Genomic DNA, 115,343 nt, shown 5'->3' with positions numbered 1-115,343 from the left:
AGTTCAGAAAGGCTTAAATAACCTACAACATCAGGAACACCATGGTCGAATAAGCATGGTTGTGTTTGCCCTTCAGCTTCGTGCCACGAACGCATTTCCCAGGATAGCATGAGCTCTGCAAATGCAGTCTGGTTGGCCCACGGTAATGCATTGCCACCTATGTTCACCTGATCTTGTATAACGCCTCTTCCCGCTTCTTTAGAGCACCAAAACCCTCGTTTTTTAATCGTATCAATTATCGTGCTTTTGCCTGACCCTGGACCACCTGTAAGAATGAAACGATGCTGAAAAGCTGAAGACATTGAACCCTCCTATACATTTATAGACGCGATAAAGCAGCAATACTGATGGCGCACGTTTCACGAGTTGCCAGATTACTTGTTGACGGTTTTACTAGCTACATTTTATATCCCCATTGAATATCTGCTCCCGCTCAAAGCGGACCTTGCAGTGCTTCGCCAGATGCCATGAAACGGACATTTCAGCAGTAGTTTGGGCTGTGTTCAAACTCACCCAACCCTTTGTGCTACGATATTTGCTTTAGATTGTCACATAGGATCAGATTTTGAATTCATACATTTTCCTTGCCGGGGCCATCGTAGCCGAAGTCATAGGTACAACCCTGATGAAGTTCTCTGACGGATTCACACGCCTATGGCCATCTGTAGCAACTATTGTGTGCTACTGCACCGCCTTTTATCTTCTCTCCCAGACTCTGTCGACCATTCCGACGGGTATTGCGTACGCAATTTGGTCAGGTGCTGGAATCGTATTAATCAGCCTTTTGGGCTGGTTGGTCAGTGGGCAAAAGCTTGATTTTCCGGCGATCGCAGGCATGCTTCTTATTTGTGCTGGGGTTCTGGTTATTAATATTTTTTCAAAATCCTCCCCACATTGATTCTCTTATCTTGCTCGAGCAGGAAAAGCGCATATGAAAATACCAAAACTCCATACGGAACGCTTGCTGTTAAAACCATTAGAAGCCGAAGATGCCTCGCAGATTCAGGTGCTTTATCCACGCTGGGAGATAGTTCGCTATATGGTTTCCTCTGTACCCTGGCCCTATCCTGATAACGGTGCGGAGAATTACGTCAATAACGTTGCCCTGCCTGATATGGAAAAAGGGATTGCGTGGATCTGGACTATCAGACTCCGTGAGGCCCCTGACGCTCTCATAGGTTTAATTTGCCTTTATGACGTTGAGGATAATAACCGTGGATTTTGGTTAGCTCCGGAATATCAGGGTCAGGGTTTTATGCGTGAGGCCAGTAATGTCGCTACGGATTACTGGTTTAATACGTTAAATAAGACGGTATTGCGTGCGCCGAAAGCATCTCTCAATATCCGTTCCAGACGTATATCAGACAGTAGCGGCATGCGGCTTATCAAGACGGAAAAGAAAGAGTATGTCAGCGGGTTGCTGGATTCTGAACTTTGGGAAATCACGCGCGACGAATGGAACGCTCGTCAGGTTGGTTAATATAAATTATGGAATGTACAGTGTGGGCTTCCCGATGTTTGAGCAAGTGGAAGTCAACGGTGCCGCTACACACTCGGTATTTCGTTACCTGAAAGACGAATTATCCGGCGTGCTGGGTGGGCGGATCAAGTGGAATTTTGCTACGTTCCTGATCGGGCGTGACGGCAAGCCGCTCAAGCATTTTACCCCTTCACTACCCCAGAGAAAATAGAAACCACTATCCTTACCGCGCTTAAAGTCTGAGCGCCCCTGTAATTCAAACCGACCCTGGCATGCTCCAGTTCGCTGTCTGAATAAAAAACACGCTGCAAAATCAACAAAATATAATCAACTTGCTTAATTACTCTGCAATCGCGTGAAAACATGCAGAAAAATGCTAATTCCCTCTTGCCTCATTCGGTCTGTGCCGCTAATATTCGTCCCCGTTGTCACCTACAACGTTGCGTTCATAGCTCAGTTGGTTAGAGCACCACCTTGACATGGTGGGGGTCGTTGGTTCGAGTCCAATTGAACGCACCATTTGCGTCCGTAGCTCAGTTGGTTAGAGCACCACCTTGACATGGTGGGGGTCGGTGGTTCGAGTCCACTCGGACGCACCAAATCATATCCCTTTGATTTGGTGCTTTTCTACTTCGAAAACTCTCAAACGCTCTCCTGAAACACACTCTATTCTTTGCGCAAACAAGCAAGATACTTCTGCACCGATCGCACCACAATCTGTCTGGCGTTGGATTTAATATCCTGAACTTCAAATGCGCCATAGAGTCGATCGAATCTGACATCCTGCAACGCGTGCATAATGTGGATAACCGCGCTTGCCGGCAATGGCAGCATATTGGGGTAGCTCCACATAAACGACACGGCATCCGCACCGGGAGTGACCTGCAGAATATCGCCCGCGAGGATTATCCCCTCTCCATCATCAATATGCATAATACTCCCCCCCCGCAAAATGTCCGCCCAGGCGTAACAACGTCACGGTAGGGAGCAATTTATGCACATCGCCTTCCCATAACCGAATAGAGGGACTGTCACGCATAATCCACTGGCGATCGTCGGCATGCAGATAAATTGGTGCATCGAATGCTGCCGCCCAATCCTGCATCGTGGAGTAGTAGTGAGGATGCGAAATGGCAATAGCGCTCAACCCACCCAGCGCGGTGATGAGCGTCTGCGTGGCCGGGTCCAGATTCGCAATACAATCCCAGAGCACATTCCCCTGCGGGGTGTGTAGCAAAAATGCCCGCTGGTTAATGGCAAACCGTGGCACAGTCTGAATACTCAGTAGCCAACGCTCATGCTGCTGCCATTTATTCGTATGCGTCGCGTGAAGCGCGGCTGGGTCAATCCAAGATTGCCCGGTAACGGGAACATACTGGCGCTCATCTTCGCAGATTTTGCAATGCGTGATACCCCCTTGCGCATCGTCATACGACGTTCCGCAGGTCTTACACAAGATTGTCATTTGTCTTCCCCCTGCACGTTTGCCCTCTTCCGTTCCCGTTCAGGATCTTTTATTACGGTCAAAGCATAGAACAAAAAAGACTGCGTCAGCATCCCACCGCACGCTGGGTCAAATGTCCCTTTGAAAGTGAGTACCACACCAAATGATGCCAGCGGAACCGCGTCACCAGATGCCTTCAAAATTCCTGGTGCGGAGCGTATCATTCACCTTCTTCGCATAACCGCCATAGCCCAGAGATCAGATTTCATGTCCTCTTCAATCACCCTCCTTGCTGCGGGAAGTTTACGACTGGCATTTACCCCATTGCTCAATCAGTTCACCCGCCTTAGCGGCATTGAGGTCAACGTTGGCTATGGCCCGGCAGGGTTGCTACGCGAGCGTATTGAAGCCGGGGAACCGTGCGCACTGTTCGCCAGTGCAAATCGGGCACATCCGCAACGGCTACTGGACACACGCCAGGCCGTTTCCACGCATCCACTGTGCTGGAATCAACTGGGTCTGGTCACCAACCGGCGCGGCGAATGGCTGGATTTACTACGCGACCCGGTGCTGCGTATTGGCACATCCACACCGGGCTGCGACCCTTCCGGTGATTATACCTGGGCATTTTTCGACAACATGGATGCACGGGAACCGGGCCTTGGACAACAGCTTCGTGCACGCGCCCTGCCACTGGTTGGTGGCCGCGATACGCTCAGCATCCCGCCAGGTGAATTGGCAAGCAGTTGGCTTCTTCGCCAGGGGTTGGCCGATCTGTTTATTGGTTACGCGCATTATGCCAAAGCACTCGCTTCACAGTCCGATGTTCGCTACGTTGCTATTCCCGCTGAACAGAACATCTTGTGCGAATACCAACTGGCGGTGCTCGATGCGTCTGAAGAAGTGATGAGGCTGGTTAAATTTATGCTTGCCCACGACGGTCAGGCATTCCTGACCGCCACCGGATTCTTGCCCGTTAGCGCTGGATCGCAAACAGCGGTGCAATAAACGGGGTCTGATAGTTTTCCACACTGAATTTTCGCAATGGCAGGCCATAGGCCTGGAACAGATTGTCTTCTGTCACCACGCCGTCCGTCAGCCCTGCCAGCCATTTGCCCTCGGGAAGCAACAGCAGCGTATGGGTTGCAATCTGTAAGGCGTGCAACGGATCGTGCGTCGAGAAAAGCACGCTACAGCCCTGCCGGTGCGCCAAATCGCTGATGAGCTGTAGCACGACCTGCTGATTGGCAAGATCCAGCGCTGAACATGGCTCATCAAGCAACAACGTCTGGCATTCCGTAACCAGAGCGCGGGCAATCATCACCAGTTGCTGCTGACCACCAGAAAGTGAGCTAAACGATGTGGCGGCGAGATGCGCAATGTTTAGCTGTTCCAGCGCCTGCTCCGCCCGTTGTTGATCCTGACGGCTGGGCTGAGCAAACAATTTTACGTGCTGCGCCCGCCCCATCAACACCACATCGCTCACCGTATAGGGAAACGGCAGATGGCAATGCTGGGCCACAATGCCTATCCCCCCATGAACGTCAATACTCCCGCCCAGTGCGGGTCGCGTGCCCGTGAGCGTATCCAGCAGCGTGCTCTTGCCCAGACCGTTTCGCCCAAGCACCGCCCAGATCTGGCCTTGCTCACACTGAAAAGTGAGGGGGTCAAACAGTGGAAAGCGATAGCCATAGCTAAGCTGATTCACGCTGAGCGCAACAGATGTCATTGTTTCCCCCGACGACTGGTACGAATAAGCAAGAAGGCAAACAGCGGTGCGCCGAGCAACGCGGTGATGATCCCCAGCGGTATTTCCGCATGCTTCAGGGTGCGGGCGATATCATCGACCGCAATCATAAAACCGCCCCCCAGCCAGAATGCACACGGGAGCAAGCGACGATGATCAACCCCCACCAGCAGCCGCGCAAGATGGGGAATAACCAGCCCGACCCAGGCAATGCTGCCGCTGACCGCCACCTGAGCAGCAACTAAAAACGCGCAGCACACCAGCACGCTACGCCGCAGCGGGACCACCGCCACGCCCAGCGCTTTAGCATCTTTATCATTGAGCGATAACAGATTTATCCGCCAGCGCAACTGGTACAACATCGTCGCCGCAATGGATACCGGGATCGCCAGCAGCAGGACTTTATGCCAGTTAGCCGTGGCAAAACTGCCCAGCAGCCAGAATACGATGTTGGGCAAGGTTTCTTCCGTATCGGCCTGGTATTGAATCAGGCTCACCAACGCAGCAAAAAAACCACTTAAAATGATGCCAGACAAGATCAGCACCAGCGTATTTTCCAGCCCTTGTAAGGCCGCAATGGCATACACCAGAATCAGCGCCGCCAGACCGAAGAAGAAGGTTGACCCCATCATCAGCCACGGTTCAAGGCCCAGCAGAATAGCCAGTGTCCCACCGAAGGCCGCCCCCGAGGTTACGCCTATGATGTGCGGGTCGACCAATGGGTTGTGAAACACCCCTTGCAAGGTAGCGCCGCACAATCCCAACGCACCACCCGCCAGCAACGCCATCAGAATACGCGGTAGTCTGACCGTCCATATCACCTGACTGGCAATACCCTGCGCATCGCCAAAATGGGTGAGTTGATAAAACACTTCACGTAGCGACAACGGATATTGTCCGAGACACAGCGAACTGACCCCCAGCACCAACACCCCTGCTATCAGTAATGATTGCAGGGGGAAACCCCGTTTACTTAGCAGCATCAGACTGCCAGTTCACACGATAAAAACGTTGATAGTAATCCTGCGCCTGCGCATCCACGTCGACATTCTTATAGGCATCCGGGTAAAGTTTTTTGGCCATCCACAGCTCGCCTATCGCCAACGCTTCCGGCATCGGGTAGCCCCAGGCTTTGGCATATTCAGGCATCAACCAGACACGATGATTTTTCACCGCATCAATGCCCTGCCAGTTAGGATCGTTTTGGATCTCAGTGACAACCTGCGGATATCGGTCCTGAACAAAAATCACCTGAGGGTTCCACGCCAGCACCTGCTCAAGCGCCACCTGACGTGCGCCTTTCACGCTGGCCGCCGCCACATTTAACCCTCCCGCATGTTGCATCATCAGGCCGGTGTATTTCCCGGAACCGTAGGTCATAAGGTCAGGGTTAGCCATATAAATGCGAACCTTTTGCGCTTCCGGTATGGCCGCAACTGGCGCATTGAATTTTGCTCGCGCCGTAAAGACGTAATTGATCAGCGTTTCCGCCTGCGTTTTACGCCCTACCACATCCGCAATCAGGCGGATCCCCTGCTTTAAACCGTCGTTGTAGACCTGCTCTTCATCAGCCATCGTCGGGTTCATTTTATTCTGTTGCCCGGCAATATCCTGACGTAACGAGATAGCCACCACCGGGATACCGGCATTCTGAATCTGCTGGATCATCTCGGCAGGCGCATAGTTGGCGACAAACACCACCTGCGGATGAATCGCCAGCAGACTTTCGATATTCACGCTGGTGAGATCGCCAGGCGTAGGCAGCGTAGTTATTGTCGGCATAAACCGGGCAAACTCTGGCCCAAGCTGTTTTTTCCAGCTCGACATCACGCCGACGATATCCTGCGCAGCATCCAGTTGCACCAGAATATTCAGCGTCTGGTGTTGCAGCACAACCACCTTATCGACATGGTCAGGGATCGTAACCTGACGCCCAAGCTGATCGGTGATAGTACGATCCGCCTGCGCGGAAAAAGCAAAAAACATGCTGGCGCAAACCAGCACAAAAGAGCGAAGCGTTAACATAGATACCATCTGGACTGGGAAAAATTCGATATGCATTAAATTATATAACGTGATGACTGGCAACCCATTATCGCCAGACACGGTATACCGCCACGCGGTTCGTCACGGCAAATACAGCGTGTAACCCTGAACTGGCCTGCATTTGCCCGTCCACGCTTCCCGTTTTACTCCTGTGGGGGTAGCCCGGCTAAAATCCGCATCGCCTGCGCCTCGCTAAGCGAATAATCAAAAAACTGGCGGTAAAAATCGCGGGTTACGTTCACCATATCCAGACCGCTAAACAGTGTTGGATGCAGTTTTGACGCGGCCCACAGCAACTGCAACGCACTTTCGGTTCCATAGCGATCCCAGGGGAAGACGCCCGCCGGATTGCGCCAGACTTTGCCCTGTTTCACCGCGTTAAGTTCTTTGAACAATGCGGCATAAGGTGAACGGGCAATATCGCCACATCCCACCCCGAGAATAATCACCTCCGGCTGCCAATACAGCACCCGCTCGGGTGAGACTTCTTTCATGTTACCGTCCACTTCCCCGGCGACATTCCGCCCACCAGAGAGCGCAATCCAGGTATCAATCAACGTGTTTCTACCGTCGACTTTCAGTGGGTTTAGCGACTGAATGTGCAGAACCCGCGGGCGCTGATTTTCCGCTAACGTCGCCGTTTTAGCGTGAACATCCGCAATAGTGCGGGTTAAAAATTGATTATATGCCACCGCCCTGGCGCGCGCCTGGTCCGTACCCAACACGTCCGCCGTGGTCGTGACTGACTTTTCCATCGACGGATAATCAGTAAATGCCATTTCCAGCGTCGGGATGCCCGCCTGGTTGTAACTCTGCGCATCCCCCTTGCCCCTTGCGACAAACAGTACGTCGGTATGCAGAGCCAGCAGGGCCTCGCTATTGAATGACGTCCCGTGAATTTGTAAGGCCTGATTAAGCGATGGGTTTATTTTGAACATCCACGGCTGGCTCTGTGGGTGGTTGACGGTGGCGACAATCTGACGTCCCGCCCCCAGCGTCATCAGCACCGAGTGATGGGCAAACCAGCTATCCGCAATACGTTGAACCGGTGTGGGGACGGTGACAGTGTGACCGGCATCATCCACAACCTGACGCGTGGCCAGGGCGGGAAACGCCAGCCACACACAGAGCAACCATGTGTGGCACGTTTTCATCAGCAATCCTTAAAAATCAACCTGAACAGAAATCTGCGCCTGACGAGGGGCGCCAAGTTGCGCACTGGCCGCCCCGGCCCCCGTATAACCCGTCAACGCGCCAGGGACAATGTTGGTCCAGTAGCGGCGGTCGGTCAGGTTAGTGATATCAAACCGGAAAGTCGTGGGCGTGTTCCACAGTCTGGTGGCATAACGGCTACCAATATCCACCGTGGTATAACTGCCTACCCAGGTATCATTCGCGTTATCGGTAGCCCGACGTCCGACGTAATGCACGTTGGCATCCACATCCAGTCCCTGAACCTGTTCAATGCTATAGACTGCCAGCACATTCGAGGTAAAGCGTGGCAAGCCGACAACCTGCTTACCATCTGCATTACTGGCGGCAGTGTTGTGCAGCATGGGGTCCAACCAGGCGGCTCCCCCTAACACCCGTAAATTTTCCGTGATATGCCCATCAGCCATCAGTTCCAGCCCGCGGTTTTTCTGCGTCCCGTCCTGGGCAAATTCGCCATTGTCGTTGATATAAGCGAAGGGACGTTTTGCTTCAAATAGCGCAGCGGTGAGCAGCAGATCTTTGACCGGCGCATATTTTGCCCCCACCTCCACCTGATGGCTGCGATACGGTTCCAGTACGTGTCCCGCGTTGCTGGCCCCGGCCGGTGCGGTATCCCCCTGCTGCAAACTGTCAGCCCAGGTGGTGTACAGCGTGACGTTCTCAACCGGTTTATACATCAGGCTGGTGGAGCCGCTCATACCGTTATCCTTTTGGCGACTGGTTTCATGACCGGATTTGTTATAATTGCTGACGGTAAACAGGTTTTCGCTGCCAGACAGCAACAAACTCCATTGCGGAGAGAAATGCAGCGTATCGCTTAACAGAAATGCATGCTGCGTAGTGGTCGCCGAATGATAGCGATTAGTAAAGTCAGGATAAGGCGGGCGTGGATAGTCGGGGTGTTGATCAAGTGAAGAATGCCCCAGCGTAAAGGTTCCCCCATTTCTCGGGTTATAGTTTTTCCATACAAATCCGCGCATTCCGGTCGCGATATCCTGCGTCAACCAGCCAGAATCAATGCTGCCGGTCAGGTTCGCTAAATAGCTGTTGATCGTAAAGCGACTGGCCGCTGAATTCGAGGTCGTGGTGGTGTAGTGACCCCGATTATCCGTCAGGGTATTGGTTACCGCCGTCGATTCACGGTCAGCCACCTGGTGTAAGGCTCCCAGATCCAGCATCCAGTTACCGTCAAAATCATGCTTGATGTGCATGTCCGCGGTGGTCGTTTCATCATCATGACCTGCATACGACTGACCATATTTACTGTTAGTCGGATCGAATGCCGAAGGAAACTGCACGCCTTTTGCCAGCGCAAAGCTGCCCGGCATGCCTTTTTCGTAATAATGGTAATAGCTGAAATTACTCTCCAGCACGGTTTTATCGGTCAACTGAAAATCCAGGCCCAATCCCGCGTACTGCCGACGAACATGACTATCGGTGGTGTAACTGTGCCCTTCATCATTCATCAGGTTGAGGCGGTACTTCACTCGGTCTCCCGCGTCGACAGGGCCGCTGAAATCCATTGATGCCAGCGTTCCTGACCCTGTACCTTGCCCTAAGGTAACCCGATGCAGTGGCGTATCCAGAGGGCGTTTCGAGACCAGATTAAACATCCCCGCCGGGTTGGCTGGCCCGTACAGTGAGCCCGCGATACCGCTCAGTACGTCTATATTCTGGAACTGCTCTGTCGGATATTCGGTGGTGGAAACGGCATTCAGCCCATCAATCATATGATTTTGCACCACGCTCCCTTGCATGCCACGGGTTTGTGGTCGAACACCCTCTCCCTGAACGGACGGTATGTAGCGATAAACATCCTTAACATCTTTGATTTGTTGCTGATCAACCACCTTTTTCGACAGTGTTTGTACCGACCACGGAACATCGATTAACTCTCGCTGGCCCAGGCTACCGATCGTCGCATTTTTTTCAGCCGCCGCAGGCTCCTGCTCGGGGAACGAAGATTGAGCAGGCGCGGAGGCAGTCACGGTAATGGTGTCATCAGCATGGGCCGACAGGGGGGCGGCAAGACAAGAAAACGTCAGCAACCCGGAGGCAATTGGGGTGATTTTGCAATTTAACATGTGTTGATTCAATTCGTTAGATAGAAAGACTGGCGGTCGCTAACACAAGCGCCTTCTCTTGCGGGGCACGTTTATTATATTTGTATGATGAATAGGATAGGCTTAATCGATATATATGTAAATATATAACGAAAGGGATTGGCGAATTGGCGACAACAAAAAAGCCGACGGTAATGGCTACTGTCGGCTTTACACACGATCTGTGCTGAACGAGATTACTTCATCGACGTTTTGATTATCTCTAACGCTTGTGCAAACTGATCCTGCGGAATAGTCAGTGGGTACAGGAAGCGGATCACGTTGCCATACTGACCGCACGTTAACAGCAACAGCCCCTGTTCAAGCGCTTTTTTCTGCACGCGCTGTGCGGCGGTGGCACTGGGTTCACCCGTGGCCGCATCGCAGAATTCAGCGGCAATCATCGAGCCTAATCCCCGCACTTCAGCAAGTTCAGGACATGCTGCACGCGCATCGGTCAGCACAGCTCGCAGCTGCTCGCCAAGCGCTGCTGCACGCTGGCACAGCTTTTCATCACGGATGATATCCAGTACCGCATGAGCTGCCGCAATCGATAGCGGGTTCCCGGCGTAAGTCCCCCCCAGCCCACCCGGCGCAGGCGCATCCATAATATCGGCTTTGCCTACCACACCCGATAACGGCATCCCACCCGCAAGGCTTTTCGCCATGGTCATCAGATCTGCTTTATCCGCATAGTGATCCATCGCAAACAGCTCCCCGGTACGGGCAAAACCACTTTGCACCTCATCGGCAATCATCACGATGCCATGCTCATCGCAGATACGGCGAATTGCCGCGACAAACTCCGCTGGTGCGACAACAAAGCCGCCTTCACCCTGGACGGGTTCGAAGATAATCGCCGCGACCTGGCTCGGATCGATATCCGCTTTAAACAAACGTTCTATCGCTTTAATCGAGTCTGCAGTTGAAATCCCCTGCAGCGCAGAAGGATACGGCGCATGGTAAACGGACCCCGGGAACGGGCCGAAGCCTTTTTTGTATGGTGCCACTTTGCCGGTTAACGCCATCGTCATGTATGTCCGCCCGTGGAAACCACCGCCAAAGGCGATAACGCCAGGACGGCCGGTGTGAGCGCGGGCAATTTTAACCGCATTTTCCACGGCCTCGGCCCCGGTGGTAAAGAATGTCGTTTTACGCTTACCGTCAATTGGCGCCACCGCGTTGATTTTCTCCGCCAGCGACACATAGCTTTCGTAGGGAACAATCTGATAAGCCGTATGGGTAAAGGCTTGCAGTTGCGCTTCAACGGCCTGCACCAGACGCGGATGGCGGTGCCCGGTGTTCAGCACGGCTATCCCGGCAGCGAAATCGATATACTGATTGCCTTCTATATCGGTAATCGTGCTGTTTTCAGCCGACTGGGCATAAAAATCACACATCACACCCACGCCACGTGGGGTGGCATCCAGACGACGTTGTTGCAGGTTTTTATTGTTCATTCTCTACACCTTGTCCATAAACACAATTGGTTGAATTACCCTTTAAATTTAGACGCCATCTGGTACTTTAATCGAGAGCCAAATCGTTTTATTTTAAGGAGCCAAATGCGTTCACTTGCCGGAGATGTGATCAAGCATGCATTTAGCCAGCAGACTGACGAGAAGCTGCATCGTCGCCTGTATGCCGCCATCTGTAGCTGCATCCTTGAGGGGAACCTCAAACCCGCTACCCGCATGCCTCCTTCACGCGATCTGGCGAGTGAGTTGGCGTTATCACGGAATACTGTCCTACGGGTTTACGAGCAGTTGCAGGCCGAAGGCTATATCTCTGCGCGCACCAGCAGCGGTACATTTGTGACCGACAGCGTGCTGGACAATCTCGGCCAGGCCCCTAATAAACAACTGGTTTCACCTGCGACACATGAAGACCACACCAGTTTGTCCGCCCGTAGCCTTGAACTGTTAGGGCATGCCAGCGCCAGCCCCCGCCAGTGGGGGGCTTTTATTCCTGGTGTACCGGACGTGCATTCTTTCCCGCATCGCACGCTGAAAAAAATTCAGGATCGGTTGGCAAGGCGGCTACGCCCGGAGTTTCTCACCTACGATGCCACGGGTGGTTTGATTGAACTGAAAGAAGCGCTGGCGGACTATCTGCGCACCGCACGCGGCGTGCGCTGTACGCCCGATCAAATATTGATTACCGAGGGCATTCACCAGGCGTTGGATCTGGTAACCCGCTCGTTGTGTAATCCTGGCGATAATACGTGGATTGAAGAACCCGGTTACTGGGGAATAAAAAACATTCTGCGCATCAATGCGGTCAACTTTTCGGCCATCCCGGTGGATGAACAAGGCATGTTTCCGCCTGCTTGCGTCGAACCGGCGCCGAAACTCATTTTTGTGACACCGTCACATCAATATCCGCTTGGCCCGGTAATGAGCCTTGGTCGACGGCGGCAGCTACTCTATCAGGCACGTGAAACGCACAGCTGGATTGTGGAAGATGACTACGACAGCGAGTTTCGTTTTTCCGGCCAACCCATCCCGTCATTACAGGGACTGGAAGAAGATGCTCCGGTTATCTATATCGGCACCTTCAGCAAGACCCTCTATCCGGCACTGCGGCTCGGGTACGTTGTGATACCCAACCCCCTTGCCGCCCCACTGATGAAGGTACACAACGATCTCTATCGTGGTGGGCATCTCCTGATTCAGGCGGCGCTGGCTGAGTTTATTCGTGAGGGTTACTATGCAGCGCACATCCGTAAAATGCGCCAGTTATATAGCCGCCGACGCCATACGTTGGTAGAGCTCATCATCAGCCAGCTTGGTGAAGATTATCTGGGACCTTACAGCAGCAACGCCGGACTACATCTGATTTTACAGCTACCTGCAGGTACTGATGATAGCGCCATTGCCCAACAGGCCAACGCACAAGGTCTTCTGGTTCGCCCACTTTCGCGGTACTACGTGAAAGAAGAAAAACGCAGCGGTCTGCTGCTAGGCTTTGCCAGTATTGAAGAACATGAGATGGCTGCGGCGTTTACCCGACTGGCGGGTATTATCAGGATAAACAGCGAGTAAGCACTGCCGGATGGCGGTGCAAGCACCTTATCCGGCCTACGAATTACGCATTTTTGTAGGCCGGATAAGCGCAGCGCCATCCGGCATCATCGCACCGATTAATGTGAGGCTTTTTTAATCCCGGACAGATCTTCCTGGCTTACCTCACCATTACCCTCACCCCAGCTTTTACGCACGTAATTGATCACGTCGCGCATTTCGCTGTCGCTGAGCAACCCACCATAGGCTGGCATCTTAAAGGAGACATTCCCGCGTGTCGCCGGTGTTTCTGCGCCGTGGGCAATCACCCTGAACAACGGCGTTGGGTCGTCTACCATCACTAACGGGTTGTGAATGAGCGAAGGTGCATTATCATCGGTCCCTTTCCCTTCCAGACCATGACAGGTCGAGCAGTAGCGGTTGTAGGTCACTTTACCCGCTTCAGGGGAATTCGACCAGGAGGCCGTAGCGGCCGCCGTACGCGCCGGTTCCGTCTTCGCACTTTTCAGGCTCAACAGATATTGTGCAATCGCCGTGGCATCTTCGTCCGTCAAATACTGTGTGCTCTGGCTGACGACTTCAGACATCGATCCCGATACTGCAGCATGTTTGCTTTTCCCCGTCAGCAGCAATGACGTTAACGCCTGCTCAGACATCCCGGTTCCCCGCAGCGATGGCGCATACCAGCCGTCGATCATCGCCCCACTCAGGTACTCAGCATCGGCATTGGTATAGGCTTTTTCGTTCATCGCCATCCCTCTCGGGGTATGGCATGACCCGCAGTGACCCGGACCTTCCACCAGATAAGCACCCCGTTTTACCCGTGCTGCCGTATCATCCGCTTTGTGGTCTTCAACAGCGGCAGTCGGCGCATCGGTAAACAACCAATTCCAGATATGCAGCGGCCAGCGGGCCGAGATAAGCCAGGGAATAGCGTTCTCTTTATTGGGCTCTGCTGACGGCTTAACATCATGCATGAAGTAGCTATACAGCGCCTGAACATCTGCATCGGACAGTTTCGAGTAAGAAGGATAAGGCATCGCCGGGTACAGGGGATGACCGTCTTTGGCAATCCCCTGACGCACGGCCTTCTCAAAATCGTCGTAAGAATAGTTGCCGATACCGTGAGTCTTATCCGGGGTAATATTCGTCGAATAGATATCACCAACCGGCGTGGGGAACTTCTTGCCTCCCGCCATCGCCGTTCCGCCTTCCGCGGTATGGCAGGCCACGCAGTCGGAGATCCTCGCGATGTACTCACCGTTAGATTCAGCGGCAGAGACAGAAGCAGTAAACAGGCAGGCGATGAGAACGGTTACATTACGCATAGATCACCCCATATCCTTGAGTTCATTAACCGCGCGCCATGCCTGATCGATAGCAGCATGAGCATAAGCGCTCCAGTCAGCATCAGAGTTAGCGATGGCAATACGTCCGATAGGTTTACGCGCCCGCTCAATAATCTCCGGCATTTTTTCCATATCGTCGAACAGTGAATTAGCGTAATACGCATAACCATGCGCCCAACGGTTAACAGTAATGGCCGCAATATCCCGCTGATTGTCAAAACCGGTTGAGCCAAACATTTCCTGCAACTGAGAACGGATCATCTCTTCATGTGCGGCAAACGTGGTCCCCAGCAGATAAGCACGACCCAAACGGAACTGCTCCCTCGCGGACAGATTACTGCCAGGATACGTGGGCACATAAACCATATGAATCACCATGGGCTCGTCCGGCGAGGCCGGGTGTTGATATCCACCGATACTGACCGGATAGTCGAGCTTGATTCGGCTATAAGGCGCGGCCGGCGAATAAAACTCATGAACCCCCAATTGCTTAAACGCTTGCCAGTTTTTGACCACCACATTGGTGTACACCAGCGGCGCCTTCACATTCAGTTTGAGATCGGCCTGCTGCTGCTCTGGCGTTTCCGGTACCAGATACGGGATCATCATGTTATAGCCTGCCATAATGGCGTTCTTACCGCGCACGCGATGCAGTTTGCCGTCGCAAAGATACGTGACGGCAACGCCCCCCTCCACGTTCGCCGCATTAATCACCGTGCTGTTCAGGCGCAAACGCGTGGAGTTTTCCGGCAGGTCGAGCTTTTCATAATGCAGTCTGGCGAGGACAGAATCTTCCATGGTATTGCCCGGCAGCGCGTCCGGCAGCATGTGTCTGACCAGCAACCGTGCCAGACCCGCATTGCCATCCGGGAAATGATAGACGTATGGCTCTTCGAGGTCGGCCAGCGATTCACCATCCAGCGGCGGCAGCCCTAACGCTTCCATTCCCGGCAATGCGCACGCACGAGCATCACTACCGGATATGCCTTCAATACCGATGGCAAAGAAATCATTGGAACGCTGCTGAAAATAGAGCAGCGCCATTTTGCTTAAGCCAACCCTGGTGGAAAGAAACTCACTATAGCTGTGGGTATCCAGCCATTCTGTTTTCTCATCAACCGTCATCCCAGGAAGATAATCAACCGGACGCACGTGCAGATCGATCAGCGCTTTACGATCTTCCTCACTCAAGGGGAAGTCGTTGATAAAGTCTTCGATATTACGGCCATTGAGCCGATCTGGCGGAATATCATCGGATACCGCACGACCAGGATCGCCGCTGACTATTTTCGTCTCACCAAAATTCTTTTTATCGAAGAAGACGCCGCGACTAAGCTGCCAGTCGGGGTAGAAATTAACGTCAAAACTCTTTTTCAACCGCGTGACGCTTACGCCGACAGTTTCCATCAGCTTATTCACTTCGGGGCTGAAATTATGCGCGGGTGATTGAAAGGCTTCACTCCCGCCATATCCGATCAGTTTTTTGCCTGCGGAGGTGAATTCGTTGCGTTTGGCGTGACCACCAAAATCATCATGGTTATCGAGGATCAGCACCTTGCTGTTTTTCCCAGCCAGTTCATGCCAGAAACAACCTGCGGCCAGTCCGCTGATACCGCCGCCCACAATCACCAGATCGTACTCTTCCTCTACGGGCAGAGCGCTTAAATCAAAGTGTTTATGTTCACGGCCTAACGCATGGGCCATTTCAAACGACCCCGGATGGTTACCGCGTAGCCCCGTTAACGCCGGCGGATAATAACTTCCATCAATAAATTCGTGCCCCTTTCCAGCCGCTCTGACCAGATCCAGAGGGGTCAGTCCCGCAGCGATAGTCACCGCCACGCCGTTGAGAAAATCACGTCGGGTAATTGCCATTACTTTGTCCTTTTGCCACTGACACATTGTCCTAAAAAACACTACAAATGAGAGGTTCCCCCTCGCAGATACAAGGAGGATACCGCCGACTACTTCACTGGCTTTAGCTCTTCATCCAGTTTTTTAGCGTCATAATAATCACCCTGCCAGGTGATTTTTCCTGCCTTAACATGAATATAGCTGACACCTTCAAATTTGATCGGATTATTTGTCGGCGGGCTTCCCGCCCATTCGCCGCTATTTTTACCCGAGAATTCCCAACGAAATGCCACGGTATCTTCATCAGCGACAGGTTTACCGACCATTCTCCAGGTCAGATCCGGGACCGCCTTAATAAATGCACCGATCACGTCTTTTTCAGCTTTTTCCCGGCCGGTTACCGGCTCCCCTGCGGCGGCATCGTAATAAACGGCATCGTCCGCCAGGTACTGGGCTGCCAGCGGCGCATTATGCGCATTCCATGCTGCCATATACGCTTTTACCGTGTTCAGCGGTGAGCTTTCTGCCAGGCTGAACCCTGAGAACATCACCAATGAAAGTACGGCTATTTTTAATGTTTTCATCGCATTACCTGTTATTCGGAAATATCACACATGATATGTTTCACCCGGGTATACTCATCGAGCGAATAAGAGGAGAGATCTTTTCCGTAGCCGGATTTTTTGAATCCACCGTGTGGCATTTCGGCGCACAGCGGAATATGACTGTTAATCCATACGGTGCCGAAATCGAGATCAATACTGAAACGCTGCGCGCGACGGTGATTGCAGGTCCAGACGCTCGCGGCCAGGCCATATTCCACATCATTCGCCTTGTGCAACGCATCTTCATCACCAGAAAACGACTGAATGGTCATTACCGGACCAAACACTTCGTGTTGAATGGCTTCATCGTGTTGATGCAGGCCGGAAATTATCGTCGGCTCAAAGTAAAAACCCGGCCCAGGCCCCGCACGACCACCGGTTTCAATTTTCGCATGTGCAGGTAAACGCTCAATAAACCCCTTCACCTGCTCAAGCTGATTTTTGCTATTCAGCGCGCCATATAACGCATCCTGATCCTGCGGAGGACCAAACTTGATACTTTTCGTTTTTTGGATCAGTTTTTCCAGGAACGTCGCATAGACAGAATCTTCCACCAGGATGCGCGTAGCGGCAGTACAATCCTGTCCGCCATTGAAAAATCCTGCGGTAGTGATGGCAGTAATCGCCTTGTCCATATCGGCATCAGCAAACACGACGGCGGGCGCTTTGCCACCCAGTTCAAGATGGGCCTTTGTCAGGTTAGCTGCGGCTGATGCCGCAACCTGCAGACCCGCGCGTACCGAACCGGTAATCGACACCAATGAAGCCGTCGGGTTAGAAACCACCAGTGAGCCAGTACTGGCCTTGCCCAACACGACGTTAAACGCCCCTCGCGGAAATAAAGGTGCCGCCAGTTCAGCCAGGAGCAGCGTACTTACCGGGGTGGTATCGCTTGGCTTTAAAACCACCGTATTGCCAGCGGCAAGCGCCGGTGCAATCTTCCATACCGCCATCATAAACGGGTAGTTCCACGGTGTGACTTGTCCCACTATGCCCAACGGCTCACGACGAATCGTTGAGGTGAACCCGGCGGAATATTCTCCGGCGGCCTTCCCTTCCAGACAACGCGCTGCACCGGCAAAAAAACGAATCGCATCGCACGACGCTGCTATCTCTTCTTTTTCGATAAAATGACGCAATTGACCGGTTTCCTGGCTTTGCGCGTTGACCAGTCGTTCAACATTTTTTTCTATCTCATCCGCCAGTTGCAGCAGTGCTTTTTGCCGCTGGGCAGGTGTCGATTTTTTCCATATGTTAAATGCCGCCTCGGCCGCCGAGTAGGCAAGCGCCACCTCAGTCGCACCGGCATTAGGCGATAACGCGTACGTTTCACCGTCAACCGGACTCACCAGCTCAAACGTGTCTTCTGTGTTACCCGCTACATATTGCCCGTTTATAAAATGCTTCAGGGTTCTCATGCCTGTCTCCCGCCAATTAATACATAAAGAAGCTTATGTAATATATATATTGTAAAAATTTTTCAAATGCGCAACATTGACACTATGATAAGCCTCGCATTTTTAACTTAGATTTTACATTTTCAGGGTAAGGTTATTCATCGTCAGCGCGGAATGCGTTTTGACGCTATCGGGACACACATCCGCCTGTGCAGCGATGTTGCGCGTGGGCAGGTAAAATAACGCGGCCATTCTGACCTTTCGTGCCCCGCGGGCATGTGTTAAAAATGGTCGTTGTTTCAGGGAATTGAGTGCAGAAAAGATTATGATTACTCATGCGGTCATATTTGCGCCTATCGGGCAGGTCAGTCGTTCAGACCAGATAGTGCAGCGCCTTTCAAACGCCATTATTACCGGGTTGCTGGAGCCAAAAGAACAGTTGCCCAATGAAACCGATTTGGCAAAGATGATGGGTGTCTCACATATCACTATCAGAGAAGCGCTCAACACGCTTCGGGCTAATAATCTTATCCATACGGTTCGTGGCCGTAATGGCGGGAGCTTCGTTTGCGAGAATATTGATGGCAAAAATAGCGCCCTGCATCCGTTTAAATCGATCAGTACCGATTACCTTTCGGATTTAGGCGAAATGCATTGCGCCATTATCAGCCACAGCGCCAGGTTAGCCTCCAGACGCATGACCGCGGCGGATATTGCCAAATTTCGCGAGTTTGTAGACGTGCTGAGGAAAGCCGACTCACCGGAACTGATGACTCAGGCCGATATGCGTTGTTTGCTGGCAATTGCAGCCAGCTCTCATTCGGCACGGCTGGCCAACCAGGAGCTTCAGGTCCAGGCCGAGTGGGCATCACTGGTGGCAATACTCTATCGCGCTGACAATATTCATGCAGAAATTATTGCGCTTTATTCGGCGCTGGCCGACGCGCTCGCCGCCCATAACGAGACCGGGTCAGTCCAGTACGCCACGCAGATCATCGACACGTTTACCTATTACCTTATTGAAAAAAAGCTGAAATATAACTCGAACTGACAATCAGTGAAGGCAGGACAGACCATGAGCTCTTCGACAACCTTAAGCGCATTAATCCGTAAAATTGATGATATTACCGCCTCTACCGTAGAGTCTACCGTTGCGCTGGCGAGGAGCATTCACGAGGCCATTGCCGGTGTGCAAAAAGCTTCAGCCGAAGTTGTCCTCGACCCCGCTGTCAGATCAACGGTTCAGCAACACATCAAGAGCACACTGAACAACAATCACTACTGTTCAGGCGCAGGTTTCGCCAGCCATATTGCGAGTACAGCAACCACCAAAGAATATTGGCTGCTGGAATGGTGGTATAAGAAAGATAATGGATTGAGTCAGGCACATCTGGATTTGGATCAGGCGACGCAACAGCGGCTGGATTTCAGAACCTTTGAGTGGTTTAAGCATTCGCCTCCGGCAGGTGAAGCGTATATTCATGGCCCGTATGTCGACTATATCTGTAACATCTCCTATACCCTGACCTCAGCAGTGCCGGTTTACTATCATGATCAGTTCCTCGGCGTGGCCGCCGTCGATCTGCTGGTCAGTCAGATAGAAGCCGAACTGCTCTCCTGCCCTCACCCTGATTATGTCATTCTGACCAATCTGGAAAACCGGATCATCTTTTCCAGTTGGCCGCGCTTTCGCGTCGGTGAATTATTGTCACCGGCGCACAGCACGGTGGTGTATCAAAGCGACTACTTTATCCTTTATCACTACCAGAAAGGCTGAGCGTTACCTGATAAAGATGCCAGCGTCATATCCGGCGCGCAAAACGTTCGAAACTAAGGGCCCGAAGGCCCTTAGTTTTAGTTATCCTGCCCCATATTGAGCTTCGTGGCGTAGGCAATAGCATCGTTTTCCGGTGCAGCCGAGCGGCCAAACGGTCGGGTAAGGAACATGTAGATCAATCCTGAACCGACCACAATCGCCAGACCAAACAGGACTGTCCAACGGTCGATGAAATCACTGCTGTCAGCAGGCTGTGCCAGTAACCAGATCCCACACAGGCCGTAAGCTAACGCCAGCACGTTGACAATCACGCCCCAACCGCCAATCGTCCACTCTCCGGCGGGTTTCCAGCCTTTCAGGCGTTGACGCAGCGCGGCCAGTACCACCATCTGGAATGAAATATAAATACCGATAACAGCAAATGCGGTGATACGCGATAAGTTATCTGGCTGGAAATAGACCCAGACACAAATGATAACCGGCAACACACAGCTGACGACCATGGCATTATCCGGGACACCATTTTTAGAAATTTTGGCCATCCACTCGCTGCCCGGCAGCATTCTGTCACGAGAGAAAGAAAAGATAAGACGACTTAATGCCGCTTGCAGAGACAGAATGCACGACAGCATCGCGATAATCGCGACGATGATAAAGACCGTCGCCCCGGTTTCCCCCAGCGCTTCATTGAGGATTGCCGGGATCGGATCGGCGGTTTTACCATTCACGATACTCACCAGGTTCGGTGACGCCAGCAGATAGCCCATGACGGAGATAATGGCTGAGATCGCGCCAAACACGATACTTAAAATCATGGCTACCGGGATTTTTTTGCTTGGATTTTGCACTTCCTCTGCCACGTTACCGCACGCCTCGAAGCCAAAGAACATAAACAGGCCCATCAGCGCGGCGGACATAAAGGCGGTGGAATAACTTCCGTCATGCGCCAGTACCCCCATCGAATCAAAGATGACGGAGAAAGGCTGTGAGCGGTGGAAAATCAGCAGGTAAATACCCAGCGCAATCACGCTGACGATTTCACACCAGAAACCAATTTTGGCGACCCTGGCCAGATTCCTGGTCCCGGACATATTGACGGCCATCATCAAGAGCAGCAGCAAGACGGAGGTCACCAGCATGGTGGCGGGTGTCTGGCCATAATGAAAGAGTGATTCCACAAATGTTGATGTGTATTCCGCGATCGAGGTAATCGTCACCACCAGCGCCCACAGGTAGATCCAGGCGGCGATCCACGCATATTTCTTCCCCCACAACCTTCTTGCCCAGGGATACAGTCCCCCGGTGATCGGATATTGAGACGCAACCTCACCAAACACCAGGGCGACTAACAACTGCCCGCACGCGACGATCAATATCCACCACACAGCGGGTGGTCCCGCCAGCGTCACTGCCAACGCGAACAGCGAATAAACGGCGGTGAGCGGCGACAGGTAGGTAAAACCCAACGCAAAATTTGAAATAAGCCCGATCGAGCGGTTGAACTGTTCTTTGCCATCTTTTTGAAAATTATCGTTTTTCTTATCAGGTGTCTGTTCCATATTGCTTTCTCTTTTGTGGAATAGTCGCAGGGTTGAACAATTAATGTATAAAAGATATTAAGTTATATGTATAGTGATTTTGTCGCATATTTGTTAAAACAAATCGCACATCACGTTCCTGAATAAACAAGGGCTCGACTCGATTTAATAACATTTAATTAACATAACGAGTGAATGATGAGAGGTTTTCAGCGTTGGAGGCCTGGACGCTGATGTCGCGCGGGGCACGGGAAAACGCGCACGCCGTTGAGCAGCACCGTCTGCTGCTGGAAGCGAACCGCCATCTGTGGGATACGCTGCCGGAAAAATACGCTGACCTGGTATAAGAACGTGCTTAGTAGCAATAATCGCTGCTGTTCAGCAACATTTTTGCAATATAATGGAATGATGTTAAACGCTGAACCTGGCAGGTGAATGATGGAAATTGATCTCGATAATCTGGTCTTTGATGGGCTGGAAGAAGCGCAAGAGCGTAATGCTGAACGTCTGGAAGATGCGGACAAAAAAGCGCAGGAAATTATTGCTGATAACGACTGCGGCGATGCCTGCAAAATCTAATTTCTGAACCGGCGCAATGCCGGTTTTTTTATAGTCAGCCTGCGCTTCACGCCGTATAACGTAACGCTTCAATCAACTGTGCAAAGGCCGCGGTATGTTGTCTACGGCTAGGATAGTACAGGTAATAACCGGGAAAAGGTTCGCACCAGTCTTCCAGCACTTTTTCCAGTGCTCCCTCTGCTACCGCCTGTTCGACGGTATCTTCCGGTACAAATGCCAGACCCATGCCCGAAATTGCCGCACTGATACGCGGTGGAAGATTGTTAAAAATAAGCTGCCCTTCTACCCGCACGCGGAGATCCTGCCCATTTTTGGCAAACTCCCAGGCATACAGCCCGCCGAGGGTCGGCATGCGCATATTGATACAGTTATGCGTCTGTAGATCGTGGGGGGTTTGCGGTTTGCCATGACGGGCAAAATAGGCGGGTGCCCCTACCACGACCATGCGCCAGTCGGGACCGATCCTGACAGCAACCATATCTTTGGCCACCTGCTCACCGAGTCTGATACCGGCATCATAGCGTCCCGTCACGATATCCGTCAGGCTATTGTCGATGGTCATTTCCACATTTACATCAGGATACGCCTGCAAAAACGGCTGTAGTGCAGGCCAGACGGTCGATTGCAACGCATGTTCCCCGAGCGTCAGACGGATATTACCCGCCACACGCTGGCGAATATCGGTTAATGCCAGTAGCTCCGTTTCAATGTCATCGAAACGCGGACTGATACTGTTGATAAGCCGTTCTCCGGCTTCGGTTGGCGCAACGCTTCGCGTGGTACGGGTCAACAGTCTGACATCCAGTCGCTCCTCAAGCCCGCGAATGGCATGGCTTAATGCTGACTGCGAGACCCCTAGCTTCGCTGCGGCGCGGGTAAAACTGCGTTCACGGGCGACGACAATGAGATAATAGAGATCGTTAAAATTATCACGCAGCATGCTTGTTCCCAATCCAGACCTGTTTTGTCGTATGTTACAGGTCAGAATGGGGATTCAGTAGTATTTCTGCTTATTTTGCACACTTCATTCCAGTACATTTCGCGCGTCAGGCGAAGTTCAGCGTGTTGTTTTATCACGGAACCACTCCGGATCAATGTTGGCGATATCCACCCCATACAGGCTGGCGACAGGAAGAACAGACTCCACAACACGCTGAAGATTTCGTTCCGCACTATGTTGTGGCGTCTGTGGATGTCGATTCATGATACGCAACCAAAGATATTTAACCCCGTTCATCTTCCCCGCCGCCTCTGTCTGTTGGACACAACGTATTCCAACGCAGAATGCGTAAAAAATGAAATGCGAATTTTTGCCAACGTTGTGCACTATTTTGCATTTCAGTTTTTCATTATTTTCACCCGTAATTAACACCCCTTTCACTAATATCATTTTGTATATAGATAAGAATTTTTTCTTATTTGGTCACCGCCGCAAGTTATGGGAGCGTAAAAAGCACAAACCAAAACAACAGGGATTCAAAGAAAATGATGGCAACGAAAATTCACAGCACAAAAAAAACATGGCTGGCACTCAGTGTCCTGCTGGCGTCAGGCATTGCCGCGTCAAACGCTCAGGCCGATCAACTGGCCGATATCAAAGCCGCAGGTGTGGTAAAAATCGCCACCTTTGACGCCAATCCACCGTTCGGCTCCATTGATGCAAAAACGCATAAGATTGTCGGCTATGACGTTGATTTCGCTGAAGCGCTGGCTAAATCACTTGGCGTTAAACTGGAACTGGTCGCCACCAACCCGGCTAACCGTATTCCGTTATTGCAATCCGGTAAGGCCGATTTAATCGTAGCGGATATCACTATTACACCTGAGCGTGCACAGGTTATCGATTTCTCCGCCCCTTACTTCGTCACCGGGCAGCAATTCCTCGTTCCGGCAAAATCCCCGGATAAGCTTGATGACTACAGCAAGGCCCGCATCGGTGCGGTGAAAGGGACGACAGGTGAGCAGGCGTTGCATCAGCGTTTTCCACAATCACGTGTGCTGGCCTATGACGATATTCCGCTGGCATTAACCGCACTGCGTAATGGTAATGTCCAGGCGATCACCCAGGACAGCACCATTCTGGCAGGGTTGTTAGGCGGTGCGCCGGATAAAGCAGATTTCAAAATTTTGCCCGACCTGTTGAGCAAAGAAGAGATTGGCGTGGGTGTAAAAAAAGGTGAGCCTGCGCTGTTGAAGGCCGTGAACGACGAGTTATTAAAGCTCGAGTCTACCGGGCAGGCAGCCAAAATTTATGATGTCTGGTTTGGTCCGCAAACCAAAAACCCGCAGCCCCGCGCCTTCAAAATAGAAGCGAAGTAATATGCTCTCAGGCCTTTTTAATCGTCCCGCAGCTTCGGCTGCGGATTTTACGCATCTGCGCCAGGCGCGTGTTGAACTGCGTAATGTCATAAAACACTATGACAATCATACCGTGCTTAACGGTGTCAGCCTGTCGGTTGAACCGGGCGAAGTCGTCACCATTCTCGGACCTTCTGGCTCAGGAAAGTCGACGCTTATTCGCCTGATCAACCAACTGGAGTCACTGAGCGGTGGCGATATTTTTATTGATGACAAACCCATCGGTCAGCTGCGCGGCCCCGCATTGCGTCAGCTTCGTAGCCGAATTGGCTTTGTGTTCCAGCAATTCAATCTCTACACCCACCTGACGGCACAGCAGAACATCACGCTGGCGCTGGAATATGTTCACGGTTGGAAAAAAGCGGATGCTGAGCAACGGGCACTTGCACTGCTGGAACAGGTAGGATTGGCCGAGAAAGCCGATGCGTATGCCGCCCAACTTTCCGGCGGACAGCAACAACGTGTTGCCATCGCCCGTGCACTGGCCTCCTCGCCGCAAATCATCCTGTTCGATGAACCCACCTCCGCGCTGGATCCAGAAATGATCGGCGAAGTGTTGCAGGTCATGAAGAGCCTGGCCCATAGCGGCATCACCATGATTGTCGTGACCCATGAAATGCATTTCGCCCGGGAGATTGCCGATCGTGTGGTGTTTATTGATGGCGGCGATATTCTCGAAGTCGCGCCTCCTGAGGCGTTTTTCACTCGCCCTCAGCACCCCAGAACTCAACGTTTTCTGAAAAAAGTGCTCGACCCGTTACACCAGGAGTCATCGTTATAATGCATGCAATGGACTGGCAGGGGGTGCTGAGCGGGCAACCTCTGCAATGGATAATCTCCGGTTTTCTGACCACGCTTTGGGTCACGCTAGCCGGCGTGGTACTGGCCACGGTATTTGCCATCTTTCTGCTCAGCCTGCGCCTGACAGGACACCGCTTTGCGGCCACCGTGGTCAGCGTGTGGGTCTCAGTTTTTCGCAATACGCCTTTACTCGTTCAACTGATGTTCTGGTACTTCGCTGCATGGAATCTCCTTCCTCGCGACGTGATTACCTTCATTAATGCGGAACACGCCTGGTCCATTCTGCCGGGGGACGTCTGGTGGTTAACGCCGGAGTTTCTCTGCTCCGCATGGGGGCTGGGTGTCTTTACCTCGGCCTTTCTGGTCGAAGAGGTCGCCTCCGGTTTACAGGCTGTGTCTGGCGGGCAGCGCGAGGCAGCCATCGCACAGGGTTTTTCGTCATGGGCGACTTTCCGTCACATCCTGTTCCCTCAGGGGCTGGCAAATGCCTGGCAGCCAATTGTGGGGCAATATCTTAATCTGATGAAGCTGTCTTCATTAGCCAGCGGCATTGGCTTTGCCGAGCTGACGTACCAGGTGCGGCAAATAGAAAGCTATAACGCCCATGCGCTGGAAGCCTTTGCCGTCGGCACGGCACTCTACCTGTTGACCGGTATTGTGCTGGGGATGTTGTTAACCCGTCTTGGCCCTGTACCTGCAGCAGGTAAACCGTTGGCGCGTAAAACACGCATTTTTCGTTTCAGGAGCCTACAGCATGATCGCTAATATTTCGGTTATTACCGACAATCTGGACTACCTCCTGTGGGGGCGGGTCGCAGAGGGTCAACCGGGGGGCGTTCTGCTCACGCTGTTGATGGCGATTGGCGCAGCGGCACTGGCGCTTCCGGCCGGGATCGCACTCGCCTGCTGCGCCTGGCGTTTTCCTGGAGCGATACGCAAGGGGCTGTTTATCTGGGCAGAGTTTATTCGTGGTATTCCGTTAATCTTCGTGATTTTCTGGATGTGGTATCTGTTGCCCATGCTCACAGGCAGTGATTTACCGGGAGCCATAACCGTCACGCTGGCATTGGCCTGGTTTACCGCCGCCTCGGTGATGCATTCCGTGTACGCAGGCATGACTGCGCTGCCAGGCGGTCAGTATGATGCGGCCGTCGTTCAGGGATTTAGCCCACTCCAGGCGCTCGGGTTCATTCTGTTGCCGCAGGTTCTGCGCAACGTACTCCCCTCGCTAACGGGGATTTTTATCGGACTACTCAAGGATACGTCGCTGGCGTTTATCGTCAACGTGCCTGAGCTCACGACGGTGGCGGGTCAGGTTAACAGCCGGGTACAAATTTACCCGGCGGCCATTTTTGTCTTTACCGGACTGGTCTATTACCTGCTGTGCTTTAGCCTGGAGAAGATCACTCAGCGTCGGTTCGCATTGAAATAGCACCACGGCTCAACATGCCACAAACTGATGGTCTTCGTTGAGCCGATACTTCACCCCTGCGCGAATGTTATTTTCCCCCTCAATAGCCACCGCAAAGCGCATTCTCTTACCGTCGTGATAGGCAAGCGCCGCGCAGCCACCGGGGCCGAGGATTATCGAATCGACCACGCCAGTACTGGCAATAACGGTGTTTTCTCCGTTGGCCATGATCTGCACGTTGTCCGCGCAGTTGGCGATTTTCGACCCTGCGCCAAAACTGGCTATCTGGGTTAAATCTCCGCTGCTGGCGATACGACTTCTGTCACCCAGCGAACTGATGCGCACCCGCATACCCGTGCTGGCCATTCGTGTACCGTCTCCCACACTACTGACACGGGTGGAGTTTCCCGCGATGGCAATACGACCGCGCTCACCGGAGCTGGCAACATGAGCGTTATAACCCACGCAGCCAATACGTGCGCTGTAACCTGCGCTGGCAATCTGCGCGGCGTACCCGGCGCTGACGATTTTGATGTTATCGCCCGCGCTACCAAGACTGTCGCCATCAGCCGCGCTCGCCAATTGTTTACCGTTGTCGTCTGCCGTCTGCGGACAGACAACACGGCCCATCGCACAGATATCCTGCTGGACAAAATTCTCTTCATCCTGCCATCTTGACCAACCGTATTCCACGAGGCTATCTGCCCAGTCACTGTACCCTTCCTGCTGGAGTGCACGGTGCACCTCCGCGTAGCTGCCTCCCTCAGGAAACGCACGCAGAAACCAGCGATACATCACGGGCCCGACGCGCCAGGCCCGTAAGTCACCACGAGTAATCATCATCTCTTAATGCCGGTGATAGCCATCCACCATGCACTTAAAGGTTTCGCCCGGTGTGCGTCCTGTCGTGCAGAGATAAAGATGTCCAAAAATGAAAAACACGCTCACGATCGCCAGCGCAAAGTGCGCCTGCAGCAACCAGTAACGTACGCCAGGGAACAGATCGCCCACAGCCTGTGGGTACAGGGATAGCAACCCGGAGATCAGCAGTAGCGGCAGCAAACCGTACATCACGCCGACATACGCTGCCTGCTGTAACGGATTGAATTTCGAACGCGTTGATGCCGGGAATGGATGCGCTTCGCCCTGCATAATGCCAAACAGGTAGAATCGCGTCTGCCTCTGCGCCCGGCCGATCCAGCCCTGACGCTGAATAATATAATGATGACCGTTCCCCCCAATCAGGTTAATCAGGACAAAACCAATCCAGCAGGCAAGCAGCAAAAAGCCACAGACCTCATGCACAGTCAGCAGGCTTTTCATCACTGGGGCACTGACCGCGGTAAAATGGTTTAGCAGGCCGCTGGCCAGCAGCAGCAGAAATAACAGCGCATTCGACCAGTGCCACAAACGGACCGCTTTCGAGTATAAATAGACCTTCTCTCCGTGTCCTGCCGACGCTTTATTCGCTGAACGAAAGCGCAACATTGCGTGGAGCGCCAGCACCAGCCACATCCCCACCAGCATTAACCCGGCGAAAACCAACCAGACGGGCCAGTAATCCGGCGAAAACATCGGGACGTACTGCGCAAGCTGTGCGTGAAACTGTTCGGCATTCTGCGACGCGTTCATACATTATCCTTTTTAATCAAATGTTGACCGAACCGACGATACAGATGGGGCTTCCCGGCGCCTGCAAGTTGATATTCGTAGTACTTGTTTTCCCGCAACCAGGTCTGAATTTCCGGGCTGTCCTCACGGCCAAAAATCAACGCGTGTTCTGGACAAGAATTGACGCAGATTGGCGGGAAACCTTTCGCCAGACGCGATTCGGCGCAAAAGTCGCATTTATCCGCCACTTTGGTTTGTGGGTTGAGATAGCGTACCTGATACGGACATGCGCCAATGCAGTAACTGCAGCCGATGCAACGAGAGGTATCGACTCGCACTATCCCGTTTTCATCTCGCCAGGAAGCACCGGTAGGGCACACCTCAATGCAGGGGGCATCGTCACAATGCTGACAGGACTGACGAAAATAGTGATACAACGTTTCGTTATCGTTATCCGTTACCGGGATATGGGCTATCGATAAACGACTCCCCTGAACAGGAACATGATTCGTTTTCCTGCACGCTCGGGCGCAAATATTACATCCGTTGCACAATGATTCGTCGTGGATCATGACATAACGAACGTTTTTAGTACTCTTCGTACTCGCTAACAGGTTTTGGCCTGGGCCGGTGAAAAAAATCACCGTCCCCATGCCAATGACAAATTTTCGTCGGGTGAAGGACATCGGGTTATCCTCTAATGCTGTGACAGTGATCGTCCACACGTTCCATGACATCAACCTGAAAAATTCAGGGGTTCTGATACTGCTCAACCTCAAGCCATTCGCACAGGCCATACGCTTTGCCGTAACTCATAAAGCGCTCGCTAAACAGATAAGGTTCCGCATTCGACGATTCCACAGCACGTATGTCTGCATAATCAGGATGCGTTTCCATGGCCGTGAGCGCCGCCGTAACCTGCTCAGGTTCAAAATGGTATGGCGGCTGCGCCAGCATGGCGACCTTATAGGGGCGAGGATACGTTTGGCAGTCAAAACGTACCGCTTCTGCAATGGCACGGCAGATATCATTTTCCACCACCTGCACACACATTTCGGCGTAGTTTGCCGTCATGGTTTGCGTCGAGTAGAAGTAGGTATCCTCTGAGCCCTGGATACAGGTAATATCTGCGTCGGATGCGTGCTGACACATCGCGTCCAGCAGCGTAGCCAGGTCACTTTCAGGAACCGAATAAGGTGGCAACAGAAACACGCTGCGTGCCACCAATTGACCTGAAGCAGAATGCTGGCGGATAAAATCCGCCACTATCGACTCCGGGCTGGTAGGTTCCTGAATGAGTGACGCACTCCGGTGTGCGACAGGCTGGTGTAACGCGTGCAGCCACTGTCTCTTTTGGCTATCCACGTCATCACCAGACGCATCCTCTGCAGGGGCCAGGTCGTTACTCACGTACGTCATCTGCGTTCCTTACGCCGGCAACAGATTGTGTGCAGCCAGGTCGGCTGCCACATCCTCAAGGCCGAGACGGTGAAGGGTGTCGCGAGTTGGGCAGCCCAACGCCGGGTCCCAGCCCATTTCCTGATAGAACATCGTAAGCGACTGACGCATATCTTCCCGGTCCATCTTGTCGGTTCCTTCGGTAAAGACCGGGATCTTCGGATCTTTATCGAACACCCATGAGCAGATCAGGTCGTGCTCATTACGCATATCCATGGTTTGCATCAACTTGACGGTATAAGCGCGATGCAGGGTAAAAATGCGCTCCGCGGCCAAATCCAGACTAGCCTGCGTTGTTTCATCCCCCGTTACGGCCTGGAAGAATTTCGCTTCCAGATCGAGGTCTCCGCGATAGTTTCGGCTCTTAAGTGGCGAAACCGTCATAGGCCAGACCCAGTTGCACAGCGTAACCGCATTGTGCAGACAGACCTTCAGCAGCGTCCATTTGGCGTATTTGATTTTGGCGGCATTAATCGGGGTGTAGTTTTTGGTTTCATCGTAGGCATCTTGTGAACCAAACAGTTCGCCCGCCACTTCACGCTGTAGTGCCAGCGGTAAACCGGAGCCGATAAAGTTGATATGGGTGTGCGTCATGCAGTCGCGGTTGAACATACAGTTGGTGATCGCCCCCACCTGCGCCGAGGCTTCGTTCGCATGGTGAACAGGGAAACCAAACGGCGACCACAGTTTGTTCTTCGCGTAACCCCAGTACTCTTCGCCTAAATTCCAGCGTTCTGCAATCGCGTAGGAGCCATCTGCCAGGTGGCTGAGTTCACCCACGCGATGCGCCAGTCGATAGTAGAAATCTTTGATAAAGTTCGGATCGCCGGCTTCCAGTTGATCCCAACGGATCTCTGCATACTCTGCCGCAGGTAACACCCGCTTAAAGACGCCTTTGGAGTAGCAGTACGTAAAGTCACGATGCAACTGACCGTAGTTACACCAAATACCATAATCGTCGAACAGGTTCAGACCAACCAGGTTCCCTACGACGCGCCCATCGTCTTTATCGTCGAAATCTTTCGGCCCATTAGGGAAAATAGTGGTATGTACAAAGTTCGCCACGCAGGTATTCCCGCCGGTACTCGGCACACCAAAGTCTTTCACTCGGGGAACATTAAGTTGCGACATACAGCGAATTGGACATGAATGGCAGCCACTCATTTTGACGGTGTACTTCTCAGCGGCCGGGCCGAGATCAAACACGGATTTATGGGTACGAAAACCGACCGTATTCTGGTTTCCCGGTGGAATTTCCCCCGTTTCGATTGGCCCTCCTTCCGCAGCGCCCCAGAACAACCCTTTGCGGGCCGTCCAGCGCGAATTAGGTGAAGAGTATTCAGCCCAGGCCTGTGGCGTGCTCGGCACAACATGGTTGTTGTTGGCGCCGATAAGCTCGGTCATCATGTAGTCATTAAGCCGCTTCATCTCTTTGCGATCGGCGATATTGACCCCTTGGGTTCCTTCTACCGCAATGGCCTTCAGGTTTTTCGACCCCATGACTGCGCCAGTGCCGGCCCCGCCGCTGTGGTTACGGCTGTTAATCATGCAGGAAAGCGGAACGAGATTTTCACCCGCCTGACCAATGGCTGCAACGCACGTTTCCGGGCTGGTGATACGGCAAATTTCTTCGGTGGTTGCGCGCGTACCCTTACCCCATATGAAGTCCGCTTTTTCGATGCTGACCTTATCGTCTTTGATGTTGATCCAGACCGGAGACGGTGATTTCCCTTCGATAATAATGGCGTCGTAGCCCGCGAATTTCATTTGTGCGGCAAAGAAACCGCCCATATGAGCATCGACCACTAAATTGCCTTTGGTAAATGTCGATAATGAGGTGATATTGACGCGAGAACTGCAGGGTGCGCCTGAACCGGTTAGCGGCCCGGTCGCGAAAACCAGCTTATTTCCTTCATCAAAAGGTTTGGTGCCTGGCTGGACTTCGTCGTACATAATTTTATAGCCAAAGCCCATCCCACCGACAAATTTCTTAAATTTACTGGAATCTTCAACGGTGATATTACCCGTGGTGAGATTGACCCGTAAAATATTACCTGTCCAACCATTAGCCATCATGTTTTCCTTTGCAAGAAGGTCCGATAGATATACTCGCCACCTTTCAGGCAGTTCTTTTATTCAAAAACTGCAATTTTCTGGCATTAAATGACGCGTATCAGGCAGCCCTGCTATCCATCAAACAGTAATATCTTTCCACTCGATAATTTTTAATGCCCCAGTCGGACAAGCATTAGCGCATTCCCCGCATAAAACACATTTTGAGGATTTCTTCGTTACGGTATTAACGGTCGCCATCATCCATGGGCAGGCCGTGGTACAGGCACTGCAGCCAATACAGCGTTTATGATCTACGGCAATGCAACCGTCTTCCTGTTTCCAGGTAATTGCGCCAATCGGGCAGACTTTCATGCACTGGGGAGCTTTACACTGACGGCAAGTGTCTGCGGTGTAGTTTAAATCGCCGTACAACCCGCCACCGGACCCGACTCCATCATCGCCAAAGAAGTAGTTACGATGAATTTTGATGCGGGAAAAGAAGGTGCCAACAGCGCCATCGTTATAATTAGTACAGGAAATTTCACAGCGATGGCAGCCAGTACAGCGGGCTCGTTGAGTCACCAGCACCCCTTTCGGCGTATTGATAAGTCCGACGGTGCCGCTATCGATATCTTCCTGCTTACAACCCAAAAGGGATAGCAGAGCGGGGGCAATCGTTAATCCTGCCAGACCTTTCCCTGATATACGCAGAAACTCAAGCCGCGTTAAACCACAATCTAAAAATGGACGATCAACCTGGTTCATTTATTTCGCATCCTCTTCGCAAACGCTGTAGTAGCAACAGATCCAGGCTAATTTTAATGAATGCAGATCAGGTCAAATCGGCCATAAATGTTGCCAACAACACGTGAATTTTTGCCCTAACCTGATCGCACAGATGACGGTGGTTAAACTGAATCAATCCATACCCTAAACACGGGTATAATCCTTTAGGGTTAGGCGGATAAATAATGTGGTTATTCCCCCGCTGTAACCTTGATCGTTATCAATTAAAAATCGGAAGGAAAATAATTAATGTGGAGTGATATTTATTATCATTAAGCGAGATTGAAATAACATTTCATATGCTTGAAAAATATTTGGGAGTGCAATCACAAATACTGTGTTATATATCACTCGATATATAACTAAATATATAACGAAATTTGTAATTTTAGTGACCGAACTAAATTATATTTATTGGAAGATAACGAAGATGAAAATAAGAGGACGGCAGAATAATTCTACCGCCCTCTTTTATGGATTAACCGGCCAATGCTTTGATCACCGTCTCCATGGCCTGTTTTTCTAACTCACTGCGCTTCACACGCTGATTGGCGAGGGTTGTTCTCAGTACGCCAGCAATGACGATATGCTTAGGCTCTTGCCCCAGATCGCGCATTTCCAGCACTACTTTACCGACTACTCTGCACATCTCGCGGTACAGCTCGTCGTCTTTGGTCTGATTTCCCATATTCACCCGCTCGTCATTAACTCAAACCCACAGCATATATCACTCTGGCGAATTAGACAAAATCCAATGAAAATCAAACAAATGTCACAATTTTACTGGGTCCGCTGAAGTCGATTTACCAGCTCGGCAAGGCTTCCGGCCTGCATTTTTTCCATCACCCGCGCCCGATGCACTTCAACCGTGCGAACGGCAATATTCATGGCATCGGCGATTTCCCGATTTATCAATCCCTTTGCAACCAGATTCGCCAGTTCTCGTTCCTTCGGTGTAAGTTGCTGATAGCAAGCAACGATTTCCTGTCGCGAAAAAGCCGCTGCCGAGGTCTGCAAAGCATTTTCCAGCGCAGCCTGTAGCGGCGCAGCTGAAACCGGCTTCTGTAAGAAATCGACGGCTCCGCGTTTCATTTGTTCAACCGCCATGGGCACATCACCATGCCCGGTAAGAAATACCACCGCCAGGGTGCTCTCGCGCTGACGCATTGCTTCATGCACGGCATGTCCATCCAGTACCGGCATGCGCATATCCAGCAGCAATACGCCGACCTGGTGCAGATCGGCCTGAGCCAAAAACGTTTCGCCCTGCTCCCAGCAACGTACCTCATACCCCATACTTTCCAGTAAAAATGCACAGGCCTGAGTAACCGCTACATCGTCATCCAACAGATGAATTATCGCCACAACGCCCTCCCTCCTGTGTTTGCTTAAAATATAATGTCACCACAGCGCCCGCCAGACCGTCAGGCGCAGGGTGATTTTTGATGCTAATGTCGCCATTTGCGTAGCGAACCAGTCGCTGACAAATGGCCAGCCCGAGTCCCATCCCTTCCTTGCGGGTGGTCATAAAGGGCTGGAATGCCTGATATAACTGCGCATCGTCGATCCCTCCGGCGTTATCCTGCACCAGGATGCGCACACCATGCTCCTCACAGCACGCTGAGAACCACACCGTTTTTGCCCCCGCCTGGGCCGCGTTTAGTACCAGATTAGCCAGAACCTGCTCCAGCAAAACGGTCGGCAGTGTAACCGAGAGCGAATTATCGACCTGCGTGTGTAACGCGACCGTCGGGAATTGCTGCGCCATGCGTAATAACTGCCAGACATGATGGATCGCATCATGAACGTTAATGGGCTCCCAGTCGTCGGTCATCACCGGATTTCCCTGCGCCTGACTGACCCACTGACGTAAATTGCGTAGCGTATCGGCGCCCCGCTGCGCCTGCGCGTCAATCTGTTCAAGGGCGGGTAACAACGGATGCTGCTGATCCTGGCCGCGCAGACGAATCAGACAGCCCTGTGCATAGTGGCGGATAGCCGAAAGCGGCTGGTTAAGTTCATGAGCGAATCCGGACGTCATCTCGCCCAGTACACTCATTTGACGCGCGGTTTCCAGCGCCTGTTCCTGTTTGCGTAACAGCACGTTATTACGCTCAAGCAGTCTTCCGCGTCGGCGGACCAACAGCATGACCCAGATGTAATTGAGCGTCAGCAACAACAGGACGATACCCGCTGCCCCCATGGCCAGACGATGTTGAATAAACCAGCTTTTGACATCCAGCCAGAGTTGGCGCTGCTGGGGGTGTTGACGGACATCGCGCAGTAAAGCTTCTACTTCGCGGGTCGAGGCCGGCGCTCCCCAACGAAAGGCGGCGTTTTGTGGCGCGTTAAACAGTACCCGCGTCACGCGATCGGCGAGTTCATCACTGACCGCGGGCAAGGCAGCAAACGACCAGTCAGGATAGAGCGGCGTGCTGGTTACGCAAGGAATTGACGTTGGATAGGTAATCACGGGCCTAAAGTCCGCTTTGCGGATTAGCCCTTCTTCATCCATTTTTTCCAGCAGACACACGGGCACAATCACCGCCTGAACCGCTTTTTCACGTAATAAATACAGCAAGGCATCGGCAGGAAAACCGGTAAACGTCAGACGTAAATCACGCTCAGGGCGCAAACCAGCATCGCTGAGTGCTTTGTATCCCAGCAAATAACCGCCAAATGCCTGAGCATCAATAGCACCTACCGTTTTACCAATCAGATCGTGTGCATTCACAATCCCACTGTCACGCCTGACGAGGACAGCACTGCCAATCACGTTGCTGGTTGCCTTTCCGCCACGCGTGGAGCGTAATGATGCCAGCCAGCGAAGCGCTGCATGGCTGTTTAGCTGCACGAATTGCGCAGGATTGGTGACCATAAACTGGACGGTTCCACGGTTAACCGCCTCCTGCATCTGCTGCAGATCCAGCGGTTGAATATGAAACTGTTCACCCGGGATTTGCTGATTTAACAGGGTTTCCAGCGGTTGCCAGTGGGTACGGGTAGAGACCTCACCACGCATCGCCAAAACGCCAATGTTCCATGTCTGTGCCCTGACCACACCGCTTAGCATCCATAGTGACGCCAGCACCGTCAGACATTTTACTACGTTGCGTCCCACTCAATTATCCCTGTCAATTATGTTGTTTTAGATCAACAACAAGCCGAGTATGTGGTTAACCACAATAGAGTACCCCCATCACGATTTTTACACTGTAAATCATTGAGATTCTTTATTCATCACACGCAAATCAACGGCGTGACCAATGTTTCGTTGTTGCATCGTGACGGGAGAAAATATGGACAGCAGTAAACGGCAGTTTCTCCAGCAACTGGGCGTCCTGACCGCTGGCGCATCACTGGTTCCCCTGGCACAGGCCCAGTTTCCCTTTTCGCCTGAACGGCATGAAGGATCGCCTCAGCATCGCTACGGCATGCTGGTCGATCTGCGTCGGTGTATCGGCTGCCAGGCCTGCACCGTGAGTTGCGCGATTGAAAACCAGACGCCGCAAGGTGAGTTTCGTACCAACGTTAATCAATATCAGGTGCAACTTGAAGGCCAGCAAAGCGTCACCAACGTCCTGCTGCCGCGCCTGTGCAACCATTGTGATAACCCCCCTTGCGTGCCGGTGTGTCCGGTACAGGCCACCTTCCAGCGCGAAGATGGCATTGTGGTTGTCGACAACACCCGCTGTGTCGGCTGCGCCTACTGTGTGCAGGCCTGCCCATACGATGCACGGTTTATCAACCATGAAACGCAAACCGCCGATAAATGCACTTTTTGCGTTCATCGACTGGAAGCCGGCCTGCTCCCGGCCTGCGTCGAGTCGTGCGTTGGCGGCGCGCGCATTATCGGTGATATCAAAGATCCACACAGCCGGATTTCTCAAATGCTGCAGCAACATCATGACGCCATCAAGGTCCTGAAACCGGAAAGTGGCACCTCGCCGCACGTGTTCTATCTGGGTCTGGATGAGGCCTTTGTGACACCATTAATGGGGCGTGCCCAGCCCGCGCTCTGGCAGGAGGTTTAAATGAACCCTACCCTGATTATCGAAGAGGTTCTGACGCATCCACAGGACGTAAGCTGGTTACCCTGGGCGGTGCAATATTTCTTTTTTATCGGCATTGCTGCCTGCGCGGCACTGTTTGCCTGCGTGCTCCACTGGCGCAAAAAGGAGAGGCTGGAGTTAGAAAACCTCACGCTGCTGATAGCCCTGACCTGCGCGATTACCGCACCGTTGGCACTGACGGCTGATTTACACCAGACGGCACGCGTCTGGCATTTCTATGCCTACCCCACACCGTGGTCATGGATGCCGTGGGGGGCGCTATTTTTACCGCTGTTTACCGGGTTTTTAGGGCTGTGGTTTATCGCACAGCAGGTTAAGCGATTAACTGCAAAAAGTTACAGTGTCATGAAATGGTTGACCGTGGGCAGTGCGCTGTCGGCGATTGGACTGTTGGTCTATACCGGTCGCGAGGTCTCTATTGTTGAGGCGCGCCCGATCTGGTTCAGCTACGCCTTCCCGGTAGCGATGTTCCTCAGTGCCCTGCAAACATTCCTTGCCCTGCTTATCGCCACGGTGAAAAACGCAGGGACAACATTACCGCGCAAACTGGCATGGGGACAGATAGTCACGCTGTGCGCGCTGGCTATCGTGGTGGTGGTATGGGCAAGTGGCAACACGCTATCGGGGTCGGCAATTCGCCAGTGGCTGGATGTGGCGGCTTCCGCACGGCATTACGCCCTCGGCTGGATTGCACTTTGGGTTACCTCACTGGGTCTTTGCGCCCTGGTGTTACGCCATCCGTTATCACTGCCATTCCGTATTTCGCTGGCAATAAGTGCAATGGCATTGTGCTGGCTGATGCGCTGGACATTACTCATTCAGGTACAGACCGTACCGAAATTTAACGCCCAGTTTAACCCCTATACCCTGCCCGGTGGCACTGATGGCTGGCTGGCTATTCTTGGCACTTTTGGCCTGTGGGTCGCACTGATCATTATGGTTCGTGAAGCCCTGAACGCGATCGCAAGGAGAATGCAACATGGCTAATTTAACTCGCCGTCAGTGGCTTAAAGTCGGTCTTGCTGTCGGGGGCATGGTGACCTTCGGCCTGAGTTATCGGGACGTGGCAAAGCGTGCGATTGATGGTTTGCTTGACGGAACATCAGGAAAAATAACCCGCGACCGTATCTTTGGTAATGCACTCATCCCCGAAGCACATGCCCGGCCGCGCTGGCAACAGAACCCGCAGCAGGTGATCTCCATGACGCAGTGTTTCGGCTGCTGGACGCAATGTGGCGTGCGTGTCCGTGTTGATAGCGAACAAGGCAAAGTGTTGCGTATTGCGGGCAACCCGTACCATCCACTATCTCACGAACACCACATTGACTCCTCTGTTCCCTTTGCCGTCGCGATGGAACAACTGGCGGGCGAAACCGGCCTCGATGCCCGCTCCACCGCCTGCGCTCGCGGTGCAACGTTACTTGAAGGCCTGTACAGCCCACTGCGTATTCTGGAGCCAATGAAACGCGTGGGTAAACGTGGAGAAGGCAAATGGCAGCGCATCAGCTTTGAGCAACTGATCAACGAAGTGGTGGAAGGCGGCGATCTGTTCGGCGAAGGCCACGTTGACGGTCTGCGCGCGATCCACGATCCCGATACGCCGATTGATGCCCGACACCCCGGTTTCGGCCCAAAATCCAATCAGCTACTGGTCACCAATACCAGTGATGAAGGACGTGATACATTTTTGCGCCGCTTTGCCCTGAACAGTTTCGGCAGCAAAAACTTCGGCGCACATGGCGCGTACTGTGGTCTGGCCTATCGTGCCGGGTCTGGCGCGTTGATGGGCGATCTGGATAAAAATACCCACGTGAAACCCGACTGGGACAATGTCGAATTTGCGTTGTTTATGGGGACGTCTCCAGCACAATCCGGCAACCCGTTTAAGCGCCAGGCACGGCAACTCGCCAGTGCCCGTTTACGTGATGACTTCCGCTATGTTGTGGTTGCACCAGCCCTCCCCCTAACGACGGTGCTTGCCGACGATCGTGGGCACTGGCAGCCCGTACGCCCAGGGACGGACTCCGCACTGGCGATGGGGATGATCCGCTGGATAATTGAAAAGCAGCGCTATAACGCTGATTACCTGGCTATTCCTGACGTACAGGCCATGAAGCAGGTCGGGGAAAAAAGCTGGACCAACGCCACCCATCTGGTCATTACCGATGAAATTCCAACGCTCGCCGGTCAGCATTTAACGCTGGCGCATTTACGCGCAGACGCCGCCAACGAACCCACCGTCATTAACGAAGCCGGAGAGATCGTCGCCGCCAGCAGTTGCCAACGTGCCCAGCTGTTCATCTCCCGTGAAGTCACGCTGGCCGGGGGGCAAACGGTCACGGTAAAAAGTGGCTTCCAGTGTCTGAAAGAGTCCGCAGAGAAACTGTCCATGGCGCAATACAGCCAGCAGTGTGGCGTTTCTGAGGCAGACATTGGCGCACTGGCCGATGCGTTCACCCGTCACGGACGGAAAGCGGCAGTGATCACCCACGGCGGGATGATGGCGGGTAACGGTTTTTATAATGCCTGGTCGGTGATGATGCTCAATGCGTTGATCGGGAACCTGAGTCTCGAAGGGGGCGTGTTCGTCGGCGGCGGTAAGTTCAACGGTGCAACTGACGGCCCGCGCTACAATATGGACAGTTTTGCCGGGAAGGTGAAACCTAAAGGTCTGAGCATTGCCCGCAGCAAGACAGCCTATGAGTCTTCCGAAGAGTACCGCAACAAAGTCGCTGCCGGGCAATCGCCTTTCCCGGCCAAAGCGCCCTGGTATCCGTTTGTCGCAGGCCAGCTTACCGAATTACTGGTTTCAGCACTGGAGGGTTATCCGTATCCGCTAAAGGCCTGGATCTCCAACATGACCAACCCGTTTTATGGGATTGCGGGCTTACGCGGCGTGGCAGAAGAAAAGCTTAAAGACCCTGCGCGTTTGCCGCTGTTTATCGCGATTGATGCGTTCATGAACGAAACAACCGCGCTTGCGGATTACATCGTACCGGACACGCATAACTTCGAAAGCTGGGGATTCAGCGCCCCATGGGCCGGTGTCGCCAGTAAAGCCACCACCGCCCGCTGGCCCGTGGTCAGGCCCGCTACCCGTCAGACCGCTGACGGTCAACCCGTCTCGATGGAGGCTTTCTGCATCGCGGTGGCAAAACGCATTGGCCTCCCCGGCTTTGGCGACAATGCCATTACCGACCCGCAGGGCAACGTGTATCCGCTCAACCGCGCCGAAGATTACTATCTGCGGCTGGCCGCCAACATTGCCTTTATGGGCAAAGCGCCGGTGGCAGAGGCACGGGAAGAGGATATCACGCTGACCGGGGTGCAACGAATCTTGCCAGTAATGACCCAAACGTTAAAAGCCGATGAGGTGAGTCGCGTGGCGTTTATCTATTCGCGCGGTGGTCGTTTTGCGCCAGACAACAGTGGTCGGGTCGATAATCGCGTCGGTAATGCGTGGGAAAAACCGCTGCAAATCTGGAATGCGGATGTCGCGGCCCACCGTCATGCAATTACCGGCGAGCGCTACAGTGGCTGTCCGGCCTGGTATCCTTCGCGCCTCTCTGACGGGCGTTCAGTGGAGGAACTATTCCCTGAGCAGGAATGGCCGCTGAAGTTGATTTCATTTAAATCGAATACCATGTCCAGCGCGTCGGCCGTGATCCCCCGGCTGCATCATCTTAAGCCGGTCAATCTGGTGGCGCTCAATCCGCAGGACGGCAAGCGCTATGGTTTATCGCACGGTGATACCGTTCGCATCACCACGCCTGGTGGGCAGGTTGAAGCGCAAATCAGCTTACTGCAGGGCGTGATGCCGGGGGTAATCGCGATTGAGCATGGCTATGGACATAAAGAGATGGGTGCGGCGCAGCATACGCTCGACGGTGAGCCGCTGCCGTTTGATAAAAAGATAAAGTCGGGAATCAATATCAACGATCTGGGTTTTGCGGATCCGACACGAAAAGTGACCAACACCTGGCTGGATTGGGTTTCTGGAGCCGCGGTACGTCAGGGGCTACCCGCAAGGCTTGAGCGAGTGTAACTCGGGTGCCGGATGGCAACGCTAACGCGTTTTAACCGGCCTACAGCACAGCTGTAGGCCGGGTACGGCAAAAGCGGATCAGTTATTAACCGGGATAACCGCGCCTTTATATTTGGTGCGGATCCAGTCCTGGATCTCTTTTGAGTGCAGCACATCAACCAGCGCCACGATATCCTTTTTCTTCTCATCACCGCGATGAACGGTAATGATATTGGCATACGGGTTGTTTTCACCGCTTTCTACGGCAATCGGATCTTTCACCGGATCCAGCCCGGCGTCGATGGCGTAGTTGGCGTTAATCACGACCGCATCCCCTTCTTCATTGTTATACATCTGCGGTAACAGCGCCGCTTCAACGTTAGGTAAGAACGTCAGCTTTTTCGGGTTCTCTACGATGTCGCTAATGCGCGCCGTCACTTTATCCACCCCCGGCTTCAGCTTGATCACGCCCTCTTTTTCAAAAATCGACAGAATACGACCTTCTTCAGATACCGCATCACGCATGATCACCTTGCCGCCTTCCGGCAGATCCTTCAGTGACTTCACCTTTTTCGAATAGATACCAATCGGCTCGATATGAATCGCCCCGGCGCTGACGAAATCATAGGATTTGTCGCCAGCATGATCTTTAATCACGCTATTCAGGTACGGGATATGCTGGAAATAGTTGGCATCAATCTCACGACCCGCCAGGGCGGTGTTCGGCAGAATGTAGTCCTGGAATGGTTTAATCTCCAGGTCTATCCCTTGCTTCGCCAGAATTGGCTTGGCCTGCTCAAGGATCTCCGCATGGGGTACGTTTGACGCGCCAACGGTCAGCGTATCAGCCCAGGAAGCAAAGCTCAGGGCGCTTAAGGTTGCTGCTGCGAGTAATGTCAGTGATTTTTTCATAATGATGGTTTCCGTATTTTATTAGCGTTTATCTAACAGAGAGGTGATCACATCGCCGCAAAGCTGAATGATGAAGACGATGAGCAGAATCGTGACCGTCGCCACCAGCGTGACGTCGCTGTGGTTGCGCTGGAATCCTTCCAGGTAAGCCAGGTTCCCTAAACCACCGGCACCAATCACCCCCGCCATCGCGCTGTAGCTAACCAGGGCAATCAGCGTCACGGTGATCCCGGACACCAGAGCGGGTGAGGATTCCGGCAGTAAAACCCGAAAAACAAGCGTCGTCAGACGTGCGCCCATCGAGCGCGTCGCTTCAATAACGCCTTTATCTACTTCACGCAGGGCGATTTCGACCAGGCGTGCGTAAAAAGGTGCAGCGCCCACAATCAACGCGGGCAACGCGGCATTTGCACCGAGAATGGTGCCAACGATCGTTTTAGTAAAAGGTATTAACAACACGATCAGAATGATGAACGGGATCGAGCGGAAAATATTGACCACCAGCGAGATCGCACTATACAAAGCGCGGTTCTGGAATAGTCCACCGCGTGCGGTCAGGAACAGCGCCAGCCCGAGCGCAATCCCAAGGACAAACGTTGCCGCGCCAGAAAGCGCCGTCATATAGAGCGTTTCCTGGGTCGCTGCCAGCAGTTGGTCCCACTTCAGATGGGGAAACAGATCTTCAGGCATGTTGAATCACCTCGCCTTCAATGTCGCTGTGGCGCAGGTCGGCCAGAATATTGCTGAGTTGGTCTTCGGTAGCCACGACGTGCACCCAAAGCTGACCGAACACGCCATGCGCAGTTTGCGTCATCTTGCCGTGCAAAATGTTAAACGGCAGGCCATAGCGCAGGGTTAATTCCCCAACAACCGGCCGGTGAGTGCGCTGCCCGGTAAAGGTTAACTTGATCACGGCACCGCCCAGTTCGCTTGCCAATTGCGGATTAAACTCCTCTTCTTCGGTGTATTGGCTCACCTGCCGGACAAACTGTCGGGTAATCGGCTGCTGCGGATGGGTAAAGACAGTAAGTACATCGCCCTCTTCAACCACCCTGCCGTTTTCCATCACCGCGACGCGATCGCAGATTTTGCGCACCACATGCATCTCGTGAGTGATCAACACGATGGTTAAGTTGAAGCGACGGTTAATATCGAGCAGTAACTCCAGAATCTGATCGGTGGTTTGCGGGTCCAGCGCTGATGTGGCCTCGTCACAGAGCAGTACATCAGGAGTATTCGCCAGCGCACGGGCGATCCCTACGCGCTGCTTTTGGCCGCCGCTGAGCTGCGATGGATAGGCATTTTCGCGACCGCTCAGACCGACAAGGTTAATCAGCTCGGCCACCCGCGCCTTAATCGTTGCTTTCGGCGCACCGGCAATTTGCATAGAGAAAGCGATGTTTTCACTGACGGTGCGTGACCACAGTAAATTAAAGTGCTGAAACACCATGCTGATTTTCAGCCGTGCCTGACGCAACGATTCCCCGCGGGCGGCAGAAATATCGTGGCCGTTAATCGTTACGCTGCCGGAGGTCGGTTTTTCCAGACCATTGAGCAAACGTATTAAGGTGCTTTTTCCCGCCCCGCTGTAACCAATAATTCCGTAAATCTGCCCCTGTTCAACCGTCAGGTTGACGTTATCGACAGCGGTAATAGCAAGCCTGCCTGGCGTAAACACTTTCGAAATATTTTTCAGGACAATCATGTCGTTTGGGTATCCGCTGCTGCTTATTGTTATCCTGCTAGTGCTTTTAGCTATTTAGCAGTATGGATGTCCAAACGAGTGTAATCAGCGAGATGATGTTTTAAAATGAATTAAAACGAATTTGATATAACTTTAAGGAATATCCATACCGCAACAAGAGACTCAGCCCGCGGTCACTTTCACATCCGAGTGGGCTGACAGCATGAAAATTTTTCTGAAATATTTACTCACTGACTTTTAACTGGCCAAACCGTGGTTATTTAAAACTGAATCGAGCAAGCCAACACCTTTATAAGGAGCGTTCAAAAATTGCATCACTGAGATATGACAATCATCACAAACTATAGCCCCACAAGTGTAAGCATATAAGAACTAAAAAAATGAAACCGTCTTTTTATCCTGCGTGATAATTTGGTTTTGCTTCCGGTTTACAGCATGATCTGTGATTCATTTCACCACATGTCAACATTACTCTAAATACAATTCAACGAAATACACGGAGGCTTTAATGTTTAAAGAAGAAAGGCGCGCCACTATTCTTAACTTGTTGATCAAGGATCATAGCGTAAGCGTAAGTAAACTTGCCGTTCTTTTTAATGTTAGCCGGGAGACCATTCGTTCAGATCTTTATTATTTTCAGAAGACAGGAATGCTGGTGCGTTGTTACGGCGGTGGCATTGTTAATCGTCAGGCGTTAAGCAAACTTATTACTGAAAATAAAATAGATATCTCCGGCACTATAGCAACTCCGGCAAACAAAGATATTCGCTTACACAAAGAAGGGGCTAAAATGTCGGGCAAAGTTTGTATTTTAGGTTCATTTAATATTGACGTATCCGCCACTGTGCCGTGGCTGCCTCAGAGCGGTGAATCTATCCTCGCAAGCCAGTTCGGTTTTTATCCGGGAGGAAAAGGCGCTAACCAGGCTCTGGCCGCAAATAATGCGGGCGCTGATGTCCATTTTATTTTTAAAGTTGGCAAAGATCAGTTCAGCGCTTTCGCACTCAATCATATTATTCAATCGGGCATCAACTCTTATTGTGCCTATCAAACCGATGATGCCCCCACCGGGAGTGCACTCATTTATGTTTCAGCGGAGGATGGTGATAATATCATCGCCATCTATCCCGGCGCTAATATGACGCTGAGCAAACAAGAAATTAATGAACAGCAGGGTTATATCTCTGAAGCCAATGTCCTGCTGATGCAACTGGAGACAAATATCGATGCTATTGAAGAGTTCGTGCGCCTGGGTAAATTAGAAAACAAAACTATCATTCTTAATCCAGCACCCTATACTAAAAATATCCACCATTTATTATCTTCCATCGACATTCTGACACCTAATGAAACCGAGGCTTCATTTTTGTCAGGTATTACCATTGCCGATATTGATGATGCAAAAAAAGCAGGAAATATCATTCTGCAGTCAGGTGTTAAGAAGGTCATTATCACTCTTGGCGCGCAAGGATCATTGCTGTGCGAACATCACCGAACGTTGTTTATCCCCGCCTGGAGTGCCGTCGTCAAGGATGCCGCGGGCGCGGGTGACGCATTTAATGGCGCACTGGCCACCTCACTTGCCCGAAAATCAGACCTTGTGTCAGCCATTCAGTATGCCTCTGCCTTTGCTTCACTGGCAGTAGAACAAGAAGGCGCATCGAGCATGCCGCAACATGAGCAGGTACTGCACCGGATGCGCACTCAATCGCATGAAATTGTTAATATCAAATAATAGGATATCAGTATGAAAATTTTATTTATCGGCGAGTCATGGCATATTCATATGATTCATTCTAAGGGATATGACAGCTTCACATCCAGTAAATACGAAGAAGGTGCTGACTATCTCTTATCCTGTCTGCGCCAGCAGAATATTACTATCGACTATATGCCAGCGCATATTGTACAGACCCGTTTTCCGCAAACCGCAGCGGAACTCGAAGTATACGACGCGATCGTGATTAGTGATATTGGCAGCAATACCTTTTTGTTGCAAAACAAAACTTTTTATCAGATGAATATCATCCCGAATGCGTTAGCGCTGATTAAAGAATATGTCTCCAATGGCGGCGGTCTGTTAATGATTGGCGGATACCTGTCCTTCACCGGCATTGAAGCTAAAGCGAATTATAAAAACACCTTGCTGGCCGACGTTTTGCCTGTCGAAATGCTGGACTATGACGATCGCGTTGAAATTCCAGAAGGATGCAGCCCAATCAACACTGATGAACAGCATGTCATTACGCAAGATCTGACGCAGTGGCCCCCTTTACTCGGTTATAACAAACTGCGCGCCAAAGTAAACGCCACAACGCTGGTCAAAATAAATGACGACCCGCTATTAGTTCTCGGTGAATACAATAAAGGGAAAGTCGGTTGTTTTGCCAGTGATTGTGCGCCGCACTGGGGTAGTCCACAATTTATGCAATGGGAACATTACACGCCATTCTGGTGTAACGTTCTGCAATCAATTAAAAAATAAGCATCTGTCTGCAGGTGATTATTGAATCACCTGCCCTTTTCTCTCTGTATCGGTTAAAAATATGCAAAGTCACTACAAATATGGTGAAATGTTTTACGATGGCATATTAACCAGCTATCGTATCTACGGTGATCCGGCATCTTCATTAATGCCATTAATTATTTTACACGGCGGCCCATCAGGCGGTTTTGATTATCTTTTAAATTATCACCAGCTGTCAGATGATGGACGCATGGTGGTATTTTACGATCAATATGGCTGCGGTCGTTCCACGCATTTCCCGCTGGCGGAGGCCTCATTCTGGACAATAGAACGCTATCTTCAACAACTCCAGCAATTAATCTGCCATCTGAATATTGGCCAGCGATATTCATTACTCGGACACTCCTGGGGAGGCATGCTGGCAGCAGAGCATGCCTGCACGCAGCCGGAAGGATTAGGTGGTGTGATATACGCCAGCTCTCCTGCCAGCATCCCACTTTGGCAAAGTGAAGTCCTGCGACTGTTTAAAGAACTCACGGCTGGCGCGGATACAATGCCAGACGATGTCATTATGCAGGCAAAAATCTATCAGCACCCGCCTGAACAGCTTATTGCCTATTACGCCAGGCATGTTTATTCCCTGCAGCAAGAACCGCTGCATATTCAGCGTGCTAATGCGCAATTCGCCGCCGACCCCACGGCTTACCATATTTTGTGGGGCGCCAATGAGCTGGCGGTCAATGGCACGCTGGCGCAGTGGGATATCACCGATTCATTGCACAAGATTCAATGCCCTGGATTAGTCCTTCATGGCGAGCACGATCAGGCGACATCGCAGGTCGTTCAACCGCTTATTACCCATATAACCCACTGTCGGGGCGTCACGATTCCTGACAGCAGCCATAACCCGCATGAAGAAAATACCGGGCCTTGCCTCACTGCGGCCCGTGCGTTTTTACGCGCCCTTGATTAACACGAATTGAGGTATTTACTATGAGTAAACTCAAGAAGTTATCTCTTACAGATTTGGTGTTGTACGGGCTGGTATTTATGGTTCCGATCGCGCCGGTTTCTCTCTATGGTGTGGTATATAATTTATCTCACGGCATGGTCGCGCTGGTGTATATTATTGGCGCTATCGCGATGTTTTTTACCGCCCACAGCTATTCAACATTGTCAAAGCACATCTCCTCTTCCGGGTCGGCTTATACCTATGCGGGCGTGTGCATCAACCCCGCGGTGGGTTTTCTCACTGGCTGGATTTTGCTGCTGGATTATCTGTTATTCCCTACGCTGGTTGCCGTGCTCGGCGGTGTTGCTGTGCATGCCATACTTCCGCAAATACCGATTTGGCTGTGGCCGTTAATTTATGTGGCCATCGGAACGGGCATAAACTATTTGGGAATACAACAAACGGCTAAATTCGACAAGCTGCTGGTCTTTATTCAGCTCGGTATTCTGGCCATTTTTGTGGTGCTGGTTTTACGTCTGCTGATGCTCGATAGCAGCCATGTGTCATTCTCTTTCAAACCCTTTTTTGACTCTCAGTGGTTTACGCCTGGCTTAATTGCTACCGCTATCTCTGTTGCGGCACTCAACTTCCTCGGGTTTGATGCCATCAGTACCTTAAGCGAAGAAAGCGAAGGCGGCGGAAAAGCGGTCAGTAAGGCAACTCTTCTCGCCCTGATCCTGGCCACCGTGCTGTTTATTATTGTGGTGACGTTTGCCGCATTCGCCACTGGCAAAATAGACAGCTTTGCCGACGGTACTGCAACAAACGAAGCCTTCTTCACGATCGCAGGTGATGTTGGCGGTATCTGGCTTAAAGTCGCATTTTCTATCATCGTGGCGTTCGTTTGCGCGGTCGGCAATATCATTACGGCACAAACCGCCGTATCCCGCGTTCTGTTCTCTATGGGGCGCGACAAAATGTTGCCCACATTCCTGGCACACGTACACCATAAAAGAAAAACACCTGACTATGCCATTCTGTTCACCGGGGCTGTGACACTATTTCTTAGCTATCTGTTTTCCGGGAAAATTGAATCCATATCCACCCTTGTTAACTTCGGCGCGCTTTTCGCCTTCTTTGTGGTAAACCTGTGTGTCTTTGTGCTCTACAACGTAAAGATGAAAGAACATCGTCGCCTTTTCCCTCACGTGATCTCTCCTGTGCTGGGCATGGTCGTCATCGGTTATGTCTGTATGAATATGAACATTCACGCGCTGACGCTGGGGGTCATCTGGTCTGTCATCGGTCTGGCGATTCTGTGGTATCGGAAAGCGCATAAGCAGGACATCAATATCGATCTTGAGGGGCGAAAGCTACTCGACTAAGTCGTCTGAATACTGAGTTTGCAGCAGGTTATTTTTTCTTGTTGCGCAACACCGCCTGACATTAGGCGGTGTTTTGTTAACCAACCTGAAACAATTTAATGCAGATTCTTTGTGAAACTGCACAGAACTCTTTTGAAACGCTGTTTCCATTTTCCTTTTTGATAATTTTCAGCGTATAATGCGCGCCAATTGTCTCTTGAATGGTTTCAGCACATTGACCTGTAAAACTCAACGACTACAAAACTCACCATCCCGTTGGGCTGAAACGCAAGCACACATTCCTCTGCACGCTTTATCGATGTCACCTATTCTTAGAGCGAGGCATCACAACTTTCGTAACTCAGGTTTAGCTTTCCATCCGTGCGCGATGGAAGCCAGATTTCCATATCCTTCTCAACTTAAAGACTAAGACTGTCATGAAAAAGACGAAAATTGTTTGCACCATCGGTCCGAAAACCGAATCCGAAGAGATGTTATCCAAAATGCTGGACGCGGGCATGAACGTCATGCGTCTGAACTTCTCCCACGGTGATTACGCAGAACACGGTCAGCGCATCAAGAATTTGCGCAACGTCATGAGCAAAACCGGTAAAAAAGCCGCGATTCTGCTCGATACCAAAGGTCCGGAAATCCGTACCATTAAGCTGGAAGGCGGCAACGACGTTTCTCTGAAAGCGGGCCAGACCTTCACTTTCACTACCGACAAATCTGTTGTAGGTAACAACGAAATCGTTGCGGTTACCTATGAAGGCTTCACGAAAGACCTGTCTGTCGGCAACACCGTACTGGTTGATGATGGCCTGATTGGCATGGAAGTTACCGCTATTGAAGGTAACAAAGTTATCTGTAAAGTGCTGAACAACGGCGATCTGGGCGAAAACAAAGGCGTTAACCTGCCAGGCGTTTCCATTGCCCTGCCAGCACTGGCTGAAAAAGACAAACAGGACCTGATCTTCGGTTGTGAGCAAGGCGTTGACTTCGTTGCGGCCTCCTTTATCCGTAAACGTTCTGACGTCGTTGAAATCCGTGAGCATCTGAAAGCACACGGCGGCGAAAACATCCAGATCATCTCCAAGATTGAAAACCAGGAAGGCCTGAACAACTTCGACGAAATCCTCGAAGCATCCGACGGCATCATGGTTGCTCGTGGCGACATGGGCGTAGAGATCCCGGTTGAAGAAGTTATCTTCGCGCAGAAGATGATCATCGAGAAATGTATCCGTGCACGTAAGGTTGTTATCACTGCGACCCAGATGCTGGATTCCATGATCAAAAACCCGCGTCCGACCCGTGCTGAAGCCGGCGACGTTGCGAACGCCATCCTCGACGGCACCGATGCCGTTATGCTGTCTGGTGAATCCGCGAAAGGTAAATACCCGCTGGAAGCGGTGACCATCATGGCCACCATCTGCGAACGTACCGACCGTGTGATGACCAGCCGTCTGGACTTCAATAATGACAGCCGCAAACTGCGCATAACTGAAGCAGTGTGCCGTGGCGCTGTTGAAACTGCAGAAAAACTGGATGCTCCGCTGATCGTCGTGGCAACCCAGGGCGGTAAATCTGCACGTGCTGTGCGTAAATACTTCCCGGATGCCACCATCCTGGCGCTGACCACCAACGAAACTACCGCTCGCCAGCTGGTGCTGAGCAAAGGTGTCGTTGCACAGGTTGTTAAAGAAATCACCTCTACTGATGATTTCTACCGTCTGGGCAAAGAAGTGGCCCTGGAAAGCGGTCTGGCACAGAAAGGTGACGTCGTTGTTATGGTTTCCGGCGCACTGGTTCCGAGCGGCACGACCAATACGGCATCTGTTCACGTGCTGTAATAATTCCATCGCGAATTAATTTGCTTAAAAAGCGCCCTTGCGGCGCTTTTTTATTTTCTTGATAGCCACGATTAATAAAAAATCAAATCGGATTTCACTATCTAATCTGGGATTATCTAAGATGAATCCGATGGAAGCTTTCTGTTTTCTCTCGGGTTTTTGGCTGTTTTTGCACAATTCGATGCTTCTTTGAGCGAACGATCAAAAATAAGTGCATTCCCATCAAAAAAATATTCTCAACATAAAAAACTTTGTGTAATACTTGTAACGCTACATGGAGATTAACTCAATCTAGAGGGTATTAATAATGAATCGTACTAAACTGGTACTGGGCGCGGTAATCCTGGGTTCTACTCTGCTGGCAGGTTGCTCCAGCAACGCTAAAATCGATCAGCTGTCTTCTGACGTTCAGACTCTGAACGCTAAAGTTGACCAGCTGAGCAACGACGTGAACGCAATGCGTTCCGACGTTCAGGCTGCTAAAGATGACGCAGCTCGCGCTAACCAGCGTCTGGACAACGCAGCTACTAAATACCGCAAGTAATAGTATCTGTGTAATAAAAATGGCGCACATTGTGCGCCATTTTTTTGCCCGTTATTTCCTTCCCTGTCACTGCGTTGTGCGCATCTGCGCATCCTCCCCTGGCGCACCGTTCTGCGCTGACGTCACTTCTGGTCCATTGGCAACAACCGGCGTCTGCCCGACACTAACGGTCACGGGATAACCCGCACGGCGATACAGCGCTCTCTCAACCAGACTGTTATCGACGGCCTTATTCTCTTTGAACTGATTAAAACCTGCCGGTAATACATAGGGCATGGTCTGAACGTTTTGTTCCTCTTCCGGTGATAACGGCCTGTGCACCTCAACATAGCGCATACCATTTGGCTCAACGGAGTACTTTATCGGCTCGTTGATCACTCTGACAGGCGTACCTGGCCGCACCTGCTCGAACAGCGCTTTGATATCCGGCGCGTTCATACGGATACAACCAGAGCTTACGCGCAGGCCAACACTGTCGGGTGCGCTGGTCCCATGGATCAGGTATTCACCATTTCCATGCGCCAGACGCAATGCAAAGCGTCCTAACGGGTTATTTGGCCCCGCAGGTACTACCGGCGGTAATGTGATGCCGCGCTCCAGAGAGCGCTTACGGATGCCCGGTGTAGGCGTCCAGGTCGGATTGGGTATTTTCTGCCCAATACGGGTTTCCATCACCGGTGTTTCCAGCCCCTGCAAACCAATGCCAATAGGGAATACCTGAACAATATTTTCTCCCGGCGGGAAGTAATACAAACGCAGTTCCGCCAGATTCACAATAATGCCTTCGCGTGGCACATCCGGTAGCAATAATTGTGAGGGAATGGTAATCAGGGTTCCAGGCCTGGGTACGGGGGCTATGGTGTTATTTGCTTCAAGGATCAGCATTGCAGCGGTGTCAAAACGCCGGGCTATCGCCTGGAGATTCTTATCGCCTTCCTGCACGGTGTAGGTTTGATTTTGCCCAACAAGACGGCTATTCGCCGCAGGCAACGGATAATCGACCGCCCAAGCGGTCTGTATAGCGCTGTAAGCGCCGATCAGCATTAACGTAATAATAGACGCGCGTTTCATACTCACTCACCCCCCTGGCGTTATTGCCGGATGACGGCAAGCGTCCGATCCGGCCTACGAGTCATTGCGGTGCCTTTCACGGAATCATTCCAGTCAGCCTGAAAGATGACGTGTTTTATCAGTTTAGCTAAGAGTTGCGGCTTTGGAGCGGATCGCCCGTATCATCGCTTCCAGTCCCTGTGAACGTGAAGGTGTGAGATGCTGTGCGAGCGCCATTTTTTCGAACCACGGACGCACATCAAAATTCACAATATCCTGAGCCGTCATCCGGTCATACAAAATGAAGACGACGGCGATAAGTCCTTTCACAATTGCCGCATCACTGTCGCCCTGTAATTCAATAATACCTTCAGCATTCTGCCGCATAACAATCCATACCTGACTTTGACATCCCTGAATGCTATTTTCCGGGCAGCGATCGTCGGCAGTTAATTCCGGCAGTCGCTGACCCAGCTCAATGATGTACAGGTATTTCTCTTCCCAATTAGCGCAACGCAGAAAATTACGCAACAGTTTTTCTTTATCCGGTAGCGCAGCCATAATGCCTCCCTGTTATCCCAGCAAGTGATGAATACGCTTGAGTCCCGTCACCAGGCGATCCACTTCTTCATGGGTGTTATACATGGCAATGGAAGCCCGGCACATCGCAGGAACGTGATAATAAGCCATCAACGGCATCGCGCAGTGATGCCCCGTGCGCACGGCAATTCCATAGTTATCAAGAAAGCTACCGACGTCATACGCGTGATGCTTGCCCAGGTTAAAGGCGATCACGCCTAAACGGTTTTCCGGGCCGTAGAGCGTCAGATTAGGTACCTCCGCCAGTTGCTCCAGCGCATAACGCATCATGAACTGCTCATATTCACTGATTTCAGTAAGCCCCAGCGCGCTAACGTATTCAATGGCCGCTCCCAGACCGATAATCCCTCCGGTGTTCGGCGTTCCGGCTTCAAAACGCCAGGGGGCTTTGGCCCACGTCGTTCCCTGGCTCAGACTGACGGTTGCTATCATCGAGCCACCGCCTTCCCACGGCGGCATTTCCTGCAGCAACAACTCTCTGGCATACAGCACGCCAATGCCGGTGGGTCCATACAGCTTATGACCGGAGAAAACATAAAAGTCACAATCCAGTGCCTGCACGTCCACCGGGTGATGCATGACCGCCTGCGCGCCGTCTACCAGCACTTTTGCGCCGAACTGATGCGCCAGCTCAATCATCTCCGGCAGCGGGTTTTCCGTGCCCAGGACATTCGAAACGTGGGTAATGGCCAGCAGTTGCGTGCGGTCATCAAACAGCGTCGGCAATGTTTCCAGTTGCAACGTCCCATCGGCATTCAGTGGGATAACACGCAGTTCCGCCCCTACACGGGCGCACAGCATCTGCCAGGGGACAATATTGGCGTGGTGCTCCATTTCACTAATGATGATGTTATCACCCGCCCGGACATTGCTACTGCCCCAGCTGTTCGCCACCAGGTTGATGCCCTCCGTCGTGCCGCGGACAAACACCAGTTCTTCGGCAGAACGTGCGTTAATAAACAATGACGCCAGCTTGCGTACATTCTCCATTTTTTCCGTCGCCTGGGCGCTGAGCGTATGAATACCCCGATGGACTGCCGCATAGCCATGCCGATAAAACTCAGCCTCGGCATCAATCACCTGGTTGGGCTTTTGCGCGCTGGCAGCACTGTCGAGGTAAGCCAGCGGTAAGCCGTTGACCTCGCGCGTCAGGACCGGAAAGTCCGCCCGTACTTTTTCAATGGGAAATGTCATGCTACGCCTCCCGGCAGACGTTGGGCTATCCGCGCCAGTACCTGTTGTTTCAGCGTTTCATCGCTCAGGGCTTCCGTCAGCTCAGCGGCAAACGCGTAGAGAATCATCTGTTGGGCATCCTGCTGGCCAATCCCACGCGAACGCAGATAGAACATCTGTTCATCGTCGATCCGCCCTACCGTCGCCCCGTGGCTGCATTTCACGTCATCAGCGTAGATTTCCAGTTGCGGCTTGGTATCCACTTCTGCCAGTTTACCGAGCAGTAAATTATTGTTCGTCATCTGACCGTCAGTTTTAATGGCATGCTGCGCCACGTTAATCAGGCCATTAAACACCGCCCGGCCTTTATCGCTGACAATCGTTTTATGTAACTGGCGGCTGTTGCAATACCCCTTATTGTGCTCAAGCCAGGTTCGGGTATCGCAAACTTCATTTTTCACCGGCATCGCCAGGCTGTTAAGGCGCAGCGTGCTGTTCTCCCCATTAAGCTGGGTACTGGTGTTATGGCGTAATACCGCACCACCGAGTAAGAAGCTGTAACTCATCGCCGTCGCATCGGCCCCTAACTGGATATCGTTATGCGCGAAATGGTGGCTGGCCGGATTCTCAAACGCCAGTTTGATATGGTGCAAATGGGCATTTGCCGCCACGTTCATCGTTAAGCGCGCACCGGTAAAATGTCGATGCGCATTCAGGCTAACATAGTGCTCAATGACGGTAGCTTCTGCGCCTTCGGCCAGTTCAAGATGGTGGCGATAGTGCGCGGTATTCACCTCATCACCCGCCAGCCCCTGGGTGATATGCATCAACAGCAGCGGTTTCGCTGGACGTTGATGTCGTTTGACCTGAATGTGCGTGACGCTGCGTGAAAGGCTTTCGGTCAGATGCAGGAACACCTCTGGCTGGATAGCCGCAGGGAGTGCCTGACGCGCATCATCAACGGTAATGTCAAAGCCGCTGCCGTCCATGCTGTCGCTAAGCGCTTCGCAGTACTGACCGTCAACAAACACCAGACGTAGGGCATCAATAGCGCCGCTCAGCGCGTCGCACTGTGCTGACGTTATTGCAGAAAAACGACTGACAAACTGGCCGTTGGTTAACCCTTCCAGCGGCGTATATTTCCAGTCCTCATGTTTACGCGTCGGCAACCCCAGCCGCAACATCTGTTGCAGGTGTTGTTGCGCATGCTGTGAGCGACGCTCACCCTGCGCTTCAAACAGATGATGCCACTGCTGGAGCACGTTACTGCTGTTCACTAAGCCAGCCATACCCTTGCTCCTCCAGCTGTTTAACCAACGTAAAATCACCGGACTTCACAATGCGCCCCTGGTAGAGAACGTGGACGTAATCGGGTTTGATATAGTCGAGGATTCGCTGGTAGTGGGTGACAATAACAAACGAACGCTTTCCGTCACGCAATGCGTTCACGCCGTCAGCGACGATTTTCAGCGCGTCGATATCCAGACCAGAGTCAGACTCATCAAGAATGCACAGCTGGGGTTCCAGTACCGCCATTTGCAGAATGTCGTTACGTTTTTTCTCCCCACCGGAGAAACCCACGTTTACCGAACGGGTGAGCAAATCTGCCGGCATCTTCAACAACGCAATTTTCTCTTCCATCAGATCCTGGAAGTCAAAGCGGTCCAGCGACTCTTCGCCACGGTAGCTGCGCACCGCATTCAGTGCCGTTTGCAGGAAAAACTGATTGCTGACGCCGGGGATCTCCACCGGATACTGAAATGCCATAAAGATCCCTTCACCGGCCCGGTCTTCCGGTGACAGTTCCAGCAAGTTCTTACCGTTAAACTCAGCCGTCCCGCCCGTGACTTCATAATCTTCTCGTCCGGCGAGTGTCGCAGACAACGTGCTTTTCCCGGAACCGTTCGGCCCCATAATGGCGTGTACTTCCCCGGGGCGAATCTCAAGACTCAGCCCACGCAGGATCGCCTTCTCTTCCACACTGACCTGTAAATCTTTAATGCTTAACATGTGCTTTCCTTAAATTTTAGCCGACGCTGTGTTCAAGACTTATGGCGAGAAGTTTTTGCGCTTCCACAGCAAATTCCAGCGGCAGCTCAGAGAACACGTCTTTACAGAAGCCATTGACGATCATTGAAATAGCATCTTCCTCGCTGATGCCACGTTGCAGGCAGTAGAACAACTGGTCTTCACCAATGCGCGAGGTCGTCGCTTCATGTTCAAGCTGAGCGCTGTTGTTTCGGCACTCAACATACGGGAAGGTATGTGCCCCACAGTCCGCACCAATCAGCATTGAGTCACATTGGGTGTAGTTACGGGCGTTAGTGGCAGTTGGCATAATTTTCACTAAGCCGCGGTAGCTGTTCTGGCTATGTCCGGCGGAAATCCCTTTCGAGATAATGGTCGATTTCGTGTTCTTGCCAATGTGGATCATTTTGGTGCCGGTATCGGCCTGCTGATGGCCGCTGGTCAGCGCAACGGAGTAGAATTCGCCGATCGAATTATCACCGCGCAGAATGCAGCTCGGGTATTTCCAGGTAATGGCTGAACCGGTCTCTGACTGCGTCCATGACATTTTGCTGTTTTCACCTTCACACAGCGCACGTTTGGTCACGAAATTCAGGATACCGCCGGTATTGCCATCGCCGGGGAACCAGTTTTGTACCGTGGAATACTTCACCTCAGCATCTTTATGGATGATCACCTCAACCACCGCCGCATGCAGCTGGTAACTGTCACGCACCGGCGCCGAACAACCTTCGATATAGCTGACGTAACTCCCCTCATCCGCCACCAGAATCGTGCGTTCAAACTGTCCGGTTTTTTCTGCATTGATACGGAAATAGGTCGACAGTTCCATTGGGCAGCGCACGCCTTTCGGCACATAAATAAACGTGCCGTCCGATGCTACCGCCGCATTCAGCGCGGCAAAGAAGTTGTCATTCCCCGGGACGACGGTACCGAGGTATTTTTTTACCAGTTCAGGATGATCGTGGATGGCCTCGCCGAACGAGCAGAAAATAATACCCTGCTCCGCCAGCTTATCGCGGTAGGTCGTTGCGACTGACACCGAATCGAAAATGGCATCCACCGCCACTTCTTTGCCTTCACGGACCGGCACGCCAAGCTGCTCGAACGCGTCTTCAACCTCTTTGCTTAAAAACGCATTCGCGCCCGTTTGTTGCACCGCTCCCGGCTCAGAGGCGCAGGTTTCATCACAGTTGCCGCAAGAAGGTGCCGAGTAATAGCTGTAATCCTGGTAGTTCAGTTTGTCATAGTGCGCTTTTAGCCAGTGTGGTTCTTCCATCGTCAGCCACGCGTTAAACGCATTCAGCCGGAATTCCAGCATCCAGTCGGGTTCATTTCGTTTTGCCGAAATTGCCCGCACCACCTCTTCGTTGATCCCTTTGGCCAGCTCATCGGTTTTGAGTTGGGTAAAGAACCCCTCTTTGTAATTGAGGTGCCCGCCAGCCCAGGTGTTGACATCGTCAGTTGCTTCAGTATTACGAGACATAGTACCGCCTATACCCCAAAGCTTTCGCCACAGCCACATTCGTTCTGGGCTTTCGGGTTATGAAATTTAAATAACTGATTTAATCCTTCCCGCACGAAATCGACTTCAGTTCCATCGATAAACGGCATCGCCTGTAACGGGACATAAAGTCTGGCGCCCTCTGTTTCAAATAGCAGATCGTCTTTCTCAGGTTGCCTGACGGTGTCCAGCACATAGCCGAATCCCGCGCACCCGGTTTGTTTCACGCCTAATCGCACGCCCAACATATCGGGTTGCCTTGCCACCAGTTCACGGATATGCGCTGCTGCCGCTGGCGTTAACGTCAGCCCGCGCCACGCAAAATCGTTGGGATTAAATGTTCCTGAATGCAATTCCATAGAGTTACCTCGAGTCATTAGCTTGCAAGCTATAACACCATGTTAGTGATAATGATTATCACTTCAACCCCTCAACAGCAGGGGCATTCGGGTTAACAGCCCTTTTTGACGACTTTTAGTAAGCATAGACCCTGCGGCGAGGGTTAACAGGGATGGATTTTTTTGTTCAATGCATTGATTAATAATAGATTATGAATATGTAATCGTTCCGGCAGGTCAAATGCCAAAAGATGTATAGATAATGTCTATTTAAGGGATAGGTGGGGATGACTACGGCGGGAGTAATGCGGTTCAAAACGCATGTGGGCCATAAAAAACCCTTAAGTCTGCTTGCTTTGCTGACAGACTTAAGGGTTCCGACCCCATCCGGCGCTTATCTCCGGCACTCACAATGGCTTAGCTCTTGAAGGGGCACTAGGAAGAATCTCATACCCTGAGAAATTTTTTTTAACACAAATTGCGCTTTGACTATTTTATAAATATGCTCAATCACATAGTTAGCGCGGTGTCTCATTCAGTGCGTCCAACAACAGTCGCAGCCCCGCTGGCTGGTGATCGCGGGAAAGATATAAACCATAAATCGGCAGACGTTTAGGCTGGAGTTGGGGTAGAAGCCGTATTAATCTCCCCTGCGCCAGCCCTTCTCTCGCCTCTTGCTCAGGAACCAACGCAATCCCCATCCCCGCCAGAGCGGATTCACATAGCAGCGACGAGATACCGGCGCTTAAATTACCTTTAATGGCCACCGTGACGGCTTGCCCTTGCTCATCCAGAAAATGCCATGACTTTCCAGCGAATCCGCTGTAATAAAGGCAATTATGCTGCGCAAGATCGTCGACGGTTTTTGGGATGCCATGCTGGTTAAGGTAATCCACGGAGGCACATAACACCGATTCACAATCCCCTAAGCGCCGGGCAATCGTTCCGGGCTCGGGATTTTCCGTGATGCGGATCGCCACATCGATACGCTCCCCAACCAGGCTTACCGGTTGATTGTTGATCTCAACTTCAATGCGGAGTTCAGGATAGCGAGCAAGAAACGCGGGCAGCACCGGCGCCAGAATATGTATGGCAGTAAAATGTGCACACGCCACCCGTAACGTGCCTGATGGGGTTTGCGCGAGCCCGGCAGCACCGATATCTCGCGAAAGCTGTGCCAGGGTGCGGGTTTTCATCAACGCTTCTTCGCCGGCAGGTGTGATTGTCAACCGTCGTGACGAACGATGGATAAGCCGCGCCCCGGCCCACTTTTCCATCTCATCCAGATAGCGACTGACCATCGGTCGGGAAAGCCCCAGCGCACGCGCGGCGGCACTCAAACTGCCTAAATCACAGATGTGGTTAAAAACGGTTGCCGCCATGACTCTGTCCATTGCATCCCATCCGATCGTTTTATGAAACTCAGCATGTCCTGATATGGGAATTCTAACAGATCCGAATTTCCTTAAAATACGGGAACGATCAAAAGACAATGTCCTGCACAAGGTTCCCCGTTATGAAAATCAATACACTGGCTATGCTGTTACCCCTGTTTGCCTCTTCGGCGTTTGCCGCTCCACTACAGCTGGATGTCTATAATCCGCAGGAAAAGGCTATTTTCCCGGTCTCTTCTACGCTGGTGTCCGGCCCGAAAGAAGCCATTTTGTTTGATGCCCAATTCAGCACCAAAGACGGTGAAAAACTGGTGCAAATGATTCGCTCCAGCGGTAAGACGCTGAAAGCCATTGTGATCACGTCTGGCGATCCGGATTTCTATTTTGGCCTTGAGCCACTCGTCAAAGCCTTCCCCGGTGTCAACGTGCTGGCTACACCGCACGTGGTGGATCATATTCGTGCCACCAAAGAAGGCAAATTACAGTTCTGGGGCCCACAGATGAAAGACGGTGCCCCCACTTCGCTCACTGTACCGCAGGCCACCACGCAAACACGCTTTACGGTTGATGGCGAAACGCTGGAATTACGCCATCCTAATGACTATGCGGCATATGTCTGGATCCCGGCGAACCGCGCCATCATTGGCGGAACCGGTATCGCTTCAGGTATTCACGTCTGGACAGCGGACACGCAGTCATCGGCAGAGCGCATGTCATGGCGTAACGTGCTGAGCGAAATGCAGCAATTGCATCCCGCCCAAGTGGTTCCCGGTCATTATATTGGTGAACGCCCGGCGGGTGATAAAGCGATTCGCTTCACCCAGGATTACCTTCAGTCGTTTGAACAGGCGCTGGACGCGAAAAAAGGTTCAGCCTACGTGATAAAAACAATGACCGCAGCATGGCCGGGTCTTGCTGACGAAAGCTCTCTGGAACTGAGTGCGAAAGTGAATACCGGTGAGATGAAGTGGTAAACAATATTTAAGGCAAAAAATAACCCCGAACATGTGTCGTAATGCAGTTCAGTTAACATTTTAGTTTCAGAAAGCATCAACATGTGTTGGCGGGGTAATGAACATGCTCTCTCAGAGAAAGGGTTCCGTTCACCTCATGTTCATCGCTTCTCTGTACACTGAACGCCAGTGAACGTGTTAAGGGTGCTATCACCGCACCCTTAACAATCCCGGCTCCCGGCACGGAAAATCGATGAGGCGTTGACGGCTGACCGGGGCTGCCCGCAGGGATGCGGGCAGAGGGGACGGCCTGCAGGGACGCAGGCTCGACCCCGACCCGACAGGCAGACGGCATAAGACGAATAACTCGCGCAGCGACGATTTTCCCGCCGGGAGCCTGGGATGCAAGGGAGGCGGCGGTGAGCCTCCCTTGCACGTTCACGTGTATAGCGATATCAGAGAAGCGATGAACATAAGGTGAACGGAAACTTATTCAGAGTAAAACGTTCTCCAGACATGCTTAACTGACTGGCATTACGAACATGTGCCGGGTTTTTTATTACGACAGGCATACCGGAATCAATGAACGCCCAGGCGCCAGGCAAAATAGATCTCTTCTTTCAGTTCAGTTGAAGAGAGCGTTAATAAATCGGCAAACTCCAGCTCTAATTGTTTCAGTCTTTTCAGGTACTGAGCCGGTGAAAGATCGGTTTTATCACGACGTAAAAATTCTATTGCCAGTTGGGCCGGGTCTAATTGGGTAGACATATCATCCTCGCTTGTGTTCAGAACCTGCACAGTATAACACCATTACCTGCGCAGATAATGACCAAACTCAACATGCGTCACAAAATAGCGGTCGTCAGTCGTGAGGTGCAGCATAACCGACCCTGCTCATCGAAGATTTCGATTTGCCACACCTGATGACGTGAACCGGTATGCACAGGGCTGCACACCCCTCTGACGAGCCCTTCACGTGCAGAACGAACGTGGTTGGCGTTAATCTCAAGGCCCACCACTTTCTGATCGCCCTGCGTACACAGATATCCAGCCACCGAGCCAATACTCTCAGCCAGCACGACAGACGCCCCGCCGTGCAGCAAACCAAAGGGTTGTTTGGTGCGATGGTCCACGGGCATTGTGGCTTCCAGAGTATTGTCGCCGATATGCACAAAACGAATATCGAGCAGCCCTACCATATTTCCTTCACCCATGGCGTTGAGCGCCTCGAGTGTGACTTCACGTTTCCAGATCATCCTATAATCTCCAGTAATGCCTGTAATGGGTGGCGAACGCCCGTGCCTTCTACGCGTTTAACCTGGCTGCGACAGGAGTACCCGGCTGCCAGACAACGGTTACGCGGCAATCGTTGCATTGCCTGGTGCCATGATAACTCATAGATCCCTAAAGAGTTCTGGTGATTCTTCACTTCATGGCCATACGTACCCGCCATCCCGCAGCACCCCACGCTGACATTTTCCAGTTTGGCCCCAAACCGGGCAAAAATCGCGGCCCACTGCGCAGGCGCTCCCGGCAAAGCGGTCACTTCGGTGCAGTGTCCAAAGAAGTACCACGGTTCGCCACCGATAGCGACCGGCGGTTGTGACGCCAGTACAGCCGATAACCACTCATTAACCAGTAAGACATGGAAATCACCGCGCTGCTCGCCGAGCGCCAGCTTGTATTCATCGCGATAACATAGCACCAGCGCCGGATCGACACCGACCATCGGGATATTCAGCTTGGCCACCCGGTTGAGGAATTCAGCGGTCTTTCTCGCCGTTTTCGCAAACCGGTTTAAAAAGCCCTTTATATGCTGCGCTTTGCCGTTAGGCGAGAATGGCAACAGCACCGGCTGTAAACCCAATTTTTCGACCAGTCGGATGAAGTCAGCCACGACCTGTGCATCGTAATAGCTGGTGAAAGGGTCCTGCACCACCAGCACCGTACGGGCTTTTTGCTCCTGGCTGAGAGCTTCAAGCTGTTCCAGCGTCATATTGGCCGAACGATGCCCGACCAGCTGTCGTTGTAATGATGGCGCAGACAACAGCGGCAAATCCACCATGCCGATGTGTTTTTTAGCCAGATTACGTACCAGCGGTTGATTGATGAAAAAGTTGAACGTTTTAGGCGCACGCGCCATTAGCGGTGCATAACTCTCAACGGTGGCGACCATGTGATCGCGAAGCGGGCGCAGATAGCGCGTGTGATACAGCTGCAGGAAGCGCGAGCGGAATTCCGGAACATCGATTTTTATCGGGCACTGCGTAGAACAGGCTTTACATGCCAAACACCCGGACATCGCCTCTTTCACTTCATGTGAGAAATCATACTCGCCCTTACGCGCATGCCAGCTGTTGCGGGTTCGGGCGATTAGCGTACGTAAACTGGCACGTTTTTCTGGCAACTCTTTTTCCAGTTTCACGGGGTCGATCCCACGATCGGCCAACAGACGCAACCATTCCCGAACCAGCGTTGCCCGCCCTTTTGGCGAGTGAATGCGATTAAGGCTAATTTTCATCGACGGACACATCGGGCTTTTCGCATCAAAGTTAAAGCATAACCCGTTGCCGTTACACTCCATTGCCCCACGCCACTCCTGGCGAACGGCCAGCGGGATCTGGCGGTCATACGTTCCGCGCTTCACCGCGTCCACTTTCATCATCGGCGCATCAACACCTTCCGGTGGACAGATTTTCCCCGGATTGAGCCGGTTTTGCGGATCAAACGCCGACTTCACTTTACGCAGTTCGCGATACAGTTCTTCGCCAAAGAATGCCGGGCTGTACTCAGCACGGAAACCTTTTCCGTGTTCGCCCCACAGCAGACCACCATATTTTGCCGTCAGCGCGACCACATCATCAGAGATGCGTTTCATCAGCACTTCTTGTTGTGGATCGCACATATCCAGCGCCGGTCTGACGTGCAGTACCCCGGCATCCACGTGACCAAACATGCCATAGCTCAGGCCATGGCTATCGAGTAGCGCACGGAACTCGGCAATATAGTCGGCCAGGTGTTCCGGCGGTACGCAGGTATCTTCGGCAAACGGAATCGGCTTCGCAGAGCCTTTGGCATTACCCAGCAGACCAACGGCCTTTTTCCGCATGGCGTAGATGCGCTCGACGCCGGCCAGTTCGGTACACAGCTGCCAGCCAATCACACCGGCTTCCTGCCGGGTAATTAGCCCGTCCAGGCGTTCACACAGCGCACTGACCTGCGAATCAATTAATGCTTCATCATCACCCGCAAACTCGACGATATTCAGCCCGAGCATCTCTTTATCCGGGACATCGGTAATCAATTCGCTGACGGAGTGCCAGACAATATCTTCCCGCGCCAGATTAAGCACTTTGGAATCGACGGTTTCGACCGACAGCGCACGCGCCTCCACCATCACCGGCGCATTACGCAATGCAGAGTCAAACGAATCGTATTTGACGTTGACCAGCCGCCGAACTTTAGGCAGCGGCGTGATATCAAGGCGGGCTTCGGTGATAAATGCCAGCGTACCTTCAGAGCCCGTAAGGATGCGGGTTAAATCAAACTCGGTCATCTCATCATTGAAGACGTGCCGCAGGTCGTAGCCGGTTAAAAAGCGATTGAGCTTGGGGAACTTGTCAATGATCAACTGCCGATTCTCACGACACCGTTCATAAACCGTTTTATAGATACGCCCAATCGCCGTATTGTTTTTACCGAGCATTTCGGCAAATTCAACCGGCATCGGCTGGGTATCGAGAATATCCCCGCCCATTAATACCGCGCGAATACCCAGCACGTGATCGGAGGTTTTACCGTAGACCAGCGAACCTTGCCCGGAAGCGTCGGTGTTGATCATTCCCCCCAACGTCGCCCGGTTACTGGTGGACAATTCAGGCGCAAAGAAATAGCCGTAGGGTTTCAGATATTGGTTAAGCTGATCTTTTATCACCCCCGCCTCTACCCGTACCCAACCTTCCTGCACATTGATTTCGATGATGCGGCTCATGTAACGGGACATATCAACAATAATGCCCTGATTAAGCGCCTGACCGTTGGTGCCTGTACCGCCGCCGCGCGGGGTAAAAATCAACGACGAAAAGAGCGGTTCTGACGCCAGGCGGGCGATAAGCGCCACATCAGCCGTCGAACGAGGGAAAACCACGGCATCAGGCAGAAGCTGATAGATACTGTTATCCGTCGACATTGTCAGACGATCGGCATAGCTCGTTGCCGTATCGCCTGTGAACCCTTGCTGCTCCAGTGCCTGCAAAAAATTGAGCACCAGTTGAACGACACCTGGCGCCTGAGAAATTTGTGGAATCATTATAGTGACCCTTTCCTGCGGTCTGTGTTGTGAATTTAATCGTTTGCGTGTTGCTTTGTTTGTTGTATCACATTTTTTTCTAATACGCTCAGCAGATTTACAGGCAGAATCCGCCTGTTCAAAACCGCTGAAATTGCTCATCATTATAGAGTGTGATTAACGTGTTCACGTCGCGTCAACGTTCTGACGCAAAGACAAAGGTGAAAAGTATTTATGGTAAATTTCCGTCAGCCCAGGGATATTGCACAAGTGCTGCTATCGGTGCTGTTTTTAGCCATCATGATTGTGGCCTGTCTCTGGATTGTGCAACCCTTTATCCTCGGCTTCGCCTGGGCAGGTACGGTGGTCATTGCGACCTGGCCCATCCTGATACGTATACAAAAATTGCTGTGGGGACGCCGTTCGCTGGCCGTGCTGGTGATGACCCTGTTGTTAGTTCTGTTATTCATTATTCCTATCGCTCTGTTGGTCAACAGCATCGTTGATGGCAGTGGTCCTTTGATCCATGCCGTTACCGCCGGCGATATGACGCTGCCGGATCTGGCGTGGTTAAACAGTATTCCGCTGGTGGGTGCCAAACTCTATGGCGCATGGCACAGCCTGTTGGATATGGGCGGTTCGGCTATCATGGCTAAGGTTCGTCCCTATATCGGTACCACAACCACCTGGTTTGTTGGTCAGGCCGCGCATATTGGCCGCTTTATGATGCACTGTGGCTTGATGTTGCTATTCAGCGCCCTGCTGTACTGGCGCGGTGAGCAGGTGGCGCTAGGCATTCGCCACTTCGCCTGCCGTCTTGCATCGAAACGCGGTGACGCTGCAATCCTGTTGGCAGCACAGGCTATTCGTGCGGTTGCATTAGGCGTGGTCGTCACCGCGCTGGTGCAGGCCGTCCTCGGCGGTATTGGTCTGGCGGTAACGGGGGTACCTTATGCGACGCTACTGGCGGTGTTGATGATCCTCTCCTGTCTGGTGCAACTGGGGCCTTTACCGGTACTGGTTCCGGCCATTATCTGGCTTTACTGGACGGGTGACTCTACCTGGGGCACGGTGCTGTTGGTGTGGAGTGGCGTGGTCGGAACACTGGATAACGTTATTCGTCCGATGCTGATTCGTATGGGTGCTGATTTGCCATTGATCCTTATTCTGTCCGGGGTTATCGGTGGGCTGATTGCATTCGGTATGATTGGTCTGTTTATCGGCCCAGTGGTACTGGCTGTTTCATGGCGCCTGTTCTCCGCATGGGTCAACGAAGCCCCTGCACCGGGCACCGACCCGGACCAAATCCTCGAAGAAATCGCTGAAATCGAAAGCAATAAGTAGTACAGCATCAGGCGGCAACATTGCCGCCTGATTGTTTAATATTGCTGATAAACACATCACCGCTCCCCGAACCAAACCCAACGCCAGCCCTGTGGGAGTACTCATTTATGTCGCAAATTCTTTACAGTTTTTAAACTATTGAGATGAATCTGATCGACGTGAAAAACCCGCATGCCTACTATTACCCCAAGGCTTTAGATCAACACATTGATTTATAAGCATGGAAATCCCCTGAGTGAAATAACGAATTGCTGTGTGTAGTCTTTGCCCATCTCCCACGATGGGCTTTTTTTTATCCTGAACTCTCCCCCTAACGACCTACATCGCATCAGCTAGCCCATTGCTTTATTTCACTCTCACACCAAATGCACCGACTTCACAGATTAATAACAAATAATATTGCACAAGATACTGTGACTCTCTTCAAGCCGAAATATCCACATTAATGTTATTACTATTCCACTGTCTTTTATGAAGTGATTAAATAATGAACGCATTAGAATTGCAGGCTATCCGTCATATTTTTGCTATGACGGTGGAAGAAAGCGCCGCGTATATCGCGCGGGATGGCGACATTGTCGCCTGGCAACAATGGGAAAGCGGTGAAAAAGAAATCCCGGAAAACATCGCGCGCATTTGTACAGAAATGAAAGCAAAGAGAAAGTTAAGAATTAACGCGATCATCGAAAAAATAAATAATCGTATCGGTAATAACACGATGCGTTTTTTCCCCGATCTGGTTTCTTTTCAGGCAGTTTATAGCCACGACAATTTTCTCGACTGGAAAATCTATCAATCGGTTGCTGTGGAACTCTATGCACACAACCTTGAGCGTTTGTGTTAAGCGGTTATAACGTCACCACTACGTTGCAACACGGGCACCCGACAATATGCCCTCGCTCACGCGCAGTCTGCATACAATTTGGGCTAACACGCCCTACGCGACACAAAACACAACATCCATTTAGCCTCTTCGCTGAGTAACACATTATGAAAAACACCTATTTCTCCACTGCGATAGGGCTGTACCTTAATTACCTGGTACACGGTATGGGGGTCATTCTAATGTCCCTCAATATGTCCTCACTTGAACAACAGTGGCAAACTAATGCAGCGGGGGTCTCGATTGTCATCTCCTCCCTTGGTATTGGTCGGTTAAGCGTTCTATTAGTTGCAGGCATGCTCTCCGATCGCTATGGCCGCAGACCGTTTATCATTTTTGGCATGATCTGCTACCTAATCTTCTTTTTTGGCATCATCAATACTCATAGCATTGTGATTGCCTACGCCTTTGGTTTTTTAGCGGGAATGGCAAACAGTTTTCTTGATGCCGGAACCTACCCCAGCCTGATGGAAGCCTTCCCCCGCTCGCCCAGCACCGCCAATATTCTGATTAAAGCCTTTGTGTCCAGCGGCCAGTTTCTGTTGCCGATGGTTATCAGCCTGCTGGTATGGGCTGAACTCTGGTTTGGCTGGTCCTTCTTGCTGGCGGCGGGAATTATAGCGCTCAACGGCATATTTTTGTTTCGCTGCCGCTTCCCTGCACATCCGGGCCCGCAGCATTCCATCACACCATCATCCGCATTACAGGAACCTGTTCAGCCGGATCATCGTTGTTCCCTTCTCGATCTGGGGAGTTACACCCTGTATGGCTATATCTCGATGGCCACATTTTATCTGGTTAGCCAGTGGCTGGCACAGTATGGTCAGTTTGTCGCCGGTATGCCGTATACGTTATCTATCAAACTGTTAAGTATTTACACCTGTGGTTCGCTGCTGTGCGTATTCATTACTGCTCCTCTGGCGAGAAAAGCGGGTCGTGCCACGTCTCTGTTGATGCTGTACACCTTTATCTCCTTTATCGCGCTGCTGGCGGTTTGCCTGCATCCAACAACCTGGGTCGTGATTACATTCGCCTTTGTCATCGGGTTCTCCTCAGCCGGAGGCGTCGTACAAATCGGTCTAACGCTAATGGCCGCTCGCTTTCCGCAGGCGAAAGGTAAAGCTACCGGTATTTACTACAGCGCGGGCAGTATCGCGACCTTCACGATCCCACTGATTACCGCCAGACTCTCCGAAACCAGCATTGCGCACATCATGTGGTTTGATACGGGTATCGCTGCGCTCGGTTTCCTGTTGGCACTGTTTATTGGTTATCGCAGCCGGCTTGCAGCAAAGCGTCAGTTAAACATGGCGCCACTCGCACAATAACGCGGGTGCAATATTGTTCCTCTCTTCTGCAAAATAATTGGACGTATTTTTAAAACAACGGCAAAACGTCGGCCTGACGAATTAGGTTTCACAGTTTGATATGCAATATACCTGGTAACTTAAACGCCATGCTATGTAGGTACAATAACTACTGCCCGGTATATTAATCACAAGGTCGCCGAAATTTAAACTACACCGACGAGCACAGAATAATTTTAAAATCCGCAAGGAGTTGTGAAAAAATGTCTCAGAAAAAGACCTTTAACACGCCATTTCTTCTGGCGATAACCTGTATTTATTTCAGTTATTTTTTACACGGTATTAGCGTCATCACCCTGGCGCAAAACATGACCTCCCTGGCTGAAAAGTTTTCAACCGATAATGCAGGGATTGCCTATCTAATTTCCGGTATTGGTCTTGGGCGACTGGTCAGTATTTTATTCTTTGGCGTTCTCTCAGATAAGTTCGGTCGTCGGGCTATCATTCTGTTAGGCGTTATTCTATATATGCTGTTCTTCTTCGGTATTCCCGCCAGCCCCAATCTGATGGTTGCCTTTATTCTGGCTGTATGCGTTGGCGTAGCGAATTCGGCGCTGGATACCGGCGGCTATCCGGCGTTAATGGAATGTTTCCCCAAAGCATCCGGCTCGGCGGTTATTCTGGTTAAAGCCATGGTGTCGTTTGGCCAGATGATTTACCCCATCATCGTCAGTACCATGCTGCTCAACCATGTCTGGTACGGCTATGCGGTCATCATCCCGGGTGTACTGTTCGTGATCATCACCCTGATGCTGTTAAAAAGTCGCTTTCCCAGCCAGATGGTGGACGCGGGCCTCGCCAAAGATCTGCCACAGATGAACAGTAAACCCTTGGTCTGGCTGGAAGGTGTCGCTTCCGTGCTGTTTGGGGTTGCCGCATTCTCAACCTTTTATGTCATCGTGGTCTGGATGCCGAAATATGCCATGGCATTTGCTGGCATGGCAGAAACTGATGCACTAAAAACCATCTCTTACTACAGCATGGGATCGCTGGTCTGCGTATTCATCTTTGCTGCCCTCCTGAAGAAAATGGTTCGCCCCATTTGGGCTAACGTTTTTAACGCTGGTCTGGCAAGCATTACCGCTGCGGTCATTTATTTGTATCCCTCTCCGCTGGTTTGTAACGCAGGATCGTTTCTGATTGGCTTCTCTGCTGCTGGCGGTATTTTACAGCTCGGTGTCTCGGTGATGTCGGAGTTTTTCCCGAAGAGCAAAGCCAAAGTCACCAGTGTTTATATGATGATGGGTGGTGTAGCCAACTTTATTATCCCACTGATCACCGGGTACCTTTCGAACATCGGCCTGCAATACATCATTTTGCTGGACCTTGCATTTGCTCTGCTGGCATTCATCACCGCCATCATCGTCTTTATTCGCTATTACCGCGTATTTGATATCCCCAAAAATGATGTGCGGTTGGGCGAACGTTATTTTCAATAAATTGTTTAGAAGGAGTATCAAATGGACGTAACTGCAAAATATGAACTGATTGGTCTGATGGCCTACCCTATCAGACACAGTCTGTCCCCTGAAATGCAAAATAAAGCATTAGAAAAAGCGGGTCTGCCTTTTACTTACATGGCATTTGAAGTCAATAACTCAACATTTGCTAATGCAATTGCCGGTTTAAAAGCGTTAAAAATGCGCGGCACCGGGGTTTCCATGCCCAATAAACAGCTGGCCTGTGAATATGTTGATGAATTAACGCCTGCCGCCAAACTGGTTGGCGCAATCAACACCATCGTGAATGATGATGGCTACCTGCGTGGTTACAACACCGACGGCACCGGTCATATTCGCGCGATTAAAGAAAGCGGCTTCGATATTAAAGGTAAAACCATGGTACTGTTGGGCGCGGGCGGCGCGTCTACAGCCATTGGCGCTCAGGCAGCCATTGAAGGCATCAAAGAAATTAAGATCTTTAACCGTAAAGATGAGTTCTTTGAAAAGGCGCAGGCATTCGCCAAACGTGTTAATGAAAACACTGACTGCGTTGTCACCGTGATCGACCTTGCCGATCGCCAGGCTTTTGCCGAAGCCCTCGCCAGCGCGGATATTTTGACCAACGGCACGAAAGTCGGCATGAAACCGCTGGATAACGAATCTATCGTGACCGACGTTTCCCTGCTACGCCCGGAACTGCTGGTGACCGAATGTGTGTATAACCCACATATGACCAGGTTATTGCAACAGGCACAACAGGCCGGTTGCAAAACGATTGATGGTTACGGCATGTTGTTGTGGCAAGGGGCTGAGCAGTTCAAGCTCTGGACCGGGAAAGATTTCCCGCTGGAGTATGTCAAACAGGTTATGGGTTTTGCAGCCTGATGGGCAGTATTTGTGAATAGTTAAAGGGTAATCAATGAAAACCGTAACCGTAAGAAACCTCGTGATTGGCGAGGGTGCGCCGAAGATCATTGTCTCGCTGATGGGTAAAGACATCTCAACGGTAAAAAGCGAAGCACTGGCCTATCGCGAAGCGGATTTCGACATCCTGGAATGGCGTGTTGACCATTTCGCCGATGTCGCTTCCATTGACGCAGTGCTGGAAGCCGCACGTGCAATCCGTGATGTGATGGTGGACAAACCGTTGCTGTTCACCTTCCGTAGCGCACAGGAAGGGGGGGAGCAGGCACTGTCTGTCGAAAACTATATTGCATTAAACCGCGCAGCAGTGGACAGCGGTCTGGTGGATATGATCGACCTGGAGCTTTTCACCGGTGATGACCTGGTTAAAGCCACCGTCGAGCATGCACACGCGAAAAATGTCTTCGTTATTATGTCGAACCATGATTTTCACAAGACACCTGCGGCCGATGATATTGTCCAGCGACTGCGTAAAATGCAGGAACTTGGTGCAGATATTCCCAAAATCGCGTTGATGCCGCAAAGCAAAACGGATGTGCTGACATTGCTTAGCGCCACGCTGGAGATGCAGGAACGCTACGCCGACCGCCCAATTATTACCATGTCAATGGCGAAAACTGGTGTGATCTCACGACTGTCCGGCGAAGTCTTCGGCTCAGCGGCGACGTTTGGCGCGGTGAAAAAAGCCTCGGCCCCAGGACAAATCTCCGTAACCGATCTACGCACCGTTCTGACAATATTACACCAGGCTTAATAGCTGAATATTTTTAAATTGCAATAAATAACGCCCTGCCCCAGATATTCGTTTTACCACGAATATCTGGCAGACGATTAAATATTTTTAAATAACGCAAAACACTATTATCGAATATAGCGATAGGTATTCGCACGAATATAACCTGGAGTTTATATGAAACTGTCAAGACCAACACGTTTAAATGGTCGGGTACCGGTATTATCTGCAGCTGACGCAATTGATTATATTCCGGATGAAGCCACCCTCTGCGTATTAGGCGCTGGCGGTGGGATACTTGAGGCCACAACATTAATTAATGCACTGGCCGAGAAATATAAAAATAGCCAATCCCCGCGTAATTTGTCACTAATTAGCCCGACAGGACTGGGCGACCGCGCAGACCGGGGTATTAGTCCACTGGCACAGGAAGGTTTAGTTAAATGGGCGTTGTGCGGCCACTGGGGACAATCCCCACGTATCTCTGACCTCGCGGAACAAAATAAAATTGCCGCCTACAACTATCCACAAGGCGTATTAACACAAACACTGCGTGCCTCTGCGGCCCATCAGCCAGGCATTTTGAGTGATATCGGTATTGGCACGTTTGTCGATCCCCGCCAACAAGGTGGCAAACTCAATGAAGTAACCACCGAAGATCTGATCAAACTGGTAGAAATTGATAACAAAGAGTATCTCTACTACAAAGCCATTGCGCCGAATATCGCCTTTATTCGCGCCACCACCTGTGACAGCGAAGGCTACGCCACCTTTGAAGACGAAGTGATGTATCTCGATGCGCTGGTCATCGCGCAGGCTGTGCATAACAACGGCGGCATAGTCATGATGCAGGTACAAAAAATGGTGAAGAAAGCCACACTGCACCCTAAAGCCGTGCGGATCCCTGGCTATCTGGTGGATATCGTCGTTATCGATCCTGAACAGACTCAGCTGTATGGCGGAGCGCCGGTTAACCGCTTTATTTCAGGCGATTTTATCCTTGATGACAGCCTGCAAACTGCCCTGCCGCTTAACCAACGTAAACTGGTAGCCCGACGTGCGCTGTTCGAAATGCGGAAAGGTGCAGTGGGTAACGTTGGCGTAGGAATTGCCGACGGTATTGGTCTCGTTGCGCGGGAAGAAGGCTGCGCCGATGACTTCATACTGACGGTTGAAACCGGGCCAATCGGCGGTATTACCTCACAGGGCATCGCTTTTGGGGCCAACGTCAATACCCGCGCTATTCTGGATATGACCTCCCAGTTTGACTTCTACCACGGTGGCGGTCTGGATGTGTGCTATTTAAGTTTCGCCGAAGTCGATCAGCACGGCAACGTCGGTGTGCATAAATTCAATGGCAAGATCATGGGCACTGGCGGTTTTATTGATATCAGCGCCACCTCGAAGAAAATTATTTTCTGCGGCACCCTGACGGCCGGAAGTCTGAAAACGGATGTTGCCGACGGTAAATTGAATATCGTGCAGGAAGGTCGGGTGAAGAAATTCGTTAGCGAATTACCTGAAATCACCTTCAGTGGAAAAATTGCCCTCGAACGTGGACTGGATGTGCGTTACATCACCGAACGCGCCGTATTTACGTTAAAAGAAGATGGCCTCCATTTAGTGGAAATTGCCCCAGGTGTTTCTTTACAGGAAGACATTCTGGACAAAATGGATTTCGCTCCCGTTATTTCTCCAGACCTGAAACTGATGGACCAAAGATTATTTATCGATGCCACGATGGGTTTTGTTTTGCCCGACGCCGCCAATTAAAAGGAGTACCCTGATGGACTTTTCATTAACTGAAGAACAAGAGCTGCTGCTTGCCAGCATTCGGGAACTGATCACCAGTAATTTCCCGGAAGAATATTTCCGCACCTGCGATCAAACTTCCACCTACCCTAAAGAATTTATGCGCGCGCTTGCGGATAACGGCATTTCAATGCTGGGCGTGCCGGAAGAGTTCGGTGGTATTCCGGCAGATTACGTCACGCAAATGCTGGCGCTGATGGAAGTCTCAAAATGTGGTGCACCTGCTTTTCTGATCACTAACGGTCAGTGTATCCACAGTATGCGCCGTTTTGGCTCCGCGGAGCAGCTACGTAAAACCGCTGAAAGCACCATGGAGACGGGCGATCCGGCCTATGCGCTGGCGTTAACCGAACCGGGAGCTGGCTCAGATAACAACAGCGCCACCACCAGCTACACCCGCAAAAATGGCAAGGTGTACCTTAACGGGCAAAAAACCTTTATTACCGGTGCCAAAGAGTACCCGTATATGCTTGTCCTGGCTCGCGATCCCGAGCCGAAAGATCCGAAGAAAGCCTTTACCCTGTGGTGGGTGGATTCGAAGAAACCCGGCATCAAAGTTAATCCGCTGCATAAAATCGGCTGGCACATGTTAAGTACTTGCGAAGTCTATCTTGATGACGTTGAAGTAGACGAAAGTGATATGGTCGGCGAAGAGGGTATGGGCTTCCTCAACGTGATGTACAACTTCGAAATGGAGCGATTGATCAACGCCGCACGCAGCACCGGCTTTGCCGAATGCGCTTTCGAAGATGCCGCACGTTACGCCAACCAGCGTATCGCCTTTGGTAAACCGATTGGCCACAACCAGATGATCCAGGAAAAACTGGCGCTGATGGCGGTTAAAATCGAAAACATGCGCAATATGGTATTGAAAGTCGCCTGGCAGGCCGATCAGGAACAATCACTGCGTACCAGTGCGGCGCTGGCAAAACTGTACTGCGCCCGCACAGCGATGGAAGTTATCGACGACGCGATTCAGATAATGGGTGGTCTGGGTTATACCGATGAAGCCCGTGTATCCCGGTTCTGGCGTGATGTGCGCTGCGAACGCATTGGCGGTGGCACCGATGAAATCATGATCTACGTCGCCGGACGCCAGATCCTGAAAGATTATCAAAACAAGTAAGCCGTTCTGTCATCCGGATAGCGGATAAACGCTATCCGGACTTACACCAGAAAATCAGACTTCCGGCTGCAGGCATTCCTGCTCAGTCAGATTATTTTTAAACTGTTTACGATAATCGCTGGGAGTACAGCCTACGTGTCGCTGAAAGAGTTTGGCAAAGTGATCAACATTTTCATATCCTACCCGCCACGAGATTTCCGCTAACGACGCTTCCGTATTCGTCAGCGAAAATTTTGCCTCCGTCATCCGCCGTTGAATAACATAATTAATCGGCGAAATACGATACTCTTTAGTGAATTCGTGACAGATATAACTCACACTGGCGCGAAACTTTTTAGACAACTGTTCAAGCGTGATTTTTTCGCGAAAGTTGTTATTCAAATACACCAGAACATCTTTAATTAACACGTCTTTTTTAATATACCCCTGCTCCGAACGATAAGCATTTTTAAAGTTTTCGTAATACAAGACGGTTAATGCGTAGGCAAAGGCATCATAAGCAGAGGATGACAGATTATTTTTACACTGCGGTATCATAATACTCAGTTCGTTAAAAATACTCTTAATAACCTCCTGTCCCTGGCCGACGCTGATGACCGGACACGAATGTAACTGCAACAACTGGTTATCCTGCCAACCATTGAAACGAAAACCGTACAGTGCACAGGTGTAGGTCGTGGCAGGTGCGCTGCTATCCGAGGCGACGGCATGTAACCGTCCTTGTTCTATCACCACAATATCCCCGGCGTGAGCAACATACAGGGAAGAATCAATGATTAAGCGCGCAACGCCTTTTTTGACATAGATAAGCTCTGTTTCATTGTCATGAACATGGTGGCCCGACTCCCAGTTAGGATCATCACTGATGACGAATCGCGAAAATCTGGGGGTCTTCCCCTGCTCAAAAAGGGTTTCCATGGCATTATCAAAACATCGTTGATACATGACAGCCTCCACCTTTAGATGATAAATATGCGGAAAATTAATAGTGTTAAATGAAAACGATTAATCACGTTATACAACGATATTCTACCCAAGCGAAACAAAATTATTTGCGTCGTCTGCAAGATGACACTTCTTGCTCAAGAACGCTGTTAGCGGGCGTTATTTACGTTTTATACTAATTGAATAGAATAAATGTTATTAATTCAACATTAACGATTTACATATCAGAAACAAATGCGGGTAGATATCGCGTAAAAATAGGATGTATTTCTCAATTACACCCTCATTTACTGTTGTCACGGTGTAATCTTGCGTACACAATCTTTACTCCTCGCTTAGAAACCCCGCATCGCCGTTGCACATTTTTCTGCAAGATTGTTGGGAATGAAAACAGATTTCCCCGTCGAAAACAGGCCCCACTCTGCCGCACACTATTTTCAGTCAAATTTTCCCTACTGCCGATAATGACGCGCACCGTCATCATCCGAACGTGACTCACTGGAGATGCCATGAAAATAATAATCTGCTTTAAGTTGGTGCCTGAAGAACAGGACATTGTTGTTACCCCAGAGCGCTCGCTTAACTTTGATCGGGCCGATGCCAAAATCAGTCAATTTGATCTGAACGCGATTGAAGCCGCCACACAACTTACCGCTGAAGGCGATGAGATTGTCGCCTTAACGGTGGGTGGCTCCTTGCTGCAAAATTCTAAAGTACGTAAAGACGTGCTGTCCCGCGGTCCGGATAGCCTGTTTATGGTGCAGGACCCACAGTTGGAGCACGCGCTGCCGCGCGATACCGCCCAGGCACTGGCTTGTGCGGCTAAAAACATTGAATGCGATCTGATGCTGTTCGGGGAAGGGTCCGGCGATGTCTACGCACAACAGGTCGGTTTGCTGGTGGGTGAGCTCCTACAGCTTCCTGTGATTAACGCGGTAAGCCACATCCAACGTAACGGCGACCGCATTGTGGTTGAACGTACACTGGAAGACGAAGTTGAAGTGATTGAACTGCCGCTCCCCGCCGTGCTGTGCGTAACCTCAGATATCAATACACCGCGGATTCCGTCAATGAAAGCCATTCTTGGTGCCGGCAAAAAAACCGTCACCCCCTGGCAGGCCAGCGATATTGGCTGGACGCCAGCATCACCGCTGGCGGAACTAGTCAGCCTTAGCGTTCCACCGCAGACAGAACGTAAGCACATCATTCTGGAAAATGACTCAGCAGAAGCCATTGCCGAACTGGCCGAACATCTGAAAAAAGCCCTGAACTAAGCCCAACGGAGAACAATCATCATGAGTAAATTAGCCAACGTATGGGTGTTTAGCGATAACGTAGAACGCTATGCGGAATTAATAACCGGCGCCCGCCAGTGGGGCGAGCAGGTACACCTTATTGTGCAGGGCAACGAGCAGGCCGATCAGGTTAAAGCACTGGGTGCCGATGACATCATCGTGCTCGAACACGCCAGTGGACTGCAGCGTGTTGAAAACTACGCCGAGACTGTCGCCGCCTTACTGCAAACGCACACCGGCCTGTTGCTGATGCCTGCGTCTAAACGCGCAAAATCACTGGGCGCGCGGTTAAGCATTCAACTCAATGCGGCGATGGTAAACGACGCCACATCGGTCACTCTCGATGCAGGTGCGCTGTTTGCAGAACACCGTATGTATGGCGGTCTGGCCTTCGGTAAAGAAAAACTGAATAGCGCGCTGGCGATTATCACACTTGCCCCAGGCATGTTTGAACCCGGAGAAGCCAATCCTGCGCATACCTGCCCTGTCGTCTCTGCTCCTTATATCACGCCGCTTCATGAGATTGTTTGCCAGGAACGTCGAGCCAAATCCCTCAGCAGCGTGGATCTCAGCAAAGCCAAACGCGTGGTTGGCGTCGGTCGTGGCCTGGTTGCCGAGAGCGATCTGCAGATGGTACGCAATCTTGCCGCCGTTCTGGGTGCCGAAGTGGGTTGTTCGCGCCCTATTGCCGAAGGTGAAAACTGGATGGAGCGCGAGCGCTATATTGGCGTTTCCGGCGTGCTGTTGAAATCAGATTTGTACCTGACTCTGGGCATCTCAGGACAAATTCAACATATGGTCGGCGGGAACGGCGCGAAGATCATAGTCGCCATCAATAAAGATAAAAAAGCCCCGATCTTCAACTACGCCGATTACGGTCTGGTTGGTGACATTTACAAAGTCGTCCCGGCCCTTATCGAACAGCTCAGTCGCTAACTGCCACATTTAACGCACATATCCCGCTGCACTCGCGGCGGGAAAGGAGCAAAGAACATGTCAGATGAAAAATTTGATGCCATTGTGGTCGGTGCTGGCGTGGCGGGTGCGGTAGCGGGTTACGTGATGGCCCAGGCCGGGCTGGACGTGCTGGTTATTGAGCGCGGAAACAGTGCTGGCAGCAAAAACATGACCGGAGGACGACTCTACACGCATAGCCTGGAGCACATTATGCCCGGCTTTGCAGAGGAGGCCCCTGTCGAACGGAAAGTGACCCGCGAAAGAATCTCTTTCCTTACCGAAGAAAGTGCTGTCACCCTCGATTTCCATCGTGAAAAAGACAATAGCCCAGCGCAGGACTCCTATACCGTATTGCGCAACAGACTCGATCCCTGGTTGATGGAAAAAGCCGAACAGGCCGGGGCTCAGTTTATTCCGGGCGTTCGCGTCGATTCCCTGATCCGGGAAGGCAACAAAGTCACTGGCGTGCAGGCGGGTGACGATATCCTGGAAGCCAATATCGTTATCCTTGCTGATGGCGTCAATTCCATGCTGGGCCGTTCATTGGGAATGGTACCGCCCTCTTCGGCGCATCATTATGCCGTTGGCGTGAAAGAACTGATCGGCCTGCCGCCAGCAGTCATCGCAGATCGTTTTAATCTATCAGGAAATGAAGGTGCCGCCTGGTTGTTTGCCGGTTCGCCATCTAACGGCCTGATGGGCGGAGGTTTCCTGTACACCAACAAAGACTCCGTCTCTCTGGGGCTGGTATGTGGTCTGGGCGATATCGAGCATGCGACAAAAAGCATTCCGCAAATGCTGGAAGATTTTAAACAGCACCCCACTATTCGCCCACTGATCGCCGGCGGTGAATTGCTGGAGTATTCCGCGCACATGGTGCCGGAAGGCGGCCTGGCGATGGTACCAAAGCTGGTGGATGACGGGGTGATGATCGTCGGCGACGCCGCCGGTTTTTGTCTGAATCTGGGCTACACCGTGCGCGGCATGGATTTGGCGATCGCTTCAGCAGAGGCGGCAGCCAAAACCGCCATTGCCGCGAAAGAACGTCAGGATTTCTCCGCCAACAGCCTGATGGACTACAAACGCGCCCTTGAACAGGGGTGCGTGATGCGTGATTTACAGCATTTCCGTAAGATCCCCGCGCTAATGGAAAACCCCCGTCTGTTTACCCAATATCCGCGCATGGTGGCCGATATCATGAGCGATATGTTCACCGTTGATGGCCGCCCGACCCCGCCCATTCGCAAGACTATTTTGTCCCACGCGAAGCAGATTGGGCTGATGAACCTACTGAAAGACGGCATCAAGGGAGCAACCGCGCTATGAGTCAGGACAACACCGTAAATGTTGACGTCAAACTGGGCGTTAACAAATTCAATGTCGATGAAGGGCATCCGCACATCATTCTTGCCGAGCATCCTGACATGAGAGAATTTCGCAAACTGCTGAAAGCCTGTCCTGCAGGACTGTATAAGCAGGACGAAAGTGGAAATATCCATTTTGATTCCGCAGGCTGCCTGGAATGTGGTACCTGCCGGGTTCTGTGCGGTTCCACTATCCTCGATCAATGGGAATACCCGGCTGGGACATTTGGTGTGGATTTCCGTTACGGCTAACACGTATCGCCTGTTGTACGCCGGATACAGACATCTGTCATCCGGCAGGACGTGTACCGAAATTATCCAGGGAAAAACTCATGAGTGTCACATTAACGTTTAATGCCGAACGTCGGGAAGCTTATCGACAACAAGGATTTTGGGGGGATGCATCGCTGGGTGATTACTGGAGCCAAACTGCTCAGGCGATGCCGGATAAAATCGCGGTGGTCGATAACCACGGCGATTCATACACCTACGCCGCGCTCGACAGTGCGGCCAGCCGTCTGGCGACCTGGTTGTTAGCCTGCGGGGTCCAGCCGGGTGACCGCGTCGCCTTTCAATTGCCCGGCTGGTGTGAATTCACCCTTATCTATCTGGCCTGTCTGAAAACCGGGGTGGTTTCCGTACCACTACTTCCTGCCTGGCGCGAAGCCGAACTGGTATGGGTACTGAACAAATGCAAGGCAAAGATTTTTTTCGCTCCTACGCTGTTTAAACAAACCCGGCCGGTGGATCTGATCCTGCCCTTGCAAAACCAGCTACCACATCTGCAACAGATTGTTGCCGTCGATAAGCTGGCACCCGCGACAGACTCACTGGCACTCAGCCAGCTTCTTTTATCACCCCCCTTAACTCAGCCAGTCAACGTGCATGCCGATGAGCTGGCTGCAGTGCTGTTTACCTCCGGAACAGAGGGGATGCCCAAAGGGGTAATGCTGACCCACAACAACATCCTGGCCAGTGAACGCGCCTATTGTGCCCGTCTTAATCTCACCTGGCTGGACGTATTTTTGATGCCTGCGCCACTCGGCCATGCTACCGGTTTTTTACATGGCGTGACCGCACCGTTTTTAATTGGCGCACGCAGCGTACTGCTGGATATTTTTACTCCCGCAGCTTGTCTCGAATTGCTGGAACAACAGCGCTGTACTTGCGTACTCGGCGCTACACCGTTCGTCTATGACATGCTGTGTAGCGTGGAAAAACATCCCTACGATCTCTCGTCGTTACGCTTTTTCTTATGCGGCGGCACTACCATTCCGAAAAAAATAGCCCGAGATTGTCAGCAGCTCGGCATTAAACTTTTAAGCGTCTATGGCTCAACAGAAAGCTCGCCGCACGCGGTGGTCAATCTGGATGATTCGCTTTCCCGCCAGATGAACACCGACGGATATGCCGCTGCCGGCGTGGAAATTAAAGTCGTCGATAAGGCACGTAACACGTTGCCTGCGGGGATGGAAGGAGAAGAGGCATCCCGCGGACCCAATGTTTTTATGGGCTACCTTGATGAACCTGAACTGACCGCCCGGGCACTGGATAATGACGGCTGGTATTACAGCGGCGATTTGTGCCGAATGGACGATGCCGGATACATCAAAATCACCGGGCGTAAGAAAGATATTATTGTGCGCGGTGGAGAAAATATCAGTAGCCGCGAGGTCGAGGATATTTTGTTGCAGCATCCGCGTATTCATGATGCCTGCGTTGTGGCAATGCCGGATGAGCGTTTAGGCGAACGATCGTGTGCGTATGTGGTACTAAAACCTCCGCACCATTCGCTGTCGCTGGAGTCTGTCGTGGCCTTTTTTAGCCGTAAACGGGTAGCTAAATACAAGTACCCGGAGCACATCGTGGTTGTCGAGAGGTTACCGCGCACGGCGTCTGGCAAGATCCAAAAATTTCAGCTACGTCAGGATATTATTCAGCGCTTAAGCATGGAGAACATAGAGAGCGTTGCAGGGTAAAGTGCCGGATGGCGATGCGAACACGTCTTACCCGGCCTACGTTGACTACCCATCGTAGGCCGGTAGGCGTTTACGCCACCATCCGGCATTAAGTTACTTGTTCAGTTCAGCCAGACTCAGCCAGGTCTGCACAACGGTGTCCGGGTTGAGCGACAGGCTGTCGATCCCTTCTTCCATCAACCAGGCCGCGAAGTCTTCGTGGTCAGATGGGCCCTGGCCACAAATACCAACGTATTTGCCCTGTTTCTTAGCGGCACGAATCGCCATCGACAACAGTGCTTTCACCGCATCATTACGCTCATCAAACAGCTCAGAAACCACGCCAGAGTCACGGTCCAGACCCAGCGCCAGCTGTGTCATGTCGTTAGACCCGATAGAGAAGCCGTCGAAGTATTCGAGGAACTGTTCAGCCAGCAAGGCGTTGGATGGGATCTCACACATCATGATGATCTTCAGTCCATTCTCGCCGCGCTTCAGCCCCTGACGTGCCAGCTCTTCCACGACCGCTTTCGCCTGGGCAACGGTACGAACAAACGGTACCATTACTTCCACGTTAGTCAGCCCCATGTCGTTACGGACACGTTTTACGGCATCACATTCCAGCGCAAAACAGTCACGGAAGCTATCCGCAACATAACGACCAGCGCCACGGAAGCCCAACATCGGGTTCTCTTCATGCGGTTCATAACGCTCACCGCCGACCAGGTTGGCATATTCGTTGGACTTAAAGTCCGACATGCGCACGATGACGCGTTTCGGATAAAACGCCGCGCCCAGCGTCGCGATCCCTTCAGTCAGGCGACCTACGTAGAACTCGCGTGGTGAATCAAACCCTTTCATCATTGCGCGGATTTCGTTTTGCAGTTCCGGCGTTTGATCATCGAATTCCAGCAGTGCACGTGGGTGCACGCCAATCATACGGTTGATAATAAATTCGAGACGCGCCAGGCCGACACCTTCGTTTGGCAGACAAGCGAAGTCAAAAGCGCGGTCGGGGTTACCGACGTTCATCATCACTTTCAACGGCAGATCCGGCATGGTTTCCACGCTGGAGCTCTTCACGCTGAAGTCCAGCATGTCGGCATACACGTAGCCGGTGTCGCCTTCCGCACAGGAGACAGTGACTTTCTCGCCGTCTTTCATGCGTTCGGTCGCATCGCCACAGCCAACAACCGCCGGAATTCCCAGTTCACGGGCAATAATCGCCGCATGACAGGTACGACCGCCGCGGTTGGTGACGATCGCCGCCGCTTTTTTCATGATCGGTTCCCAGTCCGGGTCGGTCATGTCGGTAACCAGCACATCACCTGGCTCGATACGGTTCATTTCGCTGATGTCATGAATGACTTTTACCGGACCAGCACCGATGCGGTGACCGATGGCGCGACCTTCAGCAATAATTTTACCCTGAGCATGCAGCGTATAACGTTCCATCACCTGGCCGCGAGAACGTACGGTTTCCGGACGGGCCTGTACAATGAACAGCTTACCGGTATGACCGTCTTTAGCCCATTCGATGTCCATCGGACGACCGTAGTGCTTCTCGATTTGCACCGCCTGCTTCGCCAGTTCCTGCACTTCCTCGTTGGTCAGTGAGAAAATATCGCGTTGCGCCTGCGGAACGTCTTCAATGGTAACCTGCTTGCCATGCTCCTGAGTCGGCGCATAAATCATGCGGATTTTTTTCGATCCCATAGTACGACGCACGATGGACGGACGGTTGGCCGCCAGGGTCGGTTTGTGCACGTAGAATTCGTCCGGGTTCACAGCGCCCTGCACCACCATCTCACCCAGTCCCCACGCGGAGGTGATAAACACCACCTGATCGAAGCCGGATTCGGTATCAATGGAGAACATGACGCCGGAAGACGCCAGGTCAGAACGCACCATCCGCTGAACGCCCGCAGACAGCGCTACGCCCCGGTGATCATAGCCCTGATGAACTCGGTAGGAGATTGCGCGGTCGTTAAACAGCGAGGCAAACACGTGTTTGATAGCGACCAGTACCGCATTGAACCCCTGGACGTTAAGGAACGTTTCCTGCTGGCCGGCGAATGACGCATCTGGCATATCTTCTGCGGTAGCGGAGGAACGCACGGCAAAAGAAGCATTGGCATCGTCCGCTGACAGCTGCGCGTAGGCATCGCGGACGGCATTTTCCAGTTCAGGCTGGAAAGGAGTGTCGATAATCCACTGGCGGATCTGTGCACCCGCTTTTGCAAGCTCGGTAACATCGTCGATATCCGTTTTATCCAGCAGCTCATAAATGCGCTGGTTTACGCCGCTTTGGTCCAGAAACTGGTTAAACGCATCGGCGGTCGTTGCAAAACCATTCGGTACGGAAACGCCCATACCGGAAAGGTTAGTAATCATTTCACCCAGGGAGGCATTTTTGCCCCCAACTCTGTCTACATCATTCATGCCGAGTTGGTTATACCAAAGCACCAGCGGTGACGAGCCATTGTTGGACATCGAACAATCCTTATATATGAACGAGGTTAGGAAACTCAATTTTGCGTAATTATCTTGGCATATTTACCTCAGCGAAAAAAACGGTGAATCGTTCAAGCAACTTTATTTTTTATTTTTTCAGATTCTTTCCGCATTTGCGCAAACCCGCGAACAGCACGGGATCACCACAAAATCAGTCGGTATAAACATTTGTTCCGAAAAATGAAATGTACTTTTCATTAAATATAAAAATAGCGTTTCATTTTATAAAATAGATACAGCAATATTCGCTTCTGACGAATTTTAATTTATGCTTTCAGAGAATTATGTCTGCCCCCAGGATGAGCAAAATGGATAATGCTGTTGATCGTCATGTATTTTATATTTCTGATGGCACCGCCATCACCGCAGAGGTATTGGGTCATGCGGTAATGTCGCAATTTCCGGTCACGATCAGCAGCATTACGCTGCCGTTTGTGGAAAATGAGAGTCGTGCTCGTGCGGTTAAAGACCAGATTGACGCCATTTATCAACAAACAGGTGTGCGTCCTCTGGTGTTCTACTCCATCGTGTTGCCGGAAATTCGCTCGATCATTTTACAAAGCGAGGGTTTTTGCCAGGACATCGTCCAGGCACTGGTCGCCCCGCTGCAACACGAGATGAAACTCGACCCCACACCGATAGCACATCGCACGCACGGCCTGAATCCCGGCAACCTCAACAAGTACGATGCGCGTATTGCCGCCATTGATTATACCCTCGCGCACGATGACGGTATCTCGTTGCGCAACCTTGATCAGGCGCAGGTGATCCTGCTTGGCGTTTCCCGCTGCGGCAAAACGCCTACCAGCTTATACCTGGCAATGCAGTTTGGTATCCGGGCCGCTAACTACCCCTTTATTGCCGATGATATGGATAATCTGGTGCTGCCCGCCTCTCTGAAGCCGTTACAACACAAACTGTTTGGTCTGACGATTGACCCTGAACGCCTGACGGCCATCCGCGAAGAACGCCGTGAAAACAGTCGCTACGCCTCACTGCGCCAGTGCCGAATGGAAGTAGCTGAAGTAGAGGCGCTGTACCGGAAAAATCAAATTCCGTGGCTCAACAGTACCAATTATTCAGTAGAAGAGATTGCCACCAAGATCCTCGACATCATGGGGCTGAATCGCCGCATGTACTAGAATGCTAGTGCATTGGTTCGATTTTTTGTTATTATGCTCGCCACCAGGCAGGATGAGTGTGATATTGTGATGTACATCACTTCCCGGTAGTCCTGCCGTTGAAGCAACAAATTTCTGAGATAAGTAATGAACAGAACCGATGAACTCCGTACTGCGCGTATTGACAACCTGGTCACTCCAGCAGAGCTTGCGCAACGGCATCCTGTTTCGTCCTCCGTCGCCCGTCATGTCACGGATTCCCGACGCCGGATAGAAAAAATATTAAATGGTGAAGACGCTCGTTTGCTGGTGATCGTAGGTCCCTGCTCGATTCACGATCTCGATGCCGCCATGGAATACGCCACGCGTCTGCAGGCACTGCGCACTAAACACCAGGCGCGTCTGGAAATCGTGATGCGTACCTATTTTGAAAAACCGCGTACCGTCGTGGGCTGGAAAGGCCTCATTTCCGACCCGGATTTGAATGGCAGCTATCGTGTAAATCATGGTATTGAGCTGGCACGCAAACTGCTGTTACAGGTCAACGAACTGGGTGTCCCGACGGCCACTGAATTCCTCGATATGGTGACAGGTCAGTTTATTGCCGACCTGATCAGTTGGGGCGCCATCGGCGCACGCACCACAGAGAGCCAAATTCACCGTGAAATGGCTTCCGCGCTCTCCTGCCCCGTCGGGTTCAAAAACGGGACAGATGGCAATACACGTATCGCCGTCGATGCTATTCGTGCGTCACGTGCCAGCCACATGTTCCTCTCACCGGATAAAACCGGCCAGATGACTATCTATCAGACCAGCGGTAACCCCTACGGTCATATCATCATGCGCGGTGGTAAAAAACCGAACTACTCTGCCGAAGATATTGCTGCTGCCTGCGATACGCTGCATGAATTCTCTCTGCCGGAGCATCTGGTGGTGGACTTCAGCCATGGCAATTGCCAGAAGCAGCATCGCCGTCAGTTAGAAGTGTGCGATGACGTCTGTCAGCAGATTCGCAATGGTTCGACGGCAATAGCCGGGATCATGGCGGAAAGTTTCTTACACGAAGGTACGCAAAAAATCGTCAGCGGCCAGCCACTGGTTTATGGTCAGTCAATCACCGATCCCTGCCTGAACTGGGAAGATACGGAACTGCTGGTCGAAAAACTTGCCGCGGCGGTAGACAGTCGATTCTAACATCATGCCCGGGTGGCGGTTTCGCCTGACCCGACCTACGGTTCGTGCCCATCCAGGCCCGGTCAGCGTCATGCTACCGGGCTTTTTTAATGCAGCACAATCCCGCAAATTTGATCCCGTCACAATTATTTCACAAAAAGGCTTGATGCAAATTCTCAGTTTATTGATAATGATTATCATTGTTACATTGATTGTTATTTTTAAACACTATGTCACGTATGGATAACACTACAGCAACGCCTGCAAAAGAAAAAACACCGCCTTCTGTCGCGCCTGACGAACGTCGGATTGACAGCAAAAGCCTGCTGGGAAATGAAGGACGAGTGATCATAGAACATGATGGTCAGCACTACCTGCTGCGCCAGACACATGCCGGTAAACTCATTCTGACTAAATAAATACCTATTACGCCAGCCACCCAGGTGATACCCAGGCAGCCAGCGCTTTCGATTTTCTAATGGAGAGTTGCTATGCCACACCTGCACACAACATCGCTGCGCCCATCGCTTTTGGCGCTGGCGATCGTAAGTCACCTTCCCGTCGCCGCCTATGCGGCGGCTGAAGATATGACTGTCACCGCCACCGGCAATGCCCGCAGTGCCTTTGAAGCGCCAATGATGGTCAGCGTGATTGATGCGACCGCGCCGGAAAACCAGACGGCCAGTTCAGCGGCAGATCTGTTACGTAAAGTGCCTGGACTTACCCTTGACGGTACGGGACGAACCAACGGTCAGGACGTCAATCTGCGCGGCTATGACCGCCGCGGAGTGCTGGTGCTGGTAGACGGTGTTCGTCAGGGTACCGACACCGGACACCTGAACAGCACATTTCTTGATCCGGCGCTCATTAAACGTATCGAAGTGGTGCGTGGCCCTTCGGCTCTGCTGTACGGCAGCGGTGCGCTCGGCGGGGTCATCGCCTATGACACAGCAGAGGCTAAAGACTTACTTGAAGTGGGTAAAAACAGCGGTTACCGCGTGTTCGGTACTGCTGCCTCGGGCGATCATAGCCTCGGCATGGGCGCCAGCGCGTTTGGTCGTACCGACACGCTGGACGGTCTGCTCGCGTGGTCAACTCGCGACCGCGGGGACTTACGCCAGAGCGACGGAACCACCGCGCCGAACGATGAAGCGATAAACAATATGCTGGCAAAAGGGAGCTGGAAAATCGACAGCGCCCAGACGCTGGCAGGCTCGCTACGTTATTACAACAATGATGCACGTGAGCCTAAAAACCCACAAACCAGCGCAGCAGATACCAGTAACAACCCGATGACCAATCGCTCAACGATCCAGCGTGATGCACAGTTGACCTACACGCTCGCCCCTGCGGACAATGACTGGCTGAACGCTGATGCTCGCATTTACTGGTCCGAGGCGCGCATTAATGCCCAGAATCCGGATGCGACTAATGAGTTTCGCAAACAAACCACCAAAGGCGGAAAAATTGATAACCGCAGCCGGTTGTTTACCGACTCCTTTGCTTCTCACCTGTTAACTTACGGCGGTGAGTACTATCGCCAGGAACAGCGCCCCGGTGGTGCGACGACCGGTTTCCCTGAGGCAAAAATTGATTTCAGCTCCGGCTGGCTACAGGATGAAATCACCCTGCGGGATCTGCCAGTAACCGTGCTGGGTGGCACACGCTATGACTCATATCGCGGTAGCAGCGATGGTTACGCGGATGTCGATGCCGACAAATGGTCGTCTCGCGCAGGAATGACCGTCACGCCGGCCGACTGGCTGATGCTGTTCGGCTCCTGGGCGCAGGCTTTCCGCGCACCGACAATGGGCGAGATGTACAACGATGCCAAACACTTCTCCATCGGCCGTTTTTACACCAACTATTGGGTACCCAACCCTAACCTGCGCCCGGAAACCAACGAAACGCAGGAGTATGGCTTCGGTTTGCGCTTTGACGATTTGCTGATGGCAAGCGATGCGCTCGAATTTAAAGCCAGCTATTTCGATACCAAAGCGAAAGATTACATCTCCACCAGCGTCAATTTCGCTGCCGCAACCACCATGTCCTATAACGTACCCAATGCCAAAATCTGGGGCTGGGACGTGATGGCGAAGTACTCCGCCGATCTGTTCAGTTTAGACATGGCCTACAACCGTACACGCGGCAAAGATACCGACACGGGTGAATACATTTCCAGCATTAACCCGGATACCGTCACCAGCAAACTGAACATCCCCGTGGCACACAGCGGTTTCTCAGTCGGCTGGATAGGCACGTTTGCGGACCGCTCAACCCATATCAGCAGCAGCTACACCAAACAACCCGGCTATGCGGTAAACGACTTTTACGTGAGCTATCAGGGTCAACAGGCGCTAAAAGGTATGACCACCACGCTGGTTCTGGGTAACGCTTTTGACAAAGCGTACTGGTCTCCGCAAGGCATTCCGCAAGATGGCCGTAACGGCAAAATTTTCGTGAGTTATCAGTGGTAATCCCCCTGCCCCGGCGAGCCGGGGCAGCAATCTGGAAGGAAGAGGCAATGAATCACTACACACGCTGGCTGGAACTGAAAAAAGAATATCCTGGAAAATACGCGCGTGATATCGCAGGGTTGATGAACATTAGCGAAGCTGAACTGACCTTCGCACGCGTCGGTCATGACGCGTGGCGTTTACGCGGCGAGGTGCGCGAGATCCTGGGCGCTCTGGAAGCCGTAGGCGAAACAAAATGTATTTGCCGAAATGAATATGCGGTGCATGAACAAACCGGTGCCTTTACCAACCAGCACCTTAACGGTCATGCCGGGCTGGTACTGAACCCACGCGCCCTCGATTTACGTCTGTTCCTGAACCAGTGGGCCAGCGCCTTCCATATCAGCGAAACCACCGCCCGTGGCGAACGTCAAAGTATCCAATTTTTCGACCATCAGGGTGATGCACTGCTGAAGGTTTATGTCACGGAGAATACCGATATTACCGCATGGGGTTCGCTGCTGACCCGTTTCATCTTCGCAGAAAACCCGCCGCTGAGGCTGCAAACTGTTGAACCCGTCGTGCCCGCCGTTAACGTAGACGCTGCGACAGTGGACAAAGAGTGGCGCGCCATGACCGATGTTCACCAGTTTTTCGGCCTGCTGAAGCGCCATAATCTGACCCGCCAACACGCCTTTAATCTGGTAGGTGACGATCTGGCCTGTAAAGTCAGTAATTGCGCGTTGGCACAGTTACTCGAAACCACGCGACAAGATGGCAACGAAATCATGGTATTTGTGGGTAATCGCGGCTGCGTGCAAATCTTTACCGGCGTGGTAGAAAAACTGGTGCCGATGAAAGGCTGGCTAAATATTTTCAACCCGACCTTTACCCTGCATCTGCTGGAAGAGAGCGTCGCCGAAACGTGGGTGACACGTAAACCAACCGCCGATGGCCACGTGACCAGCCTGGAGTTGTTTGCCGCAGATGGCACGCAAATCGCCCAGCTTTATGGACAGCGTACGGAAGGTGAACCGGAGCAGGCGCAATGGCGAGCGCAGATCGATGCCTTAACGCCAAAAGGACTGGCCGCATGAAAAAACTGCTGGTCCTGATTGCGCTGCTGCCCATCGCAGCGCTGGCTGCTGACGAAGAACGCGTTGTGGCTCTCGGTGGCGATGTCACCGAGATTGTATACGCACTGGGAGCACAGTCTTCCCTTGTGGCGCGAGACAGCACCAGCCAGTGGCCTGAAGCGGCAAACACGCTACCGGATGTTGGTTATTTACGCCAACTCAACGCCGAAGGTATCCTGGCTACCCGCCCTACGCTGGTGCTAGCCAGCGCACAAGCGCAGCCTTCTCTGGCGCTAAAACAGCTTGAGCAGAGCAACGTCAGGGTTGTCACGATCCCTGCCAGTAATACGCTTAGCGTGATTGATGAGAAAGTGAAGGTTATTGCGCAGGCTACACACCAGGAGGCTAAAGGCGAAGCCCTGCGCAACACGTTACGCCAGGAACTCGCGGCATTACCCGCCACGCAGCTTGATAAACGAGTTCTGTTTATTCTCAATCATGGTGGAATGACCGCAATGGCTGCAGGACAGGAAACGGGGGCTGATGCCGCTATTCGCGCAGCCGGCTTGCGTAACGCAATGCAGGGGTTTAGCCGTTACCAGCCGTTATCACAAGAAGGCGTAATAGCCAGTCAGCCCGACCTGGTGGTGATCTCACACGATGGTATTCAGGCCGTTGGTGGTGAAGCTAACCTGTGGGCACTGCCTGGACTTGCGCAAACGCCTGCCGGGCGCAATAAGCAGGTACTGCAGATTGATGATATGGCATTGCTGGGCTTTAGCGTTCGCACGCCACAGGCCATTTTGCAGCTACGCGCCAAAGCGGAGCAATTGCCCTGATGGCCCGACGAATCACCTGCTCGTTATGGACGCTGGCCTTTATGCTGGGTGTAATGACGATACTAGCGACCGGTTTTGGCGCGTTGCGCCTGCCGGTAAGCCTGCTCTGGCAGGACGGAGATGACGCATTGCGTCAAATCTGGCTCACCATTCGGCTACCGCGCGTTCTGCTGGCGCTGGTGATTGGCGGCTCGCTGGCACTGGCAGGTTGCGTCATGCAGGGATTGTTTCGCAACCCGCTTGCCGACCCAGGACTTCTGGGCATTAGCAGCGGTGCGGCCTGCGCCGTCGCCCTGTGGGTGGTGCTGCCGATCTCATTACCTGCGTTACTCATGTTGTATGCGCCAATGATGGCGGCATTCCTCGGTGCACTGGCTGCCACCGTGGTGATTTTTATCCTCAGCCAACAGCGCGACGGTTCGCTATCGCGTCTGTTATTGGTTGGAATTGCCATCAACGCGCTCTGCGGGGCAGCAGTTGGCGTGCTGTCGTGGATCAGCAATGATGCGCAGCTGCGCCAGCTATCACTTTGGGGAATGGGCAGTTTGGGTTCTGCGCAGTGGTCAACACTACTGGCCGTCACCTCGCTAATGCTCCCAACAGTACTGGTTATCTGGCGCCTGGCTGCGGCACTGAACCTGTTACAACTGGGTGAGGAGGAGGCGCATTATCTCGGCGTTGATGTCCGGACGATCCAGCGTATTTTGTTGTTGTGCAGCGCATTACTCGTGGCCGCTGCTGTATCGGTCAGCGGAGTCATTGGGTTCATCGGTTTGGTTGTTCCGCATTTAATGCGTATGTGGCTCGGCTCAGACCATCGGGCCGTGATCCCCGGTTCTGTTCTGGCTGGCGCATTTTTACTACTGATTGCCGATACTCTCGCCCGCACCGCCGTTGCGCCTGCGGAAATGCCCGTTGGTCTGTTGACCAGCATTCTCGGTGCGCCATGGTTTTTATGGCTTATTTTTCGTCAACGAGGCGCGCATGACTGAACATTTTATTGCCCAAGGGCTTCACTATCGCCTTGCTGGTCGCTCAGTTATTGACGACGTAGCGCTCAAACTTGCTAAAGGTGAACTGGTCGCGTTAATCGGGCCGAATGGTGCGGGAAAATCCACCCTGCTACGTCTGTTGACCGGTTTTCTAAAACCGACTGCCGGACACTGTTTGTTGGATGGCAAATCACTGGCTGACTGGAGTACGCAGACGCTGTCGCGCCATCGCGCGGTTATGCGTCAGCAAACGCAGGTAGGTTTTGACTGGCAGACAGAAGCCGTCATCGCGATGGGGCGTGCCCCCTGGTCCCAACATCCCGAGCACGAGCTTATCGCACAGGTAATGGCAATCACCGGCTGCACCCCGTTGGCGGGCAGACAATACGCCGCGCTTTCCGGTGGCGAACAACAACGCGTGCAGCTAGCCCGTGCGCTGGCGCAATTGTGGTGCGACGCTGAACCTCGTGGTTGGTTATTTCTCGACGAACCGACGTCAGCGTTAGATCTTTACCATCAGCAACATCTGCTGAGATTACTAAAAGCACTCACTGCTTCAGGAAAATTGCATGTTTGCATCATCCTTCACGATCTCAATCTGGCAGCTCTGTGGGCTGACCGGATCATACTGCTCCATCAAGGACGCATTGTGTCTCAAGGAGCGCCGGACGCCGTGTTGCAGGCTGATGATCTGATGCGCTGGTACGGTGCCCAGGTTCACGTTGGCCAACACCCGGCCAACGCATCCCCACAGGTTTTTCTCGCACCTTAGCTGGAACAACTCACTTCCAGCCGTTTACCCCAGTCAGGTGGACGGCTGATATAATCATCATCCCGATCGGCAAACGGGGTACGTAACGCAGCGTGTAACCGATGTAGTTCGGTGTAATCACCCTGCTCTGCTTGGCTTATTGCCCGCTGCGCCAGCCAGTTACGTAATACCATCGCCGGATTCGCCGTCTTCATCTGCGCGTGTCTGAGAACATCAGCCACATTGTCTTGTTGCAGGCGCGTGCGGTAACGTGTGAACCAGTCGTCAAATGCCGCACGGTCAATAAACTCATCGCGCAATGGGGACAAGGCGCTGTGTTGTTCCGTTTGGCTGAGCATGCGGAACGTTCGCGTGTAGTCGCTGCCTTCCCGCGCCATCAGGCTAAACAGTTCGCTAAGGATTTCGTTATCGTTTTTCTGCTCGCTAAAGAAACCCAGTTTTTGCCGCATGCGTTGTCCATAGCGGGTGAGCAAGGCCAGTTGATAACCGTCCAGCGCATCATTGAGCACATCAACCGGGATGAATGGCGACAGCGTCTGCGCCAGACGTTGTAGGTTCCACAAAGCCGCAGCAGGCTGATTATCAAAACTATAGCGCCCCTGATGATCGGAGTGGTTACAGATAAAACCTGGCACGTAGTCATCAAGGAAACCGAAGGGACCATAATCCATCGTCAGGCCAAGAATCGACATGTTGTCCGTGTTCATCACCCCATGCGCAAAGCCTACGGCTTGCCAGTCGGCCATTAACGTCGCGGTGCGCGTGACAACATCCGTAAACCACAACTGATACTTATCCGTCTCTTCCTGCCATTGTGGCCAGTAATGACGGATCGCAAAGTCAGCAAGCTGGCGTACTTTTTCCGCTTCACGACGATAATAAAAGTGCTCAAAATGACCGAAACGCATATGGCTTTGCGCCACGCGAATGAGCATCGCGCCTGCTTCAGTGGTCTCTCGCTGCACCGGAGTCTCGCTGGTGACAATCGACAAGGCCCGGGTGGTAGGGATCCCCAGATAATGCATGGCTTCGCTGGCCAGGCTCTCTCTAATCGTCGAGCGCAGCACGGCGCGCCCATCCCCCATGCGGGAATAAGGCGTTAATCCAGCGCCTTTCAGATGCCAGTCAAGGGTTGTGCCATCTGCAAGCAATTGCTCACCCAGCAGAATCCCTCGTCCATCGCCAAGTTGCCCAGCCCAGACACCGAACTGATGCCCGCTGTAGACTTGTGCCAATGGCGACATCCCAGGTAATAGCGATTCCCCCCCCCATACACCTGCCCCATCGGAAACATCAAACAACGCAGCTGGAATACCCAATTGCTCAGCCAGAGCATCGTTATGCCAGATGATGCGCGCATTTCTCAGGGGGGTGGGCGAAAGAGCGGTATAGGTTGCTGGTAATTCATCACGCCAGCGAGTAGTAAAAGACAGGGTCATAGGGCCTCCTGTCTCTAGTGTAGACTGTTAATAGCCTGTTAAACACCAGCAAATAAAAGGGTTATCATTTTACCAGTGAAATAATCTTTGCAGGTGATACCGCCGGCCACAGTCCTCCTTGCATCGCGCTGAATCCCAAAGGCAATACCCGCGCCAGCATCTCCTGTGTATCAATACCGCTAATGATGATTGATTCACAACTGGGGGATAATTGCGCCAGAATAGCCCGCATAAACGGCTCAAACGAAATATGTGTAATCCTTTGTTGAACAAAGTTTTTATCCAGCACAACCCGTTTGAACAGACCATCAAAAATTGCCCGCGTGGATATGCCACCGGCACCGTAGTTTGTCAGTATTAATGGGAATCGCGCAGCCAGAGCCGCCAGTGTGGGATTTTCTTTGCCACTGTTTAACTCCGGATAACTTTCATTAATCGTCAGTTCAATAAATGAAAATCGTTCAACACGTGAAGCATATTCAGCGTCTGATAATAAAGTATTAGCGACCGCTGGCGTTAAATTAATCCAGGCCGGAACTTTGCGTTGAATAAAAAAGTGTTGGCACGTTTCGATTAATTCCAGCTTCTCGGCAAATAAACGGCATTGCTCGTCGTCTGACATCCGGGGCATAACCAGCTCTGTTGGCATGCGTACGTTGCCATCCGGGCTGACAAAGTTTGTAACAATGTCGACGTACTCCAGGTCACCTTTTTCACTTCGTGCAGGAAGAAAAGAGAACTCTGAATGATAAAGATAATCCAGTGAAACAATCATTGTGCCAGCCCCTCTGCATGGGTGTAATCCGGCATCCTGTAGCAAAGGATGGAAAAATACGTTGCTGCTGATACAAATTGAGGCCCTTTCATTTTTCCCTTTTTAGCCAGTAAATCGAATCCTTTTTTTTTAGCTTATCCTGATTATAAACGAATATCCAGCTTTGCACTTTTTAATATCTCGGGATAAATCATATTTTTAGCAAGATACGCTCTTAATGTTCAGGGTTATTGACCGACAAACAGCAGAAGTGAAAGTTGACATTTAAAATGTGGATGACGAGAAAGCCGCGAGCCGCTCTCGTCACCCGTCATGATTAAATTCGGCGTGCCTGCCAAAAGTTTTTACGCCAGTAGACGTTATCCAGCGAAGAACGCATCACTCCGCGACTGGTTGAAGCATGGATAAATTGATTATTGGTATCGTAAATTCCGACATGCAGACCACTTTCACCGGAACCCGTTTTAAAGAAAACCAGATCGCCGGGTAGCAAATCATCTTTATCGATCTCGGTACCAATCTTTGATTGAGTACGCGTGTCTCGCGGTAATTGAAGATCGAATTGGTCACGCATCGTCATCAACACAAATCCCGAACAATCCACCCCGCTACGGCTCATACCGCCATAGCGATAGGGAGTGCCATGCCAGGTTTGCAACTGATCGTTAAGACCCGCGATAACGGCGATAGAGTCCGACAGTCGGGCATTCGGCGCAGGAGCACGATGGCTGCTGCACCCCGCCAAAAACAATGCTGTGATGAAAAGGAGCCAAAAGCGCATTCAGGACGAATCCTCTGATTTTTATTTTTGTGTCAATTTAGCGTGGAAATTATGTGATTTTCAAGAACCCATTTAACTTAAGTGGTTGATATGAGCATTCTGTGGCCTTCAATATCCAGGCGACGGAAATTTACACCGTAGGCCAACGACAGATTGGCTGGCGTCAGCACCACATCACGCGCACCGCTCGCCAGCAGCTTTCCGCGCTTGAGCAACCACGCCTTGTGCGCATGGCGTAGCGTATGGTTAAGATCATGACTGCTCATCACAATGGCGATTCCCTGCTGACACAGCTGGCTCAACAACCTGTCCAGCGCGTTTTGTTGCGCGACATCCAGGCTATTCATCGGCTCATCCAACAACAAAAGTTGCCCATGCGGATTAGACTGCGGACTCATTTGCAGGATGACGGCCGCCAGACGCACACGTTGCCATTCCCCCCCTGAAAGCTGATTAACACCACGTCCCAGTTTATCTCCCAGCCCAAGCGCATCAGCCACCTCCTGCAGCAGGTCTGTTCGCGCTTTATCAGGCTGATGCAGCGTCAGAAAATGCCAGACAGGCATCGCAAATGGTGGATTTTGCTGTTGCGCAAGATAAGCACGATATTGCGCCAGCTTCGCTGCCGGCCAGTCACCGAGCGGTGTATCACCAAAGGTGATGATCCCTTCTCCGGTCGTCAGCCCCGCCATTCGCGCCAGCAACGTACTTTTCCCCGCGCCGTTGGGGCCCACTAAATGCAGGATCTCCCCTGCTTTAATTTCACCAGATAGCGGGCCGAGTCGGGTCGATTCCGCAACATCCTGTAGCAGCATTAATCGGGACATTAGTTGGCCAATGCAGTCTTTATAGCGTGGACAAGAATCGGGTCCTCAGGCGTCATATCAGGTGAATAACGCTGCAGCACCTGCCCATTCCGACCGACTAAGAACTTCTCGAAGTTCCACAGAATATCGTCCGGGTAGAGCGGTGCCCGGCCTTTACTCGCCATACGCGCATAAAATCCGCTATCTGCCGGTGCAACCGCAGTGGGTGCCGCATCAATCAGCTTCTGATACAACGGATGGCGGGCTTCGCCATTGACATCAATCTTACTGAACATCGGGAAGGTAACGCCCCAGGTGGTGCTGCAATACGTCTTAATCTCGTCTTCACTGCCGGGCTCCTGCCCCAGAAACTGGTTACAAGGAAATCCCAGAACGGTGAAACCCTGCCCATGCCAGGCTTTCTGCAGGTTTTCCAGTTGCTCATACTGCGGCGTTAACCCACATTTTGAGGCTACGTTGACAATTAACAGTACATTTCCGGCATACGCCTGCAATGAGGTCGCCTCGCCGTCGATGGTTGTCACTTCCGTATTAAAAAGCGTGTTTTGCATAGCATCTCCAGACCAACAGGTGAATAGTGGGATGACCCTGTTCAGCTTTTAAGCATAGACCGAACCTGCGCTTTCTAGCGCGCAGCTTTTAACAATAACCAGATAAATACCGGTGCGCCCATCGTGGCCGTCACCACGCCAATGGGTAATTCAGCCGATGCCAGTACCAGACGTGCAACGACATCAGCAAACAGTAGTGCAATTGCCCCGGCCAACGCACAGCCAGGGAGTAAAACGCGGTGATCGGTTAATCCACACAGTCGCAGAATATGAGGGATTACCAGCCCGATAAAACCAATTGCCCCCGCCAGCGCCACGCTTACACCCACCATCCATCCTGTGGCAACCACCAGCAGGTTGCGCCAGAACCATAGGGGCAGCCCCAACTGACGTGCGGAAGTCTCCCCCAGCGCCAGCATATTCATCGGCTGCGACTGGCAGCAGATCCACACCAGTACCGGAACCAATGCCACCATGAGCCAGGCCTGATGCCAGTCTACGCCACCGAAGCCGCCCATCATCCAGTACATCAACTGTCGAAGATCAAAAGAGGTGGAAAAATAGATAGCCCAGGTCATCAGCGCGCTGCAGATAATCCCCAGCGCCACGCCTGCCAACAGCAAACGACTGGTCGATAAATGTCGGCGGGCAAAACGAAGAAGAATGAGGGTGATAATCAGCGCACCAGCAATGGCGCACAGGCCTAATGCCCAGCCGGGCAATCGCCCTTGCCCCAACAGTACTGCCGCAATAAGCCCAACCCCCGCGCCATTAGACACGCCGAGTAAGCCAGGCTCCGCGAGTGGGTTTTCAAACAGCGCCTGCATCACCGCGCCAGCCAGGGCCAGTGCGGCGCCTACCAGCAATACGGCAAGCGTACGGGGCAGTCGAATTTGCCAGACGAACAGATCGCCGCGAGCGCTAAACCAATCGCCGGGAGCAATCCACTGTTCTCCTGCGCACAAACTTATCATGGTTGCCAGCAGCATCAGCACTGACAGAGACAGTATCCAGCGCACGTTTCGTCGCTGCTGTTGATGGGCGAAAGTCAGCATGTTTTCCATTCTGCTGAAAAAAGATGGGGAGATTCTACGGTGCTGATTCAGTAGTGAAAAGGAAAAAGGCCGCATAGCGGCCTTTTTAGTTATACGCGTCATACTTTGCGTATCGTTAAATCACTCTTCTTTGGGCGTTGCGTTTTCAACCCGGCTTTTTAACTTCTGCCCGGGTCTGAAGGTCACCACGCGCCGTGCTGTAATGGGAATATCTTCGCCCGTTTTCGGGTTACGTCCCGGACGTTGATTCTTATCACGCAGATCGAAGTTACCAAAACCAGAGAGTTTTACCTGCTCACCGTTTTCCAGAGCACGACGGATCTCTTCGAAAAACAGCTCGACCAGTTCTTTGGCATCCCGCTTGCTAAGCCCAAGCTTATCAAACAGATATTCTGACATTTCAGCTTTTGTAAGCGCCATAGGTTCAATCCCTCAATGATGCCTGGAATCGCTCTTTTAATGCCTCTACACATTTGGCGACGGTAGCGGCAATCTCCTCTTCTTCAAGTGTACGGCTGGTATCCTGAAGGATCAGGCTGATAGCGAGGCTCTTATAACCCTCCGCAACACCCTTACCGCGGTACACGTCAAACAAGTTTACGCCAACTACCTGATTTACGCCAACTTTCTTACATTCGGATAAAATATCCGCTGCGGGAACGTTTTCTGCCACAACAACGGCGATGTCACGGCGGTTCGCCGGGAAGCGAGAAACTTCACGCGCCTGAGGCACCACGCGGTCTGCGAGCTTATTCCACTCCAGTTCGAACACCAGAGTGCGACCGTTCAGATCCAGTTTACGTTCCAGTTCAGGATGAACAACCCCAATGAAACCAATACGTTCACCTTTCAGATAAATCGCTGCAGACTGACCCGGATGCAGAGCTGGATTCGCTTCAGCTTTGAACTGGATGTCCGCCAGTTTGCCGGTCAGGTCGAGAACCGCTTCCAGATCGCCCTTCAGATCATAGAAATCAACCGTCTCTTTCGCCAGATTCCAGTGTTCGTCATGACGGTTGCCGCAGATCACGCCCGCCAGCATCAGATCCTGACGGATCCCGAGGTTGGCCTGCGTATCCGGTACAAAACGCAAACCCGTTTCAAAAATACGCACACGGTTCTGCTGACGGTTCTGGTTGTACACTACCGTAGACAGCAAGCCGGTCCACAGAGACAGACGCATTGCTGACATATCGATAGAGATTGGGCTTGGCAGCAGCAGCGCTTCTTCACCCGGGTGCAGCAGCGACTGGACCTTAGGATCAACAAAGCTGTAGGTAATAACTTCCTGGTAGCCTTTGTCATTCAGCATGGTCTTAACACGTTTCAGCGAGAGGTCCGCTTCACGATGTTCACCCATGATAAGACCCGCCTGAATTGGCGTGTTCGGGATATTGTCGTAACCGTATACGCGGGCGACTTCTTCGACCAGGTCTTCTTCGATCTCCATATCGAAACGCCAGCTCGGCGCGACAGCCTTCCACTCGCCCTGGCCTTCAGTGACTTCACAGCCCAGACGACGCAAAATATCGCTCACCTGCTCATCCGCAATAGGATGGCCGATCAGGCGATCCAGTTTGCTACGACGCAGCGTAATGGTGGCACGCTTCGGCAACGTCGCTTCGTTGGTCACATCAATCACTGGGCCAGCTTCGCCGCCACAGATATCAATCAGCAGACGCGTTGCACGCTCCATTGCTTTGTACTGCAGTGCTGGATCGACACCACGCTCATAGCGGTGAGAAGCATCGGTATGCAGACCGTGACGACGTGCGCGGCCGGTAATAGAAAGCGGGCTGAAGAACGCACATTCCAGCAGAACGTTTTGCGTTTCATCATTCACACCAGAGTGCTCACCACCAAAGATACCCCCCATCGCCAGCGCTTTGTTGTGGTCGGCAATCACCAGCGTATCCGCACTCAGTTTTGCTTCGCTACCGTCGAGCAGGACCAGGGTTTCTCCTTCTTTCGCCATACGCACAACAATCCCGCCTTCAATGCGGTCTTTGTCGAACGCGTGCATCGGTTGACCCAGTTCAAGCAGCACATAGTTGGTCACGTCAACCACGGCATCGATGGAGCGAATACCGCAACGGCGCAGTTTCTCTTTCATCCACAGCGGGGTTGGCGCCTTAACATTGATGCCTTTTACCACGCGGCCCAGATAACGTGGGCAAGCGTCTACGGCTTCGACCTGAATCGGCAGGACGTCGCTAATGGTGGCCGCTACTGGCGCCATTTCCGGCTCAACCAGCGGAGCTTTGTTCAGCACAGCCACATCACGCGCAACACCGATAATGCCTAAGCAGTCGGCGCGGTTCGGCGTAACGCTGATTTCGATAGTGTTATCGTCAAGCTTCAGATATTCGCGGATATCGGTGCCAATTGGCGCATCGGCTGGCAGTTCGATAATACCGTTATGATCGTCGGAAATACCCAGCTCAGAAAACGAGCACAGCATGCCTTCAGACGGCTCACCACGCAGTTTCGCAGCTTTGATTTTGAAATCGCCCGGTAGAACGGCACCAACGGTTGCCACGGCCACTTTCAGCCCCTGACGGCAATTTGGTGCGCCACAGACGATATCCAGCAGGCGATCGCCGCCGACATTCACTTTGGTGACGCGCAGTTTGTCAGCGTTCGGGTGCTGAGCACACTCAACCACTTCACCCACCACTACGCCGTTGAACGCGCCGGAAACAGGCTCCACACCGTCAACTTCCAGGCCCGCCATCGTAATTTGGTTTGACAGCGCATCGCTATCAATTGCTGGGTTAACCCATTCGCGTAACCACAGTTCACTGAATTTCATTGTATTACCCTGCCTTTATTTAAACTGTTTGAGGAAACGCAGATCGTTTTCGAAGAAAGAACGCAGATCGGTAACGCCATAACGCAACATGGTCAGACGCTCCATACCCATACCGAAGGCAAAACCGGAGTAGATTTCTGGATCGATGCCAACGTTACGCAACACGTTCGGGTGAACCATCCCGCAGCCCAGGACTTCCAGCCATTTTCCGTTTTTACCCATAACGTCAACTTCCGCAGAAGGTTCAGTGAACGGGAAGTAAGAAGGACGGAAACGAACCTGCAGGTCCTCTTCAAAGAAGTTACGCAGGAAATCGTGCAGCGTACCTTTCAGGTTGGTGAAGTTGATATTGGTATCAACGATCAGGCCTTCCATCTGATGGAACATCGGGGTGTGCGTCTGATCGTAGTCGTTACGATATACACGGCCCGGCGCAATAATGCGGATCGGCGGTTGTTTTTCTTTCATGGTGCGGATCTGCACGCCGGAGGTCTGCGTACGCAGCAGACGCGTTGCGTCAAACCAGAAGGTATCGTGGTCAGCACGCGCCGGGTGGTGGCCAGGAATGTTCAGCGCGTCGAAGTTATGATAGTCATCTTCGATTTCTGGGCCCGTCGCCACGGTAAAGCCCAGCTCACCGAAGAAACTTTCAATCCTGTCGATAGTACGTGTTACCGGATGCAGTCCGCCATTTTCGATACGGCGTCCCGGCAGGGAGATATCGATAGTTTCTTCAGCCAGGCGCGCGTTCAGTGCTGCATTTTCTAATTCGGCTTTACGCGCGTTCAGCGCTTGCTGTACCTGCTCTTTGGCTTCATTGATTACCGCACCTGCTGCCGGGCGCTCTTCCGGTGGCAGCTCGCGCAGGGTTGTCATCTGAAGGGTCAGGTGCCCTTTCTTGCCCAAATATTCGACGCGGACATTGTCTAACGCGGCAACATCTGAAGCCTGGTTAATGGCGGCCGTTGCACTGGCAACCAGCTCTGCGAGATGTGACATGGTTTTCCTCGTTATGTTGCGATATTCACTAGTCGCTCGTATATACGCAAAATCATTCAAGTTGTATCAACGCGGCAAAAGAGCGAATGCAGCCAACACAGAGACAACTTGAAGGATGACGCGTATAAAAAAAGCCTCCACCAGGGAGGCTTTTAGGCGCTGTTTTCCGTTTCTTCTTTCACGCGCAAGCCTCCTGAGTTCAGGTGCTAAAGTAAAAGAAGAAGCGGAAAATAGCAGCATTCATGCTTGCGTTACCTTGTGTGGTAAAAACCGGACAACCTGTATTGAAAAGGCTTACGGATAAATTGTCAACCAATTGATTGAACTACAAATAAAAGAGAGGGAGCCAGGCTCCCTCTTTTCACCGGCTTATGCCAGAGCTGCTTTCGCTTTTTCGACCAGAGCGGTGAACGCTACTTTGTCGAATACTGCGATGTCAGCCAGGATCTTACGGTCGATTTCAACAGAGGCTTTTTTCAGGCCGTTGATGAATTTGCTGTAAGAAATACCGTTCTGACGTGCTGCTGCGTTGATACGCGCAATCCACAGTTGACGGAACTGACGCTTTTTCTGACGACGGTCACGATAAGCGTACTGACCAGCTTTGATAACAGCCTGGAAGGCAACGCGGTATACGCGAGAACGCGCACCGTAGTAGCCTTTAGCTTGTTTCAAAATTTTCTTGTGACGTGCACGGGCAACTACACCACGTTTTACGCGAGCCATATGTGCTCTCCTGTTTCTATATTCTTAGTAAAAAAATGAATTAAACGTTAACGGCTTATGCGTACGGCAGGCACGCGATAACCAGACCCAGATCGCCTTTAGACACGAGGCCTTTTGGACGCAGGTGACGTTTACGCTTAGTAGATTTTTTGGTCAGAATATGACGCAGGTTTGCGTGCTTACGCTTAAATCCACCACCACCGGTTTTTTTGAAACGCTTAGCAGCACCGCGTACGGTCTTAATTTTTGGCATTTTAATAACTTCCACTTCGCATTGTTAATAAACGAAACGTAGGCGAACAACGGCTGTGGAACCCGCAGGCTCCACAGACATTGCTACTTGAAGGCCTTACTGTTTCTTCTTAGGAGCGAGCACCATGATCATCTGACGGCCTTCGATCTTCGTTGGGAAGGATTCGACTACTGCCAGTTCACTCAGATCGTCACGGACGCGGTTGAGCACTTCCATACCGATCTGTTGGTGGGCCATCTCACGACCGCGAAAACGCAGTGTGATCTTAGCCTTATCGCCATCTTCCAGAAAGCGTACCAGGCTGCGGAGTTTTACCTGGTAATCGCCATCGTCGGTGCCAGGACGGAATTTAATTTCCTTAACCTGGATAACTTTTTGCTTTTTCTTCTGTTCCTTAGAAGACTTACTCTTTTCATAAAGGAACTTGCCGTAGTCCATAATACGACAAACTGGCGGTTCGGCGTTAGGGCTGATTTCAACTAAATCTACTCCAGCTTCTTCAGCCTTTTCGATCGCTTCTCTCAGACTCACAATACCCAAAGCTTCGCCTTCCAGACCTGTTAAGCGAACTTCCAGGGCGCGAATCTCGCCATTGATACGATTCGGACGTGCCGTTTGAACTCGTTTTCCGCCTTTAATACCTTATTCCTCCAGTTGTTGAAGACTGCGGCTGCGAATCTCTTGTTGCAGCTTCTCAATCACTTCATTTACGTCTAGGCTGCCCAAGTCTTTGCCACGACGGGTGCGCACGGCAACTTTGCCTGCTTCTACCTCTTTGTCGCCACAGACCAACATGTAAGGGACACGACGTAAAGTGTGCTCGCGGATTTTAAAGCCAATCTTCTCATTTCTCAAGTCTGCTTTTACACGAATGCCCGCATTTTGTAGTTTCTGCGTTAATTCGTTAACGTATTCAGACTGAGAATCGGTGATGTTCATGACCACAACCTGAACCGGCGCAAGCCAGGTCGGGAAGAAGCCAGCGAACTCTTCGGTCAGGATACCGATGAAACGTTCCATCGACCCAAGAATTGCGCGGTGAATCATAACCGGCACCTGACGCTCGTTGTTTTCGCCAACATAAGAGGCGCTTAAACGGGACGGCAGGGAGAAGTCCAGCTGTACAGTACCGCACTGCCATGCACGATCGAGGCAGTCATACAGGGTAAATTCAATTTTCGGACCGTAGAACGCGCCCTCACCCAGTTGGAACTCAAACGGGATGTTGTTTTCTTCCAGCGCAACGGCCAGGTCAGCTTCAGCACGGTCCCACATTTCATCGCTGCCGATACGTTTTTCGGGGCGAGTGGACAGTTTGACAACGATTTTCTCGAAGCCAAAAGTGCTGTACATATCGTAGACCATACGAATGCACGCGTTAACTTCATCACGAATCTGCTCTTCAGTACAGAAGATATGTGCATCATCCTGAGTGAAGCCACGAACACGCATCAGACCGTGCAGCGCACCTGACGGCTCGTTACGGTGACAGCTACCAAATTCAGCCATACGCAACGGCAGATCGCGATAGGATTTCAGACCCTGATTAAAGATCTGCACGTGGCCTGGGCAGTTCATTGGCTTAATGCAGTATTCACGGTTCTCAGAAGAGGTGGTGAACATCGCATCTTTGTAGTTATCCCAGTGACCTGTTTTTTCCCACAGCACGCGGTCCATCATGAACGGACCTTTCACTTCCTGATACTGGTATTCTTTCAGTTTTGAACGAACGAATACTTCCAGTTCACGGAAGATAGTCCAGCCATCGTTGTGCCAGAACACCATACCCGGTGCTTCTTCCTGCATATGATACAGGTCAAGCTGTTTACCGATTTTGCGGTGATCGCGTTTGGCCGCTTCTTCCAGACGTTGCAGGTAGGCATTCAGGGCTTTTTTATCGGCCCATGCAGTACCATAAATACGCTGCAGCATCTTGTTGTTACTGTCGCCGCGCCAGTATGCCCCTGCGGTCTTCATCAGCTTGAAGTGATGGCAGAAACGCATGTTCGGCACGTGCGGGCCGCGGCACATATCGACGTATTCTTCATGATGATACAAGCCAGGCTTGTCATCATGGGCAATGTTTTCATCAAGAATAGAGACTTTATAGGTCTCACCACGCTTCACGAAGGTTTCGCGCGCTTCGTACCAGCTGACTTTCTTCTTAATGACATCGTAGTTTTTCTCAGCGAGCTCGTGCATCCGCTTCTCGAGCGCGTCGACATCTTCCTGGGTTAACGTACGGTCAAGATCGATATCGTAGTAAAAACCGTTGTCAACAACCGGTCCGATCGCCATTTTGGTGTTCGGCCAAAGTTGTTTGATCGCATGCCCTAACAGGTGCGCACAAGAGTGACGAATGATCTCCAGACCTTCTTCATCCTTCGCGGTGATGATGGAGAGTTTCGCATCATGCTCAATCAGATCGGAAGCATCTACCAGCTCACCGTTAACACGGCCAGCAATAGTCGCTTTCGCCAGACCTGGACCGATGTCCAGCGCAACATCCATGGGGCTTACAGCGTGGTCGTAATGGCGTTGGCTGCCATCAGGAAGAGTAATAACAGGCATGTTATATCCTTATTTGCAGTGGTGACCCACACGTAAGATCACATACAAAGATTCAATATTTAAAATTATCAAAAAGGCGTGGGCTGATTCCCGCTTCACTCTGCGAAATATGTCACAGGTCACCTGACTGGCAACACTGGACCTACACCCGCTTTTTGATAACACCGTTTGACAGTGTACACGGCATTACGGGCCGATCAAAGCAACAATCAATGCGCTTTCCATGATGTAAATCAATTCACGGACACCCTTCCCTCTTTGTTACACTAAGTAGAATGGTCTGACCTGGGCAGGAAAAGAACAATGTCAACAAATCGCTTTGCAAAAAAACACGGGAAGATGGTTGTAATACTGCTGGTTATTTGTGTGGCAATGTTGATGCTACGTTGGGCAGCCATGATCTGGGGATAAATGTCAGAACCACAATGCTCACCGGAGCAGGTATATTCTACAGAGCGTTAATTGTGTTTAATGATGATGATAGTGGTGGCATCCCATTTTCGGGGCAGATTATTTATGCACTAAATTGAAAGCGTCTAAAAATGCGGAATGCCAGAAAAGCATCAAAAATAAAGCGCGGTCAGGATAATAAAAATACTAAACGTTAATTTATCAAAGCCGGGCCATTTAACTGACCCGGCTAACTATTACATACGATAGCCGAGCGAAAGCGTCGTGCGGCGATCGGTATGCTCCGGCGCGGTTGCCGGCGGTTCGGAGTTCCAGGTCACGTTGTACGCGACCTTCAATCCAAAGTGTTCGTTGATAGCAACATTCAAGGCCGTTTCAGAATTCAGCGTTGTATCATCGGCACCAAATACCGACACACCCTGCGTAAACTTGGTGTTGTCCGTCATCTGCCACGCATACGCCCCGGACGCATAACCTAACGGCTGCGTTTCAGTGGTGCCATCAGTGTGCTCGTCATAACGTACACCAGGACCGAATTCAAAGCGGAAACTGTGCACCGGTCCATTAAGAAACTGGCGACCATAACCGGCCGTTAGCACGTCACGCTCACGATATCCGTTATAACGGTCTGTTAACCAACTGGCCTGACCAAAGAGATAGTCATAGTCAGTCATGTTGTAACGACTACGACCACCTACAGCATATTTCTCAGATGAACGCTCATCATTTGAGGAAGTGTTGCTGGCATTTCCCCACAGAGACCACGCCGTAGATTGACCATACCAGGTCATGGTGGTGTCGGCGGTTAAAGAAGAACTTTTTGTGTTGCCTGACTGGGCAAGATATCCCGCGTTCAGGTTACCTTCAAAGGGTTTTTTCGCGCTGGAAGGGTCATCCATGACAGTAAAAACGGAATCATCGGCGGCGGCATGCATTGACGCAAACACGCACCCCGTCAGCAATACTGCTGCGGGCACTGTCTTCAAAAGCTTCATTTATAAAGAGTCCGTACAACAAAAAAAGAGACCATAACGGTCTCGGAAACTTTCATGTGGATCAATGACAAAAGACCCTTGAAAGGTAACAAATTATAAAAAGACTCGAATAACATAGCAATAAATTCTTATTTCATTTTTTGAATAAGAGAGTTCCTAATCCTTTATTTTATTTATATATCTTTGGCACGAGAATTTTAAATAAAGCTGCGAGAAATCATGTTGTTAATTACTTCACTTTCGTGGCGTTAAGTGCCAGACTGGGGTCAGCCTAACAGGAGGTAAAGATGGTACGTATCTATACGTTAACACTTGCGCCCTCTCTCGATAGCGCAACAATCACGCCACAAATCTACCCCGAAGGTAAACTTCGCTGTACCTCACCGGTTTTTGAACCTGGCGGCGGAGGCATCAACGTTGCCCGCGCCATTGCACATCTTGGAGGAACCGCAACGGCTATCTTCCCGGTCGGAGGTGCGACCGGCGAGCACTTAGTTTCTTTACTTGCCGACGAAAATGTTCCCGTCTCGACTATCGTGGCCAAAGACTGGACCCGACAAAATCTCCATGTCCACGTCGAATCCAGCGGCGAGCAGTATCGTTTTGTCATGCCCGGTGCCGCGCTGACTGATGACGAATTCTACCAACTGCAGGATCAGGTACTGGAAATTGAATCGGGTGCGATACTGGTCATTAGCGGCAGTTTGCCGCCAGGTGTTCAAATAGAAAAACTGACCCGGCTCATCACCACCGCACAAAAACAGGGCATTCGCTGCATTGTCGATAGCTCCGGTGAGGCGCTGACGGCGGCATTAGCCATCGGCGGTATCGAACTGGTAAAACCCAACCTCAAAGAATTGAGTGCGCTGGTAAAGCGCGAACTCACACAACCCGATGATGTCCGCAAAGCGGCACAGGAGATTGTACAAAGCGGCAAAGCGCTTCGCGTTGTGGTCTCTCTTGGGCCACAAGGGGCATTGGGCGTCAATCAAGAAACGTGCGTCCAGGTCGTTCCTCCGCCGGTGAAAAGCCAAAGTACCGTTGGCGCAGGCGACAGTATGGTCGGCGCGATGACGTTGAAACTGGCAGAAAATGCCCCGTTTGAAGAGATTGTGCGTTTTGGCGTCGCTGCGGGTAGCGCAGCAACGCTGAATCAGGGCACACGGCTGTGCGCATTGGACGATACGCAAAAAATATATTCGTATCTTACCCGATGATGACACCATCCCCCTTATCAGGCATTAAGGGGGATTTACCGACAAAACTGTCGGCATGCGTATTATGCGTCTATGATAAAAAATCACGTGATTACAAAGAAGTGAATCATGTTAAACCGAACGTCGCAATTTCTCAGGGAGGTATGGAAGAACGACATACAATAAGTGCCTTTCCAGCGATGACGCGTCTACGGTGTGCGTCAGTTCGTGTTTTTTTACCGCATTCTTGCGCTAACCTTATGATCTGGCAGACAACATGGGGAGAGACATCATGTGGCAGGTTATCAGTCGTCTTTTAAGCGAGCAATTAGGTGAAGGCGAAATCGAACTGCGTAATGAACTGCCCGGCGGAGAGATCCACGCCGCATGGCATTTACGCTATGCGGGGCGCGATTTTTTCGTCAAATGTGATGAAAGAGAGCTGTTGTCTGGCTTTACGGCGGAGGCCGACCAGTTAGAACTGCTTTCCCGAAGTCAAACCGTCTCTGTTCCCAAAGTCTGGGCAGTGGGTGCCGACAGAGATTACAGTTTTCTGGTAATGGATTTTCTCCCTCCCCGCCCGCTTGATGCCCACAACGCGTTTATCCTCGGACAACAACTTGCACATTTGCATGAATGGAGCGATCAGCCACAGTTCGGCCTCGACTTCGATAATGCGCTCTCCACTACACCGCAACCCAATGCCTGGCAGCGTCGCTGGTCAACCTTCTTCGCCGAACAACGCATCGGCTGGCAACTGGAACTTGCGGCGGAAAAAGGCATCGCGTTTGGCAATATTGACGCCATTGTCGATCATGTTCAGCAACGACTCTCCTCCCATCAGCCACAGCCTTCTCTCCTGCACGGCGATTTGTGGTCGGCAAACTGTGCACTCGGACCGAATGGCCCCTACATTTTTGACCCTGCCTGTTACTGGGGCGACAGAGAGTGCGATCTGGCAATGTTGCCGTTACATACCGATCAGCCACCGCAGATTTATGACGGTTATCAGTCTGTCTCGCCGCTACCGTTAGATTTTCTCGACAGGCAGCCTATCTATCAGCTGTATACGTTGCTTAATCGGGCAATTCTGTTTGGCGGGCAGCACCTGGTGGTGGCGCAAAAAGCGATGGAAAGGTTACTGGCGGCTTAACGTACAGATAGCCCGAAGGCGGCTTTGTTTATCAGGCCTGATGCTTCACACAGTCCAGGCCTGATAATATCGGACTTACAAAAAGCCCAGTAATGAAAAGAAGAAATAGCCGATCACGATAACGATCACCGGCAAAATGTAGAGCGGGAAGATTTGTAAAAAGATCGTATGGTGTGGCACGACAATACGCGACTCAATTTGCTCACGCGATAACCCTTCACTGCCTTTTGCCTGTTCCAGAATCAACTGATCTTCAACGCCCTCGCGTAAAAAACGCGCCTGACGACTCATTCTGGCGCCAGAGTCCTGCAATGCCAGACCGATGAATATCAGAATGAAAATCAACCAAAAAACAAGATTCAGTCCGGTCTGAAAATCCGGTGTCGGCGAGTTATACCAAAACAGGTTAAGAAACGGCGTATTTACCCGCATCATGTCGATCATCACATGGGCAAAATCGAGCATTACTGCATTAATCCCTTCCTGCTTTTCGCTGTGCGCGTACATAAACTTCAGTACTGAAACCAGTGTTGAAATCAGCGCCGGAATGAAAATCACCCATCCCAGCAACCTTTTCAAGACAGCAATGCGTCCAGCTTGTTGATACGTCATGAGTTCCCCTTGATAAAGACGTGTCATTTTGGCCTAAGTTTACCCGTTGATAACCGTTTTCGCCTGATCTTTAAAGGCGGTATACTGCCAAATTAGCCATAATGAACGCTTAGAGCTCGTTCTGGTGGGCTCTTAATCCCTGTTATCACCCTAAAGGAGAGGTTGTGATGTCAACCCCGCGTCAAATTCTTGCTGCAATTTTCGATATGGATGGATTACTGGTCGATTCAGAACCGCTCTGGGATCAGGCCGAACTGGATGTGATTGCAAGTTTAGGCGTAGATATCACCCGCCGCCATGAACTTCCCGACACGCTTGGTTTACGTATCGATATGGTTGTTGATCTTTGGTTTGCACAGCAACCTTGGAAAGGCCCCTCTCGTCAGGAGGTGACGGAGCGCATCATTACACGGGCCATTGCGCTGGTAGAAGAAACACGCCCCCTGTTGCCGGGCGTACGTGAAGCTGTGGCACTGTGCAAATCTCAGGGAATCAAAGTTGGACTGGCCTCCGCATCACCGCTGCATATGCTGGAAAAAGTGCTGACCATGTTTGATCTGCGCGATAGCTTTGACGCGCTGGCCTCGGCAGAAAAATTACCTTACAGCAAACCGCACCCGCAGGTTTACCTCGATTGTGCCCAGAAGCTGGGGGTATCCCCGTTATCTTGTGTCGCACTGGAAGATTCTGTGAACGGGATGATTGCGTCGAAAGCAGCGCGAATGCGCTCAATTGTTGTCCCCGCTCATGAAAATCAGGATGATCCCCGTTTTGTGCTTGCCGACGTTAAACTGGCCTCGTTGACGGAGCTCACTGCCGGGCATCTTCACGGTTAATCTCCCGCCGGGCAATGACCATATTGCCCATTTTTTGCCCTCTCAATATTTTTAAAACACAGTTTCATTTTAATTGTATTTTTGTTCAACCTCTTCTATTCTTCTCCTATTGCAAGGCATTAACAGTAAAAATAGCTGAGGTGAACATGGTTCTGGACGCGTTTCGTCTTGAGGGTAAAGTCGCAATCGTCACCGGTTGTGATACCGGACTTGGACAAGGTATGGCCCTGGCGCTGGCTGAAGCCGGATGTGACGTGGTTGGCGTAAACCGCAAAATCCCGCATGACACCGAGGAAAAAATCACCGCAGTTGGTCGGCGTTTTATGGCTATCCAGGCCGACCTCAGCCAACAGGAGGCACTGTCCGGCATAGTGACGCAAACTGTGGCGGCATTCGGTCGGGTCGATATTCTGGTCAACAATGCAGGTACGATTCGTCGCCAGGACGCGCTGGATTTTAGTGAAAAAGACTGGGATGACGTAATGAATCTGAATCTCAAGTCTGTTTTCTTTCTGTCGCAGGCGGTGGCGCGTCAGTTCCTGGCGCAGGGTAACGGCGGTAAAATTATCAATATTGCCTCAATGCTCTCTTTTCAGGGGGGAATCCGCGTGCCGTCCTACACCGCATCGAAAAGCGGCGTGCTGGGGATCACCCGCCTGCTGGCTAATGAGTGGGCGGCTCAGGGAATTAATGTCAATGCCATCGCACCAGGTTATATGGCGACCAATAATACGCAGCAGTTGCGTGAAGACAGTACGCGTAATCAGCAAATCGTCGATCGCATTCCCGCGGGGCGCTGGGGAACGCCGGATGACGTGCAAGGCCCGGTTGTTTTTCTCGCCAGCCAGGCTTCTGATTATATTAATGGTTACACGCTTGCCGTGGACGGCGGTTGGTTGGCGCGTTAATCGTGCATTTGTGACAAAGGGTTACAACGTCACCTCTTCCGCCTACTGTATAAAACCCCTATACTGTATGAATTGACAGTTTATTGGGTTTTATCATGACGGCGGAAGGCCACCTTCTTTTTTCTATTGCCTGTGCGGTATTTGCCAAAAATGCCGAGCTGACCCCCGTTCTTGCTCAGGGTGATTGGTGGCATATTGTGCCTTCGGCCATTCTAACGTGTCTGCTGCCCGATATCGATCACCCGAAATCCCTGCTTGGGCAGCGGCTGAAGTGGATATCAAAGCCTATTGCCCGGGCATTTGGCCATCGCGGTTTTACGCATAGCCTGCTGGCGGTCTTTGCCCTGCTGGCCACATTTTACCTGAAAGTTCCGGATAGCTGGATAATCCCGGCCGATGCGCTACAAGGGATGGTGTTGGGCTATCTCAGTCACATACTGGCCGATATGCTGACCCCGGCAGGCGTTCCCCTGCTTTGGCCCTGTCGCTGGCGCTTTCGTCTGCCCATCCTCGTCCCGCAGAAGGGAAATCAGCTGGAGCGCTTTTTGTGCATGGCGCTGTTTGCCTGGGCCATCTGGATGCCTCAGACGATGCCGGAAAACAGCGCAGTGCGCTGGTCATCGCAGATGATTAACACGCTACAGATGCAGTTTAATCGGTTTATAAAACACCAGGCTGATTAATAAAACAGCCAAAATGTCATTTTAGGTATAAACAATTCCATTTGAATATAAGAGGCAAGTCACAGTTCTGCTAATCTTGCGCCAACAGAATCACCATTGCATGGTGATACGCATAATAAGATCAGGAGAACGGGGATGAACTTTCCATTAATCGCGAACATTATCGTGTTCGTAGTACTGCTGTTCGTGCTGGCGCAAGCCCGCCACAAACAGTGGAGTCTGGCCAAAAAAGTACTGGTCGGTCTGGTCATGGGCGTGGTGTTTGGTCTCGCCCTGCACACCATTTACGGGTCCGACAGCCAGGTACTGAAAGATTCCGTTCAGTGGTTTAACATTGTCGGCAACGGTTACGTACAACTGCTGCAAATGATTGTCATGCCGCTGGTTTTTGCCTCTATTCTCAGTGCCGTTGCGCGTCTGCACAACGCCTCTCAGTTGGGCAAAATTAGTTTCCTCACTATCGGAACGCTGCTGTTTACCACGCTGATCGCCGCGCTGGTGGGTGTTCTGGTGACGAACCTGTTTGGTCTGACCGCTGAAGGGCTGGTGCAAGGCGGCGCTGAAACCGCACGCCTGACCGCCATTGAAACCAATTATGTGGGTAAAGTTGCCGACCTCAGCGTGCCGCAGTTGGTGCTGTCGTTTATCCCGAAAAACCCATTTGCCGATCTTACGGGTGCAAACCCGACGTCGATTATCAGCGTCGTTATTTTCGCGGCCTTCCTGGGCGTTGCGGCACTTAAACTGCTGAAAGATGATGCGCCAAAAGGCGAGCGCGTATTAACGGCTATCGATACCCTGCAGAGCTGGGTGATGAAGCTGGTTCGTCTGGTGATGCAACTGACTCCGTACGGTGTTCTGGCGCTGATGACCAAAGTGGTTGCCGGTTCCAATCTGCAGGACATCATCAAGCTGGGTAGCTTCGTCGTTGCTTCGTATCTCGGTCTGGGCATTATGTTCGTCGTACACGGCATCCTGCTGGGTATTAACGGCGTTAGCCCACTGAAATACTTCCGCAAAGTCTGGCCAGTACTGACTTTCGCCTTCACCAGCCGCTCCAGCGCCGCTTCTATTCCACTGAACGTCGAAGCGCAAACCCGTCGTCTGGGCGTCCCTGAGTCCATCGCCAGCTTTGCCGCCTCTTTTGGCGCAACGATTGGTCAAAACGGTTGTGCGGGTCTGTACCCGGCGATGCTCGCCGTGATGGTGGCACCCACTGTCGGCATTAACCCGCTGGACCCAATGTGGATTGCCACGCTGGTGGGTATCGTGACCGTCAGTTCCGCAGGGGTTGCGGGTGTGGGCGGTGGCGCGACCTTCGCGGCACTGATCGTACTGCCTGCCATGGGTCTGCCGGTCACACTGGTTGCTCTGTTGATCTCTGTTGAACCGCTGATCGATATGGGCCGTACTGCACTGAACGTTAGCGGTTCCATGACCGCGGGTACGCTTACCAGCCAATGGCTGAAACAGACCGATAAAACAATTCTGGACAGCGACGATCACGCCGAACTGGCGCATCGCTAAAAACCTGTCTGCGCAAAACAAAAAACCGCCGGTGAGTTACTCCCCGGCGGTTTTTTTATATCCGATTAATCGCTCAGCTCGTTTTCCTGGCGAATCTGGTTAGCCCAGCGCTGTGCCGACTCCGGAACCGTAAATGCAGGCGAACGCTGAAACGCCTCCCCCATTAAGACAAAAGCGACATATTTTCCGCGCAGTATCCATACGTCACGAAACGCATCCATTTTCACCGCATGCTCTGGTGGAGCGGGCTCCACGCGAGGAACATAGCTGATAACCGGACGATTTTGTTGGCGAAGAGGTTTCATAATCAGTTGCTTCACTAAAGACAAATTCTAAAAATCTGAAAAACGCTATCTTAGCTGATTTTACCCCCGGACGGTGCAAAAACAGTGAATTCGTGAAGTGGGTGGCGATAACGGGGGGAACAGACAGGTTACAGCAATCATCAATGACGCAGACAAAAAAATGCGGCGCACCAACGCGCCGCCAACTCAGGAATTAAACGTTCAGAAAACTGCCAAGACGATAACCGCGCTCCGCAATAGCGTATTTCAATGACGAAGACGTCAGTACGTCAAGCTCAGTTAAGCGGGGGTAACAGTAGGCACTTTGTCGAATGATGTCATCGATAAACGCCGGATGACACATCACTTCCAGCGAGGACTCTCCCCGGTCTGCGGACGCATCCAGCGTCTGCAAAAACAGGGCCTCAGAAATCGCGTCGCCATAAAACTCGCTGCTAAATCCCTGGGAGGTACGCAACGTTTCCGGTAAATCAGACGCCTGGAACACCGTCTGCCGATCGATCCGCAACGCCACCCCCTTCTCCGCGGCAAAACTGGCGACAATCGGGAAAATCTGCGGGAACATATGCACGTGGTGATGACTATCCAGGTGCGTCGGTTCCCGCCCGAACAGGTCAATAAAATGCTGATACTGTGCAGCCAGCTCCTGAGAAATCTCTTCCAGCGGCAACGTCTCTTCCTCTGCCATCTGCCAGATCCATTTCCCTAACACACCGTCACGCGTCAGACCCGGCATCGCCGTTAACGGTTTGCCGAGCGTCAGGACAAAGTGCATCCCAACGGCAAGCTCCGGTATATCGCGACTAAGCTGTACCGCATGCTCTATCGCCTCGCCATTCACCAGAGCCGTGGTTGAGGTGACAATGCCATTGCGACAGGCTTCAACAATGCCGTAGTTTTGTCCTTTGCTCAGGCCAAAATCATCCGCATTCACAATCAGTACGCGTTCCATAGCCAACCTCAGTTAGTGTTGTTCGCTTTTAAGCTTCTCGATGCATCCGGCGAAATTTGGCAGCCATTTTTCATGCGCCAGGATCAGCTCGCGGGCTAGAATTTCAGCATCAGTATCTGAATGCACCAGTGGACTCAGGTTTAACGCCAGCAGTACATCATTCAACTCGCCGCTCAGTGCTGCGTTGCTCGCCGCCACTTCAAAACCTTTAATGGTATAGATAAGGCCCAGGACCTTTTCATCGAAATGGGTGATACGTGGGTGCGGCGTTGCACCATTGTGTCCCAGCGTGCAGGTCATCTCAACGGCCCAGTCCGCAGGAATATTATCAACATGGCCATGATGAGGAATGTTGACGTAATGTTCGGTTTGTTTGTCGTTGTAGATAGCATTGATGACTTCACACGCGGCATCAGAGTAATAAGCCCCGCCACGCTGTTCCAGCTCTTTCGGCTTAACATTCAGCTCAGGATTTTTATACAGATCAAACAGTTGCTTCTCAACTTTCTGTACTACCTGTGCGCGTGCGCCACCTTTGTAATATTCGCCCATTTCAATCGCCAGCATCTCTTTTGGCTTGAAGTAGTACAGCAAATACGAGCACGGCAGCAGTTTCAGTGAACGAATCAGCCCTTCACTGAACGGCAGATCAAAGATGTTCTTCACGCCAGAGGCTTTCAACTGACCCGACGCTACGCCGTCCAGCAATTCATCAAAACGTGACACACCGTTGACCAGAACATCCTTAATGAAGACCATATGGTTCAGACCAAACAGATCGATGGATAAATCATCACTCTGTTTCAGCGCCAGGACGTCGCTGATAAACATCTTCATACCGATTGGAATATTGCACACGCCGATAAACTTCTTGAAGTTAGTATGGCGATAGACCGCTTCAGTTACCATGCCAGCCGGGTTAGTGAAGTTAATCACCCACGCATTCGGGCACAGTTCTTCCACATCCTTCACAATGTCAAAGATCACCGGAATGGTACGTAGTCCTTTAAACAGGCCTCCAGCACCGTTAGTTTCCTGCCCCAGATAGCCATGGCTCAAAGGGATACGTTCATCCTGTTCACGGGCCTTAAGTTGTCCTACGCGCAACTGCGTGGTGACAAAATCAGCATCTTTCAGCGCTTCTCGGCGATCCAGCGTTTTGTACACTTTCATCGGGACGCCAGCTTTATCAATCATGCGCTGGCAGAGGTCAAAAATAATGTCCAGCTTCTCTTTACCACCGTCGACATCCACCAGCCACAATTCAGAGACCGGTAATTCATGATAACGCTTAATAAAGCCTTCAAGTAATTCAGGGGTGTAGCTGCTCCCGCCACCGATAGTGACGACTTTTAATTTCTGGCTCATAATTTCTCCCTTCAGTGTAAAAACACTGACACGTATTATGCTCAACCCATTCGTCAGGTATAGCGTGGTAATCCCAGCGCTATTTTGGGCAAGCTATAAAAATTGGTTATTGGTAAATAAAATTTACTGATTAAATTCCGTTAATTTCTTACGGTAGCTATTTGGTGTAAACGACGTCAGCTTTTTAAACGTTTTAATAAACAGGCTCGGACTACTGTAACCAGACTCATAGGCAATATCAGTTACAGAATAGTTAGTCATTTCCAGCTGTTTCTTAGCAAAATTAATGCGGATTTCATTAATAATCTGCATTGGCGTTTTACTGTAATAACGCTGGGTTGCACGGGTCAGATACTCCTGGGATTTTGCGGACAGGTGTACCATATTTTCCAGCGCATTTTCGCTGAACTTCCTTTTGTCATGCATGCTTTCCACGGTAGTTTTAAGCCATTGTGGAATATCATCCAGCACCTGTTCTTCCCGATGATGTCGTAACCGATTAATAATATAGAAGGTGACCACTTCTACAAATTCATCCAGTCCGCTTTCACGAAAGTTCAGTGATGCTATAACCGTTTCGATGTAGGGGTAATGACTCCAACTTATTGATAGTGTTTTATGTTCAGATAATGCCCGATGACTTTGTCATGCAGCTCCACCGAT

109 protein-coding genes, 2 tRNA genes, 1 other RNA gene, 3 pseudogenes and 1 other annotated feature (1 of these 116 running past the window's edge) are annotated in these 115,343 nt (G+C 51.7%); of the genes and pseudogenes, 54 read left to right on the top strand and 61 right to left on the bottom strand.

The window, feature by feature from the left end:
* Positions 1 to 302, bottom strand: partial view of an AAA family ATPase gene (locus tag RYZ59_RS08075; protein ID WP_318045999.1) — the 5' portion only. Its footprint begins 247 nt before the window's first position; the window shows 302 of its 549 coding nt (coding positions 1–302); the start codon lies at positions 300 to 302; its stop codon lies off the left edge, out of view.
* 263 nt (positions 303 to 565) lie between these two features.
* On the opposite strand from RYZ59_RS08075, the gene RYZ59_RS08070 reads away from it, so the two are divergent.
* The 5 genes and pseudogenes from RYZ59_RS08070 (at position 566) to RYZ59_RS08050 (ending at position 2,079) form a co-directional block, all read left to right on the top strand.
* Positions 566 to 898, top strand: coding sequence for an EmrE family multidrug efflux SMR transporter (locus RYZ59_RS08070; RefSeq protein ID WP_063941528.1), 333 nt, complete (start codon positions 566 to 568; stop codon positions 896 to 898).
* A gap of 33 nt (positions 899 to 931) precedes the next feature.
* The gene (locus RYZ59_RS08065; RefSeq protein ID WP_318045997.1) at positions 932 to 1,480 is read left to right on the top strand and encodes a GNAT family N-acetyltransferase; all 549 of its coding nucleotides are present in this window, start codon (positions 932 to 934) and stop codon (positions 1,478 to 1,480) included.
* A pseudogene (locus RYZ59_RS08060) lies at positions 1,479 to 1,723 on the top strand (glutathione peroxidase); the annotation flags it as partial. The gene RYZ59_RS08065 and the pseudogene RYZ59_RS08060, both read left to right, overlap by 2 nt.
* A 199-nt stretch (positions 1,724 to 1,922) precedes the next feature.
* Positions 1,923 to 1,999: transfer RNA gene (locus RYZ59_RS08055), tRNA-Val, on the top strand.
* Positions 2,000 to 2,002: 3 nt separating this feature from the next.
* Positions 2,003 to 2,079 (top strand) — tRNA-Val (locus RYZ59_RS08050).
* Positions 2,080 to 2,146: 67 nt separating this feature from the next.
* On the opposite strand, the pseudogene RYZ59_RS08045 reads toward RYZ59_RS08050, so the two are convergent.
* Positions 2,147 to 2,945: pseudogene (locus RYZ59_RS08045) on the bottom strand (MBL fold metallo-hydrolase).
* A gap of 246 nt (positions 2,946 to 3,191) precedes the next feature.
* Between RYZ59_RS08045 and RYZ59_RS08040 the strand changes: the two are divergent.
* Positions 3,192 to 3,932: a substrate-binding domain-containing protein gene (locus RYZ59_RS08040; RefSeq protein ID WP_318045995.1), complete on the top strand. Its 741-nt coding sequence runs from the start codon at positions 3,192 to 3,194 to the stop codon at positions 3,930 to 3,932.
* On the opposite strand, the gene RYZ59_RS08035 is transcribed toward RYZ59_RS08040, so the two are convergent.
* The 6 genes from RYZ59_RS08035 to puuE all read right to left on the bottom strand — a co-directional run bounded on the left by RYZ59_RS08035 (position 3,901) and on the right by puuE (position 11,491).
* Positions 3,901 to 4,653: an ABC transporter ATP-binding protein gene (locus tag RYZ59_RS08035; protein WP_318045994.1), complete on the bottom strand. Its 753-nt coding sequence runs from the start codon at positions 4,651 to 4,653 to the stop codon at positions 3,901 to 3,903. The genes RYZ59_RS08040 and RYZ59_RS08035 overlap by 32 nt on opposite strands.
* Positions 4,650 to 5,654 (bottom strand): iron ABC transporter permease, encoded by a 1,005-nt coding sequence (locus RYZ59_RS08030; protein ID WP_318045993.1) that lies wholly within the window; start codon positions 5,652 to 5,654, stop codon positions 4,650 to 4,652. The genes RYZ59_RS08035 and RYZ59_RS08030 overlap by 4 nt, the downstream gene beginning before the upstream one ends.
* A complete protein-coding gene (locus tag RYZ59_RS08025; protein WP_137383295.1) occupies positions 5,641 to 6,696 on the bottom strand; it encodes an ABC transporter substrate-binding protein in 1,056 nt (351 codons plus the stop codon). Before RYZ59_RS08025 ends, RYZ59_RS08030 begins: the two co-directional genes overlap by 14 nt.
* A 164-nt stretch (positions 6,697 to 6,860) precedes the next feature.
* Positions 6,861 to 7,871, bottom strand: a complete 1,011-nt coding sequence (locus RYZ59_RS08020; protein ID WP_318045990.1) for an ABC transporter substrate-binding protein — start codon at positions 7,869 to 7,871, stop codon at positions 6,861 to 6,863.
* A gap of 9 nt (positions 7,872 to 7,880) precedes the next feature.
* Positions 7,881 to 10,013, bottom strand: a complete 2,133-nt coding sequence (locus RYZ59_RS08015) for a TonB-dependent siderophore receptor (RefSeq protein ID WP_318045989.1) — start codon at positions 10,011 to 10,013, stop codon at positions 7,881 to 7,883.
* A gap of 215 nt (positions 10,014 to 10,228) precedes the next feature.
* Complete coding sequence (puuE, locus tag RYZ59_RS08010) at positions 10,229 to 11,491, bottom strand: 4-aminobutyrate transaminase (protein WP_318045988.1); 1,263 nt, start codon at positions 11,489 to 11,491, stop codon at positions 10,229 to 10,231.
* A gap of 105 nt (positions 11,492 to 11,596) precedes the next feature.
* Here puuE and RYZ59_RS08005 point away from each other — a divergent pair, with 105 nt between their 5' ends.
* Positions 11,597 to 13,075, top strand: coding sequence for a PLP-dependent aminotransferase family protein (locus RYZ59_RS08005; RefSeq protein WP_318045987.1), 1,479 nt, complete (start codon positions 11,597 to 11,599; stop codon positions 13,073 to 13,075).
* Positions 13,076 to 13,173: 98 nt separating this feature from the next.
* Here the strand turns inward: RYZ59_RS08005 and RYZ59_RS08000 are convergent, their stop codons facing one another.
* From RYZ59_RS08000 to RYZ59_RS07985, 4 genes are all read right to left on the bottom strand, one after another.
* Complete coding sequence (locus RYZ59_RS08000; RefSeq protein WP_318045986.1) at positions 13,174 to 14,382, bottom strand: cytochrome c; 1,209 nt, start codon at positions 14,380 to 14,382, stop codon at positions 13,174 to 13,176.
* A 3-nt stretch (positions 14,383 to 14,385) separates the two neighbouring features.
* Entirely contained in the window at positions 14,386 to 16,278 is a 1,893-nt protein-coding gene (locus RYZ59_RS07995) for an FAD/NAD(P)-binding protein (RefSeq protein ID WP_318045985.1), read from the bottom strand.
* Positions 16,279 to 16,367: 89 nt separating this feature from the next.
* Positions 16,368 to 16,841 carry an ester cyclase gene (locus tag RYZ59_RS07990; RefSeq protein WP_318045984.1) on the bottom strand — a complete coding sequence of 158 codons (474 nt, stop codon included), beginning with the start codon at positions 16,839 to 16,841 and terminating at the stop codon, positions 16,368 to 16,370.
* Positions 16,842 to 16,852: 11 nt separating this feature from the next.
* Positions 16,853 to 18,280 (bottom strand): aminobutyraldehyde dehydrogenase, encoded by a 1,428-nt coding sequence (locus tag RYZ59_RS07985; protein WP_318045983.1) that lies wholly within the window; start codon positions 18,278 to 18,280, stop codon positions 16,853 to 16,855.
* Between the two features lie 304 nt (positions 18,281 to 18,584).
* Between RYZ59_RS07985 and RYZ59_RS07980 the strand changes: the two genes are divergently transcribed.
* Positions 18,585 to 19,310 carry a FadR/GntR family transcriptional regulator gene (locus tag RYZ59_RS07980; protein WP_040233767.1) on the top strand — a complete coding sequence of 242 codons (726 nt, stop codon included), beginning with the start codon at positions 18,585 to 18,587 and terminating at the stop codon, positions 19,308 to 19,310.
* Between the two features lie 24 nt (positions 19,311 to 19,334).
* Positions 19,335 to 20,036 (top strand): cache domain-containing protein, encoded by a 702-nt coding sequence (locus RYZ59_RS07975; protein ID WP_137383304.1) that lies wholly within the window; start codon positions 19,335 to 19,337, stop codon positions 20,034 to 20,036.
* A 77-nt stretch (positions 20,037 to 20,113) separates the two neighbouring features.
* Here the strand turns inward: RYZ59_RS07975 and RYZ59_RS07970 are convergent, their stop codons facing one another.
* The gene (locus RYZ59_RS07970; RefSeq protein ID WP_137383305.1) at positions 20,114 to 21,595 is read right to left on the bottom strand and encodes an APC family permease; all 1,482 of its coding nucleotides are present in this window, start codon (positions 21,593 to 21,595) and stop codon (positions 20,114 to 20,116) included.
* Between the two features lie 417 nt (positions 21,596 to 22,012).
* Between RYZ59_RS07970 and RYZ59_RS07965 the strand changes: the two genes are divergently transcribed.
* The gene (locus tag RYZ59_RS07965; protein ID WP_003832695.1) at positions 22,013 to 22,153 is read left to right on the top strand and encodes a hypothetical protein; all 141 of its coding nucleotides are present in this window, start codon (positions 22,013 to 22,015) and stop codon (positions 22,151 to 22,153) included.
* Between the two features lie 46 nt (positions 22,154 to 22,199).
* Here RYZ59_RS07965 and RYZ59_RS07960 read toward each other — a convergent pair whose 3' ends face one another.
* Together RYZ59_RS07960 and RYZ59_RS07955 are read right to left on the bottom strand one after the other, a co-directional pair.
* Entirely contained in the window at positions 22,200 to 23,093 is an 894-nt protein-coding gene (locus RYZ59_RS07960) for a LysR family transcriptional regulator (protein WP_318045982.1), read from the bottom strand.
* 117 nt (positions 23,094 to 23,210) lie between these two features.
* Positions 23,211 to 23,390, bottom strand: coding sequence for a hypothetical protein (locus RYZ59_RS07955; protein WP_318046193.1), 180 nt, complete (start codon positions 23,388 to 23,390; stop codon positions 23,211 to 23,213).
* 248 nt (positions 23,391 to 23,638) lie between these two features.
* Between RYZ59_RS07955 and RYZ59_RS07950 the strand changes: the two genes are divergently transcribed.
* The 4 genes from RYZ59_RS07950 to RYZ59_RS07935 are packed head-to-tail and all read left to right on the top strand — an operon-like array spanning position 23,639 to position 26,744.
* Positions 23,639 to 24,472 carry an ABC transporter substrate-binding protein gene (locus tag RYZ59_RS07950; RefSeq protein ID WP_137383308.1) on the top strand — a complete coding sequence of 278 codons (834 nt, stop codon included), beginning with the start codon at positions 23,639 to 23,641 and terminating at the stop codon, positions 24,470 to 24,472.
* 1 nt (position 24,473) lies between these two features.
* Entirely contained in the window at positions 24,474 to 25,292 is an 819-nt protein-coding gene (locus RYZ59_RS07945) for an amino acid ABC transporter ATP-binding protein (RefSeq protein ID WP_318045981.1), read from the top strand.
* Positions 25,292 to 26,077 carry an amino acid ABC transporter permease gene (locus RYZ59_RS07940; RefSeq protein WP_137383310.1) on the top strand — a complete coding sequence of 262 codons (786 nt, stop codon included), beginning with the start codon at positions 25,292 to 25,294 and terminating at the stop codon, positions 26,075 to 26,077. The genes RYZ59_RS07945 and RYZ59_RS07940 overlap by 1 nt, the downstream gene beginning before the upstream one ends.
* A complete protein-coding gene (locus tag RYZ59_RS07935) occupies positions 26,067 to 26,744 on the top strand; it encodes an ABC transporter permease subunit (RefSeq protein ID WP_137383311.1) in 678 nt (225 codons plus the stop codon). The genes RYZ59_RS07940 and RYZ59_RS07935 overlap by 11 nt, the downstream gene beginning before the upstream one ends.
* Positions 26,745 to 26,753: 9 nt before the next feature.
* On the opposite strand, the gene ydhT is transcribed toward RYZ59_RS07935, so the two are convergent.
* The 9 genes from ydhT to ttrS form a co-directional block, all read right to left on the bottom strand.
* A complete protein-coding gene (ydhT, locus tag RYZ59_RS07930; RefSeq protein ID WP_202038775.1) occupies positions 26,754 to 27,566 on the bottom strand; it encodes a protein YdhT in 813 nt (270 codons plus the stop codon).
* Positions 27,567 to 27,569: 3 nt separating this feature from the next.
* Positions 27,570 to 28,355: a thiosulfate reductase cytochrome B subunit gene (phsC, locus tag RYZ59_RS07925; RefSeq protein ID WP_115643466.1), complete on the bottom strand. Its 786-nt coding sequence runs from the start codon at positions 28,353 to 28,355 to the stop codon at positions 27,570 to 27,572.
* Positions 28,352 to 29,020 (bottom strand): 4Fe-4S dicluster domain-containing protein, encoded by a 669-nt coding sequence (locus RYZ59_RS07920; protein ID WP_048211825.1) that lies wholly within the window; start codon positions 29,018 to 29,020, stop codon positions 28,352 to 28,354. The genes phsC and RYZ59_RS07920 overlap by 4 nt, the downstream gene beginning before the upstream one ends.
* A gap of 64 nt (positions 29,021 to 29,084) precedes the next feature.
* On the bottom strand, positions 29,085 to 29,753 hold the full coding sequence (locus RYZ59_RS07915; protein ID WP_202038776.1) for a YdhW family putative oxidoreductase system protein: 669 nt from the start codon (positions 29,751 to 29,753) through the stop codon (positions 29,085 to 29,087).
* 9 nt (positions 29,754 to 29,762) lie between these two features.
* On the bottom strand, positions 29,763 to 31,865 hold the full coding sequence (locus tag RYZ59_RS07910) for an aldehyde ferredoxin oxidoreductase (protein ID WP_048211827.1): 2,103 nt from the start codon (positions 31,863 to 31,865) through the stop codon (positions 29,763 to 29,765).
* A gap of 120 nt (positions 31,866 to 31,985) precedes the next feature.
* Positions 31,986 to 32,612 (bottom strand): ferredoxin-like protein, encoded by a 627-nt coding sequence (locus RYZ59_RS07905; protein ID WP_318045972.1) that lies wholly within the window; start codon positions 32,610 to 32,612, stop codon positions 31,986 to 31,988.
* Between the two features lie 499 nt (positions 32,613 to 33,111).
* Positions 33,112 to 33,321: a fumarate hydratase FumD gene (gene fumD / locus RYZ59_RS07900; protein WP_040233753.1), complete on the bottom strand. Its 210-nt coding sequence runs from the start codon at positions 33,319 to 33,321 to the stop codon at positions 33,112 to 33,114.
* Between the two features lie 92 nt (positions 33,322 to 33,413).
* Positions 33,414 to 33,998 carry a tetrathionate respiration response regulator TtrR gene (gene ttrR, locus RYZ59_RS07895; RefSeq protein ID WP_202038777.1) on the bottom strand — a complete coding sequence of 195 codons (585 nt, stop codon included), beginning with the start codon at positions 33,996 to 33,998 and terminating at the stop codon, positions 33,414 to 33,416.
* Positions 33,973 to 35,706: a tetrathionate respiration histidine kinase TtrS gene (ttrS, locus tag RYZ59_RS07890; protein WP_318046186.1), complete on the bottom strand. Its 1,734-nt coding sequence runs from the start codon at positions 35,704 to 35,706 to the stop codon at positions 33,973 to 33,975. The genes ttrR and ttrS overlap by 26 nt, the downstream gene beginning before the upstream one ends.
* A 226-nt stretch (positions 35,707 to 35,932) precedes the next feature.
* Between ttrS and ttrB the strand changes: the two genes are divergently transcribed.
* Genes ttrB through ttrA form a run of 3 tightly spaced genes read left to right on the top strand, consistent with a single transcriptional unit; the run spans position 35,933 to position 40,751 of the window.
* Entirely contained in the window at positions 35,933 to 36,667 is a 735-nt protein-coding gene (gene ttrB, locus RYZ59_RS07885) for a tetrathionate reductase subunit TtrB (protein WP_005122827.1), read from the top strand.
* On the top strand, positions 36,668 to 37,693 hold the full coding sequence (ttrC, locus tag RYZ59_RS07880) for a tetrathionate reductase subunit TtrC (RefSeq protein ID WP_318045969.1): 1,026 nt from the start codon (positions 36,668 to 36,670) through the stop codon (positions 37,691 to 37,693). It begins immediately after the preceding gene.
* A complete protein-coding gene (gene ttrA / locus RYZ59_RS07875; RefSeq protein WP_318045967.1) occupies positions 37,686 to 40,751 on the top strand; it encodes a tetrathionate reductase subunit TtrA in 3,066 nt (1,021 codons plus the stop codon). The genes ttrC and ttrA overlap by 8 nt, the downstream gene beginning before the upstream one ends.
* Before the next feature lie 78 nt (positions 40,752 to 40,829).
* Here ttrA and RYZ59_RS07870 read toward each other — a convergent pair whose 3' ends face one another.
* From RYZ59_RS07870 to RYZ59_RS07860, 3 genes are read right to left on the bottom strand one after another with little or no spacing between them, the layout of a single operon-like run.
* Positions 40,830 to 41,642, bottom strand: a complete 813-nt coding sequence (locus RYZ59_RS07870) for a MetQ/NlpA family ABC transporter substrate-binding protein (protein ID WP_137383318.1) — start codon at positions 41,640 to 41,642, stop codon at positions 40,830 to 40,832.
* A 21-nt stretch (positions 41,643 to 41,663) separates the two neighbouring features.
* Positions 41,664 to 42,332, bottom strand: coding sequence for a methionine ABC transporter permease (locus RYZ59_RS07865; RefSeq protein ID WP_048211835.1), 669 nt, complete (start codon positions 42,330 to 42,332; stop codon positions 41,664 to 41,666).
* The gene (locus RYZ59_RS07860; RefSeq protein WP_318045964.1) at positions 42,325 to 43,347 is read right to left on the bottom strand and encodes a methionine ABC transporter ATP-binding protein; all 1,023 of its coding nucleotides are present in this window, start codon (positions 43,345 to 43,347) and stop codon (positions 42,325 to 42,327) included. The genes RYZ59_RS07865 and RYZ59_RS07860 overlap by 8 nt, the downstream gene beginning before the upstream one ends.
* 508 nt (positions 43,348 to 43,855) lie before the next feature.
* Between RYZ59_RS07860 and RYZ59_RS07855 the strand changes: the two genes are divergently transcribed.
* The 7 genes from RYZ59_RS07855 to lpp all read left to right on the top strand — a co-directional run bounded on the left by RYZ59_RS07855 (position 43,856) and on the right by lpp (position 50,524).
* Entirely contained in the window at positions 43,856 to 45,082 is a 1,227-nt protein-coding gene (locus RYZ59_RS07855) for a PfkB family carbohydrate kinase (RefSeq protein WP_318045963.1), read from the top strand.
* A 12-nt stretch (positions 45,083 to 45,094) separates the two neighbouring features.
* The gene (locus RYZ59_RS07850; protein ID WP_202038782.1) at positions 45,095 to 45,832 is read left to right on the top strand and encodes a glutamine amidotransferase; all 738 of its coding nucleotides are present in this window, start codon (positions 45,095 to 45,097) and stop codon (positions 45,830 to 45,832) included.
* A gap of 61 nt (positions 45,833 to 45,893) precedes the next feature.
* The gene (locus tag RYZ59_RS07845) at positions 45,894 to 46,787 is read left to right on the top strand and encodes a proline iminopeptidase-family hydrolase (RefSeq protein ID WP_137383323.1); all 894 of its coding nucleotides are present in this window, start codon (positions 45,894 to 45,896) and stop codon (positions 46,785 to 46,787) included.
* 20 nt (positions 46,788 to 46,807) lie between these two features.
* Positions 46,808 to 48,151 carry an APC family permease gene (locus RYZ59_RS07840; RefSeq protein WP_318045961.1) on the top strand — a complete coding sequence of 448 codons (1,344 nt, stop codon included), beginning with the start codon at positions 46,808 to 46,810 and terminating at the stop codon, positions 48,149 to 48,151.
* Between the two features lie 214 nt (positions 48,152 to 48,365).
* On the top strand, positions 48,366 to 48,560 hold the full coding sequence (locus tag RYZ59_RS07835; RefSeq protein ID WP_245163452.1) for a hypothetical protein: 195 nt from the start codon (positions 48,366 to 48,368) through the stop codon (positions 48,558 to 48,560).
* Positions 48,561 to 48,567: 7 nt separating this feature from the next.
* Complete coding sequence (pykF, locus tag RYZ59_RS07830) at positions 48,568 to 49,980, top strand: pyruvate kinase PykF (protein ID WP_137383325.1); 1,413 nt, start codon at positions 48,568 to 48,570, stop codon at positions 49,978 to 49,980.
* 307 nt (positions 49,981 to 50,287) lie between these two features.
* Positions 50,288 to 50,524 (top strand): murein lipoprotein Lpp, encoded by a 237-nt coding sequence (gene lpp, locus RYZ59_RS07825; RefSeq protein WP_003029373.1) that lies wholly within the window; start codon positions 50,288 to 50,290, stop codon positions 50,522 to 50,524.
* A gap of 66 nt (positions 50,525 to 50,590) precedes the next feature.
* Here lpp and RYZ59_RS07820 read toward each other — a convergent pair whose 3' ends face one another.
* From RYZ59_RS07820 to RYZ59_RS07785, 8 genes are all read right to left on the bottom strand, one after another.
* A complete protein-coding gene (locus tag RYZ59_RS07820) occupies positions 50,591 to 51,595 on the bottom strand; it encodes a L,D-transpeptidase family protein (RefSeq protein WP_318046184.1) in 1,005 nt (334 codons plus the stop codon).
* Between the two features lie 123 nt (positions 51,596 to 51,718).
* Positions 51,719 to 52,135: a cysteine desulfuration protein SufE gene (gene sufE, locus RYZ59_RS07815; protein WP_137383326.1), complete on the bottom strand. Its 417-nt coding sequence runs from the start codon at positions 52,133 to 52,135 to the stop codon at positions 51,719 to 51,721.
* A gap of 12 nt (positions 52,136 to 52,147) precedes the next feature.
* A complete protein-coding gene (sufS, locus tag RYZ59_RS07810) occupies positions 52,148 to 53,368 on the bottom strand; it encodes a cysteine desulfurase SufS (protein ID WP_318045958.1) in 1,221 nt (406 codons plus the stop codon).
* Positions 53,365 to 54,636, bottom strand: a complete 1,272-nt coding sequence (sufD, locus tag RYZ59_RS07805) for a Fe-S cluster assembly protein SufD (protein ID WP_318045956.1) — start codon at positions 54,634 to 54,636, stop codon at positions 53,365 to 53,367. Before sufD ends, sufS begins: the two co-directional genes overlap by 4 nt.
* The gene (gene sufC, locus RYZ59_RS07800) at positions 54,611 to 55,357 is read right to left on the bottom strand and encodes a Fe-S cluster assembly ATPase SufC (RefSeq protein WP_318045955.1); all 747 of its coding nucleotides are present in this window, start codon (positions 55,355 to 55,357) and stop codon (positions 54,611 to 54,613) included. The genes sufD and sufC overlap by 26 nt, the downstream gene beginning before the upstream one ends.
* Positions 55,358 to 55,373: 16 nt before the next feature.
* Positions 55,374 to 56,861 (bottom strand): Fe-S cluster assembly protein SufB, encoded by a 1,488-nt coding sequence (gene sufB / locus RYZ59_RS07795; RefSeq protein WP_061067803.1) that lies wholly within the window; start codon positions 56,859 to 56,861, stop codon positions 55,374 to 55,376.
* Positions 56,862 to 56,869: 8 nt separating this feature from the next.
* Positions 56,870 to 57,238, bottom strand: coding sequence for a Fe-S cluster assembly scaffold SufA (sufA, locus tag RYZ59_RS07790; RefSeq protein WP_137383330.1), 369 nt, complete (start codon positions 57,236 to 57,238; stop codon positions 56,870 to 56,872).
* A gap of 497 nt (positions 57,239 to 57,735) precedes the next feature.
* Positions 57,736 to 58,611, bottom strand: a complete 876-nt coding sequence (locus RYZ59_RS07785; protein ID WP_318045953.1) for a LysR family transcriptional regulator — start codon at positions 58,609 to 58,611, stop codon at positions 57,736 to 57,738.
* Between the two features lie 122 nt (positions 58,612 to 58,733).
* On the opposite strand from RYZ59_RS07785, the gene RYZ59_RS07780 reads away from it, so the two are divergent.
* Entirely contained in the window at positions 58,734 to 59,585 is an 852-nt protein-coding gene (locus RYZ59_RS07780; protein WP_318045951.1) for a Vmh family MBL fold metallo-hydrolase, read from the top strand.
* Positions 59,586 to 60,143: 558 nt separating this feature from the next.
* Here RYZ59_RS07780 and RYZ59_RS07775 read toward each other — a convergent pair.
* The 3 genes from RYZ59_RS07775 to RYZ59_RS07765 all read right to left on the bottom strand — a co-directional run bounded on the left by RYZ59_RS07775 (position 60,144) and on the right by RYZ59_RS07765 (position 63,873).
* Positions 60,144 to 60,332 (bottom strand): YdiH family protein, encoded by a 189-nt coding sequence (locus tag RYZ59_RS07775; protein WP_005120249.1) that lies wholly within the window; start codon positions 60,330 to 60,332, stop codon positions 60,144 to 60,146.
* A gap of 77 nt (positions 60,333 to 60,409) precedes the next feature.
* A complete protein-coding gene (menI, locus tag RYZ59_RS07770; protein ID WP_137383333.1) occupies positions 60,410 to 60,820 on the bottom strand; it encodes a 1,4-dihydroxy-2-naphthoyl-CoA hydrolase in 411 nt (136 codons plus the stop codon).
* Entirely contained in the window at positions 60,817 to 63,873 is a 3,057-nt protein-coding gene (locus RYZ59_RS07765; protein ID WP_318045949.1) for an FAD-binding and (Fe-S)-binding domain-containing protein, read from the bottom strand. The genes menI and RYZ59_RS07765 overlap by 4 nt, the downstream gene beginning before the upstream one ends.
* A gap of 213 nt (positions 63,874 to 64,086) precedes the next feature.
* Here RYZ59_RS07765 and ydiK point away from each other — a divergent pair, with 213 nt between their 5' ends.
* The 9 genes from ydiK to RYZ59_RS07720 all read left to right on the top strand — a co-directional run bounded on the left by ydiK (position 64,087) and on the right by RYZ59_RS07720 (position 73,483).
* Positions 64,087 to 65,196 carry an AI-2E family transporter YdiK gene (gene ydiK / locus RYZ59_RS07760; RefSeq protein ID WP_271440778.1) on the top strand — a complete coding sequence of 370 codons (1,110 nt, stop codon included), beginning with the start codon at positions 64,087 to 64,089 and terminating at the stop codon, positions 65,194 to 65,196.
* A gap of 188 nt (positions 65,197 to 65,384) precedes the next feature.
* An RNA gene (gene rprA / locus RYZ59_RS07755) (antisense sRNA RprA) lies at positions 65,385 to 65,492 on the top strand.
* 191 nt (positions 65,493 to 65,683) lie between these two features.
* Positions 65,684 to 66,040 carry a YdiL family protein gene (locus RYZ59_RS07750; RefSeq protein ID WP_318045946.1) on the top strand — a complete coding sequence of 119 codons (357 nt, stop codon included), beginning with the start codon at positions 65,684 to 65,686 and terminating at the stop codon, positions 66,038 to 66,040.
* A 146-nt stretch (positions 66,041 to 66,186) separates the two neighbouring features.
* Complete coding sequence (locus RYZ59_RS07745) at positions 66,187 to 67,407, top strand: MFS transporter (protein ID WP_318045944.1); 1,221 nt, start codon at positions 66,187 to 66,189, stop codon at positions 67,405 to 67,407.
* 242 nt (positions 67,408 to 67,649) lie between these two features.
* Positions 67,650 to 68,885, top strand: a complete 1,236-nt coding sequence (locus RYZ59_RS07740; protein WP_318045942.1) for an MFS transporter — start codon at positions 67,650 to 67,652, stop codon at positions 68,883 to 68,885.
* A gap of 21 nt (positions 68,886 to 68,906) precedes the next feature.
* Complete coding sequence (ydiB, locus tag RYZ59_RS07735; protein ID WP_318045940.1) at positions 68,907 to 69,773, top strand: quinate/shikimate dehydrogenase; 867 nt, start codon at positions 68,907 to 68,909, stop codon at positions 69,771 to 69,773.
* A gap of 34 nt (positions 69,774 to 69,807) precedes the next feature.
* Positions 69,808 to 70,566 carry a type I 3-dehydroquinate dehydratase gene (gene aroD / locus RYZ59_RS07730; RefSeq protein ID WP_318045938.1) on the top strand — a complete coding sequence of 253 codons (759 nt, stop codon included), beginning with the start codon at positions 69,808 to 69,810 and terminating at the stop codon, positions 70,564 to 70,566.
* Positions 70,567 to 70,722: 156 nt separating this feature from the next.
* Positions 70,723 to 72,318 (top strand): acyl CoA:acetate/3-ketoacid CoA transferase, encoded by a 1,596-nt coding sequence (locus RYZ59_RS07725; protein ID WP_318045936.1) that lies wholly within the window; start codon positions 70,723 to 70,725, stop codon positions 72,316 to 72,318.
* Between the two features lie 13 nt (positions 72,319 to 72,331).
* The gene (locus tag RYZ59_RS07720; RefSeq protein WP_040233722.1) at positions 72,332 to 73,483 is read left to right on the top strand and encodes an acyl-CoA dehydrogenase; all 1,152 of its coding nucleotides are present in this window, start codon (positions 72,332 to 72,334) and stop codon (positions 73,481 to 73,483) included.
* 54 nt (positions 73,484 to 73,537) lie between these two features.
* On the opposite strand, the gene RYZ59_RS07715 is transcribed toward RYZ59_RS07720, so the two are convergent.
* On the bottom strand, positions 73,538 to 74,428 hold the full coding sequence (locus tag RYZ59_RS07715) for an AraC family transcriptional regulator (RefSeq protein WP_202038797.1): 891 nt from the start codon (positions 74,426 to 74,428) through the stop codon (positions 73,538 to 73,540).
* Positions 74,429 to 74,937: 509 nt separating this feature from the next.
* On the opposite strand from RYZ59_RS07715, the gene RYZ59_RS07710 reads away from it, so the two are divergent.
* From RYZ59_RS07710 to fadK, 5 genes are all read left to right on the top strand, one after another.
* Complete coding sequence (locus RYZ59_RS07710) at positions 74,938 to 75,702, top strand: electron transfer flavoprotein (protein WP_318045934.1); 765 nt, start codon at positions 74,938 to 74,940, stop codon at positions 75,700 to 75,702.
* Positions 75,703 to 75,723: 21 nt separating this feature from the next.
* A complete protein-coding gene (locus RYZ59_RS07705; RefSeq protein WP_318045932.1) occupies positions 75,724 to 76,659 on the top strand; it encodes an electron transfer flavoprotein subunit alpha in 936 nt (311 codons plus the stop codon).
* A gap of 57 nt (positions 76,660 to 76,716) precedes the next feature.
* Complete coding sequence (locus RYZ59_RS07700) at positions 76,717 to 78,006, top strand: FAD-dependent oxidoreductase (RefSeq protein WP_318045931.1); 1,290 nt, start codon at positions 76,717 to 76,719, stop codon at positions 78,004 to 78,006.
* The gene (locus RYZ59_RS07695) at positions 78,003 to 78,296 is read left to right on the top strand and encodes a ferredoxin family protein (protein ID WP_318045930.1); all 294 of its coding nucleotides are present in this window, start codon (positions 78,003 to 78,005) and stop codon (positions 78,294 to 78,296) included. Before RYZ59_RS07700 ends, RYZ59_RS07695 begins: the two co-directional genes overlap by 4 nt.
* A gap of 80 nt (positions 78,297 to 78,376) precedes the next feature.
* Positions 78,377 to 80,023, top strand: coding sequence for a medium-chain fatty-acid--CoA ligase (gene fadK / locus RYZ59_RS07690; RefSeq protein ID WP_318045929.1), 1,647 nt, complete (start codon positions 78,377 to 78,379; stop codon positions 80,021 to 80,023).
* A 93-nt stretch (positions 80,024 to 80,116) separates the two neighbouring features.
* Here the strand turns inward: fadK and ppsA are convergent, their stop codons facing one another.
* Positions 80,117 to 82,495, bottom strand: coding sequence for a phosphoenolpyruvate synthase (gene ppsA / locus RYZ59_RS07685; protein WP_318045928.1), 2,379 nt, complete (start codon positions 82,493 to 82,495; stop codon positions 80,117 to 80,119).
* A 329-nt stretch (positions 82,496 to 82,824) separates the two neighbouring features.
* On the opposite strand from ppsA, the gene ppsR reads away from it, so the two are divergent.
* The 8 genes from ppsR (at position 82,825) to RYZ59_RS07645 (ending at position 90,945) form a co-directional block, all read left to right on the top strand.
* Entirely contained in the window at positions 82,825 to 83,658 is an 834-nt protein-coding gene (ppsR, locus tag RYZ59_RS07680; RefSeq protein ID WP_137383349.1) for a posphoenolpyruvate synthetase regulatory kinase/phosphorylase PpsR, read from the top strand.
* 126 nt (positions 83,659 to 83,784) lie between these two features.
* The gene (gene aroH, locus RYZ59_RS07675; protein ID WP_318045926.1) at positions 83,785 to 84,831 is read left to right on the top strand and encodes a 3-deoxy-7-phosphoheptulonate synthase AroH; all 1,047 of its coding nucleotides are present in this window, start codon (positions 83,785 to 83,787) and stop codon (positions 84,829 to 84,831) included.
* A 209-nt stretch (positions 84,832 to 85,040) separates the two neighbouring features.
* Positions 85,041 to 85,229: a hemin uptake protein HemP gene (gene hemP / locus RYZ59_RS07670; protein ID WP_318045924.1), complete on the top strand. Its 189-nt coding sequence runs from the start codon at positions 85,041 to 85,043 to the stop codon at positions 85,227 to 85,229.
* A gap of 72 nt (positions 85,230 to 85,301) precedes the next feature.
* Entirely contained in the window at positions 85,302 to 87,287 is a 1,986-nt protein-coding gene (locus RYZ59_RS07665) for a TonB-dependent hemoglobin/transferrin/lactoferrin family receptor (protein ID WP_318045922.1), read from the top strand.
* A gap of 47 nt (positions 87,288 to 87,334) precedes the next feature.
* Complete coding sequence (gene chuS / locus RYZ59_RS07660; protein WP_318045921.1) at positions 87,335 to 88,363, top strand: hematinate-forming heme oxygenase ChuS; 1,029 nt, start codon at positions 87,335 to 87,337, stop codon at positions 88,361 to 88,363.
* Complete coding sequence (locus RYZ59_RS07655) at positions 88,360 to 89,181, top strand: hemin ABC transporter substrate-binding protein (RefSeq protein WP_318045920.1); 822 nt, start codon at positions 88,360 to 88,362, stop codon at positions 89,179 to 89,181. The genes chuS and RYZ59_RS07655 overlap by 4 nt, the downstream gene beginning before the upstream one ends.
* A complete protein-coding gene (locus tag RYZ59_RS07650; protein WP_318045918.1) occupies positions 89,181 to 90,173 on the top strand; it encodes an iron ABC transporter permease in 993 nt (330 codons plus the stop codon). Before RYZ59_RS07655 ends, RYZ59_RS07650 begins: the two co-directional genes overlap by 1 nt.
* On the top strand, positions 90,166 to 90,945 hold the full coding sequence (locus RYZ59_RS07645) for a heme ABC transporter ATP-binding protein (protein WP_318045917.1): 780 nt from the start codon (positions 90,166 to 90,168) through the stop codon (positions 90,943 to 90,945). The genes RYZ59_RS07650 and RYZ59_RS07645 overlap by 8 nt, the downstream gene beginning before the upstream one ends.
* On the opposite strand, the gene selO is transcribed toward RYZ59_RS07645, so the two are convergent.
* The 14 genes from selO to thrS all read right to left on the bottom strand — a co-directional run bounded on the left by selO (position 90,942) and on the right by thrS (position 103,734).
* A complete protein-coding gene (gene selO, locus RYZ59_RS07640; protein WP_318045915.1) occupies positions 90,942 to 92,384 on the bottom strand; it encodes a protein adenylyltransferase SelO in 1,443 nt (480 codons plus the stop codon). The genes RYZ59_RS07645 and selO overlap by 4 nt on opposite strands.
* A gap of 64 nt (positions 92,385 to 92,448) precedes the next feature.
* Positions 92,449 to 93,159, bottom strand: coding sequence for an EAL domain-containing protein (locus RYZ59_RS07635; RefSeq protein WP_318045914.1), 711 nt, complete (start codon positions 93,157 to 93,159; stop codon positions 92,449 to 92,451).
* A 316-nt stretch (positions 93,160 to 93,475) separates the two neighbouring features.
* Positions 93,476 to 93,940, bottom strand: coding sequence for an NlpC/P60 family protein (locus RYZ59_RS07630; protein WP_005120307.1), 465 nt, complete (start codon positions 93,938 to 93,940; stop codon positions 93,476 to 93,478).
* A 77-nt stretch (positions 93,941 to 94,017) separates the two neighbouring features.
* Positions 94,018 to 94,767, bottom strand: coding sequence for a vitamin B12 ABC transporter ATP-binding protein BtuD (gene btuD / locus RYZ59_RS07625; RefSeq protein WP_318045910.1), 750 nt, complete (start codon positions 94,765 to 94,767; stop codon positions 94,018 to 94,020).
* The gene (locus RYZ59_RS07620) at positions 94,767 to 95,318 is read right to left on the bottom strand and encodes a glutathione peroxidase (RefSeq protein WP_318045908.1); all 552 of its coding nucleotides are present in this window, start codon (positions 95,316 to 95,318) and stop codon (positions 94,767 to 94,769) included. Before RYZ59_RS07620 ends, btuD begins: the two co-directional genes overlap by 1 nt.
* A 74-nt stretch (positions 95,319 to 95,392) precedes the next feature.
* On the bottom strand, positions 95,393 to 96,373 hold the full coding sequence (btuC, locus tag RYZ59_RS07615) for a vitamin B12 ABC transporter permease BtuC (RefSeq protein WP_202038812.1): 981 nt from the start codon (positions 96,371 to 96,373) through the stop codon (positions 95,393 to 95,395).
* Positions 96,374 to 96,493: 120 nt separating this feature from the next.
* Positions 96,494 to 96,793 carry an integration host factor subunit alpha gene (gene ihfA, locus RYZ59_RS07610; RefSeq protein ID WP_003030571.1) on the bottom strand — a complete coding sequence of 100 codons (300 nt, stop codon included), beginning with the start codon at positions 96,791 to 96,793 and terminating at the stop codon, positions 96,494 to 96,496.
* A gap of 4 nt (positions 96,794 to 96,797) precedes the next feature.
* Positions 96,798 to 99,185 (bottom strand): phenylalanine--tRNA ligase subunit beta, encoded by a 2,388-nt coding sequence (pheT, locus tag RYZ59_RS07605; RefSeq protein WP_318045905.1) that lies wholly within the window; start codon positions 99,183 to 99,185, stop codon positions 96,798 to 96,800.
* A gap of 15 nt (positions 99,186 to 99,200) precedes the next feature.
* Positions 99,201 to 100,184: a phenylalanine--tRNA ligase subunit alpha gene (gene pheS / locus RYZ59_RS07600; RefSeq protein ID WP_137383362.1), complete on the bottom strand. Its 984-nt coding sequence runs from the start codon at positions 100,182 to 100,184 to the stop codon at positions 99,201 to 99,203.
* Between the two features lie 124 nt (positions 100,185 to 100,308).
* Positions 100,309 to 100,433: a sequence feature (Phe leader region), on the bottom strand.
* Positions 100,384 to 100,428, bottom strand: a complete 45-nt coding sequence (pheM, locus tag RYZ59_RS07595) for a pheST operon leader peptide PheM (protein ID WP_001386830.1) — start codon at positions 100,426 to 100,428, stop codon at positions 100,384 to 100,386. Its footprint overlaps the feature before it by 45 nt.
* 120 nt (positions 100,434 to 100,553) lie before the next feature.
* Positions 100,554 to 100,910 (bottom strand): 50S ribosomal protein L20, encoded by a 357-nt coding sequence (gene rplT / locus RYZ59_RS07590; protein WP_003030578.1) that lies wholly within the window; start codon positions 100,908 to 100,910, stop codon positions 100,554 to 100,556.
* A 55-nt stretch (positions 100,911 to 100,965) separates the two neighbouring features.
* Positions 100,966 to 101,163 carry a 50S ribosomal protein L35 gene (gene rpmI / locus RYZ59_RS07585; RefSeq protein WP_003030583.1) on the bottom strand — a complete coding sequence of 66 codons (198 nt, stop codon included), beginning with the start codon at positions 101,161 to 101,163 and terminating at the stop codon, positions 100,966 to 100,968.
* Between the two features lie 96 nt (positions 101,164 to 101,259).
* Positions 101,260 to 101,802, bottom strand: coding sequence for a translation initiation factor IF-3 (infC, locus tag RYZ59_RS07580; RefSeq protein ID WP_048997935.1), 543 nt, complete (start codon positions 101,800 to 101,802; stop codon positions 101,260 to 101,262).
* A 3-nt stretch (positions 101,803 to 101,805) separates the two neighbouring features.
* Positions 101,806 to 103,734, bottom strand: a complete 1,929-nt coding sequence (gene thrS, locus RYZ59_RS07575) for a threonine--tRNA ligase (RefSeq protein ID WP_040233697.1) — start codon at positions 103,732 to 103,734, stop codon at positions 101,806 to 101,808.
* Positions 103,735 to 104,037: 303 nt separating this feature from the next.
* Between thrS and yniD the strand changes: the two genes are divergently transcribed.
* Positions 104,038 to 104,145, top strand: coding sequence for a small membrane protein YniD (yniD, locus tag RYZ59_RS07570; protein WP_318045901.1), 108 nt, complete (start codon positions 104,038 to 104,040; stop codon positions 104,143 to 104,145).
* Between the two features lie 236 nt (positions 104,146 to 104,381).
* Here the strand turns inward: yniD and RYZ59_RS07565 are convergent, their stop codons facing one another.
* The gene (locus RYZ59_RS07565; protein WP_048211874.1) at positions 104,382 to 105,140 is read right to left on the bottom strand and encodes a YdiY family protein; all 759 of its coding nucleotides are present in this window, start codon (positions 105,138 to 105,140) and stop codon (positions 104,382 to 104,384) included.
* A 287-nt stretch (positions 105,141 to 105,427) separates the two neighbouring features.
* On the opposite strand from RYZ59_RS07565, the gene pfkB reads away from it, so the two are divergent.
* Both pfkB and RYZ59_RS07555 read left to right on the top strand, forming a co-directional pair.
* Positions 105,428 to 106,357: a 6-phosphofructokinase II gene (gene pfkB, locus RYZ59_RS07560; RefSeq protein WP_318045899.1), complete on the top strand. Its 930-nt coding sequence runs from the start codon at positions 105,428 to 105,430 to the stop codon at positions 106,355 to 106,357.
* Positions 106,358 to 106,628: 271 nt separating this feature from the next.
* The gene (locus tag RYZ59_RS07555) at positions 106,629 to 107,489 is read left to right on the top strand and encodes a fructosamine kinase family protein (protein ID WP_318045896.1); all 861 of its coding nucleotides are present in this window, start codon (positions 106,629 to 106,631) and stop codon (positions 107,487 to 107,489) included.
* Positions 107,490 to 107,564: 75 nt separating this feature from the next.
* On the opposite strand, the gene RYZ59_RS07550 is transcribed toward RYZ59_RS07555, so the two are convergent.
* Positions 107,565 to 108,101 carry a YniB family protein gene (locus RYZ59_RS07550; protein ID WP_048211877.1) on the bottom strand — a complete coding sequence of 179 codons (537 nt, stop codon included), beginning with the start codon at positions 108,099 to 108,101 and terminating at the stop codon, positions 107,565 to 107,567.
* Positions 108,102 to 108,268: 167 nt separating this feature from the next.
* On the opposite strand from RYZ59_RS07550, the gene hxpB reads away from it, so the two are divergent.
* The 4 genes from hxpB (at position 108,269) to tcyP (ending at position 112,055) form a co-directional block, all read left to right on the top strand.
* Complete coding sequence (gene hxpB / locus RYZ59_RS07545) at positions 108,269 to 108,937, top strand: hexitol phosphatase HxpB (RefSeq protein ID WP_318045892.1); 669 nt, start codon at positions 108,269 to 108,271, stop codon at positions 108,935 to 108,937.
* 146 nt (positions 108,938 to 109,083) lie between these two features.
* On the top strand, positions 109,084 to 109,845 hold the full coding sequence (gene kduD / locus RYZ59_RS07540; RefSeq protein ID WP_318045891.1) for a 2-dehydro-3-deoxy-D-gluconate 5-dehydrogenase KduD: 762 nt from the start codon (positions 109,084 to 109,086) through the stop codon (positions 109,843 to 109,845).
* Positions 109,846 to 109,940: 95 nt separating this feature from the next.
* Entirely contained in the window at positions 109,941 to 110,528 is a 588-nt protein-coding gene (locus RYZ59_RS07535; RefSeq protein ID WP_170974385.1) for a metal-dependent hydrolase, read from the top strand.
* 135 nt (positions 110,529 to 110,663) lie between these two features.
* On the top strand, positions 110,664 to 112,055 hold the full coding sequence (gene tcyP / locus RYZ59_RS07530) for a cystine/sulfocysteine:cation symporter (RefSeq protein WP_137383368.1): 1,392 nt from the start codon (positions 110,664 to 110,666) through the stop codon (positions 112,053 to 112,055).
* A 65-nt stretch (positions 112,056 to 112,120) separates the two neighbouring features.
* Here the strand turns inward: tcyP and cedA are convergent, their stop codons facing one another.
* The 5 genes and pseudogenes from cedA to RYZ59_RS24725 all read right to left on the bottom strand — a co-directional run.
* Positions 112,121 to 112,384: a cell division activator CedA gene (gene cedA / locus RYZ59_RS07525; protein WP_071887334.1), complete on the bottom strand. Its 264-nt coding sequence runs from the start codon at positions 112,382 to 112,384 to the stop codon at positions 112,121 to 112,123.
* Between the two features lie 169 nt (positions 112,385 to 112,553).
* Complete coding sequence (gene chbG / locus RYZ59_RS07520) at positions 112,554 to 113,312, bottom strand: chitin disaccharide deacetylase (RefSeq protein ID WP_318045890.1); 759 nt, start codon at positions 113,310 to 113,312, stop codon at positions 112,554 to 112,556.
* Between the two features lie 12 nt (positions 113,313 to 113,324).
* Positions 113,325 to 114,680, bottom strand: coding sequence for a 6-phospho-beta-glucosidase (locus tag RYZ59_RS07515; RefSeq protein WP_318045888.1), 1,356 nt, complete (start codon positions 114,678 to 114,680; stop codon positions 113,325 to 113,327).
* A 123-nt stretch (positions 114,681 to 114,803) separates the two neighbouring features.
* A pseudogene (gene chbR / locus RYZ59_RS07510) lies at positions 114,804 to 115,265 on the bottom strand (transcriptional regulator ChbR); the annotation flags it as partial.
* Positions 115,266 to 115,282: 17 nt separating this feature from the next.
* A partial coding sequence (locus RYZ59_RS24725) for an IS1 family transposase (protein ID WP_071528444.1) occupies positions 115,283 to 115,343 on the bottom strand: 61 nt, incomplete at its 5' end.

This window comes from Citrobacter sp. HN-141 (genome assembly GCF_033341895.1).
In the GTDB taxonomy this organism is placed as follows: domain Bacteria; phylum Pseudomonadota; class Gammaproteobacteria; order Enterobacterales; family Enterobacteriaceae; genus Citrobacter.
Note: the sequence above shows the minus strand (reverse complement) of the source record. Positions and strands in the feature narration are given on the sequence as shown.

Bases quoted from the DNA above. Each gene is read 5' to 3' on its own strand.
- RYZ59_RS08065 (WP_318045997.1), top strand. From the start codon at position 932: ATGAAAATACCAAAACTCCATACGGAACGCTTGCTGTTAAAACCATTA.
- RYZ59_RS08040 (WP_318045995.1), top strand. From the start codon at position 3,192: ATGTCCTCTTCAATCACCCTCCTTGCTGCGGGAAGTTTACGACTGGCA.
- RYZ59_RS08035 (WP_318045994.1), bottom strand. From the start codon at position 4,653: ATGACATCTGTTGCGCTCAGCGTGAATCAGCTTAGCTATGGCTATCGC.
- RYZ59_RS08030 (WP_318045993.1), bottom strand. From the start codon at position 5,654: ATGCTGCTAAGTAAACGGGGTTTCCCCCTGCAATCATTACTGATAGCA.
- RYZ59_RS08025 (WP_137383295.1), bottom strand. From the start codon at position 6,696: ATGTTAACGCTTCGCTCTTTTGTGCTGGTTTGCGCCAGCATGTTTTTT.
- RYZ59_RS08020 (WP_318045990.1), bottom strand. From the start codon at position 7,871: ATGAAAACGTGCCACACATGGTTGCTCTGTGTGTGGCTGGCGTTTCCC.
- RYZ59_RS08015 (WP_318045989.1), bottom strand. From the start codon at position 10,013: ATGTTAAATTGCAAAATCACCCCAATTGCCTCCGGGTTGCTGACGTTT.
- puuE (WP_318045988.1), bottom strand. From the start codon at position 11,491: ATGAACAATAAAAACCTGCAACAACGTCGTCTGGATGCCACCCCACGT.
- RYZ59_RS08005 (WP_318045987.1), top strand. From the start codon at position 11,597: ATGCGTTCACTTGCCGGAGATGTGATCAAGCATGCATTTAGCCAGCAG.
- RYZ59_RS08000 (WP_318045986.1), bottom strand. From the start codon at position 14,382: ATGCGTAATGTAACCGTTCTCATCGCCTGCCTGTTTACTGCTTCTGTC.
- RYZ59_RS07995 (WP_318045985.1), bottom strand. From the start codon at position 16,278: ATGGCAATTACCCGACGTGATTTTCTCAACGGCGTGGCGGTGACTATC.
- RYZ59_RS07990 (WP_318045984.1), bottom strand. From the start codon at position 16,841: ATGAAAACATTAAAAATAGCCGTACTTTCATTGGTGATGTTCTCAGGG.
- RYZ59_RS07985 (WP_318045983.1), bottom strand. From the start codon at position 18,280: ATGAGAACCCTGAAGCATTTTATAAACGGGCAATATGTAGCGGGTAAC.
- RYZ59_RS07980 (WP_040233767.1), top strand. From the start codon at position 18,585: ATGATTACTCATGCGGTCATATTTGCGCCTATCGGGCAGGTCAGTCGT.
- RYZ59_RS07975 (WP_137383304.1), top strand. From the start codon at position 19,335: ATGAGCTCTTCGACAACCTTAAGCGCATTAATCCGTAAAATTGATGAT.
- RYZ59_RS07970 (WP_137383305.1), bottom strand. From the start codon at position 21,595: ATGGAACAGACACCTGATAAGAAAAACGATAATTTTCAAAAAGATGGC.
- RYZ59_RS07965 (WP_003832695.1), top strand. From the start codon at position 22,013: ATGGAAATTGATCTCGATAATCTGGTCTTTGATGGGCTGGAAGAAGCG.
- RYZ59_RS07960 (WP_318045982.1), bottom strand. From the start codon at position 23,093: ATGCTGCGTGATAATTTTAACGATCTCTATTATCTCATTGTCGTCGCC.
- RYZ59_RS07955 (WP_318046193.1), bottom strand. From the start codon at position 23,390: ATGAACGGGGTTAAATATCTTTGGTTGCGTATCATGAATCGACATCCA.
- RYZ59_RS07950 (WP_137383308.1), top strand. From the start codon at position 23,639: ATGATGGCAACGAAAATTCACAGCACAAAAAAAACATGGCTGGCACTC.
- RYZ59_RS07945 (WP_318045981.1), top strand. From the start codon at position 24,474: ATGCTCTCAGGCCTTTTTAATCGTCCCGCAGCTTCGGCTGCGGATTTT.
- RYZ59_RS07940 (WP_137383310.1), top strand. From the start codon at position 25,292: ATGCATGCAATGGACTGGCAGGGGGTGCTGAGCGGGCAACCTCTGCAA.
- RYZ59_RS07935 (WP_137383311.1), top strand. From the start codon at position 26,067: ATGATCGCTAATATTTCGGTTATTACCGACAATCTGGACTACCTCCTG.
- ydhT (WP_202038775.1), bottom strand. From the start codon at position 27,566: ATGATGATTACTCGTGGTGACTTACGGGCCTGGCGCGTCGGGCCCGTG.
- phsC (WP_115643466.1), bottom strand. From the start codon at position 28,355: ATGAACGCGTCGCAGAATGCCGAACAGTTTCACGCACAGCTTGCGCAG.
- RYZ59_RS07920 (WP_048211825.1), bottom strand. From the start codon at position 29,020: ATGTCCTTCACCCGACGAAAATTTGTCATTGGCATGGGGACGGTGATT.
- RYZ59_RS07915 (WP_202038776.1), bottom strand. From the start codon at position 29,753: ATGACGTACGTGAGTAACGACCTGGCCCCTGCAGAGGATGCGTCTGGT.
- RYZ59_RS07910 (WP_048211827.1), bottom strand. From the start codon at position 31,865: ATGGCTAATGGTTGGACAGGTAATATTTTACGGGTCAATCTCACCACG.
- RYZ59_RS07905 (WP_318045972.1), bottom strand. From the start codon at position 32,612: ATGAACCAGGTTGATCGTCCATTTTTAGATTGTGGTTTAACGCGGCTT.
- fumD (WP_040233753.1), bottom strand. From the start codon at position 33,321: ATGGGAAATCAGACCAAAGACGACGAGCTGTACCGCGAGATGTGCAGA.
- ttrS (WP_318046186.1), bottom strand. From the start codon at position 35,706: ATGCTAAGCGGTGTGGTCAGGGCACAGACATGGAACATTGGCGTTTTG.
- ttrB (WP_005122827.1), top strand. From the start codon at position 35,933: ATGGACAGCAGTAAACGGCAGTTTCTCCAGCAACTGGGCGTCCTGACC.
- ttrC (WP_318045969.1), top strand. From the start codon at position 36,668: ATGAACCCTACCCTGATTATCGAAGAGGTTCTGACGCATCCACAGGAC.
- ttrA (WP_318045967.1), top strand. From the start codon at position 37,686: ATGGCTAATTTAACTCGCCGTCAGTGGCTTAAAGTCGGTCTTGCTGTC.
- RYZ59_RS07870 (WP_137383318.1), bottom strand. From the start codon at position 41,642: ATGAAAAAATCACTGACATTACTCGCAGCAGCAACCTTAAGCGCCCTG.
- RYZ59_RS07865 (WP_048211835.1), bottom strand. From the start codon at position 42,332: ATGCCTGAAGATCTGTTTCCCCATCTGAAGTGGGACCAACTGCTGGCA.
- RYZ59_RS07860 (WP_318045964.1), bottom strand. From the start codon at position 43,347: ATGATTGTCCTGAAAAATATTTCGAAAGTGTTTACGCCAGGCAGGCTT.
- RYZ59_RS07855 (WP_318045963.1), top strand. From the start codon at position 43,856: ATGTTTAAAGAAGAAAGGCGCGCCACTATTCTTAACTTGTTGATCAAG.
- RYZ59_RS07850 (WP_202038782.1), top strand. From the start codon at position 45,095: ATGAAAATTTTATTTATCGGCGAGTCATGGCATATTCATATGATTCAT.
- RYZ59_RS07845 (WP_137383323.1), top strand. From the start codon at position 45,894: ATGCAAAGTCACTACAAATATGGTGAAATGTTTTACGATGGCATATTA.
- RYZ59_RS07840 (WP_318045961.1), top strand. From the start codon at position 46,808: ATGAGTAAACTCAAGAAGTTATCTCTTACAGATTTGGTGTTGTACGGG.
- pykF (WP_137383325.1), top strand. From the start codon at position 48,568: ATGAAAAAGACGAAAATTGTTTGCACCATCGGTCCGAAAACCGAATCC.
- lpp (WP_003029373.1), top strand. From the start codon at position 50,288: ATGAATCGTACTAAACTGGTACTGGGCGCGGTAATCCTGGGTTCTACT.
- RYZ59_RS07820 (WP_318046184.1), bottom strand. From the start codon at position 51,595: ATGAAACGCGCGTCTATTATTACGTTAATGCTGATCGGCGCTTACAGC.
- sufE (WP_137383326.1), bottom strand. From the start codon at position 52,135: ATGGCTGCGCTACCGGATAAAGAAAAACTGTTGCGTAATTTTCTGCGT.
- sufS (WP_318045958.1), bottom strand. From the start codon at position 53,368: ATGACATTTCCCATTGAAAAAGTACGGGCGGACTTTCCGGTCCTGACG.
- sufD (WP_318045956.1), bottom strand. From the start codon at position 54,636: ATGGCTGGCTTAGTGAACAGCAGTAACGTGCTCCAGCAGTGGCATCAT.
- sufC (WP_318045955.1), bottom strand. From the start codon at position 55,357: ATGTTAAGCATTAAAGATTTACAGGTCAGTGTGGAAGAGAAGGCGATC.
- sufB (WP_061067803.1), bottom strand. From the start codon at position 56,861: ATGTCTCGTAATACTGAAGCAACTGACGATGTCAACACCTGGGCTGGC.
- sufA (WP_137383330.1), bottom strand. From the start codon at position 57,238: ATGGAATTGCATTCAGGAACATTTAATCCCAACGATTTTGCGTGGCGC.
- RYZ59_RS07785 (WP_318045953.1), bottom strand. From the start codon at position 58,611: ATGGACAGAGTCATGGCGGCAACCGTTTTTAACCACATCTGTGATTTA.
- RYZ59_RS07780 (WP_318045951.1), top strand. From the start codon at position 58,734: ATGAAAATCAATACACTGGCTATGCTGTTACCCCTGTTTGCCTCTTCG.
- RYZ59_RS07775 (WP_005120249.1), bottom strand. From the start codon at position 60,332: ATGTCTACCCAATTAGACCCGGCCCAACTGGCAATAGAATTTTTACGT.
- menI (WP_137383333.1), bottom strand. From the start codon at position 60,820: ATGATCTGGAAACGTGAAGTCACACTCGAGGCGCTCAACGCCATGGGT.
- RYZ59_RS07765 (WP_318045949.1), bottom strand. From the start codon at position 63,873: ATGATTCCACAAATTTCTCAGGCGCCAGGTGTCGTTCAACTGGTGCTC.
- ydiK (WP_271440778.1), top strand. From the start codon at position 64,087: ATGGTAAATTTCCGTCAGCCCAGGGATATTGCACAAGTGCTGCTATCG.
- RYZ59_RS07750 (WP_318045946.1), top strand. From the start codon at position 65,684: ATGAACGCATTAGAATTGCAGGCTATCCGTCATATTTTTGCTATGACG.
- RYZ59_RS07745 (WP_318045944.1), top strand. From the start codon at position 66,187: ATGAAAAACACCTATTTCTCCACTGCGATAGGGCTGTACCTTAATTAC.
- RYZ59_RS07740 (WP_318045942.1), top strand. From the start codon at position 67,650: ATGTCTCAGAAAAAGACCTTTAACACGCCATTTCTTCTGGCGATAACC.
- ydiB (WP_318045940.1), top strand. From the start codon at position 68,907: ATGGACGTAACTGCAAAATATGAACTGATTGGTCTGATGGCCTACCCT.
- aroD (WP_318045938.1), top strand. From the start codon at position 69,808: ATGAAAACCGTAACCGTAAGAAACCTCGTGATTGGCGAGGGTGCGCCG.
- RYZ59_RS07725 (WP_318045936.1), top strand. From the start codon at position 70,723: ATGAAACTGTCAAGACCAACACGTTTAAATGGTCGGGTACCGGTATTA.
- RYZ59_RS07720 (WP_040233722.1), top strand. From the start codon at position 72,332: ATGGACTTTTCATTAACTGAAGAACAAGAGCTGCTGCTTGCCAGCATT.
- RYZ59_RS07715 (WP_202038797.1), bottom strand. From the start codon at position 74,428: ATGTATCAACGATGTTTTGATAATGCCATGGAAACCCTTTTTGAGCAG.
- RYZ59_RS07710 (WP_318045934.1), top strand. From the start codon at position 74,938: ATGAAAATAATAATCTGCTTTAAGTTGGTGCCTGAAGAACAGGACATT.
- RYZ59_RS07705 (WP_318045932.1), top strand. From the start codon at position 75,724: ATGAGTAAATTAGCCAACGTATGGGTGTTTAGCGATAACGTAGAACGC.
- RYZ59_RS07700 (WP_318045931.1), top strand. From the start codon at position 76,717: ATGTCAGATGAAAAATTTGATGCCATTGTGGTCGGTGCTGGCGTGGCG.
- RYZ59_RS07695 (WP_318045930.1), top strand. From the start codon at position 78,003: ATGAGTCAGGACAACACCGTAAATGTTGACGTCAAACTGGGCGTTAAC.
- fadK (WP_318045929.1), top strand. From the start codon at position 78,377: ATGAGTGTCACATTAACGTTTAATGCCGAACGTCGGGAAGCTTATCGA.
- ppsA (WP_318045928.1), bottom strand. From the start codon at position 82,495: ATGTCCAACAATGGCTCGTCACCGCTGGTGCTTTGGTATAACCAACTC.
- ppsR (WP_137383349.1), top strand. From the start codon at position 82,825: ATGGATAATGCTGTTGATCGTCATGTATTTTATATTTCTGATGGCACC.
- aroH (WP_318045926.1), top strand. From the start codon at position 83,785: ATGAACAGAACCGATGAACTCCGTACTGCGCGTATTGACAACCTGGTC.
- hemP (WP_318045924.1), top strand. From the start codon at position 85,041: ATGTCACGTATGGATAACACTACAGCAACGCCTGCAAAAGAAAAAACA.
- RYZ59_RS07665 (WP_318045922.1), top strand. From the start codon at position 85,302: ATGCCACACCTGCACACAACATCGCTGCGCCCATCGCTTTTGGCGCTG.
- chuS (WP_318045921.1), top strand. From the start codon at position 87,335: ATGAATCACTACACACGCTGGCTGGAACTGAAAAAAGAATATCCTGGA.
- RYZ59_RS07655 (WP_318045920.1), top strand. From the start codon at position 88,360: ATGAAAAAACTGCTGGTCCTGATTGCGCTGCTGCCCATCGCAGCGCTG.
- RYZ59_RS07650 (WP_318045918.1), top strand. From the start codon at position 89,181: ATGGCCCGACGAATCACCTGCTCGTTATGGACGCTGGCCTTTATGCTG.
- RYZ59_RS07645 (WP_318045917.1), top strand. From the start codon at position 90,166: ATGACTGAACATTTTATTGCCCAAGGGCTTCACTATCGCCTTGCTGGT.
- selO (WP_318045915.1), bottom strand. From the start codon at position 92,384: ATGACCCTGTCTTTTACTACTCGCTGGCGTGATGAATTACCAGCAACC.
- RYZ59_RS07635 (WP_318045914.1), bottom strand. From the start codon at position 93,159: ATGATTGTTTCACTGGATTATCTTTATCATTCAGAGTTCTCTTTTCTT.
- RYZ59_RS07630 (WP_005120307.1), bottom strand. From the start codon at position 93,940: ATGCGCTTTTGGCTCCTTTTCATCACAGCATTGTTTTTGGCGGGGTGC.
- btuD (WP_318045910.1), bottom strand. From the start codon at position 94,767: ATGTCCCGATTAATGCTGCTACAGGATGTTGCGGAATCGACCCGACTC.
- RYZ59_RS07620 (WP_318045908.1), bottom strand. From the start codon at position 95,318: ATGCAAAACACGCTTTTTAATACGGAAGTGACAACCATCGACGGCGAG.
- btuC (WP_202038812.1), bottom strand. From the start codon at position 96,373: ATGCTGACTTTCGCCCATCAACAGCAGCGACGAAACGTGCGCTGGATA.
- ihfA (WP_003030571.1), bottom strand. From the start codon at position 96,793: ATGGCGCTTACAAAAGCTGAAATGTCAGAATATCTGTTTGATAAGCTT.
- pheT (WP_318045905.1), bottom strand. From the start codon at position 99,185: ATGAAATTCAGTGAACTGTGGTTACGCGAATGGGTTAACCCAGCAATT.
- pheS (WP_137383362.1), bottom strand. From the start codon at position 100,184: ATGTCACATCTCGCAGAGCTGGTTGCCAGTGCAACGGCCGCCATTAAC.
- rplT (WP_003030578.1), bottom strand. From the start codon at position 100,910: ATGGCTCGCGTAAAACGTGGTGTAGTTGCCCGTGCACGTCACAAGAAA.
- rpmI (WP_003030583.1), bottom strand. From the start codon at position 101,163: ATGCCAAAAATTAAGACCGTACGCGGTGCTGCTAAGCGTTTCAAAAAA.
- thrS (WP_040233697.1), bottom strand. From the start codon at position 103,734: ATGCCTGTTATTACTCTTCCTGATGGCAGCCAACGCCATTACGACCAC.
- yniD (WP_318045901.1), top strand. From the start codon at position 104,038: ATGTCAACAAATCGCTTTGCAAAAAAACACGGGAAGATGGTTGTAATA.
- RYZ59_RS07565 (WP_048211874.1), bottom strand. From the start codon at position 105,140: ATGAAGCTTTTGAAGACAGTGCCCGCAGCAGTATTGCTGACGGGGTGC.
- pfkB (WP_318045899.1), top strand. From the start codon at position 105,428: ATGGTACGTATCTATACGTTAACACTTGCGCCCTCTCTCGATAGCGCA.
- RYZ59_RS07555 (WP_318045896.1), top strand. From the start codon at position 106,629: ATGTGGCAGGTTATCAGTCGTCTTTTAAGCGAGCAATTAGGTGAAGGC.
- RYZ59_RS07550 (WP_048211877.1), bottom strand. From the start codon at position 108,101: ATGACGTATCAACAAGCTGGACGCATTGCTGTCTTGAAAAGGTTGCTG.
- hxpB (WP_318045892.1), top strand. From the start codon at position 108,269: ATGTCAACCCCGCGTCAAATTCTTGCTGCAATTTTCGATATGGATGGA.
- kduD (WP_318045891.1), top strand. From the start codon at position 109,084: ATGGTTCTGGACGCGTTTCGTCTTGAGGGTAAAGTCGCAATCGTCACC.
- RYZ59_RS07535 (WP_170974385.1), top strand. From the start codon at position 109,941: ATGACGGCGGAAGGCCACCTTCTTTTTTCTATTGCCTGTGCGGTATTT.
- tcyP (WP_137383368.1), top strand. From the start codon at position 110,664: ATGAACTTTCCATTAATCGCGAACATTATCGTGTTCGTAGTACTGCTG.
- chbG (WP_318045890.1), bottom strand. From the start codon at position 113,312: ATGGAACGCGTACTGATTGTGAATGCGGATGATTTTGGCCTGAGCAAA.
- RYZ59_RS07515 (WP_318045888.1), bottom strand. From the start codon at position 114,680: ATGAGCCAGAAATTAAAAGTCGTCACTATCGGTGGCGGGAGCAGCTAC.